This window comes from Stappia sp. TSB10P1A (assembly GCF_900185725.1).
Classification (GTDB): domain Bacteria; phylum Pseudomonadota; class Alphaproteobacteria; order Rhizobiales; family Stappiaceae; genus Stappia.
The window spans coordinates 1-113,374 of the sequence record NZ_FYAU01000051.1; the positions used below are offsets into that span (position 1 = coordinate 1).

At 67.1% G+C, this 113,374-nt stretch carries 99 protein-coding genes and 1 tRNA gene (1 of these 100 cut by a window edge); 61 read left to right on the plus strand and 39 right to left on the minus strand.

The features are described from left to right. Positions 1-145: 145 nt before the first annotated feature. Genes TSB10P1A_RS22755 through TSB10P1A_RS22775 form a run of 5 tightly spaced genes read left to right on the plus strand, consistent with a single transcriptional unit; the run spans position 146 to position 4,641 of the window. Positions 146-874: an energy-coupling factor ABC transporter ATP-binding protein gene (locus TSB10P1A_RS22755; RefSeq protein WP_186390258.1), complete on the plus strand. Its 729-nt coding sequence runs from the start codon at positions 146-148 to the stop codon at positions 872-874. Next, positions 871-1,521 carry a CbiQ family ECF transporter T component gene (locus TSB10P1A_RS22760; protein WP_186390259.1) on the plus strand — a complete coding sequence of 217 codons (651 nt, stop codon included), beginning with the start codon at positions 871-873 and terminating at the stop codon, positions 1,519-1,521. The genes TSB10P1A_RS22755 and TSB10P1A_RS22760 overlap by 4 nt, the downstream gene beginning before the upstream one ends. Continuing rightward, positions 1,511-2,071: a biotin transporter BioY gene (locus TSB10P1A_RS22765; protein ID WP_186390260.1), complete on the plus strand. Its 561-nt coding sequence runs from the start codon at positions 1,511-1,513 to the stop codon at positions 2,069-2,071. Before TSB10P1A_RS22760 ends, TSB10P1A_RS22765 begins: the two co-directional genes overlap by 11 nt. Continuing rightward, positions 2,049-3,542, plus strand: coding sequence for an AMP-binding protein (locus tag TSB10P1A_RS22770; RefSeq protein ID WP_186390261.1), 1,494 nt, complete (start codon positions 2,049-2,051; stop codon positions 3,540-3,542). The genes TSB10P1A_RS22765 and TSB10P1A_RS22770 overlap by 23 nt, the downstream gene beginning before the upstream one ends. Next, positions 3,511-4,641: a thiolase family protein gene (locus tag TSB10P1A_RS22775; protein ID WP_186390262.1), complete on the plus strand. Its 1,131-nt coding sequence runs from the start codon at positions 3,511-3,513 to the stop codon at positions 4,639-4,641. The genes TSB10P1A_RS22770 and TSB10P1A_RS22775 overlap by 32 nt, the downstream gene beginning before the upstream one ends. Before the next feature lie 9 nt (positions 4,642-4,650). On the opposite strand, the gene TSB10P1A_RS22780 is transcribed toward TSB10P1A_RS22775, so the two are convergent. Genes TSB10P1A_RS22780 through TSB10P1A_RS22790 form a run of 3 tightly spaced genes read right to left on the minus strand, consistent with a single transcriptional unit; the run spans position 4,651 to position 8,992 of the window. Continuing rightward, entirely contained in the window at positions 4,651-6,318 is a 1,668-nt protein-coding gene (locus TSB10P1A_RS22780) for a CRTAC1 family protein (RefSeq protein WP_186390263.1), read from the minus strand. Next, positions 6,315-7,739, minus strand: a complete 1,425-nt coding sequence (locus TSB10P1A_RS22785) for a di-heme oxidoredictase family protein (protein WP_186390264.1) — start codon at positions 7,737-7,739, stop codon at positions 6,315-6,317. The genes TSB10P1A_RS22780 and TSB10P1A_RS22785 overlap by 4 nt, the downstream gene beginning before the upstream one ends. 5 nt (positions 7,740-7,744) lie before the next feature. Beyond that, positions 7,745-8,992: an ROK family transcriptional regulator gene (locus TSB10P1A_RS22790; RefSeq protein WP_186390265.1), complete on the minus strand. Its 1,248-nt coding sequence runs from the start codon at positions 8,990-8,992 to the stop codon at positions 7,745-7,747. Positions 8,993-9,298: 306 nt separating this feature from the next. On the opposite strand from TSB10P1A_RS22790, the gene xylF reads away from it, so the two are divergent. The 6 genes from xylF to TSB10P1A_RS22820 all read left to right on the plus strand — a co-directional run bounded on the left by xylF (position 9,299) and on the right by TSB10P1A_RS22820 (position 16,671). Next, entirely contained in the window at positions 9,299-10,333 is a 1,035-nt protein-coding gene (gene xylF / locus TSB10P1A_RS22795; RefSeq protein ID WP_186390266.1) for a D-xylose ABC transporter substrate-binding protein, read from the plus strand. 124 nt (positions 10,334-10,457) lie between these two features. Continuing rightward, positions 10,458-11,753 carry a sugar ABC transporter permease gene (locus TSB10P1A_RS22800; RefSeq protein ID WP_186390267.1) on the plus strand — a complete coding sequence of 432 codons (1,296 nt, stop codon included), beginning with the start codon at positions 10,458-10,460 and terminating at the stop codon, positions 11,751-11,753. A 3-nt stretch (positions 11,754-11,756) separates the two neighbouring features. Then, positions 11,757-12,545, plus strand: a complete 789-nt coding sequence (locus tag TSB10P1A_RS22805) for an ATP-binding cassette domain-containing protein (RefSeq protein ID WP_208984408.1) — start codon at positions 11,757-11,759, stop codon at positions 12,543-12,545. Between the two features lie 82 nt (positions 12,546-12,627). Beyond that, a complete protein-coding gene (gene otsB, locus TSB10P1A_RS22810) occupies positions 12,628-13,383 on the plus strand; it encodes a trehalose-phosphatase (protein ID WP_186390268.1) in 756 nt (251 codons plus the stop codon). Continuing rightward, entirely contained in the window at positions 13,380-15,176 is a 1,797-nt protein-coding gene (locus TSB10P1A_RS22815; protein WP_186390269.1) for a glycoside hydrolase family 15 protein, read from the plus strand. Before otsB ends, TSB10P1A_RS22815 begins: the two co-directional genes overlap by 4 nt. A 112-nt stretch (positions 15,177-15,288) precedes the next feature. Further along, positions 15,289-16,671: a trehalose-6-phosphate synthase gene (locus tag TSB10P1A_RS22820; RefSeq protein WP_186390270.1), complete on the plus strand. Its 1,383-nt coding sequence runs from the start codon at positions 15,289-15,291 to the stop codon at positions 16,669-16,671. Positions 16,672-16,749: 78 nt separating this feature from the next. Here TSB10P1A_RS22820 and hppD read toward each other — a convergent pair whose 3' ends face one another. Further along, positions 16,750-17,862 (minus strand): 4-hydroxyphenylpyruvate dioxygenase, encoded by a 1,113-nt coding sequence (gene hppD / locus TSB10P1A_RS22825; protein ID WP_186390271.1) that lies wholly within the window; start codon positions 17,860-17,862, stop codon positions 16,750-16,752. 136 nt (positions 17,863-17,998) lie between these two features. Between hppD and TSB10P1A_RS22830 the strand changes: the two genes are divergently transcribed. The 3 genes from TSB10P1A_RS22830 to TSB10P1A_RS22840 all read left to right on the plus strand — a co-directional run bounded on the left by TSB10P1A_RS22830 (position 17,999) and on the right by TSB10P1A_RS22840 (position 21,007). Then, positions 17,999-18,463, plus strand: coding sequence for an Lrp/AsnC family transcriptional regulator (locus TSB10P1A_RS22830; protein ID WP_186390272.1), 465 nt, complete (start codon positions 17,999-18,001; stop codon positions 18,461-18,463). Between the two features lie 114 nt (positions 18,464-18,577). After that, the gene (locus TSB10P1A_RS22835; protein WP_186390273.1) at positions 18,578-19,297 is read left to right on the plus strand and encodes a tellurite resistance TerB family protein; all 720 of its coding nucleotides are present in this window, start codon (positions 18,578-18,580) and stop codon (positions 19,295-19,297) included. 102 nt (positions 19,298-19,399) lie between these two features. After that, on the plus strand, positions 19,400-21,007 hold the full coding sequence (locus tag TSB10P1A_RS22840; protein ID WP_186390274.1) for a GMC family oxidoreductase: 1,608 nt from the start codon (positions 19,400-19,402) through the stop codon (positions 21,005-21,007). A gap of 171 nt (positions 21,008-21,178) precedes the next feature. Here the strand turns inward: TSB10P1A_RS22840 and TSB10P1A_RS22845 are convergent, their stop codons facing one another. The 10 genes from TSB10P1A_RS22845 to TSB10P1A_RS22890 all read right to left on the minus strand — a co-directional run bounded on the left by TSB10P1A_RS22845 (position 21,179) and on the right by TSB10P1A_RS22890 (position 34,727). Continuing rightward, entirely contained in the window at positions 21,179-21,460 is a 282-nt protein-coding gene (locus tag TSB10P1A_RS22845) for an SCP2 sterol-binding domain-containing protein (protein WP_186390275.1), read from the minus strand. Between the two features lie 118 nt (positions 21,461-21,578). After that, positions 21,579-23,378: an IlvD/Edd family dehydratase gene (locus TSB10P1A_RS22850; protein ID WP_186390276.1), complete on the minus strand. Its 1,800-nt coding sequence runs from the start codon at positions 23,376-23,378 to the stop codon at positions 21,579-21,581. A 73-nt stretch (positions 23,379-23,451) separates the two neighbouring features. After that, the gene (locus TSB10P1A_RS22855; protein WP_244293222.1) at positions 23,452-25,704 is read right to left on the minus strand and encodes a cation-translocating P-type ATPase; all 2,253 of its coding nucleotides are present in this window, start codon (positions 25,702-25,704) and stop codon (positions 23,452-23,454) included. A gap of 103 nt (positions 25,705-25,807) precedes the next feature. Beyond that, a complete protein-coding gene (locus TSB10P1A_RS22860) occupies positions 25,808-26,836 on the minus strand; it encodes an ABC transporter ATP-binding protein (RefSeq protein ID WP_186390277.1) in 1,029 nt (342 codons plus the stop codon). Next, a complete protein-coding gene (locus tag TSB10P1A_RS22865) occupies positions 26,833-27,819 on the minus strand; it encodes an ABC transporter ATP-binding protein (RefSeq protein WP_186390278.1) in 987 nt (328 codons plus the stop codon). Before TSB10P1A_RS22865 ends, TSB10P1A_RS22860 begins: the two co-directional genes overlap by 4 nt. A 27-nt stretch (positions 27,820-27,846) precedes the next feature. Next, the gene (locus TSB10P1A_RS22870; RefSeq protein WP_186390279.1) at positions 27,847-28,806 is read right to left on the minus strand and encodes an ABC transporter permease; all 960 of its coding nucleotides are present in this window, start codon (positions 28,804-28,806) and stop codon (positions 27,847-27,849) included. 9 nt (positions 28,807-28,815) lie between these two features. Continuing rightward, complete coding sequence (locus TSB10P1A_RS22875) at positions 28,816-29,793, minus strand: ABC transporter permease (RefSeq protein WP_186390280.1); 978 nt, start codon at positions 29,791-29,793, stop codon at positions 28,816-28,818. A gap of 164 nt (positions 29,794-29,957) precedes the next feature. Beyond that, positions 29,958-31,541, minus strand: coding sequence for an ABC transporter substrate-binding protein (locus TSB10P1A_RS22880; protein ID WP_186390281.1), 1,584 nt, complete (start codon positions 31,539-31,541; stop codon positions 29,958-29,960). A gap of 307 nt (positions 31,542-31,848) precedes the next feature. Beyond that, a complete protein-coding gene (gene argE, locus TSB10P1A_RS22885) occupies positions 31,849-33,009 on the minus strand; it encodes an acetylornithine deacetylase (RefSeq protein WP_186390282.1) in 1,161 nt (386 codons plus the stop codon). A 14-nt stretch (positions 33,010-33,023) separates the two neighbouring features. Beyond that, positions 33,024-34,727, minus strand: a complete 1,704-nt coding sequence (locus TSB10P1A_RS22890; RefSeq protein WP_208987195.1) for an adenylate/guanylate cyclase domain-containing protein — start codon at positions 34,725-34,727, stop codon at positions 33,024-33,026. Positions 34,728-34,870: 143 nt separating this feature from the next. On the opposite strand from TSB10P1A_RS22890, the gene TSB10P1A_RS22895 reads away from it, so the two are divergent. After that, on the plus strand, positions 34,871-35,218 hold the full coding sequence (locus TSB10P1A_RS22895) for an ArsC family reductase (protein ID WP_208985156.1): 348 nt from the start codon (positions 34,871-34,873) through the stop codon (positions 35,216-35,218). Positions 35,219-35,226: 8 nt separating this feature from the next. Here TSB10P1A_RS22895 and TSB10P1A_RS22900 read toward each other — a convergent pair whose 3' ends face one another. The 3 genes from TSB10P1A_RS22900 to TSB10P1A_RS22910 form a co-directional block, all read right to left on the minus strand. Beyond that, positions 35,227-36,042: a creatininase family protein gene (locus TSB10P1A_RS22900; protein ID WP_186390283.1), complete on the minus strand. Its 816-nt coding sequence runs from the start codon at positions 36,040-36,042 to the stop codon at positions 35,227-35,229. 110 nt (positions 36,043-36,152) lie between these two features. Continuing rightward, positions 36,153-37,496: an 8-oxoguanine deaminase gene (locus tag TSB10P1A_RS22905; protein ID WP_186390284.1), complete on the minus strand. Its 1,344-nt coding sequence runs from the start codon at positions 37,494-37,496 to the stop codon at positions 36,153-36,155. A 182-nt stretch (positions 37,497-37,678) separates the two neighbouring features. Beyond that, a complete protein-coding gene (locus TSB10P1A_RS22910; RefSeq protein WP_186390285.1) occupies positions 37,679-38,071 on the minus strand; it encodes a RidA family protein in 393 nt (130 codons plus the stop codon). A 533-nt stretch (positions 38,072-38,604) separates the two neighbouring features. On the opposite strand from TSB10P1A_RS22910, the gene TSB10P1A_RS22915 reads away from it, so the two are divergent. From TSB10P1A_RS22915 to TSB10P1A_RS22970, 12 genes are all read left to right on the plus strand, one after another. Then, entirely contained in the window at positions 38,605-39,630 is a 1,026-nt protein-coding gene (locus TSB10P1A_RS22915; RefSeq protein WP_186390286.1) for an ABC transporter substrate-binding protein, read from the plus strand. 62 nt (positions 39,631-39,692) lie between these two features. Further along, positions 39,693-40,514, plus strand: a complete 822-nt coding sequence (locus tag TSB10P1A_RS22920) for an ABC transporter ATP-binding protein (protein ID WP_186390287.1) — start codon at positions 39,693-39,695, stop codon at positions 40,512-40,514. A gap of 63 nt (positions 40,515-40,577) precedes the next feature. Beyond that, positions 40,578-41,453, plus strand: a complete 876-nt coding sequence (locus TSB10P1A_RS22925; RefSeq protein WP_244293223.1) for an ABC transporter permease — start codon at positions 40,578-40,580, stop codon at positions 41,451-41,453. Between the two features lie 4 nt (positions 41,454-41,457). Then, on the plus strand, positions 41,458-42,777 hold the full coding sequence (locus TSB10P1A_RS22930; protein ID WP_186390288.1) for a cytosine deaminase: 1,320 nt from the start codon (positions 41,458-41,460) through the stop codon (positions 42,775-42,777). Positions 42,778-42,780: 3 nt separating this feature from the next. Next, on the plus strand, positions 42,781-44,181 hold the full coding sequence (locus TSB10P1A_RS22935; RefSeq protein ID WP_186390289.1) for an FAD-binding oxidoreductase: 1,401 nt from the start codon (positions 42,781-42,783) through the stop codon (positions 44,179-44,181). A 10-nt stretch (positions 44,182-44,191) separates the two neighbouring features. Next, positions 44,192-44,773 carry an NAD(P)H-dependent oxidoreductase gene (locus TSB10P1A_RS22940; protein ID WP_186390290.1) on the plus strand — a complete coding sequence of 194 codons (582 nt, stop codon included), beginning with the start codon at positions 44,192-44,194 and terminating at the stop codon, positions 44,771-44,773. Further along, positions 44,773-45,360: an NAD(P)H-dependent oxidoreductase gene (locus TSB10P1A_RS22945; protein ID WP_186390291.1), complete on the plus strand. Its 588-nt coding sequence runs from the start codon at positions 44,773-44,775 to the stop codon at positions 45,358-45,360. The genes TSB10P1A_RS22940 and TSB10P1A_RS22945 overlap by 1 nt, the downstream gene beginning before the upstream one ends. Before the next feature lie 198 nt (positions 45,361-45,558). Beyond that, positions 45,559-46,029 carry a MarR family winged helix-turn-helix transcriptional regulator gene (locus TSB10P1A_RS22950; RefSeq protein ID WP_186390292.1) on the plus strand — a complete coding sequence of 157 codons (471 nt, stop codon included), beginning with the start codon at positions 45,559-45,561 and terminating at the stop codon, positions 46,027-46,029. A gap of 261 nt (positions 46,030-46,290) precedes the next feature. Further along, entirely contained in the window at positions 46,291-47,232 is a 942-nt protein-coding gene (locus TSB10P1A_RS22955; protein WP_186390293.1) for a DMT family transporter, read from the plus strand. An 83-nt stretch (positions 47,233-47,315) separates the two neighbouring features. After that, the gene (locus TSB10P1A_RS22960; protein ID WP_208987196.1) at positions 47,316-48,452 is read left to right on the plus strand and encodes a LacI family DNA-binding transcriptional regulator; all 1,137 of its coding nucleotides are present in this window, start codon (positions 47,316-47,318) and stop codon (positions 48,450-48,452) included. Positions 48,453-48,499: 47 nt separating this feature from the next. Beyond that, positions 48,500-49,468, plus strand: coding sequence for a 2-hydroxyacid dehydrogenase (locus TSB10P1A_RS22965; protein ID WP_186390294.1), 969 nt, complete (start codon positions 48,500-48,502; stop codon positions 49,466-49,468). Between the two features lie 146 nt (positions 49,469-49,614). Then, positions 49,615-50,055: an AprI/Inh family metalloprotease inhibitor gene (locus TSB10P1A_RS22970; RefSeq protein WP_186390295.1), complete on the plus strand. Its 441-nt coding sequence runs from the start codon at positions 49,615-49,617 to the stop codon at positions 50,053-50,055. 18 nt (positions 50,056-50,073) lie between these two features. Here TSB10P1A_RS22970 and TSB10P1A_RS22975 read toward each other — a convergent pair whose 3' ends face one another. Further along, positions 50,074-51,252 carry a pyridoxal phosphate-dependent aminotransferase gene (locus TSB10P1A_RS22975; protein ID WP_186390296.1) on the minus strand — a complete coding sequence of 393 codons (1,179 nt, stop codon included), beginning with the start codon at positions 51,250-51,252 and terminating at the stop codon, positions 50,074-50,076. Positions 51,253-51,400: 148 nt separating this feature from the next. Here TSB10P1A_RS22975 and TSB10P1A_RS22980 point away from each other — a divergent pair, with 148 nt between their 5' ends. The 5 genes from TSB10P1A_RS22980 to TSB10P1A_RS23000 all read left to right on the plus strand — a co-directional run bounded on the left by TSB10P1A_RS22980 (position 51,401) and on the right by TSB10P1A_RS23000 (position 55,525). Next, positions 51,401-51,859 (plus strand): methylated-DNA--[protein]-cysteine S-methyltransferase, encoded by a 459-nt coding sequence (locus TSB10P1A_RS22980; RefSeq protein ID WP_186390297.1) that lies wholly within the window; start codon positions 51,401-51,403, stop codon positions 51,857-51,859. Positions 51,860-52,003: 144 nt separating this feature from the next. Then, positions 52,004-53,083: a GTP-binding protein gene (locus tag TSB10P1A_RS22985; RefSeq protein ID WP_186390298.1), complete on the plus strand. Its 1,080-nt coding sequence runs from the start codon at positions 52,004-52,006 to the stop codon at positions 53,081-53,083. Between the two features lie 5 nt (positions 53,084-53,088). Further along, positions 53,089-54,063, plus strand: a complete 975-nt coding sequence (locus TSB10P1A_RS22990; protein WP_186390299.1) for a WD40 repeat domain-containing protein — start codon at positions 53,089-53,091, stop codon at positions 54,061-54,063. A 25-nt stretch (positions 54,064-54,088) separates the two neighbouring features. Further along, positions 54,089-54,586, plus strand: coding sequence for a DUF2937 family protein (locus TSB10P1A_RS22995; protein ID WP_208987197.1), 498 nt, complete (start codon positions 54,089-54,091; stop codon positions 54,584-54,586). Between the two features lie 30 nt (positions 54,587-54,616). Next, positions 54,617-55,525, plus strand: coding sequence for a LysR family transcriptional regulator (locus TSB10P1A_RS23000; protein ID WP_186390300.1), 909 nt, complete (start codon positions 54,617-54,619; stop codon positions 55,523-55,525). Between the two features lie 30 nt (positions 55,526-55,555). Here the strand turns inward: TSB10P1A_RS23000 and TSB10P1A_RS23005 are convergent, their stop codons facing one another. Next, a complete protein-coding gene (locus TSB10P1A_RS23005; RefSeq protein ID WP_244293224.1) occupies positions 55,556-56,632 on the minus strand; it encodes a Glu/Leu/Phe/Val dehydrogenase dimerization domain-containing protein in 1,077 nt (358 codons plus the stop codon). A 372-nt stretch (positions 56,633-57,004) separates the two neighbouring features. Here TSB10P1A_RS23005 and TSB10P1A_RS23010 point away from each other — a divergent pair, with 372 nt between their 5' ends. Both TSB10P1A_RS23010 and TSB10P1A_RS23015 read left to right on the plus strand, forming a co-directional pair. Further along, positions 57,005-57,640, plus strand: a complete 636-nt coding sequence (locus TSB10P1A_RS23010) for a DUF1007 family protein (RefSeq protein ID WP_186390301.1) — start codon at positions 57,005-57,007, stop codon at positions 57,638-57,640. A gap of 10 nt (positions 57,641-57,650) precedes the next feature. Continuing rightward, positions 57,651-58,835: a nickel/cobalt transporter gene (locus TSB10P1A_RS23015; RefSeq protein WP_244293225.1), complete on the plus strand. Its 1,185-nt coding sequence runs from the start codon at positions 57,651-57,653 to the stop codon at positions 58,833-58,835. Between the two features lie 25 nt (positions 58,836-58,860). Here the strand turns inward: TSB10P1A_RS23015 and TSB10P1A_RS23020 are convergent, their stop codons facing one another. The 5 genes from TSB10P1A_RS23020 to TSB10P1A_RS23040 form a co-directional block, all read right to left on the minus strand. Continuing rightward, a complete protein-coding gene (locus tag TSB10P1A_RS23020; RefSeq protein WP_186390302.1) occupies positions 58,861-59,787 on the minus strand; it encodes a DMT family transporter in 927 nt (308 codons plus the stop codon). Positions 59,788-59,948: 161 nt separating this feature from the next. Further along, positions 59,949-60,347, minus strand: coding sequence for a nitrile hydratase accessory protein (locus tag TSB10P1A_RS23025; protein ID WP_244293227.1), 399 nt, complete (start codon positions 60,345-60,347; stop codon positions 59,949-59,951). Then, positions 60,334-60,993 carry a nitrile hydratase subunit beta gene (gene nthB, locus TSB10P1A_RS23030; protein WP_186390303.1) on the minus strand — a complete coding sequence of 220 codons (660 nt, stop codon included), beginning with the start codon at positions 60,991-60,993 and terminating at the stop codon, positions 60,334-60,336. Before nthB ends, TSB10P1A_RS23025 begins: the two co-directional genes overlap by 14 nt. Beyond that, positions 60,990-61,670, minus strand: coding sequence for a nitrile hydratase subunit alpha (nthA, locus tag TSB10P1A_RS23035; protein WP_186390304.1), 681 nt, complete (start codon positions 61,668-61,670; stop codon positions 60,990-60,992). Before nthA ends, nthB begins: the two co-directional genes overlap by 4 nt. Before the next feature lie 44 nt (positions 61,671-61,714). Continuing rightward, positions 61,715-62,476, minus strand: coding sequence for a gamma-glutamyl-gamma-aminobutyrate hydrolase family protein (locus TSB10P1A_RS23040; RefSeq protein WP_186390305.1), 762 nt, complete (start codon positions 62,474-62,476; stop codon positions 61,715-61,717). A 395-nt stretch (positions 62,477-62,871) separates the two neighbouring features. Here TSB10P1A_RS23040 and TSB10P1A_RS23045 point away from each other — a divergent pair, with 395 nt between their 5' ends. After that, positions 62,872-63,966: a TRAP transporter substrate-binding protein gene (locus TSB10P1A_RS23045; protein WP_186390306.1), complete on the plus strand. Its 1,095-nt coding sequence runs from the start codon at positions 62,872-62,874 to the stop codon at positions 63,964-63,966. Between the two features lie 141 nt (positions 63,967-64,107). Here the strand turns inward: TSB10P1A_RS23045 and TSB10P1A_RS23050 are convergent, their stop codons facing one another. Then, positions 64,108-65,499, minus strand: a complete 1,392-nt coding sequence (locus TSB10P1A_RS23050) for a TRAP transporter large permease subunit (protein ID WP_186390307.1) — start codon at positions 65,497-65,499, stop codon at positions 64,108-64,110. Next, positions 65,499-66,083 carry a TRAP transporter small permease subunit gene (locus tag TSB10P1A_RS23055; RefSeq protein WP_244293228.1) on the minus strand — a complete coding sequence of 195 codons (585 nt, stop codon included), beginning with the start codon at positions 66,081-66,083 and terminating at the stop codon, positions 65,499-65,501. Before TSB10P1A_RS23055 ends, TSB10P1A_RS23050 begins: the two co-directional genes overlap by 1 nt. A gap of 384 nt (positions 66,084-66,467) precedes the next feature. Between TSB10P1A_RS23055 and TSB10P1A_RS23060 the strand changes: the two genes are divergently transcribed. After that, positions 66,468-69,929, plus strand: coding sequence for an indolepyruvate ferredoxin oxidoreductase family protein (locus tag TSB10P1A_RS23060; protein WP_186390308.1), 3,462 nt, complete (start codon positions 66,468-66,470; stop codon positions 69,927-69,929). A gap of 467 nt (positions 69,930-70,396) precedes the next feature. Here the strand turns inward: TSB10P1A_RS23060 and TSB10P1A_RS23065 are convergent, their stop codons facing one another. Both TSB10P1A_RS23065 and TSB10P1A_RS23070 read right to left on the minus strand, forming a co-directional pair. Next, positions 70,397-71,167, minus strand: a complete 771-nt coding sequence (locus TSB10P1A_RS23065; protein ID WP_186390309.1) for a response regulator transcription factor — start codon at positions 71,165-71,167, stop codon at positions 70,397-70,399. After that, on the minus strand, positions 71,164-73,104 hold the full coding sequence (locus tag TSB10P1A_RS23070; RefSeq protein WP_186390310.1) for a PAS-domain containing protein: 1,941 nt from the start codon (positions 73,102-73,104) through the stop codon (positions 71,164-71,166). The genes TSB10P1A_RS23065 and TSB10P1A_RS23070 overlap by 4 nt, the downstream gene beginning before the upstream one ends. Before the next feature lie 265 nt (positions 73,105-73,369). On the opposite strand from TSB10P1A_RS23070, the gene TSB10P1A_RS23075 reads away from it, so the two are divergent. From TSB10P1A_RS23075 to TSB10P1A_RS23110, 8 genes are all read left to right on the plus strand, one after another. Then, a complete protein-coding gene (locus TSB10P1A_RS23075; RefSeq protein WP_186390311.1) occupies positions 73,370-75,358 on the plus strand; it encodes an AMP-binding protein in 1,989 nt (662 codons plus the stop codon). Continuing rightward, the gene (locus TSB10P1A_RS23080; RefSeq protein ID WP_208984418.1) at positions 75,355-76,182 is read left to right on the plus strand and encodes an ABC transporter ATP-binding protein; all 828 of its coding nucleotides are present in this window, start codon (positions 75,355-75,357) and stop codon (positions 76,180-76,182) included. The genes TSB10P1A_RS23075 and TSB10P1A_RS23080 overlap by 4 nt, the downstream gene beginning before the upstream one ends. Before the next feature lie 10 nt (positions 76,183-76,192). Continuing rightward, entirely contained in the window at positions 76,193-77,089 is an 897-nt protein-coding gene (locus TSB10P1A_RS23085; protein ID WP_186390312.1) for a branched-chain amino acid ABC transporter permease, read from the plus strand. Positions 77,090-77,122: 33 nt separating this feature from the next. After that, positions 77,123-78,199 (plus strand): branched-chain amino acid ABC transporter permease, encoded by a 1,077-nt coding sequence (locus tag TSB10P1A_RS23090; RefSeq protein ID WP_186390313.1) that lies wholly within the window; start codon positions 77,123-77,125, stop codon positions 78,197-78,199. Between the two features lie 73 nt (positions 78,200-78,272). Further along, positions 78,273-79,592 (plus strand): ABC transporter substrate-binding protein, encoded by a 1,320-nt coding sequence (locus tag TSB10P1A_RS23095; RefSeq protein WP_186390314.1) that lies wholly within the window; start codon positions 78,273-78,275, stop codon positions 79,590-79,592. Positions 79,593-79,632: 40 nt separating this feature from the next. Continuing rightward, entirely contained in the window at positions 79,633-80,451 is an 819-nt protein-coding gene (locus TSB10P1A_RS23100; protein WP_186390315.1) for an ABC transporter ATP-binding protein, read from the plus strand. A gap of 44 nt (positions 80,452-80,495) precedes the next feature. Beyond that, positions 80,496-81,737, plus strand: coding sequence for a phenylacetate--CoA ligase family protein (locus TSB10P1A_RS23105; RefSeq protein WP_186390316.1), 1,242 nt, complete (start codon positions 80,496-80,498; stop codon positions 81,735-81,737). 117 nt (positions 81,738-81,854) lie between these two features. Next, positions 81,855-82,334 carry a response regulator gene (locus TSB10P1A_RS23110; protein WP_186390317.1) on the plus strand — a complete coding sequence of 160 codons (480 nt, stop codon included), beginning with the start codon at positions 81,855-81,857 and terminating at the stop codon, positions 82,332-82,334. A 33-nt stretch (positions 82,335-82,367) separates the two neighbouring features. On the opposite strand, the gene TSB10P1A_RS23115 is transcribed toward TSB10P1A_RS23110, so the two are convergent. Next, on the minus strand, positions 82,368-82,853 hold the full coding sequence (locus TSB10P1A_RS23115) for a response regulator (RefSeq protein WP_186390318.1): 486 nt from the start codon (positions 82,851-82,853) through the stop codon (positions 82,368-82,370). A gap of 403 nt (positions 82,854-83,256) precedes the next feature. Between TSB10P1A_RS23115 and hemH the strand changes: the two genes are divergently transcribed. The 3 genes from hemH (at position 83,257) to TSB10P1A_RS23130 (ending at position 85,911) form a co-directional block, all read left to right on the plus strand. Further along, the gene (gene hemH, locus TSB10P1A_RS23120) at positions 83,257-84,288 is read left to right on the plus strand and encodes a ferrochelatase (RefSeq protein WP_208985160.1); all 1,032 of its coding nucleotides are present in this window, start codon (positions 83,257-83,259) and stop codon (positions 84,286-84,288) included. A gap of 157 nt (positions 84,289-84,445) precedes the next feature. After that, the gene (locus TSB10P1A_RS23125; RefSeq protein ID WP_186390320.1) at positions 84,446-85,456 is read left to right on the plus strand and encodes an SPFH domain-containing protein; all 1,011 of its coding nucleotides are present in this window, start codon (positions 84,446-84,448) and stop codon (positions 85,454-85,456) included. A gap of 2 nt (positions 85,457-85,458) precedes the next feature. Beyond that, complete coding sequence (locus TSB10P1A_RS23130; RefSeq protein WP_208985159.1) at positions 85,459-85,911, plus strand: NfeD family protein; 453 nt, start codon at positions 85,459-85,461, stop codon at positions 85,909-85,911. Positions 85,912-86,050: 139 nt separating this feature from the next. On the opposite strand, the gene TSB10P1A_RS23135 is transcribed toward TSB10P1A_RS23130, so the two are convergent. The 3 genes from TSB10P1A_RS23135 to TSB10P1A_RS23145 form a co-directional block, all read right to left on the minus strand. Further along, on the minus strand, positions 86,051-86,902 hold the full coding sequence (locus tag TSB10P1A_RS23135) for a flagellar motor protein MotB (protein WP_186390322.1): 852 nt from the start codon (positions 86,900-86,902) through the stop codon (positions 86,051-86,053). Between the two features lie 27 nt (positions 86,903-86,929). Then, positions 86,930-87,697, minus strand: a complete 768-nt coding sequence (locus TSB10P1A_RS23140) for a motility protein A (RefSeq protein WP_186390323.1) — start codon at positions 87,695-87,697, stop codon at positions 86,930-86,932. 155 nt (positions 87,698-87,852) lie between these two features. Next, positions 87,853-88,860, minus strand: coding sequence for an SIS domain-containing protein (locus TSB10P1A_RS23145; RefSeq protein ID WP_186390324.1), 1,008 nt, complete (start codon positions 88,858-88,860; stop codon positions 87,853-87,855). Positions 88,861-89,082: 222 nt separating this feature from the next. On the opposite strand from TSB10P1A_RS23145, the gene TSB10P1A_RS23150 reads away from it, so the two are divergent. From TSB10P1A_RS23150 to TSB10P1A_RS23160, 3 genes are all read left to right on the plus strand, one after another. Further along, a complete protein-coding gene (locus TSB10P1A_RS23150) occupies positions 89,083-90,573 on the plus strand; it encodes an outer membrane beta-barrel protein (protein ID WP_186390325.1) in 1,491 nt (496 codons plus the stop codon). A gap of 128 nt (positions 90,574-90,701) precedes the next feature. Next, positions 90,702-91,937, plus strand: a complete 1,236-nt coding sequence (locus tag TSB10P1A_RS23155; protein WP_186390326.1) for a lytic murein transglycosylase — start codon at positions 90,702-90,704, stop codon at positions 91,935-91,937. Between the two features lie 4 nt (positions 91,938-91,941). Continuing rightward, positions 91,942-92,631: a helix-turn-helix transcriptional regulator gene (locus TSB10P1A_RS23160; RefSeq protein ID WP_186390327.1), complete on the plus strand. Its 690-nt coding sequence runs from the start codon at positions 91,942-91,944 to the stop codon at positions 92,629-92,631. Here TSB10P1A_RS23160 and TSB10P1A_RS23165 read toward each other — a convergent pair. Then, the gene (locus tag TSB10P1A_RS23165; protein ID WP_186390328.1) at positions 92,583-92,978 is read right to left on the minus strand and encodes a VOC family protein; all 396 of its coding nucleotides are present in this window, start codon (positions 92,976-92,978) and stop codon (positions 92,583-92,585) included. The genes TSB10P1A_RS23160 and TSB10P1A_RS23165 overlap by 49 nt on opposite strands. A 162-nt stretch (positions 92,979-93,140) precedes the next feature. On the opposite strand from TSB10P1A_RS23165, the gene TSB10P1A_RS23170 reads away from it, so the two are divergent. Together TSB10P1A_RS23170 and TSB10P1A_RS23175 are read left to right on the plus strand one after the other, a co-directional pair. Next, positions 93,141-94,349, plus strand: a complete 1,209-nt coding sequence (locus TSB10P1A_RS23170) for a DUF459 domain-containing protein (protein WP_186390329.1) — start codon at positions 93,141-93,143, stop codon at positions 94,347-94,349. A 150-nt stretch (positions 94,350-94,499) separates the two neighbouring features. Next, positions 94,500-95,816: a methyl-accepting chemotaxis protein gene (locus tag TSB10P1A_RS23175; RefSeq protein ID WP_208987198.1), complete on the plus strand. Its 1,317-nt coding sequence runs from the start codon at positions 94,500-94,502 to the stop codon at positions 95,814-95,816. Positions 95,817-96,057: 241 nt separating this feature from the next. On the opposite strand, the gene TSB10P1A_RS23180 is transcribed toward TSB10P1A_RS23175, so the two are convergent. After that, positions 96,058-97,488 carry a glutamate synthase subunit beta gene (locus tag TSB10P1A_RS23180; RefSeq protein WP_186390330.1) on the minus strand — a complete coding sequence of 477 codons (1,431 nt, stop codon included), beginning with the start codon at positions 97,486-97,488 and terminating at the stop codon, positions 96,058-96,060. Positions 97,489-97,503: 15 nt separating this feature from the next. Then, the gene (gene gltB / locus TSB10P1A_RS23185) at positions 97,504-102,222 is read right to left on the minus strand and encodes a glutamate synthase large subunit (protein WP_186390368.1); all 4,719 of its coding nucleotides are present in this window, start codon (positions 102,220-102,222) and stop codon (positions 97,504-97,506) included. Positions 102,223-102,908: 686 nt separating this feature from the next. On the opposite strand from gltB, the gene TSB10P1A_RS23190 reads away from it, so the two are divergent. Both TSB10P1A_RS23190 and TSB10P1A_RS23195 read left to right on the plus strand, forming a co-directional pair. After that, complete coding sequence (locus tag TSB10P1A_RS23190) at positions 102,909-103,943, plus strand: low specificity L-threonine aldolase (RefSeq protein WP_186390331.1); 1,035 nt, start codon at positions 102,909-102,911, stop codon at positions 103,941-103,943. A 141-nt stretch (positions 103,944-104,084) separates the two neighbouring features. After that, positions 104,085-104,543, plus strand: a complete 459-nt coding sequence (locus TSB10P1A_RS23195; RefSeq protein WP_186390332.1) for a hypothetical protein — start codon at positions 104,085-104,087, stop codon at positions 104,541-104,543. Positions 104,544-104,674: 131 nt separating this feature from the next. Here TSB10P1A_RS23195 and TSB10P1A_RS23200 read toward each other — a convergent pair whose 3' ends face one another. Continuing rightward, entirely contained in the window at positions 104,675-105,136 is a 462-nt protein-coding gene (locus tag TSB10P1A_RS23200; RefSeq protein WP_186390333.1) for an Hsp20 family protein, read from the minus strand. 291 nt (positions 105,137-105,427) lie between these two features. Here TSB10P1A_RS23200 and TSB10P1A_RS23205 point away from each other — a divergent pair, with 291 nt between their 5' ends. Both TSB10P1A_RS23205 and TSB10P1A_RS23210 read left to right on the plus strand, forming a co-directional pair. After that, positions 105,428-105,805 carry a hypothetical protein gene (locus TSB10P1A_RS23205; RefSeq protein ID WP_186390334.1) on the plus strand — a complete coding sequence of 126 codons (378 nt, stop codon included), beginning with the start codon at positions 105,428-105,430 and terminating at the stop codon, positions 105,803-105,805. 175 nt (positions 105,806-105,980) lie between these two features. Further along, complete coding sequence (locus TSB10P1A_RS23210; protein ID WP_186390369.1) at positions 105,981-106,940, plus strand: alpha/beta fold hydrolase; 960 nt, start codon at positions 105,981-105,983, stop codon at positions 106,938-106,940. Between the two features lie 19 nt (positions 106,941-106,959). On the opposite strand, the gene hisN is transcribed toward TSB10P1A_RS23210, so the two are convergent. Next, a complete protein-coding gene (gene hisN, locus TSB10P1A_RS23215; protein ID WP_186390335.1) occupies positions 106,960-107,790 on the minus strand; it encodes a histidinol-phosphatase in 831 nt (276 codons plus the stop codon). 550 nt (positions 107,791-108,340) lie between these two features. Continuing rightward, positions 108,341-109,231 (minus strand): N-formylglutamate amidohydrolase, encoded by an 891-nt coding sequence (locus tag TSB10P1A_RS23220; protein ID WP_186390336.1) that lies wholly within the window; start codon positions 109,229-109,231, stop codon positions 108,341-108,343. 305 nt (positions 109,232-109,536) lie between these two features. Here TSB10P1A_RS23220 and cpdR point away from each other — a divergent pair, with 305 nt between their 5' ends. The 5 genes from cpdR to TSB10P1A_RS23245 all read left to right on the plus strand — a co-directional run bounded on the left by cpdR (position 109,537) and on the right by TSB10P1A_RS23245 (position 112,548). After that, positions 109,537-109,896 (plus strand): cell cycle two-component system response regulator CpdR, encoded by a 360-nt coding sequence (cpdR, locus tag TSB10P1A_RS23225; protein WP_067218617.1) that lies wholly within the window; start codon positions 109,537-109,539, stop codon positions 109,894-109,896. 251 nt (positions 109,897-110,147) lie between these two features. Next, positions 110,148-110,222: transfer RNA gene (locus tag TSB10P1A_RS23230), tRNA-Val, on the plus strand. Between the two features lie 270 nt (positions 110,223-110,492). Continuing rightward, on the plus strand, positions 110,493-110,618 hold the full coding sequence (gene ykgO, locus TSB10P1A_RS23235; protein ID WP_029059454.1) for a type B 50S ribosomal protein L36: 126 nt from the start codon (positions 110,493-110,495) through the stop codon (positions 110,616-110,618). A 128-nt stretch (positions 110,619-110,746) separates the two neighbouring features. After that, a complete protein-coding gene (locus TSB10P1A_RS23240; RefSeq protein ID WP_186390337.1) occupies positions 110,747-111,412 on the plus strand; it encodes a tetratricopeptide repeat protein in 666 nt (221 codons plus the stop codon). A 65-nt stretch (positions 111,413-111,477) separates the two neighbouring features. After that, a complete protein-coding gene (locus TSB10P1A_RS23245; RefSeq protein ID WP_186390338.1) occupies positions 111,478-112,548 on the plus strand; it encodes an alpha/beta fold hydrolase in 1,071 nt (356 codons plus the stop codon). Between the two features lie 15 nt (positions 112,549-112,563). On the opposite strand, the gene pyk is transcribed toward TSB10P1A_RS23245, so the two are convergent. After that, on the minus strand, positions 112,564-113,374 hold the 3' portion of the coding sequence (gene pyk / locus TSB10P1A_RS23250; RefSeq protein WP_186390339.1) for a pyruvate kinase. 626 nt of this gene lie beyond the right edge of the window; the window shows 811 of its 1,437 coding nt (coding positions 627-1,437); its start codon lies beyond the right edge, outside the window; its stop codon occupies positions 112,564-112,566.

Genomic DNA, 113,374 nt, shown 5'->3' on the forward strand with positions numbered 1-113,374 from the left:
GAAGTGAAACGCCCCAGCGCCAATGGTACTGCGTCTCAAGACGTGGGAGAGTCGGTCGCCGCCAGGCCCGCAAAGCGCAAAAAATCCCTACAAAACATAACAATATCATCGCGGGGTGGAGCAGCCCCGTTTCCACGGACCGCTGATGTCCGCTGATACGTCTCCGTTTGCCCTATTCGACAGCGTCACGCTCAAGCGTGGCGCTTTTTGCGTTTTCCAGGGCCTCTCGCTGGTGCTTTCGGAGCGCCGCATCGCGCTTGTCGGGCTCAATGGCTCGGGGAAGAGTTCGCTGTTGCGCATGCTCAACGGCCTGCTGCTGCCGAATGACGGTGCGGTCACGGTGTTCGGCCTCGACAGCCGCAAGGACCAGCGCAAGCTGCCGCGCCATGTCGGCATGGTGTTCCAGAATCCCGACCACCAGATGATCTTTCCCACCGTGCTGGAGGAACTGTCCTTCGCCCCGCGGCAACTGGGCGCGAGCCGCGCGGATGCGGACGCGCTGGCGCGGGACCTGCTGGCCAGGAACGGCTGCGCCGACTGGGCGGAACGGCCGGTGGCCCTGCTGTCCGAAGGGCAGAAGCAACTGGTCTGCCTGCTGGCGGTGAGCATCGCCTCTCCGCAATTGCTGCTGTGCGACGAGCCCTTCGCCGGCCTCGACCTGTCGCTGCGGCTGCATTTTTCCAGGCACATTGCCGCAAGTCCCTCGCATGTGGTCATGGTCAGTCACGATCTGGAGGCCATTGCCGATTTCGAGCGGGCGATCTGGCTGGAAAAGGGGGCGGTGATGGCGGACGGAGCCCCCCAAGACGTGCTGCCTCGATATCGCGCATTCGCCGCCTCGCGCGCCGCGCAGCTTACCGCGGCCGCCCTGTGATCTCGGCCTATCTGCCCGGAACCACGATCCTGCACCGGATCGGCGCCGGCTGGAAGCTGATCGGCCTGCTGGCGACCTCCATGCTGCTGCTGCCCGTGGGCTCGCCGGTCGTCCTTGCCGGCGCGCTGGTGCTGGTGCTGGCGGTCCTCGCCTCGCTCGGGGCGGGGGCGGCGACCGTCCTCCGTTCCTTGAAGCCGCTGGCCGCCGTCGTTGTTTTCATCCTTCTCCTGCATGCGCTCTTCGGAACTCTGGACGCCGGGATCGTGGTTGCCCTGCGGCTGGCATCCTTGCTGCTGCTGGCGACGCTGATCACCCTGACCACCCGGCTTGACGACATGCTGGACGCCTTGACGCCGGTGCTGCGCCCGGCGGCGTTTTTCGGCCTTTCGGAGCGGCGGCTGGCGCTGGCGATCGCGCTGTCCATCCGGTTCACGCCGATGCTGATCGACGTGATGCACCAGCTCAACGAGGCCTATCGGGCACGATCCGGCCGTAACGGCCATGTCAGACTTGTTGCGCCGCTTTGCCTGCATGCTCTAAATGCCGCCGACCACATTGCCGAGGCGCTGGCTGCCCGCGGCGGTGCCGACGGCTGCCCACCGGAGGGCGGCGCGCCGAAGAAGGACCGATCCGAGAATGACCGCTGACCGTTCGCTCGTGCATATCGCCATTCATGTCGCGGTGATCTCCGCTCTCGGCTATTACCTGCCGGCCTTTACCACCCCCCTCACCGGCAGCGTCCCGATCACCGTCCAGAGCATGGGAATCATGCTGGCGGGGGTGATGCTTGGCCCGGTTCGGGGGGCGCTGGCCGTGCTGCTGTTCCTGCTGATCGTCGCGCTCGGCATGCCGTTGCTGTCGGGCGGGCGCGGCGGCATCGGCGTGTTCCTGTTGCCATCGGTCGGGTTTCTTGTCGGTTTTCCCGTGGCGGCCTTCGTCTGCGGCCTGATGATGCAGGCCCTGAAGCATCGCCCGGTGTTTCCCGCCGCGCTGCTCGCCTCGTTCGTGGGCGGGATTGTGGTCCTCTACCCGTTCGGCATTCTCGGGATTTCGGTCGTCGCCCAGAAGCCGCTGTTCGAATCCGCGGTCGGCGCGCTTATCTATCTGCCGGGCGACATGCTGAAGTGTCTCGCCACGGCCTTTGTCGCCACCACGATCGACCGGGGACGACCGGATGCGATTTTCCCTCGGCAATAGCCCGGACGCCGCAGGGCGGTCCCATGTCGGGGCGACCCTGGACGCGCTGGCCGGCAAAGACCCCGACCGGGTGGCGGTGAGCGACGGCCGGGAGACGCTGACGCGATCGGAGCTTCTCCGCCGGGTGCAGGCCATGCAGGCCGGTCTTGCGTCGGCCAGGGCGCCGCAGCGCGTGCTGGTCGCGACCGCGGACGCGGTTCCCGCCCTTTGCCGTCTTCTGGCGGCGGCGCGCAGCGGCCGGGCCGCCGTTGTGGTCGACCCGGCACATCTGCAGCGCTACGGCGACGCCATCCGCGACACCTTGGCCCCCCTGATGCTGGAGTGGCCGGTCGCCCTGGAAAAAGATCGCCAGGGTAACGCCGGGGCCGGCGTGCCGGGCGAGCCATCGCCCCGGCCAGAGGCTCCGTTCTATATCGGCCTGACCTCCGGCTCGACAGGGCGCCCCAAGGCGTTCCAGCGGTCGCACCGGTCCTGGATCGAGAGCTTTCGGCTGGCGGGTGCGGCCTTCGCACTGGACGCGGACGAGCGGGTGTTCGTGCCGGGCGGGCTTGGGCATTCCCTGCATCTGTTCGGTGCGGCTCATGCCCTGCATCAGGGCTGGCGGGTGGACATTGCGCGCGGGTTTCAGCCCGCCGCCGTGATGCGGCGGATGCAGGCCGCCGGCAGCACGGTGCTGGTCGCGACGCCGACACAGTTGCGCCTGCTGGCGAGGGCGGGCGAGCGGGACGGTCTGCGCCTTGCCTGCCTGCGACGGATCCTGATCAGCGGCGCCAAGTGGCACGAACGCGACCGCGATCGCGTCGCCGCGGTCTTTCCGCAGGCCGAGTGCCACGAGTTCTACGGGACGTCCGAGACCAGTTTCATCAGTCATCGCGGCCCGGCGGATGCGTGCAGCGAGGGGGTTGGCCGTCCCTTTCCCGGTGTCGAGGTCGAGGTGCGCGGCGCCGGCGGGGACAGGCTTGCCGAGGGCATGGAGGGTGAGATCTGGGTGCGCAGCCCGCTGCTCTTCGATGGCTATGTCATGGGGGATGAACCCATGACGCGCAGCGCCGATGGCTGGCTGACCGTGGGCGACCGGGGGCATCTCGACAGCGCCGGACGGCTGCATCTTGCCGGGCGCGGCGGTCGCATGATCGTGACGTCCGGGCTCAACGTGTTTGCCGAGGAGATCGAGGCCGTGCTGATGGAGCATGCGGGCGTGCTGCAGGCCGCAGTGTTCGGCGTGGCGGACGGGTTGCGCGGCGCGCGGATCGTCGCGGCGCTGCAGGCCGGAGCGGAGGTCGATCCCGGCGCGCTCCGCCGTCATTGTCTTTTGCGGCTGGAGCGGGCCAAGGTTCCGCTCAGGTTCCATATCCTGGACGACTGGCCGCTGACGCCGGGCGGGAAATCCGATCTTCCGGCGATCGAGGCCGTGGTGTCGAAACGGGAGGAGGCCGCCGATGCCGGCGTTTCTCGTCGCCGCGAGACGTAGCGCCGTCGCCCCGATGGGCGGGGCGTTCGCCGCGCTGGAGGTCGACGCGCTCGCGGCGCCGGTGCTGCGCGCCTGCCTGTCGGACGCAGGGGAGCCGCAGGTGGATGAGGTGCTGGCCGGCAATGCGCTCTATGGCGGCGGCAATCCCGCCCGCCGCGCCGCGCTGCTGGCCGGCCTGCCGGAGACCGTCCCGGCGCTGACGCTCGATCGTCAATGCTGTTCGGGGCTCGATGCGATCCTCCTCGCCGCGCGCCTGGTGGAGGCGGGGGCCGCGAATAGCGTGCTGGCCGGCGGGTTCGAGAGTTATTCCCGCGCGCCTTTGCGCCTGCGGCGGCCGATTGCGGCAGGCGAAACGCCCGTTGCCTATGACCGGCCGCCCTTCACGCCCTGGCCCGACCGCGATCCCGACATGCCGGACGCGGCGGCGCGCCTTGCCGCCTTGCGGGCGATCGACGAGGACGCGCAAGCCGTTTTTTCCGTCGAGAGCCATGCCAGGGCGCAGGCCGCAGCCGACACGGGACGGTTCGCCGCCGAACTGGTGGAGATCGGCGGGCACTTGCGCGACAGCTACACCCGTCGCCTGACCCGCGAGACCTGCCGGCGGTCGCGCGTCCTTGCCGGAGAGCCGGGGTACCGGGTGCTCTCGGCGACGGCCGCCAGTTCGGCGGATGCCGCCGCCTTCGCGCTGGTCGTCTCGCACACCTGGCTTGAGAGCAGACCGTCGCTGCCGGCCTGCCGGATCCTTGCAGGCGCCGCCCTAGGGGGAGACCCCTGCCTGCCCGGCCTTGCGCCGGTCGCAGCGGCGCGAAAGCTGCTGTCCGCCAAGGCTGTCGATGCCGGGGGCCTTGCCGTCAGCGAGGTGATGGAGGCCTATGCGGTGCAGGCGATTGCCTGCATGACGGATCTCGGTCTCGATCCCGAACGGGTCAATCGCGGGGGAGGGGCGCTTGCCCGCGGCCATCCGATCGGCGCATCGGGAGCGATCCTTGCCGTGCGGCTGTTTCACGAGTTGCAGCGCGAGCCGCCGGGCAGTCTCGGGCTCGCCGCCATTGCGAGCGCCGGTGGCCTCGGCACGGCGCTCCTGTTGCAACGAATATAGGCGGCGCTGTCAGCGCGGCGGATACCAGTAGCGGGCGTTCTCGTCGCCGCGCTGGATCAGCACGAACTGGTTGGCGAACACCCGGTAGCCATGGCTCCAGTTGCCGTCGGGCCAGCGCACCCGTATGACGGCGCGCTCGGCAACGCCCAGGCCGACATGCACGAATCCGGCTTGTCCGGATGCATGGCCGCCGCCGATGCCTATCTCGCGGGTCAGACTGCGGGCGCCGACGCGAATGCTCAGCTTGGCGCCGACGGCGTTGCGATTGGCGCCGTCCTGCGACAGGGCGACGGCAATCCAGTTGCCCAGCGGTTTCGGACGCCGGCCTTCGTCCTCGCGTCCAAGGTTGCGGAACAGGCTGACGGGAGCTTCCCGATTGACGACGACGAGGTCGAGCAGGCCGTCCATGTTGAAATCGGCAAGGCCGGCGCCGCGTCCGCGGCGGTCGAGTGCGATCCCCGCGCGGTCGCCCTGCTCGACGAAGCGGCCGTTCCATTGCTGGATCAGCAGGTTGTCCGGGTCGAAGGCGGCGAAATCGGGCATCGCCTCGACATTGCCCTTGGCGATGAACAGGTCCTGGAGCGTGTCGTTGTTGACGTCCTGGAACTCCGCGTGCCAGCCGGTCGAGGGGCGCATGTCCTCGCCCGTATAGGGGCGGTGCGCCGTCACCCCACGTTCGAAGGCAATGTCCCGGTAGACGGGCAGCAGGTCGTCGCCCTCCTGGTCGATGGTCTGCAGCTTGGTGTCGCCCATGCTGGTGAGGGCATATTCGGGCAGGCCGTCGCCATCGAGGTCGGTGCTGGCGATCCCCATGCCCCAGATCTTCAGGTGGCGCCATCCATCGCTGCGGCGATAGGGGCGGGGCGGCCGGCCGGGAGGCAGCGCCCAGAGCTGTTCCTCGCCGCCGCGATAGTAGTGACGGTCGTTGGAAATGCGCAGCGCCGGTTCCCCGGAGCGATTCCAGTCGGTGAACAGCATCGACAGGCTGCAATAGCCGGGCGTGAGGACAAAGCTCTCGGAATAGTCCGGTGCCTCACCAGCGCGGGGACGGTGCAGGACGTTGTCGTCGCAGGTTCCCCAGGGCGAGCCGGGGGCGCTGCGGTCGACATAGTTGCCGAAGGCGAGGGTTGGGAAAGCCAGGTCCTTCTCGAACACCGCGGCAAAGCCGGTCGTCCAACCGCGGCCGCCATTGAACGAGAAGCGGCGATTGGCAGGCTCGAAGCGACAGTCGCCGATGCCGCGCAGCACCTGGTTCTCGCCGACCCTCAGCAGAACCAGATCCATTATCCCGTCATTGTCGATATCGAGCGGATAGGCTCCGGTGACATTTTCGAGCAGCCTTTCGGGAATGCCGGTCTCGACCGGCTCGAAGGCGAGCGGACCTCCCGTCGCGGACCTGTTCCGGTAGAGGACCGAAGGTGTGTCGCCGCCGGCAAGAAACAGGTCGGGGCGGCGGTCGCCGTCGCAGTCGAGGATCGCCGCGCCGCCGCCGACGAAATACTCCCAAGGGCCGGTATAGCTGTGGTCGATGCCGGCGGGTTTCGCCTCCTCGACAAAGACCGGCACGGGAGCGGGGGCCTCGTCGGCGAAGCCGGTCTGCGGTGCCTGGAGCCCGCCCAGCAGGGCGAGTGCAAGGGCCGCCCAAGCGGGGCGTAGCGCGGTGCCACGGCGCCTCATCGCGGAATCTCCAGGGTGCGCAGGAAGGCGATGATCGCCTGACGGTCGTCGTCGGCAAGGGCTTCATAGGCTTCGCGGGCCGGCCGGGCCGCGCCCGCATGCGCGCGGATCACCTCGTCCAGCGATGTCAGGTCGGCGCGATGACCATAGGGCGCCGTCGAGCCGACGCCCCACAGCTCGGCCGTCAGGAAGACATCCCGGTCGACGAAGCGCTGGCCCAGCAACTCGTTGCCCAGGGTCGGATCGCGGGCATCGGCGATCCGGTGGCGCTTCAGGTCGCCATAGAGCGGAACGAGGATGTTGCCCTCCGCATCCCGTGGCAGGGCCTTGACGAAGTCGAGCGCGGCAAGGTCAATCTCCAGCGGCGCCTCGACATCAGCCTCGCGCAGGGTTCCGGCCGTCTCGATCGGTCCCGGATCGCGGAACACCGCGGAGGCCAGCGGCAAGGCCGGGATATGGCAGGAAGTGCAGCCGATGTCGGCGAAGAGGTCCTCGCCGCGCTCGGAGGCCTGGCGCCAGGCATCCGGAAGATCGTCCTTGCGCGAGGGAGCGGGCAGGGTCGCCTGCCAGACGACCAGTGCGGTCACGTCGGCGGCGGAGATTTCGTCCTCGACCCCGTCCTCGTCGAAGTCGCGTGTGCCGGTCCATGTGGCGCCGAACCGCTCGACGGCCTGGATGCCGTGGTGATGGTTGAGCGCATTGACGGTGAACTGCCGCAGCGAGCCGAAGACGCCTTTCTGGGAGAACGGGCGCAGCACAAGGTCCGCGTCGATGCCGTCGATGGCGGAGACATCGAGGCCGCCGTCGGGATCGGCGGCGATCCGGCCGAAGGAGACGCCCTTGGCGACGAGGTCGGCGATCGCCGGCGCGCCAGTTCGCCGTGCCGTTGCAAGAGCCTCGTCGCGCTGGCGTTGCAGATCGGCGGTCATCTCGCGCGCCAGCAGTTCGATCAGGCCGGCGCCCTGCAGGGCGGGCGAGCCGCGCTCGTTGGAGAACTGCGGGTCGATCGTGTCGAAGTCGGCGCTTTCGAAACCCTCCGACACGAAGACATTGGCGGTGAAGGAGGCGCCGCCGCCGATCACGGGCTCGTGATGGCACGAGGCGCAGGCGCCGGCGTCGAGACCGGCAAGGCGCTGGAACCGCTGGGGCGGCGGGCGGCGGCGCTTGGTGGGAATGATGGCCTGGGTCGCCATCGGCCGGCCGGCGCCTTCCTCGACCAGAAACTGGCCGATGAACAGGCGCTCGCCGCGAGCGCGAAGGGCCTCGATGCGCTCCTGCATCGGCAGTCCCGCGACAGCTTCAAGATCGAGCGGGGTGCCGAGCACCCTCTCGCTCCAGGGCGGCAGATCGGACGCGCCCGCCGCCAGCGGAAAGGCGAGGGCTGCAAGAAGCGGGGCGGCAATACGTTTCCAGCACGGCATCCAGCCTATCCTCCCAGCATCTCCCTCTGATTGCCGTACCCCGTCTCGGAGAAGACCTCCGTATCGAGGGCGTGCAGCGCGCGGGCAACGGTGCCGCGAAGGATGAGATCTTCCTCCCAGGCAATGGCTTCGATCTCGACGCTGCCGCGCAGGTCGCTGACAAGCCCCTCCTCCAGGGCTGTGAGCGCCGCCGCTTCCATCAGCGGATAGGCGTCGGCTGCAGCTCCCGTGACGACGATGCGGCGAGGGTCGAGCGTGGCGATCACCCGTGCGAAGGCATAGCCGAGCGCTGTTCCGCCGGCATGAAAGGCCTCAAGCGTGCCGGGGTCGCCGGCGCGGGCGGCGGCGATCAACTCGCGGATCGTCTCCCGGCCGACCGGCAGGCAGGCTGGCGGCGTCTGCAGGTCGAGGCCTCTGGCATGGCGCAGCAGGGCGTAGTCGCCGAGATAGGCTTCCAGGCAGCCACGCCGGCCGCATCGACACAGCGCGCCTCCCGGAATGTGATTGGCATGGCCGATCTCCGCGGCCGCCCCGGTCTCGCCGACGAAGAGGCGGTCGTTGATGAACAGGCCCATGCCGACGCCGTAATCGACGAAGAGGACGGCGAACGTGCCGCCATAGCGCTGCGGGTCGCTGCGGTGCAGGGCCTCGGCGATCATGTTGGTGTCGTTGGACAGCAGGCAGGGTACGCCGAACGCCCGGGCGAGGGGGCCGACGATCTGGACATGGCGCACGGCGAAGGCCGGCGACCAGGCCACCGTGCCGGCGCTGTCGTCGACGACGCCTTGAGAGGCGAGGGCGATGAACGAGGGCGCCACCCCGCCGGTGCGGGCGATGAAGGCCCGCAGGCTGTCGATCAGGATTTCGCTGAAGCCATCGGCGGTCACGGAGGTGCTGTCGAAACCGGCGACATCGCGCCCGACGAGCCGGCCGGCGTAATCGGCGAGGGCCATCTCGATGGTGTTCACCGACAGCTTGACCGCCAGCACCCGCGCCGCCGGACCATGCAGCGCCAGAAGGCTGCGGGGACGGCCCCTTGCGCCCTTCTCGCGCTCGCGCTGGCAGTCGTCCTCGACGCCGGCGACGAGGCCTTCGGAGATCAGGTCGGAGGTGATCGAGGTGACTGTGGCCGGGCTGAGCCGGGTAATGCGTCCAAGATCTATGCGCGCCTGAGGTCCGTTGCGCCGAAGCGCCTGCAAGACAACCGAGCGGTTCTGGCGCCGTATCTGATCGCGGTCGGCCTTCTGCGTCATGCCCATACCAGACTGTTCGTTTCCACCCTGATGGGACATGTGTCCGGAACGCGCCTCGGCAGAAACCGCAATTCACGCCGGCCGGGTGTTTTTGTCATGATCCCGGAGCCTCATCGAGAAACCATGTTGACAGGGGCGGTCGTTTGGAGCAACTTTTTTTCGGACGTCGAAAAAAATAAAATTTCGTCGGCGAACCGGAACGCGACCCCATCGGCCGGGAGGCACAACGCCGGGGTGTTCGTGTCAGCTACAAGATCCTTCGTTCCGCATTTGGGAGGAGCGGGGATAAATCGGAGGAAACACATCATGAGCAGATTCTATCCGCTTCTCGCCGGAGCGCTCCTCATTTCGGTTGCGCTGCCGATGCAGGCGCAGGCGCAGGACATCACCGTCGGCGTGAGCTGGTCGAACTTCCAGGAAGAGCGCTGGAAGACCGATGAAGGGGCGATCAAGGCGGCGCTCGAGGCTGCCGGCGCGACCTATGTTTCCGCCGACGCCCAGTCCTCGTCCGCCAAGCAGCTCTCGGATGTCGAGGCGCTGATCGCGCAGGGCGTCGACGCGCTGATCATTCTCGCGCAGGATTCCCAGGCGATCGGCCCGGCCATCCAGGCGGCGGCCAACGAGGGCATTCCGGTGGTCGGCTATGACCGGCTGATCGAGGACGACCGCGCCTTCTATCTGACCTTCGACAATGTCGAGGTCGGCCGGATGCAGGCCCGCGAGGTCCTGAAGCAGGCGCCGGAAGGCAATTACGTGATGATCAAGGGCTCGCCGACCGATCCCAACGCGGACTTCCTGCGTGGCGGTCAGCAGGAGGTCCTGCAGGAGGCGATCGACGGCGGCAAGATCAAGATCGTCGGCGAAGCCTATACGGACGCCTGGCTGCCGGCCAATGCCCAGCGGAACATGGAGCAGATCCTCACCGCCAACAACAACAATGTGGATGCGGTCGTCGCCTCGAACGACGGAACCGCCGGCGGCGTCGTCGCGGCTCTCACCGCGCAGGGCATGGAAGGCATCCCCGTTTCCGGCCAGGATGGCGACCATGCGGCTCTCAACCGGGTGGCCAAGGGCACCCAGACCGTTTCGGTGTGGAAGGACGCGCGCGAACTCGGCAAGGCGGCCGGCGAGATCGCCGTGGCGCTCGCCAAGGGCGGCACGATGGACAGCATCGAGGGCGCCGGCAAGTGGACCTCGCCCAGCGGCACGGAACTGACCGCCCGCTTCCTGGCTCCGATCCCCGTCACCCGTGACAATCTGTCGGTGGTGGTCGATGCGGGCTGGATCACCAAGGATGCCCTTTGCCAGGGCGTCAGCGGCGGTCCGGCGCCCTGCAACTGAGCCTGAACCCAGAGCAGAGCAAGGCCCTGTCCCGATTCCGGTCGGGGCAGGGCGGGCCGAGGATGGCTGACATCCGGCCCCGAGGCGATGCGTGAGGCGCGCGCCTCCAAGCGGGAGCTTTTCTATGTCTGATACCGCAGTGTCCGGGCAGAAGGCGCCGGCGAACAGGTCATTTTTTTCCGCGCTGCAGATCGACACGCGCCTGCTCGGAATGATCGGCGCGTTCGTCGCCCTGTGCCTGGTGTTCAATGTGTTCACCGGCGGCAATTTCCTGACGCCGCGCAACATCTTCAACCTGACGATCCAGACGGTCTCCGTCGCCATCATGGCGACCGGCATGGTGTTCGTCATCGTCACCCGCCATATCGACCTGTCCGTCGGGTCGCTGCTGGCGACCGTGGCGGCGGTCATGGCCATCGTTCAGACCCAGATCCTGCCGGGGGTCTTCGGCTTGCAGCTCGGGCATCCGGCGATCTGGATCCTGGCGATCCTCGCCGGTGTGGTGGTCGGCACGGTGATCGGCGCCTTCCAGGGCGTTCTGATCGGCTATCTCGGCATTCCCGCCTTCATCGTCACGCTCGGCGGGTTGCTGGTCTGGCGCAATGCGGCCTGGTTCATCACCGACGGCCAGACGATCGGGCCGCTCGATGCGCGGTTCACGATGATCGGCGGCATCGGCGGCACGCTGGGGGTCACATGGTCGTGGATCTTCGCCGTGCTGGCGGTGGTCGCGGCGCTGGCGCTGCAGGTCTCCGCGCGGCGGCGCAAGCAGAAGCACGGCTTCCCGGTCAAGCCGATCTGGGCGGAGGCGGCGCTCGGCGCCATCGTCGCGGGCGCCATCGTCGGGTTCATTGCGATCCTCAACGCCTATCAGGTGCCCGCGCGGGTGCTGCAGCGCGATTTCGCCGCGCGCGGCCTGGAGGTGCCGGAGGGCTATACCGCAGGCTACGGGCTGCCTTATTCGGTGCTGCTGCTGATCGTCGTCGCCGTCTGCATGACGGTGGTGGCCCGGCGGACGCGGCTCGGGCGCTACATCTTCGCGGCGGGCGGCAACCCGGACGCGGCCGAGCTGTCGGGCATCAACACGCGCCTGCTGACGGTCAAGATCTTCGCGATCATGGGCGGGCTTTGCGCCCTGTCGGCGGCAGTGGCATCCGCCCGCCTCGGCTTTTCCACCAATGATATCGGCACGCTGGACGAATTGCGCGTGATCGCGGCTGCCGTGATCGGCGGCACGGCGCTGTCCGGCGGCATCGGCACCATCTATGGCGCCATTCTCGGTGCGCTGATCATGCAATCGCTGCAGTCCGGCATGGCGATGGTCGGCGTCGACGCACCGCTGCAGAACATCGTCGTCGGCGTTGTGCTGGTCGTGGCGGTGCTCGTCGATATCCTCTATCGCAAGCGGACGGGAGACTGAGCCATGGCAACGCCCCTCGTACAGATGAAGGACATCTGCATTTCCTTCGGCGGCGTGCATGCGGTCGATCATGTCGATGTCGACCTTTACCCGGGCGAAGTGGTCGGGTTGCTCGGCCACAACGGCGCCGGCAAGTCGACCCTGATCAAGGTCCTGTCGGGGGCCTACCGCGCCGACAGCGGCGAGATCCTGATCGACGGCAAACCGGCGACGATCAACAGTCCGCGGGACGCGCGCAACCTCAATATCGAGACGATCTATCAGACGCTGGCGCTGGCCGACAATCTGGACGCCGCCTCGAACCTGTTCCTCGGGCGCGAAATCGTGACCCCTCTCGGTTTCGTCGACGACGATGCGATGGAGGCCGAGACCCGCAAGATCCTCAGCCGGCTCAATCCGAACTTCCGCAAGTTCAAGGCGCCGGTGAAGGCCCTGTCCGGCGGGCAGCGGCAATCGGTGGCGATTGCCCGGGCGGTCTATTTCAACGCCCGGATCCTGATCATGGACGAGCCGACGGCGGCGCTTGGCGTCCATGAGACGCAGATGGTTTCCGACCTCATCAAGGAGCTCAAGAAGCAGGGGCTCGGCATCTTCCTCATCAGCCACGACATTCATGATGTGTTCGATCTGGCCGACAGGCTCGTGGTGATGAAGAACGGCAAGCTGGTCGGGAGCGCCCGCACGCAGGACGTCACCAAGGACGAGGTGCTGGGAATGATCATCCTCGGAAAATGTCCGGACGGCGCCGTTCCCGGCCCCGGCGCGTTCATGGATGCCTCCACCGCCGCGTGATGCGGTGCGGCAAGGCGGTTGGACGGCAGGCTTTTTCCGGTCGGGACTTCTCATCGGGAGCGAGTTCCCTTAGGCTTTGCGCATGAACGCGCCGCCGCCCGTTTCCGATGACATGGCCCTGTTTCTGGATTTCGACGGAACGCTTGTCGAGATTGCCAGGACACCCGGCGCGGTCGAGGCGAGCGGAGCGATGATCGCGTGTCTGGAAGGGATCGTCGCCCATCTCGGCGGCGCCCTGGCGATTGTCAGCGGCCGACCCATCCATGAGATCGACCACCATCTCGCGCCGTTGCGGCTTCCCTGCGCCGGTCTGCACGGACTTGAGACCCGGCTGCATCCGGACGACGAGATCGAACGCGCGCCGATCGGCCCGGAGATCGAGGCGCTGAAGGCAGCGCTTGCCGGCAGCGGGTTGCTCGGGCGCGGCGTTTCCATCGAGGACAAGGGCGCGGCCATCGCCGTTCACTACCGGATCGCCCCGGACTGCGAAGATGCGGTCGTGGAGGTGATGCAAGCGGCCGTCGCCGAGCTTCCCGACCTGCATCTCGTCCGCGGCAAGATGGTGGTGGAGGCCAAGCCCGCCTATCGCGACAAGGGCTGGGCGGTCGGAGCCTTCATGGATCTTGCTCCCTTTCGCGGGCGGACCCCGGTCTTCGTCGGCGATGACGTGACCGACGAGGACGGGATCCGCGCGGCCGAAGCCGTGGGCGGCTTCGGGGTGAAGGTGGGAACCGCCGAGAGCCTCGCCCGGTTTCGTGTCAGCGACGTGGCCGGTGTGCGCGACTGGCTGGCCCTCGGCCTTCCGGCAAAGGCACTGGCAAGGACACGATCTTCATGACGTTCGATCGCAAGGCTTCCCTCAATCTCGCGCTGGTCGGCAATTGCTCGATCACGGCACTGATCGACAGGATGGCGCGGGTGGTCTGGCTGTGCCTGCCACGGTTCGATGGTGATCCTGTCTTCCATGGGCTGCTCGGCACCTGCAGCGACGAAAGGGACGGCCTGTTCGCCATCGAACTGGAAAATGCCAGCCGCAGCGAGCAGTCCTATCTGGAAAACACCGCCATCGTGGTGACGCGGATCTTCGACGACGCCGGCAATGCCATCGAGATCACCGACTGCGCGCCGCGCTTCCAGACCAAGGGGCGGATGTTCCGTCCGACGGCGCTCGTCCGGCGGGTACGGCCGATCTCCGGCCATCCGAGAATTCGCGTCCGGTGCCGACCGCGCTTCGACTACGGCGCACGCGCGCCGGAGGTGACCTACGGCTCCAATCACATGCGCTTCGTCGACAACGGCCAGACCGTGCGCCTGACGACGAACGCCTCGATCACCTATGTGCGCGACGAGACGCCGTTTCTGCTGGACGGCCCTGTCTCCTTCTATTTCGGGCCCGACGAGAGCCTGACGCATCACCCCGAAACCCTGTGCCGGGAGTTCGAGGAAGAGACCGCATTGCATTGGCGGATGTGGACCCGCCGCCTCGGCCTGCCCCTCGACTATCAGGAGGCGGTGATCCGCGCCGCGATCACGCTGAAACTGTGCACCTATGAGGAAACCGGCGCGATCATCGCGGCGGTAACGACCTCGATTCCCGAAGCCGCCAACAGCGGGCGAACCTGGGATTACCGCTATTGCTGGCTGCGCGACGCGTTTTTCGTGGTGCGGGCTCTGAACTCGCTCTCCGAGATGGAGACGATGGAGAACTATCTCCGTTACATCAACAACATCGCCTCGATGACCGGTGGCGGTCACGTGCAGCCGCTCTACGGGATCGCGCTGGAGGAGCGGCTGATCGAGCGGACGGTCGATCTGCCTGGGTATCGGGGAATGGGGCCGGTCAGGGTCGGCAATCAGGCCTATGAGCATTTCCAGCACGACGTCTATGGCAACATCGTGCTTGGCGCCTCGCAGGCGTTTTTCGACAAGCGTCTCCTGCGGCAGCCCGGCGTCGACGATTTCGAACGGCTGGAGGTGATCGGCGAGCGTGCCTTTGCCATGCACGACCAGCCCGATGCCGGTCTGTGGGAGCTGCGCACGCGCGCCCGGGTCCATACCTCGTCCTCGCTGATGTGCTGGGCGGCGTGCGACCGGCTGGCCAAGATCGCCCGTCAGTTCGACCGGCAGGAACGGGCGCTGTTCTGGCAGGACCGCGCCGATACCATCCGCTCGGCGATCCTGTCGCGGGGATGGAATGCCGACACCAACGCTTTCGTCGAAAGCTTCGAGGGACGCGATCTGGACGCCAGCCTGCTGCTGATTGCCGAGGTCGGTTTCCTGCCGCCGCAGGATCCGCGTTTCATCGCGACAGTGGAACGCATCGGCGCGACCCTTCGCCGTGGCAAGCATCTCTTCCGCTATCACGCGGCCGACGATTTCGGCGCGCCGGAGAACGCCTTCAATATCTGCACCTTCTGGTACATCGACGCCCTGGCGCGGATCGGCCGCAAGGAGGAGGCCTGCGAGATCTACGAGACGATGCTGGCCTGCCGCAACCATGTCGGCCTGCTCTCGGAGGACACCGACCCGGCAACCGGTGAAATGTGGGGCAACTTTCCGCAAACCTATTCGATGGTCGGGATCATCAATTGCGCCACCCGGCTGTCCGCGGGGTGGGAGAGCCTCGTCTGACACGTGCGCCCGGGGCCCCCGCCAACGGGTTCCACGATCGATGACGGTGCTGTCCGGGCGCTTTCGCCGCTCGGCGCCGAGGCACTCGCCGCGCAACACCACGGAGAACCCAATGTCCAGACTCGTCGTCGTTTCCAACCGTGTCGGTCCGCTCAAGGATACCGGCCGGGCTGGCGGTCTGGCGGTGGCGCTGGTCGATGCCCTGAGCGAGACGGGGGGACTGTGGTTCGGCTGGAGCGGCGAGATCTCCGAGGAGGGAACCTTCGGCACCCTCAAAGAGGGCGGCGGCACGCGCAAGGTGGCGATGGCGACGGTCGACATGGCCCAGGCCGATTACGACGAGTTCTATGCCGGCTATGCCAATCGCACGCTCTGGCCGGTGCTGCATTATCGCCTCGACCTTGCGGTTTTCGACCGACGTTTCGAGGACGGCTATCGGCGGGTCAACGAGCGCTTCGCGACGCGTCTGCGTCCGCTGCTTCAGGCCGACGACATCATCTGGGTGCATGACTACCATTTCCTGCCCTTCGCGGCGGAGCTGCGGGCGATGGATATCGGCAATCCGATCGGGTTCTTCCTGCACATTCCCTTCCCGGCCCCGGAAATTCTGGCTGGCCTGCCCAACGCAGAAAGGCTGGTGCGGCGAATGCTGGCCTATGACGTGATCGGCTTCCAGACGCGAAGGGATGCTGCCAATTTCCGCCGCTTCGCGGTGGAAGAGCTTGGAGCCGTCGAACGTGACGGGGGCGCGCTGGAGGTCGGCGGCGGCACGGTGATCGCCCGCGCCTTTCCCATCGGCATCGATGCGGCCGGCTTTGCCCGGCAGGCGACGACGCCGGAAGCGCGGCGCAACACCGCGCGCATGGAGAAGCTGCTGGCGGGGCGCCAGCAGATCATCGGTGTCGACCGGATCGATTATTCCAAGGGCCTGCCGGAGCGGTTTCGCGCCTTCGGTCGCTTGCTTGAGGACTATCCAGAGAACCGGGGCAGGGTGAGCCTGATGCAGGTGGCGCCGCCGTCCCGCGCCGAACTGGACGCCTATGCGGAAATCCGCCGCGAGCTCGAGGAGTTGACGGGGAACATCAACGGGCGTTTCGCCGATGTCGACTGGACGCCGATCCGCTACATGACCCGGTCCTTCACCCGGCGGGCGCTCGCCGGGATCTATCGCGCGAGCCGCGTCGCGCTGGTGACGCCGCTGCGGGACGGCATGAACCTGGTGGCCAAGGAGTATGTCGCGGCGCAGCGGGCGGAGGATCCGGGCGTGGTGGTGCTGTCGCGCTTCGCGGGGGCGGCGGAGGACATGCCGGAGGCGCTGATCGTCAATCCGCATTCGGCGGAAGGGGTGGCATCGAGCCTGCAGACGGCGCTCAACATGCCGCTGGAGGAGCGCCGCTCGCGCTGGCAGGCGCTCTATGAGCGCATCTGCCAACACGATGCGGCGGCCTGGGCCGGCTCGTTCCTGGAGACCTTGCGCCGCCGTGCGACCATCTGACGGCGCAAGGCTTGACCGAAGCGGGAAAGGGGAGCGGGCCTGCCGCTCTCCCAGAACCCCTCGCGGATCAGGCCATCGTCACTCGGCCGCGTCGACCTTGATCACGCCGCGGCGGATCTGATCCTCCTCGATCGACTCGAACAGGGCACGGAAGTTGCCCTCGCCGAAGCCCTCGTCGCCCTTGCGCTGGATAAACTCGAAGAAGATCGGCCCGATGACGGTCTTGGAGAAGATCTGCAGCAGGATCTTGGTCATGCCGCCGTTCACCACGCCTTCACCGTCGATCAGGATGCCGTGCTTTTTCATCCGTTCGATCGGCTCGTCATGACCGTGCACACGGTCGCGCGACATCTCGTAATAGGTGTCGGGCGGGCCGGGCATGAATTTGAGGCCGTTGTCCGACAAGCGGTCGGTGGCGTCGTAGATATTGTCCGTGCCGACCGCGATGTGCTGGATGCCTTCGCCCTTGTACTTGCGCAGGTACTCGGCGATCTGGCTGGTCTCGTCCTTCGATTCGTTGAGCGGGATGCGGATCTTGCCGCAGGGCGAGGTGATCGCGCGGCTGACAAGGCCGGTGATGCGGCCGTCGATGTCGAAGAAGTGGATCTGCTTGAAGCCGAACAGGTCGCGGTAGAAGTCCCACCACTTGTCCATGTTGCCGCGATAGACATTGTGGGTCAGGTGGTCGAGATAGTAGAAGCCGACGCCTGCCGGGCGCGGATCGCGCTCGCCCAGCCACTCGAACTCGTCGTCATAGGCCGAGCCCTTGGCGCCATAGGTCTCGATGAAATAGAGCAGCGAGCCGCCGATGCCGACGATGGCCGGGACATTGAGCGCCTTGTCGTCGCCGAGATAGGGCATCGCGCCCTTGCTCACCGCATGCTCGAACGCATGACGGGCGTCGACCACACGCCAGGCCATCGAGGGGGCGCAGGGGCCGTGCTCCTCGACGAAGCGCATCGCGTGCGAGCTGGGCTCCGCATTCAGCACATAGGTGATGTCGCCCTGACGGTAGAGGGTGATCGCCTTGCTCTTGTGCCGGGCCACGGGCATGTAGCCCATGCGGCGGAACAGGGCGTCGAGCTTGTCCGGCTCGGGATGGGAAAATTCGACGAACTCGAAGCCGTCCGTGCCGGCCGGGTTGTTTTCGTCGATCCGGGCGGGCGGAGCGTCGTGCGGAAACGGTCCCATGTTGTCCTCCTCTGGAACACGGTCTTGCAAGCTTCGCACAGTATGCGGCCGGATTGATGCAAGGTGCGTGCATTTTGGGTGGCATATGATCTATCTATGCATGAAACATGCATGATAGCGATGGAGGTTGCACAGGTTGACGGATCTGGACTCTTTCGACATTCGCCTGCTCGCAAGCCTGCAGGACGATGCATCGGTCACCAACCAGCAACTGGGCGAGCGGATCGGCCTGTCGGCCTCGCAGGTCTCCCGGCGGCGGCAAAGGCTGGAAGAGGCGGGCGTCATCCGCCGCTACCGGGCCGATGTCGACGCGGCCGCGGTCGGCTTCAGCGTCGTTGCCTTCGTCGGCGTCGCACTCAATGCGCACAGCCGGCAGAACGCCCGCCGCTTTCGCGACCTGGTACGAGCTCTGCCGGAGGTCCAGGAGGCGCATGTGCTGACGGGCGACATGGACTACATGTTGAAGGTCGTGGTGGCGGATCTGGCCGCCCTCTCGCGTTTCATCAATGACGAGCTGCTGCCGCATGACGCGGTGCGCAATGTCCGCTCGTCCATCGCCATGGAGACTTTGAAGGACGACAATCGTCTGCCTTTCGCGTGACGGGCGAACTCCGCCGCTTGCGGCCGGCTCGGCGCCTTCCCATCTGCAGACAGGGCACGGCGATCCGCACGAAACTGCCCGAAGAGACCCGCTGACCGAGGAGTGAAGGCGACCATGTTCGATGCGCGCAAACTGCTGGAGGAGTTTCTGGGGCCGACGGCCGGAACTTCGGGAGGCGGGCAAGGCGGCGGCGGGCCGGACGACCTTCTTCGGCGCGGCCAGGAGTATCTGCGGTCCAACTCGGGCAGCCTTGCCCGCGGGGCACTGGCCGGCGGCCTCGCGGGGCTTCTGCTCGGTACCAAGGGCGGTCGCAAGCTCGGCAAGACGGCGCTGACCTATGGCGGCATGGCGCTGGTGGCGGGCCTCGCCTACAAGGCCTATCGCGACTATCGGGGAGAGGGCGCGACGCCGGCGCCGGTGCTGCCGCCGCCGGACGAGTCTCCGTTCTCGCCGACCAATCAGCCCGGCGGGGAGCAGGACTTCGCCCTGGTTCTGCTGACGGCGATGATCGCGGCGGCGAAAGCGGACGGGCATATCGATGCGGAGGAGCAGCGCAGGATCTTCGACAAGCTGGATACGCTGGCCCTCGACAGCGAGGCCAAGGCTTTCGTGATGGACGAGTTGCGGGCGCCGCTCGACATCGAGCGGGTGGTCAGGGGTGCGAGGAGCCCGGAGGCCGCGCTGGAGATCTATGCCGCTTCGCGGCTTGCCATCGATCCGGATCATCCGGCGGAGCGTGCCTATCTGCAGATGCTTGCCGCTCGCCTCGGACTGGAGCCTGGCCTTGCCGAAGAGGTCGACAGGGCCGTTGCGGAGGTGAACGGCGCGTCCTGACACGGCCGGCGTCTTCTTCTCTCCCGGGTGGGTGTTCCCGCCTTGCCTTCGCTTGCGGCAGCGGGCATCGTTCCGCTCCACGGGGCTAGGCAGGGAGGAACCATGCGCGACCTGGGGGAATGGGACTACGTGGTCGTCGGCGCGGGGTCGGCCGGATGTGTGCTGGCAAACCGCCTTTCGGCCGATCCGCAGGTCAAGGTCCTGCTGCTGGAAGCTGGCGGCAAGGACGATTACGTCTGGATCCACATTCCCGTCGGCTATCTCTACTGCATGGGCAATCCCCGGACCGACTGGGGCTTCAAGACCGCGCCGGAGCCCGGCCTCAACGGCCGTTCGCTCGCCTATCCGCGCGGCCGCGTGCTCGGCGGCTGCTCGGCAATCAACGGCATGATCTACATGCGCGGCCAGGCGCGCGACTATGACGGCTGGCGCCAGATGGGGCTGGAGGGCTGGGGCTGGGACGATGTCCTGCCGCTGTTCCGGCGTGCCGAGGACCATTATCAACTGTCCGACGACATGCATGGCCGGGGCGGCGAATGCCGGGTCGAGGAGCAGCGCCTGTCCTGGGCGATTCTCGATGCGGTGCGCGATGCCTGCGAGGAAGTCGGCATTCCGAAGATCGACGACTTCAACCGGGGAGACAATTTCGGCTCCTCCTACTTTCAGGTGACGCAGCGCGGCGGCATCCGCTGGACGGCGGCAAAGGGATTTCTCAAGCCCGTGGCCGACCGGCAGAACCTGCGGATCGTCACGGGCGCGCAGGTGACCCGGCTGGTGACCTCCGACGGGCGGGTGAGCGGTGTCGAGCTCACTGTCGACGGCACTCCGGCGCATGCCCGCGTTGCGGGCGAGCTGGTGCTGTCGGCCGGGGCCATCGGGTCACCGCAGATCCTCGAACTCTCCGGCATCGGCGATCCGGACGTGCTTGCCCGCCAGGGCATCAATGTGATCGCCGAAAGCCGTCAGGTGGGCAACAACCTGCAAGATCATCTGCAGATCCGCACGATCTTCAAGGTCAGCGGGGCGGTCACGCTGAACCAGCTCGCCTCCAGCCTGTTCGGCAAGGCGAGGATCGCGATGCAATACGCGCTGTCGCGTTCCGGGCCGATGTCGATGGCCCCGTCGCAGCTCGGCGTGTTTGCCCGTTCCGATCCGTCTTTCGAGACTGCGAACATCGAGTATCACGTGCAGCCGCTGTCGCTGGACAGGTTCGGTGAGCCGCTGCACCCCTTCCCGGCGATCACCTTGAGCGTGTGCAATCTGCGCCCCGAAAGCCGGGGCAGCGTGCATGTTGCAAGCCGGGATCCGCTGGCACATCCCGAGATCCGCCCGAACTACCTGTCCACGGCCGGCGATCGCAAGGTTGCTGCCGACAGCATCCGGCTGACGCGGCGTATCATGGCGACGGATGCCATGGCCCGGTTCTCGCCTGTCGAGCATCTGCCGGGTCCGCTGGTGCGCAGCGACGAGGACCTGGCGCGGGCGGCGGGCGATATCGGCACGACGATCTTCCATCCGGTCGGCACCTGCCGGATGGGCGCGGATGAGGCGTCGGTCGTCGATGGGCGGTTGCGGTTGCGGGCCGTTGCCGGCGTTCGCGTTGCCGATGCCTCCGTCATGCCGGCGATCACCTCGGGCAACACGGCGGTGCCGACGATGATGATCGCCGAGAAGGCGGCGGAGATGATCCGCGCGGACCGGCGCGCCTGAGCCTCGACGTTCTGGCCTGTTGCCCCGCGTCCGTGGAGGGGGCGGTGTCGATGGTTCGCTTGCGCTGCAGGAGCAGAGCCAAGCCTCAAACGCAAAGACCCCGACGATGCCCTATCGCCAGGGTCTTTTGCGCGGGGGCGAGATCTGCTCTCGCCCCCGTGTGCGGCTGCTTCAGACGATGCTGCCGAGCTTCATGGCGACGCCCATGTCGCCGGCAACCTTGATCTTGCCGGTCATGAAGGCGGTGGTCGGATTGAGGTTGCCGGCAAGCAGCTCGGCGAGATTGGCCTGCGAGATCGAGATCGTGCAATCGGCGTCCTTGTCCTCGTTGGAGACGCTCGCCCCCTCCACATAAATCACCCCGGCATCGCCGCAGTTGAACTTCACGCTGTCGGAAATGCCGCCGCCGGCCACCTTGCCGCGAATGGTCTGCGTCAGTTCGTCCATCGTCATGCTGTATCCTCCTGTCGACGGTTCGTCCGGTGCCTGCACACAAGCATGACGCTTACGTAATCGTCAAGATGTAACGAGAGACTGGAACCTCTCCGCTGCCGCCGAGCGGTCCGATCGTTCAGTGGTTGTCGCGCGGCAGCCCCTTGGTGGCGGCGATGTCACGATAATTGACGGCCGGCTTCAGGACCATGCCCCTGTCGAACTGGTCGACGATGCCGCGCTGGATCTCCTGCCAGGGGGTCTGGTGCTCGGGAAAGGCAAAGCCGCCAGATGCGGCAAGCTCCGCCCGTCGCCGCTCCAGTTCCGTCTCGTCGATGAGGATATCGGCGGTGCATTTGCGCAGGTCGATGCGCACGCGGTCGCCGGTTTTCAGCAACGCGAGGCCGCCGCCGGCCGCCGCTTCCGGCGAGGCATTGAGGATCGAGGCCGAACCGGAGGTGCCCGATTGCCGCCCGTCGCCGATGCAGGGCATCGCGTGGATGCCGCGCTTGATGAGGGCTGCGGGCGGCTGCATGTTCACCACCTCGGCGCCGCCCGGATAGCCGATCGGGCCGGTGCCGCGGATGAACAGCAGGCAATGCTCGTCGATCTGAAGGTCCGGATCGTCGATGCGGCGGTGATAGTCCTCGGGTCCCTCGAAGACGATGGCGCGGCCCTCAAAGGCGTCGGGGTCGTCGGGATTGGAGAGATAGCGGTCGCGGAACTCCTTCGAGATCACGCTGGTCTTCATGATCGCGCTGTCGAAGAGGTTGCCCTTCAGGTTCAGGAAGCCCGCCTTGTCGATCAGCGGATCGCTTACCGGCCGGATGACCCGCGTATCGAGGTTCTCCGCCTCACGGCAGTTGTCGCCGAGGCTCTTGCCGTTGACGGTCAGCGTCTGCGGGTGTGGCAGGCGGTTCGCCTTCATCAACTCGCCGATGACCGCCGGCACGCCGCCGGCATGGTGATAATCCTCGCCGAGATACTCGCCGGCCGGCTGCATGTTGACGATCAGCGGAACGTCGTGGCCGAGCCGCTGCCAGTCGTCATTGTCGAGCGGCACGCCGAGATGCCGGGCAATGGCGTTCAGGTGGATCGGCGCGTTGGTCGAGCCGCCGATGGCCGAGTTGACGACGATGGCGTTCTCGAAGGCTTCGCGGGTCATGATGTCGGCGGGCTTCAGGTCCTCCCAGACCATGTCGACGATCCTGAGGCCCGTCTGGTAGGCGAGTTGTGCGCGCTCGCGATAGGTGGCGGGAATGGCCGCCCCGCCGGGAAGCTGCATGCCGAGGGCCTCGGCCAGCGAGTTCATCGTCGTCGCCGTGCCCATCGTGTTGCAGTAGCCGACGGAGGGGGCCGAGGAGGCGACGAGGTCCATGAAGCCGGCATAGTCGATCTCGCCGGCCGCCAGCATCTCTCGCGCTTTCCAGACGATGGTGCCGGAGCCGGTCCGCTCGCCCCGGTGCCAGCCATTGAGCATCGGCCCGACCGACAGCGCGATGGCCGGAATGTTGACGGTCGCCGCGGCCATCAGGCAGGCGGGCGTGGTCTTGTCGCAGCCGATGGTCAGTACCACGCCGTCGATCGGATAGCCGTAAAGCAGTTCCACCAGGCCGAGATAGGCGAGGTTGCGGTCGAGCGAGGCGGTCGGCCGCTTGCCGGTCTCCTGGATCGGGTGAACTGGAAACTCGAAACAGATGCCGCCGGCCTCGCGGATGCCCTCGCGCACCCGCTTGGCCAGTTCGATGTGGTGGCGGTTGCAGGGCGACAGGTCGGATCCCGTCTGGGCAATTCCGATGATCGGCTTGCCGGACTGCAATTCCTCCCGCGTCAGCCCGTAGTTCAGGTAGCGCTCGATATAGAGCGCCGTCATGCCCGGATCGTCCGGATTGTCGAACCAGGCGCGGGAACGAAGGGTCTTGGGATCTCTGGTTCTCATGCCGGTCTCCGGTGGCGTGTGGCTACCTATTTGTAATACAATAATCGCCGGATCAATGCCGAGCCCGATGTTTTCAGCCGTCTTTCGCCCGCCAGCGGCGCAACAGCGCGGCATTGGTCACCACCGAGACCGAGGACAGGGCCATCGCCGCACCGGCCAGCGCCGGCGTGAGCAGGCCGAACGCTGCCAGCGGAATGCCGACGACATTGTAGATGAAGGCCCAGAACAGGTTCTGGCGGATCTTGCGAACCGTGGCACGCGAGATGTCGATGGCGTCGGCGACGAGATCCGGGCGGGCGCGCATCAAGGTGACGCCGGCGGTTTCCATCGCCACTTCCGTGCCGCTGCCCATGGCGATGCCGACGCTGGCTGCGGCAAGGGCGGGGGCGTCGTTGACACCGTCGCCGACCATGGCGACGGTGCGGCCCTTGCCCGTCAGTTCGGCGACCGTCTCGGCCTTGCCTTCGGGAGCCACGCCGGCAATGACCCGGGCGATACCGGCTTCCGCCGCGACCGCTTTTGCAACGGCTTCCGTGTCGCCGGTGAGCATCACCGTTTCGATCTTCATGTCGGCGAGCCGGCGCAGCGCGGTCGGCGTCTCGGCACGCAGGGTGTCGGCCATGGCGATCACGCCGACCGCCCGGCCGGCAACGGCAATGCCGGCGCAGGTCTTTCCCTGGGCCTCGAACTCCCGGAAGATCTGCTGCACGAGGAAGGTGTCGACCGCGTGGGTCTCGAGCAGCCGGCGATTGCCGATGAGGACCTGTTCGCCGGCAATGTCTGCGACGATTCCCTGGCCCGCGATGGCGCGGAACTGTCCGGGACGCGCAAGCTGGAGGCCGCGCTCGCGGGCGGCCGCGACGATGGCCCCGGCCAAAGGATGCTCGCTCGGCAACTGGGCGCTGGCGGCGATCAGCAGCAGTCGATCCGGATTGCCGTCGAAGGGGCGAATGTCGGTGACGGCCGGAGTGCCGCGGGTCAGGGTTCCGGTCTTGTCGAAGACGACGGTGTCGACGGAGTGCGCGGTCTCCAGCGCCTCGATGTCGCGGATCAGGATGCCGGCGCGGGCCGCCGCTCCGGTGCCGGCGACCAGCGCCGTCGGCGTGGCAAGGCCGAGCGCGCAGGGGCATGCGATCACAAGAACCGCCACGGTGGCGCCGATGGTTGCGTCAAGCCCCGCGCCCGAGAACCACCAGGCGGCGAAGGTTGCGAGCGCCACGACGACGACGATCGGCACGAACACCGCCGACACCTGGTCCACCAGCTTCTGGACGGGGGCCTTGGAGCTCTGCGCGTTCTCGACGAGGCGAATGATCGCCGCGAGTTTGCTGTCGCCGGCGACGGCGGTCACTTCCACGGTGAGCGCGCCGGACCCGTTGATCGTGCCGCCGATCACCTGGTCGCCGGGCGTCTTCGCCACCGGCAGGCTTTCACCGGTCAGCAACGCCTCGTCCACCTCGCTTGCTCCCTCGCGGACCGTCCCGTCGACAGGCACGCGTTCCCCCGGGCGCACGAGGATGGTGTCGCCGGGAAACAGGCTCTCGACGGCAACGGTTTCGATGTCCTGGCCGGAAACAAGATGGGCGACCTGGGGCTTCAGCTCGCTCAAAGCACGGATGGCGGCGGTGGTCGTGCGCTTGGCGCGCATCTCCAGCAGCTTGCCGAACAGGATCAGGGTCAGGATGACCGCCGAGGCCTCGAAATAGAGATGGCCGGGTTCCTGCGGCCAGGCCAGCACGGTCAGGATCAGGCTGTAGCCATAGGCGGCTGTGGTGCCCAGAACCACCAGGACGTCCATATTCGCACCGCCGCCGGCAAGGGCTTTCCACGCCCCGACATAGAAGCGGCGGCCGACAAGGACCTGCACAAAACCGGCCAGGATCGCCTGAGCCCAGGCCGGTGGCATCAGCATCATGCCGAAGGGGGCTGCCGCCATCGAGGCGACCATGGGGGCGGACATCAGCGCGGAGAAGACCAGAAGCAGCAGGGTGCGCCGTTCGTCGCGGCGGGTGCGGGCGTCGGTCTCGTCCTGCCGGCGCTTCTCGTCCTGCCAGCCGGTCGAGCGCTCGCTGGCTGAATAGCCCGTCGCCTCGATGGCGGAGACGATGTCGCCGGTGGACACGCTGCCATCCGTCTCGATCACCGCGGTTTCGAGCGGCAGGTTGACCGAGGCGCGCAGGATGCCGGGCTTGCGCCGCAGCACCTTCTCGACGCGCGCGGAGCAGGCGGCGCAGGTCATGCCGCCGATGTCGAGATGGACAAGGGCACGGGCGTCGGTCGCCGGCGCGGCGGCCATCGGGGCGATGTCGGGGGCGGCCTGGGTCATCCGCGTGTCTCCGTTGCGGGCGCCCGGCCGCTGGGAGGGCGGCGGCGCCGATGATCTCGACACCGGGTATAGGCCTTCCGGTCGCTGGAAGGTCAAGGGGGCGTCAGGTGCGCCCTTCCTCGACCGCATGGCATGCCACGCCGGTACTGCCGATCTCCCGCAACAGCGGCAGATCCCGCTTGCAGCGGTCATTGGCCAAAGGGCAGCGGGGATGGAAGGCGCAGCCGCTCGGCGGATTGATCGGGTTGGGAATCTCGCCTTCCACCGGGCGCCGGGGCGTGCCCGTCATCTCCAGGTCCGGGATCGCGGCCAGCAGCATCCGGGTGTAGGGGTGGCGCGGATTGCGGAAGAGCTCCCGGCTCTCCGCCACCTCGACCAGGCGGCCGAGATACATGACGCCGATGCGCCTGGCCATGTGGCGAACGACGGCGAGATCGTGACTGATGAACAGGTAGGTCAGTCCGAACTCGTCCTGCAGGTCGCGCATCAGGTTGAGGATCTGCGCCTGCACGGAGACGTCCAGCGCCGAGGTCGGCTCGTCGCAGACGAGGAACTCCGGCTTCGAGGCGAGCGCGCGGGCGATACAGATGCGCTGGCGTTGCCCGCCGGAAAACTCGTGCGGATACTTGGCGCCGTCGCGCGGATGCAGGCGCACCAGCTCGAGAAGTTCGCCGACGCGGGCCGCAATCGCGTCCTCGGAGCTTTCCAGGCGGAAGGCGCGGATCGGCTCGGCGATGATCCGGTCGACGCGCCAGCGCGGGTTGAGGCTGGCATAGGGGTCCTGGAAGATCATCTGGATGCGCCGCCGCAACTCGCGCATCTCCTGCCCCGCCTGGTGGCGGGACCGCATGTCGACGCCGTCGATGCGGATCTCGCCAGCGCTCGCCTCCAGAAGGCCCACCACCATCTTCGCGACCGTCGACTTGCCCGATCCGGATTCGCCGACGAGCGCGAATGTCTCGCCCTTGGAGATGGAGAAGGAGATATCCTGCGCGGCTTTCAGAAAGGCCCTGGGCGAGCGCTCCAGCACCCGGTTCAGCCAGGGCTTGGAGACATCGAAGGTGCGCGACAGGGAGCGGACCTCGACGACGGGACCCGTGTCCGCCACGGCGGGCTGCGCGGCTGTGCTCATCGGCTTGCCTCTTCGCTCTCGAGCAGTTTCCAGCAGGCGGCCTGGCTTTCGCCGGCCGGAATGAGGTCAGGCCGCTCCACCCGGCAGCGGTCCATGGTCAGCGCGCAGCGCGGGTTGAAGGCGCAGCCGGTGGGAATGGAATCGAGCCGCGGCATCGAACCTGGGATCTGCGTCAGCCGGTCGTGATCGCCGGTGAGCGAGGGAATCGCGCCCATCAGGCCGATCGTGTACGGGTGGCTCGGCGACTTGATGACGTCCCTGACCGGCCCGATCTCGGCAATGCGGCCGGAATACATCACCGCCACCCGGTCGGCGGTCTCGGCGATGACGCCCATGTCGTGGGTGATCAGCATCACCGCCGTGCCGTGATCGCGGCAGACGCGCTGCAACAGGCGGATGATCTGCGACTGCACCGACACGTCGAGAGCGGTGGTCGGCTCGTCCGCGATCACCAGTTCCGGCTCGGCGCACAGGGCAAGGGCGATCACGACGCGCTGGCGCATGCCGCCGGAGAACTGGTGCGGATAGGCGGACAGGCGCTGTCCGGCCGCCGGGATTCCGACTTCCTCCAGCAGCGCCACTGCCCGGTCCCGCGCCTGCCGCTCGGAGACCGGCAGATGCGTCATGATCGTCTCGATGATCTGGTCGCCGATGGTGAAGAGCGGATTGAGGCTGGTCAGCGGGTCCTGGAACACCATGCCGATGCGCTTGCCGCGCAGCTTTCGCATCGCCGCCGGCGGCAGATTGTCGATACGCTCGCCCTTCAGGCGGATCTCGCCGCCGGCGATGCGGCCAGGCGGCTCGAGCAGGCCGATCACCGCGGTTCCGGTGAGCGACTTGCCCGCGCCGGATTCGCCGACGACGCCCAGCACCTCGCCTTCGCGCAGGTCGAAGGAGATGCCGTCGATCGCCGTCAGCACGCCGCGGCGGGACGGGAATTCGACCCTGAGGTCTTTCACGGAAAGGAGGGGTTGTCCGGTCATGATCCGCCGTCTTCGTCCGTGTTGATGTCAGCGCAGCTTCGGGTTCAAGGCATCGCGCAACCAGTCGCCGAGCAGGTTCACCGCCAGCACCAGGATGGCGAGCGCGCAGCCGGGGAACATGGCGATCCACCATTCGCCCGAGAACAGGAAATCGTTGCCGATGCGCACCAGCGTCCCCAGCGAGGGCTGGGTGGGCGGAATGCCGACGCCGAGGAAAGACAGCGTCGCCTCGGTAATGACCGCAAGACCCAGGTTGATCGTCGCGATCACCAGCACCGGCCCGATGACGTTGGGCAGCACGTGGCGGATCATGATCAGGAAGGGCGGGATGCCGATCAGCCTTGCGGCCTGGACGTATTCCTTGTTGCGCTCCACCAGCGTCGAGCCGCGCACGGTGCGGGCGAACTGCACCCAGAAGGACAGCGCGATCGAAAAGACCAGGATCCAGAAGGCATAGCGTTCCCGGTCGAGATTGCCGACGAGGGCGCGGGCGACGCCGTCGACCAGCAGGGCGATCAGGATGGCGGGGAAGGTGAGCTGGACTTCGGCGATGCGCATAATGATGGCATCGACCTTGCCGCCGACATAGCCGGCGATCAGGCCGAGCAACACGCCGACGACGGCGGCGAAGAATACCGACAGGAAACCGACGGCGAGCGAGATGCGGGCACCGTAAAGGATGCCGGAAAAGACGTCGCGGCCCTGGTCGTCGGTGCCGAGCAGATAGCTCGGATCATGATACTCCATGCCGATCGGCGGCAGCCGCGCATCGAGAATCGAGATGGTGGCAAGGTCGAAGGGATTGTGCGGAGCAAGCCAGGGAGCGAAGGCGGCACCGATGATGAAAAGAAGCGTGATGAACGCCGACAGCACGGTCACCTTCGACCGCCAGAAGGAGTGGAAGATGTCGCTGTCGAGGACGCGGGCGATCCGGCCGGGAGCGGCCGGCTCTTGCCTGTCCGGCGTCTTGTCGGTGACGGTGGTCATCGTCGCCTCCTAATGGGCTGCACGCTCGACCCGCAGGCGCGGGTCGACGCGGAAATAGAGCAGATCGACGATCAGGTTGATGGTCACGAACAGGAAGGCGATCAGCATGAGGTAGGCCGCCATGATCGGGATATCGACATTCTGCACCGCCTGCAGGAACAGCAGGCCCATGCCCGGCCACTGGAACACCGTCTCGGTGATGATGGCGAAGGCGATGATCGAGCCGAGCTGCAGGCCGGTGATGGTAATCACCGGAACCAGCGTGTTCTTCAGCGCATGGCGGAAATTGATGCTGCGCTCCCGCAGGCCGCGTGCCCGGGCGAACTTGATGTAGTCCGTGCGGATCACCTCGAGCATTTCGGAACGGACGAGCCGCATGATCAGCGTCATCTGGAACAGGCCAAGGGTGATGGCCGGCAGGATCAGCGCCTTGATGCCGCTCCAGGTCAGAAGGCCGGTCGACCACCAGCCCAGTTGCACGACCCCGCCGCGCCCGAAACTCGGCAGCCATTGCAGGGTGACCGCGAAGACGAAGATCAGCAGGATGCCGATGAAGAAGGTCGGCAGCGAGATGCCGATCAGCGAGATCGACAGGAACAGCTTGGACAGCCAACTGTCGCGATGCAGGCCGGTATAGACGCCCATCGGGATGCCGACGAGCAGGGCAAGGACCGCTGAGACGAAGGACAGCTCCAGGGTCGCCGGCAGGCGGCGCCCGATCAGTTCGGCCACCGGCTGGCGAAACTGGTAGGAGGTGCCGAAATCGAACCGGGCGGCCTTGGTGATGAAGCGGCCGAACTGGACGAGGACCGGGTCGTTGAGGCCGAGACGCTCCCGCAGCGCCTCGCGCTGCTCGGGTGTCGTCTCGACGCCGACCATCTGGTTGACAGGGTCGCCGACGAAGCGGAACAGGGTGAACGAGATCAGGGCCACGACAAGCATGACCAAGACGGCCTGCAGGAGGCGGCGGATGGTGAAGGCGAGCATGGGGCCTCTGCGTCAGGTGCCTCGGCCTTTGGCCGTCGGTTCCGGTTTGGCTACGGCGATGGACCCGGTCAGCCGGGCCGATCCCGTGCGCCATCGGTCGGGTTTACCGAAAAAGCTGCAGCCCGGAACAAGGGTCCGGGCTGCAGGACTGGCGGAGGCCGATGCTACTTCTTCACGACCCAGCGGTAGTGGAACTGATCGTCCGCGCGCTGTACGACGTCCACATTCTCGGCAACACCCCAGGCCAGGGCCTGCTGGTGCAGCGGGATGTGGGACACATCCTCGTGGACGATCGTATAGGCCTGGGCGATCAGCTCGTCGCGCGTGGTCGGGTCGTTCTCGACCAGGATCTGGGCCGACAACTCGTCCACCTTCGGATTGCAGTATCCGCCAAGGTTGAAGGGACCACCCTTGCCCTTGTCGTCGCGGCAACCGGTGATGTTGGTCAGCACGTTCCAACTGTCGAAGGAGCCGGGCGTCCAGCCGAGCAGGTAGAACGAGGTATCATAGCCGCCGGAGGCGAGCACCTTGGCGAAATACTGTGCCTTCGGCTGGGCGTTCAGCTCGACCTTGATGCCGACGCGGGCGAGGAAGGAGGCAACCGCCTGGCAGATCGCCTCATCGTTGACGTAGCGGTCGTTCGGGCAGTCCATGCCGACGGAGAAGCCGTCCGCATAGCCGGCCTCGGCAAGCAGGGCCTTGGAGGCTTCCGGGTCATAGGGATGGCGCGTGAACTCGCTCGCGCGCGAGTACTGGAACGGCGAGATGAGCAGGGCCGACGGGGTCGACAGGCCGCGCATGACCTTGTCGCGGATCGCGTCCATGTCGATGGCCTGGTAGAAGGCCTTGCGCACCCGCACGTCCTGGAACGGGTTCTTGCCCTTCACGCTGGAATAGAGCAGCTCGTCGCGCTTCTGGTCGAAGCCGAGGAAGATCGTGCGCAGTTCCGGCCCGGTCAGCGCCTTGGTCTGCGGGCTGTCCTCGACGCGCTTGATGTCCTGCACCGGGATCGGGAACACCATGTCGAGCTCGCCGGACAGGAGAGCCGCAACGCGGGTCGCGTCGGATCCGATCGGCGTGAACTCGACCTTCTCGATGTTGCCGGCGACCTTGTCCCACCAGTCTTCGTTCTTCTCGAAGGTGGTTCTCACGCCCGGCTCGTGGCTGACCAGCTTGTAGGAACCGGTGCCGTTGGCGTGCAGCGAGGCGTGATTCGGGGTCGTGTCGGAGGCCGAGGTGACCTTGGTCGCGTTGTTCTCCTCGGTCCACTCCTTGTCCATGATGTACCAGGTGTCCCATTCGTAGTGGAGAATGGGATTCGGCCCGGTCAGCACGAAGTCGACGGTGTGGTCGTCGACCTTCTCGACCTTCACGTCGGCGCCGATGCGGGTGGTGAGGTCGGAGCCTTCCGAGCGCACGCGCTCGGCGGAGAAGACCACGTCGTCGGCCGTGAAGTCATTGCCGTTGTGGAACTTGACGCCCTTGCGCAGATAGAAGCGCCAGCGGGTCGGTTCGAGAACCTCCCAGCGCTCGGCGAGAGCCGGTTCGATGGTGAGGTCGGGCGCCCGCCGGGTCAGTCCCTCGTAGACATTGCCGAGCGTGCCGAGCGTGAATGTCTCGTTCAGCGAGTAGGGATCGAGCTGGTTCAAGGTGCCCTGGAAGGCATAGCGGAGTGTCTCCGCCGACGCGGCCGTCCCCATCAGCGATGCGATGAGTGCTGCCGTCGCGAGTGTCGTTTTGATGCGCATGGTCCCCTCATGACTTTGTCGTTTTGTCGGATGCCCCGTTTATCGGATGCCCTGTCTGTGGACCGGTGCATCCGGTCCTATCCGACAGACCGCGTTGATGCGGTTCACAAGCCTGCATCTAAGCAATGTCGAAAGCGACAGTCCAGCACGCGCTGGGCGCGAAAGAGAGGAATTGCGGAAGTCGCGACGGAAGCACCATCCCGAGCCCGCGCCATTCCTTGTGCAAGGCTTGCCGTGCACGCCTTGCACAAGCATCGGGCGCCTGTGGATGACCTGAACGTTCGCAGGCAGCCCTGTCCAGGTTGACCTAACGGCACATGTCGGCGATGAGCCGCGACACGAATCCGTCCGCTGCGACGATCTCCGCCGTCTCGATGTATTCGTCGGGCTGATGGGCCTGGTCGATCGAACCGGGACCGCAGACGACCGCGGAAATGCCGCGTTCCTGAAACTGTCCGGCCTCGGTGCCATAGACCACCATGTGCCGGCCGTTGTCGCCGGTAAGCCGGCGGGCAAGCGCTTCGGCCGGCCCGTCCTGCTCCTCGCTGAGGGCGGGAGCGTAGGCGAGCTTCTCGACGGTCACCCCCGTGTCGGCGTGGACGGCGCGCATGCCCGGCTCGACCTCGGTGCGGATGAAGGTCTCCAGCCGTTCGAGCCAGGCTTCCAGCGTGTCTCCGGGGACAGTGCGGATGTCGCAGAAGAAGGAGCAGGAGCGCGAGACGATATTGGCTGCCGTGCCGCCCTCGATCACGCCGCAATGCAGGGTCGTGAAAGGCGGGTCCATGGCAAGGGCCGGATCGGCGGCCCGCTGATTCTCGCGGGTGCGGTCATCGAGCCAGGAGATGATGCGGGCGGCATTGGCGATGGCCGAGACGCCGCGGTCCCACTGGCTGGAGTGAACCGAGTGGCCGCGCACGGTCACACGGATGACCGCTGTTCCCTTATGCGCGGTGATGACGCGCATGTTGCTGGGTTCGCCGACCACGACCATCGACGGCTTGGGGCCGGAGCGCAGCATCGAATCGATCATCGGAGGTGCGCCGATGCAGCCCACTTCCTCGTCGTAGGACAGGGCGATGTGGATGGGACGGGTCAACGGTGCGGCGACCATCTGCGGCACGGCTGCCAGTGCCACGGCGGCGAAGCCCTTCATGTCGCAGGTGCCGCGGCCATAGAGTCGGCCATCGGCCTCGCGCAGGACGAACGGGTCGCTGCTCCAGGCCTGTCCTTCGACAGGTACGACGTCGGTGTGGGCGGACAGCGCCACGCCCCCGTCCTTGTGCGGGCCGATCACGGCGTGCAGCGCGGCCTTGGTGCCGGTGGCGTCGGGCACGCGCCGCGCGGCGATGCCGTGCTCCGCCAGATAGGTTTCGACGAAATCGATGAGATCGAGATTGCTGTTGGAGGAGACCGTCGGAAAGGCAACGAGACGGGCAAGCATTTCCTGGGAAGAATACTGTCGCGACATGGGGGAGACCTGATTCAGGCGGGAGGGGAGCTGTGTCCGGTCAGAGTATCGACCAGGCAGGCCGGCGGGTCGAGAGCGAAAACGTCGAGCGGTTCGCGCCGCCCCCTGACCGCGATCTCGGTTTTCCCGGCAATGTTGCAGGTGTAGCCGGCGGCCTCCAGCACGGCGCTCGAGACGACGAGGCTGTGTCCCAGTTCTTTCGTCGCCGTCTCCAGCCGGCTTGCGATGTTGACGACGTCGCCAAGCGCGGTGATCCGGGCGCTGGCACCGTTGCCGCTTACCGCGCCGATGCGCCCCAGGATCACCGCGCCGGCGTGCAGGCCCATCCCGACCCTGAGCGGCGCGTTCAGTTGCGGTCCCAGTTCGACGTTGAGGCGCTCCATGGTTTCGGCGATGGCGTTTGTCGCTGCGAGCGCGTTGCGACAGCCGGCCTGCAGCCCGTCCTTCATGCCGAAGATCGCCATGACACCGTCGCCGATGAACTTGTCGACATAGCCGCCGCAGGCTTCGACCGCCTTGGCGGTCTCGCCGAGATAACGGTTAAGGAGGAAGACAACGTCGTAGGAAAGCCGGTGCTCGGCAAGGCCGGTGAAGTTCCGCAGGTCGACGAACAGGATCGCCGCCGGCTGTTCGACGCCCCAGTGATAGGCATCGCCGTCCGATCCGGCGACGCGTGCTGCGCCGCTTGCCGGTACCAGGGGCTGGACCTTGAGGGGCGCTTGCGGCCGAACCTGGCACGCAAGGCGAATGTCCTCGCCTGCGCTGATGCGGGCGAGCACCTTCGCTTCGGTCGCGGACGGGGCGGGTAACGTGTCGAGGCCGTCGAGAATGCGGGTCCGGCAGGTCGAGCAGCGGGCGCGGCCACCGCAGACATCGGCATGGGGGATGCCGTTCATCTTGCTGATTTCCAGCAGGGTCGGACCGGGGGCGACCCTCACCAGCCGGTCGCCCGGATAGGTGATCTCGATGGTCTTGCGCGGGCGGCGCAGCAGCGCGCGAACCGCAATGGCGACGAGGGCCATCGCGACCAGTGCATAGAAGCCGTTGCGCAGCGCGGCGATCAGCGGATCCGACCAGACGGCCATCTCCGGCGTCAGAGGAAAGGGCGGGTTTTCTGTCAGGCGAAGACGTCGGGCCGCGTCGATCCAGCCCCAGGAGGCGAGAACGGGGACGAGCAGGGCGACGGCGAAAAGGGCGGGCTTGAATGGACCGTAGCCCGGCTTCGGGCGCAGCCAGAAATGCAGACCGATCATGCCGTGCAGCCAGACCAGCAGCATCAGCAGGGTCTGGTTGAAGACGAGGCCGGGCCACAGGACGCTGAGCACGTTGCGGTAGCTGTCCTCATAGCCGAATCGGTGGGCCAGACCGGCGGTGCCGATGGCATGGGGAATGAGCAGGAAGGGGATCGCCAGTCCCAGCAGCAATTGTGCCCATTGCCATGGCGGCAGGCGCAGGCTCCGCCGGCGGGCGGTCTTCCACAGGGCGAGGGCGACATGCACAAGAAGGGCGGAGAGCAGCAGGATTTCGCCGGGCGGGCTGCGCCACAGGGCTATGAAAACCAGTCGCCCGGTCTCCATCGCCTCGATCGACCAGATGCCGAGCATGTGATTGAGGAAGTGGCTGAACGCGAAGGCGAGCAGAACGAGGCCGCTGGCCAGCCGCAGCCCCTGCCGGATTCCTTGCCCGTCCGCGGATGCGGGCGTCTTTCTCTGTGCCATACAAGCCGCCGTCCGCTCGTCCCGCATCTTGCGGGAAGGTCACGTCTTCAGGAGCCCGGCCTTGACGCTGCAAGTGCCGGTCGCCCATCCTGCGGCGACCCTTGGCGATCTCTCGCCAACCCCTCCTGTCAGGAACCCTGACCATGGCCGCCATGCTCTACGGTATAGCCAATTGCGACACGGTGAAGAAGGCTCGCCGGTTTCTCGACGAGAACGGCCTTGCCTACACCTTTCACGACTACAAGAAGGCCGGTATCGACGAAGGCCTGTTGCGGTCGTTCTTCCAGGCCTTCGGACGGGAAGCGGTGGTCAACACGCGCGGAACCACCTGGCGCAAGCTGCCCGACGAGACGAAAGCTCGAGCCGCCGGCGACGCCGGAGCGCTCGCCGTGCTGCTGGACCATCCGTCCGCGATCAAGCGGCCGATCTATCACGATGGCGACCGCTGGCTGATCGGCTTCGATCCCGCGTCCTGGTCGACGCTGCGCTGAAGTTCGCCTCAGGCTTCGCCATCCGGCGTCCACAGTCGGCCGAGATCGAAGGCGTGCATGTCTTTCAGCAATTCGACGAAACCGCGCGCGGCATGGTCGAGCGAGGCCTCGCCCTTGGCGGCCGTGGCGGCTGAAGCGTTTCCGACCGTTCCGGCCGGGTTGAGGTCCTGCGCCTTCCAGCCGAACTGGGCCGGCCCATGGCCGCGCAGGTGCTTGAACTCGCGCAGGAAGTCGAGCTGGGTCGAGCGGAAGTCTTCTGCCTTGCGCATATGCACCAGATCCGGGCGCAGATAGAGCATCAGCGATGTCTCGATATCGCCGCCATGGATGCCATAGGTGAACTCCTCGTCCGGGAAGACACCGTGCGGCTGGCCGAAGCGCGACCAGCCGGTCGCGGTGACCAGCATGTCGTGCTTCACCCGGAGTTCGCGCGCGACGATGTCGATCAGCGGCACGTTGCCGCCATGCGAGGTGACGAGGACCAACTTGCGCACGCCGGCGCGGAACACGCTTTCGCCGATCTCGACCCAGGCACGGGTCGCCGTCTCCCAGGACAGCGTCAGCGTGCCCGGCGAGGAGATGTGCTCGTTGGACTTGCCGATGGCCTGAACGGGGAGGAACGTCGCCGGCACGTCGCGCGGCAGCAGTTCCAGCACGCGCGAGATCTGGCCTTCGGCAATGCAGGTGTCGGTGAAGACCGGCAGGTGCGGGCCGTGCTGCTCGATCGCCGCCACGGGCAGCACCGCGATCCACGACGAAGTGTCGGCATTGGCGAAGTCGAAGGCGGTCATCTCGTGCCAGAAGCGGCGGGGCAGGTCGGTCATGTCGTGCAGCTCTCGTTGGCGTGGCGGTCCTTGCCGCATGGAAGGGCCGAAGGCGGGGAGACCGGTCGCATCGCCCGGCCTCCTGTCATGTGGGCCCTGCGGGCCGGTCGTCAAAGCGCTTCGAGGAAGCGTTTCGCCGCGGCGCCGTGCTCGGCGCGCAGGCGTTCGATATCGATATGGACGGGACGGCCGTCGACCACCTTCCAGTCGCCGGCGACCATCACCCGGTTCGCCGTATGGGCGCCGCACAGGATCAGCGCGGCGAGCGGATCGCCGGCGCCGGAAAAACGCAACTCGTCCAGCCGGTAGAAGGCAAGATCGGCCTGCTTGCCGACGGCAATGGCGCCGAGATCCTTGCGCCCGAGGCAGCGGGCCGAGCCTTCCGTCGCCCAGCGATAGGTGTCGAAATGGGTCACCGACGCCGCGTCATAGGTCAGCCGGTTGATCATCAAGGCGTGGCGCAGGCTTTCCATCAGGTTGGAATTGTCGTTGGAGGCCGAACCGTCGACGCCGAGGCCGACCGGGCAGCCGGCGGCTTCCAACTCCTTCGTCCGGCACTGGCCCGAAGCCAGCGTCATGTTGGAGGTCGGGCAGTGGCACACGCCGACGCAGGCATGGCCGAGGCGCCGCACCTCGTCGTCGTTGAAATGGATGCCATGCGCCAGCCAGACGCGCTCGTTGAGCCAGCCGCATTCCTCCAGATAGTCGACGGGCCGGCACTGGAAGTGGTGCAGGCAGTAATCGTCCTCGTCGATGGTCTCGCCGAGATGCGTGTGCAGGCGGCAGTCGAAGCGCTCGGCCAGCGTCACGCTCTCGCGCATCAGCCGCTTGGTGACGGTGAAGGGCGCGCAAGGGGCAAGCGCCACCTGGATCATCGCGCCCTCGGACGTGTCGTGATAGCGCGACAGGACCCGTTCGCAGTCGGCAAGGATGGTGTCCTCGTCCTGCACGACCGTGTCGGGCGGCAGGCCGCCGTCCTTCTGGCTGAGGTTCATCGAGCCGCGCGTCACCGTCATGCGGATGCCGAGACGGGTGGCCTCCTCAACCTGGATGTCCATGGCGTTCTCGAGGCCGGCCGGGAAGAGATAGTGATGGTCCGAGGCGGCGGTACAGCCCGACATCAGCAGCTCGGTCAGGGCAAGGCGGGTGCCGAGCCGGAAGGTCTCCGGCGTGACGTTCCTGGCCCAGATCGGGTAGAGCGCCTGGAGCCAGGGGAACAGTTCCTTGTTGATGGCGCTGGGATGGGCGCGCGTCAGCGTCTGGAAGAAGTGGTGATGGGTGTTGATCAGGCCGGGAATGACCACCTCGGACGAGGCGTCATGGGTCTCGTCCACCGGGCTTGACGGCTCCCTGCCGGCCGGTACGAGTTCGGTGATCCGGCCGTTTTCCACCACGATGCCGCGGGCGGCGTTGTCGGCAAGGATGGCGAGCGGGTCCTTGATCCACATGCGCATGAATGTGCGTCCTGTTGTCGGGTCGACCTGCAGGCTTGGATAGCGGCCCGAAGCCGCCCGAGTTCCGCACAGGGAAAAGGGTTGCGTGATTGGCGCCGGCCGAGAGTACCGTCCGGCGCAATTGCAAGCCTAGCAGAGGCGTCGAAGAGCCGGCAACGGGCTCCTGCTGCCGGCCTCGCGAATCACCGCTCGGGTGCGGCGGCGATCACTTCCACCTCGACAACGAATTCGGGTCTGGCGAATCCCGAGACGATCATCAGCGTCGAGGCGGGCGGGGGCGAACCGGTGAACTCGTCGCGTGCCTTCATGTAGCCGGCAAGGTGCTCGCGGCCCGTCACATAGGCGTTGATCCGCACCATGTCGGAAAATCCCATGCCGGCAGCCGCCAGGATGCGGCCGATATTCTCGAAGCACAGGCGGGTCTGACCTTCCACATCGGCCGGCACGGCGCCTTGCGAATCGATGCCGAGCTGACCGGAGCAGACGACCAGCCGGCGGCCCGCCGGGACTTCCACCGCGTGACTGTAGCGGGCAAAGGGCGGGGCCATGTCGGGCGGCGTGATTGCTCTGGTCATCGGACCTCCTGGAGTTAGGCGGGGGCATCGGCCCTGTGCGAAGGCACCGGGCGGCTGCGCGCGTGGCTGGACAGGCATCCTAGCCGCGGCGCATTCCCAACGGAAATGCACCTTCGGATGTCATGCCGGGAAGCCCTGCCCATGATGAAATTTCCGGCGAAGGGGTCGGCCGCAATGCCGCTTTTTTGTGCGCGCAAGCTGGGTTAGTGTCTGCTGTCGATGCCATGACGCGCCGCTTGCGGCGTTTGCCCTGGTTGATTTTGCGACTGTCCTTTCGGCGAAGGCTCCAAAAACGGTTCCGGCCCCTAAAGGATTGTCAAAATCGGCTGGTATCTCAGGGGGCGTGGCACGTCGATTGCTGTGCTTTGAGGAGATGGCTGCAATTTGAGCGTGGCTGATCCTCGATGGCCGATCATACTCGGTCAGCTCAGGCGGATCCCGCTCGCGGGGCGGGGATCGCCGCAAAAAGAACGGGACGGTGGCCCGACGCAGGCCGACGCGAACTTGGACCATTTCTGGAGGCGAACAGCATCATGCGGACAGTATCGAAGAGCGCCCTGCTTGGAGGGGCGGCACTTGCGCTTGTTTCGGTTTCGGCAGGCGGGTCGCTTGCCCAGGAGGCGGTGACGTTCGGCACCAACTGGCTGGCCCAGGCCGAGCATGGTGGCTACTACCAAGCCGTTGCCGACGGCACCTACAAGGCCTGCGGCCTCGACGTCACCATCGTGACCGGCGGACCGCAGGTGAACAACCGGGCGCTCATGCTCGCCGGCAAGATCGACTTCCTGATGGGCGGCAACATGCTGCAGGCGTTCTTCGCCTTGCGCGAGGGCATTCCGATCGTCGTGGTGGCCGCGGACTTCCAGAAGGAGCCGCAGATCATCCTGACGCATCCCGGCAAGTACGAGAGCTTCGAGGCAATGGCCGGTACGGCGCCGCTGCTGATCGGCGACAACGGCTTTGCCTCTTACTATCAGTGGATGATCTCCGAATACGGCTTCACCGTCGAGCAGCGGCGTCCCTACACGTTCAACCCGGCGCCGTTCCTTGCCGACCCGGCGGCCGGCCAGCAGGGCTATGTCACCTCCGAACCCTTCGCCGTCGAGCGCGAGGGCGGTTTCGCTCCCGACATCTATCTGATCGCCGACTACGGCTTCAGCACCTATGCCACCACCGTCGAGACCATGGCCGACACGGTCGCCAACCGTCCGGAGGTGGTGAAGTGCTTCGTCGAAGGGTCGGCGATCGGCTGGTACAACTATCTGTACGGCGACAATTCGGCGGCCAACGAGGCGATCAAGGCCGACAACCCGGAAATGTCCGACGAGCAGATTGCCTTCTCCATCGACAAGATGAAGGAGTTCGGCATCGTCGATTCCGGCGATACCGAGACGTTGGGCATCGGCGCTATGACCGACGAGCGGATGACCGATTTCTACGACAAGATGGTCAAGGCGGGTGTGATCGAGGACGGCCTCGACATCAAGAAGACCTACACGCTCGACTTCGTGAACAAGGGTGTCGGCCTCGACATCAAGAAGAAGCTGACGGGGAACTGACCAGCCTTGTCCACTCACGGAATGATCCGGCCGGCGCGGCCGGCAGTGTCGGGGGGCGCGCTATGAGCGCCTCCTCTTCAGCACCCGCGGGGAGGGAGACCTCCCCGCGGACACCGATCGTCTCGCTGCAGCGGGTGTCGAAGACCTTCGCCAATGCCACGGTGGCGTTGAAGGACATGACGCTGGACATCAACAGCGGCGAGTTCGTCAGCCTGCTGGGCCCCTCCGGCTGCGGCAAGTCGACGGCCCTGCGCATTATCGCGGGACTTTCCAGCCCGACGGCGGGGCGGCTGCTGTGGCCGGACGAACGGCCGGGCGCGCGCGACCACGCCATCAGCTTCGTGTTCCAGGAGCCGACCCTGATGCCCTGGGCGACGGTGTTCGACAACGTTCACCTGCCGCTCAAGCTGAAGGGCAGTTCGGCCGAGACCTCCCGCACCGCCGTCATGGAGGCGCTGGAGATGGTCGGGCTGGAGAGGTTCGCCAGGAGCTACCCGCGCGAACTGTCCGGGGGCATGAAGATGCGGGTCTCCATCGCGCGGGCGCTGGTGACCAAGCCGCGCCTGCTGCTGATGGACGAGCCTTTCGCGGCGCTCGACGAGATCACCCGCTTCCGCCTCAACAACGACCTGCTGCGCCTGTGGGAGGAGTTCGGCTGGACGGTGATCTTCGTGACCCATTCGGTGTTCGAGAGCGTCTATCTCTCCAACCGGATCGTGGTCATGGCGGCGCGGCCCGGGCGGGTCGTGGCCGACCTTGCCGTGGATGCGCCCTATCCGCGGGACGAGACCTTCCGCACCTCGCATGTCTATTCGGACCATTGCCGGAATGCGTCCGAGGCGCTGCAGGCGGCGATGGCAAGCGAAGACGACGATCACCATTGATCGGTGGGTCCGGAGTGCCCGGGCCTTCCGAGTTTCCTGCCGTACAGCCAGAGGACCGACCGCATGACGGCCAACCTGGACACGACTGCAAGCCGGAACGGAGCCGCGATGCCGACGGCCGACCCGGCGGAACTCGCCAAGGCCCGCCGCGAGCGGATCGACCGCACCGCGCGCTGGCTGTTGCCGGTCGTGGTCATGGTTGCCACCATTGCCCTGTGGCAGTGGTATGTCGTTGCCTACAAGGTGCCGCACTACATCCTGCCGGGCCCCGACCGGGTGGTGCAGGCGCTGGTCGCGGACTGGTCGACCCTTTGGCCGGCCCTCCTGATCACCATCGCGATCACGCTCGGGGCGCTGGTCATCGCCACCATCGGCGGCGTCGGGCTCGCGGTGCTCTTCGCCCAGTCGAAATGGGTTGAGATGTCCTTCTTTCCCTATGCGGTGATCCTGCAGGTGACGCCCGTGATCGTCATCGCGCCGCTGATCTTCATCTATGTCCCCTCGAAGATCGCCGGATTGCTGATCTGCGCCTGGATCGTTGCGTTCTTCCCGATCCTGTCGAACACGACGCTCGGCCTGAACTCCGCCGACCACAACCTGCGCAACCTGTTCCAGCTCTACGGTGCCACCCGCTGGCAGACGCTGCGCTATCTGCGCCTGCCCTCGGCGCTGCCCTATTTCCTCGGTGGCCTCAAGATCGCCGGCGGCCTGTCGCTGATCGGTGCCATCGTCGCGGAGTTCGTCGCAGGTACCGGGGGCCTCGGCTCCGGCCTTGCGTTCAAGATCCTCGAGGCGAGCTACCGGCTGAACATTCCGCGCATGTTCGCCGCGATCCTGCTGATCTCGGTCACCGGCATCATCATCTTCGCCAGCCTGAGCGTGCTGTCGCATCTCCTGCTGCGCCACTGGCACGAGAGCGCGATCAAGCGGGACACCTGATGCAATGACCCATGCCATGCCAGATGTTCCAGCAACCGGCAGGGTCCTGCTGGCCAATGCGACCCTGCCGAGCGCCGTCACCGGCGGCACGCTCAACCATCTCGGCGACGGCCTCGGCCGGGCCGACATCCAGATCGAGCATGGCGAGGTCACGGCCATCGCGCCGCCGGGCCTGTTGACAAGCCGCGAGGGGCTGGCGGTCGTCGATCTCGACGGCGGCCTGGTGCTGCCCGGTTTCGTCGACATGCACACCCATCTCGACAAGGGGCATATCTGGCCGCGCCGGCCCAATCCGGACGGGACCTTCGCCGGCGCACTCGAAGCGGTGAAGGCGGACCGGCCGGCATGCTGGACGGCGGCGGATCTGCGCCGGCGCATGGAGTTCGCCCTGCGCTGCGCTCATGCCCATGGCACGGTGATGATCCGCACGCATCTCGACAGCATTCCGCCGCAGGAGGAGATCAGTTGGCCGCTCTTCGCCGAAATCCGGCAGGAGTGGGTGGATCGGATCGAACTGCAGGCCTCGGCCCTCTACGGCGTCGAGAGCCTGCTGATGCCCGGATTTCTCGATCAGATCGCCGATACGGTGTTGAAGACCGGCGGCACGCTCGGCGCGGTCACCTATATGGTCGAAGGGCTGGAAGGGCATATCGATGCGCTGTTCCGCGCCGCCGCCGAGCGCGGGCTCGACCTTGATTTCCATGTGGACGAGACGGCGGACCCGGAGGCGCGCTCGCTTGCGATGATCGCCGAGGGCGCGCTGCGCAACCGCTTCGGGGGACGGATCGTCTGCGGTCACTGCTGCTCGCTGGCGCGCCAGCCGGAGGACGAGGTCGACCGCACGCTCGATCTGGTGGCCGAGGCCGGGATCGGCGTCGTGTCGCTGCCGCTCTGCAACATGTATCTGATGGACCGTCAGGCCGGACGCACCCCGCGTTGGCGCGGCGTGACGCTGCTGCATGAAATGAAGGCGCGGGGCATTCCCGTCGCCGTCGCCTCCGACAACACGCGCGATCCGTTCTATGCCTATGGCGATCTCGACATGATCGAGGTGTTCACGCAGGCGATCCGCACCCTGCATCTCGATCACCCGTCGGGAGACTGGATCCGCACGGTGACGACGACGCCCGCAAGCCTGCTCGGCGACCCGACGCGCGGGCGGATCGACGCGGGCCTGCCTGCCGATCTGGTCCTGTTCCGGGCGAGGACCTGGAACGAACTCTGCGCCCGTCCGTCCGGTCCGCGCCAGGTCCTGCGGGCGGGCATTGCCCTTGACCGGACGCTGCCCGACTATCGAGACCTCGACGATCTGATGGAGCCTTGACGCATGTATGACATCGCCGCGCTGAAGGCCGCCCTTGACGGGATGGCGATCGAGGACAATCCGCAGATCGTGCGGCAGAAGAGCCGTGATTTCTTCTGGTACTCGCCGGTGCTGAAGCGCCAACTGGAGGACGTCACCGCCGATATCGTCGTCAGCGCCCGCAGCGAAGCGGACGTGATCCGCGTCCTGAAGGCCTGCTATGAACTCGACATTCCGGTGACGACGCGCGGCGCCGGAACCGGCAATTACGGTCAGGCGATGCCGCTCTCCGGCGGCGTGGTGCTGAGCCTTGCCGAGATGAACGCCGTTCTGGAGACCGGCCGTGGCTTCGTGCGCGCCGAAGCGGGCGCGATCATGTCGGCCATTGATGACGCCGTGCGCCCGACGGGGCAGGAGTTGCGGATCCATCCCTCCACCTACCGGACGGCAACGATCGGCGGCTTCATTGCCGGCGGCTCGGGCGGCATCGGCTCGATCAACTGGGGCGGACTCCGGGATTTCGGCAACATCCTCTCGCTGAAGGTCGTGACGATGGAGGCGGAGCCGCGGGTGCTGACGCTCTCCGGCGCCGACCTGCACAAGGTCAGCCATGCCTATGGCACCAACGGCATCATCACCGAGGTGAGCGTGCCGCTGACCGCCGCCTATGACTGGGTCGACGTGCTGGTCGGCTTCGACGATTTCGCGGGCGCGGCGCGCTATGCCAATGCGCTGGCCAATCAGGACGGCATCCTGACCAAGGAAATCGCTCCCATCGCGGCGCCGCTGCCGCATGACTATTTCCTGCGGCACCGCAAGTTCCTGCGCTCCGACCAGTCGGTTTGTGCCGTGATGGTGGCGCCCTTCGCGATGGATGCCTTCGATGCCTTCACCCGGCGCCAGGCGGGCGCGGGGATCCTCTACCGCTCGGATCTGGCGAGCGAGGAGGAGAGCAAGGGGCTGCCGCCGGTCTACGAACTGACCTGGAACCACACGACCCTGCGCGGCCTCAGGGTGGATCCGACGATCACCTATCTGCAGGTGCTCTACCCCTTCCCCGATCATGTGCAAAAGGCGGTGAAGCTTTCGCAGATGCTCGGCGACGAGGTGCCGGCGCATCTGGAATTCGTGCGCTTCGACGGCAAGATCACCTGCTTCGGCCTGCCGGTGGTGCGCTATACGACCGAGGAGCGGCTCAACGAGATCATCCGCATCCACGAGGATCTCGGCTGTCCGATCTTCAATCCGCACCGCTACACGCTGGAAGAGGGCGGGATGAAGCAGACCGACGCGGTACAGCTTGCCTTCAAGGGGGAAGCGGATCCGAAGGGGCTGCTCAATCCGGGCAAGATGATCGCCTGGGAGAACCCGGATTTCGACTTCTCGGCCGAGCAGACCTTCCTGTTCCCCGGCCTGGCGCGATAGGCCGGATCGCATGCGCGTGCTGCTGATCCATGCGCATCCGGTGGAGGAGAGCTTCTCCGCCGCGCTGAAGGACGAGGCCTTGCGGGTGCTCGTGGCCGCCGGCCATTCGGTCGAGGTCTGCGATCTCTATGCAAACGGCTTCGACCCGATCCTTAGCCGCGAGGAGCGGCTTTCCTATCACGATCTCGATCGCAACCGGGAACCGGTCGCGGACTATGTCGCTCAGGTGCTGCGGGCGGAGGCGATCATTCTCGTCTATCCGGTCTGGAATTTCGGCTTTCCGGCGATCTTGAAAGGGTATTTCGACCGGGTGTTCCTGCCGGGGGTCTCGTTCCGGATGCGGGAGGGCAAGGTGGTGCCCAACCTCCAGCATGTGCGCAGGCTTGTCGCGATCACCACCTATGGCGGCAGCCGGCTGCGGGCTTTCCTGGTCGGCGATCCGCCGCGCAAGCTGGTCTGCCGGGTGCTGCGTGCCCTGATCGCGCCGACCGGGCGGCTCTCCTATCTTGCGCTCTACGATATGAACAGGATCGACGCGGCCGGCCGCTCGGCTTTCGTCGCACGCGTGACGGCGCAACTCGAGAGGCTTTGATGCGCGTTCTTGTGATCTTCAGCCACCCCGCATCGGACAGTTTCTCGGCGGCATTGTGCAAGACGGCCATGGAAACGCTCAACGCTGCCGGCCACGAGACGCGCCTTACCGACCTTTATGAGCAGGGCTTCGATCCCGTGATGCACGCGGGCGAATGGCGACGCTATGCCGATCCGGCCGTGAACCGGGATCCGGTTGCCGATCATGTCGACGACCTGCTGTGGGCGGAGGCGCTGCTGTTCATCTATCCGACCTGGTGGTACGGCCTGCCGGCGATGCTGAAGGGCTATCTCGACCGGGTCTGGATCCCGCATGTGACGTTCGATATTCCCACCGAAACCAGCGGGACGCGGCCGCGCATGCAGCACATCCGCAAGATCGCCGTGGTGACGACCTGCGGCGCCTCCTGGCTAATCTCGAAGATTGTGGGCGAGCCGGGCCGCAAGACGGTGTTGCGCGGCATTCGGCTTCTGTGCCACCCGCTGTGCCGGGTCCGGTATCTCGCCCATTACAAGATGGATACGTCCACTGCGGAGAGCCGCGCGCGCTATCTGGCAAAAGTGAAACGCTCGCTTGCGAGCTGGTAAGCCGTCTTGGGAGCCGGCGCGCCGCTCCGGGCGATGGCACAGGTTGCTCGCCTTCGGACAATTCCTCTTTGATTCCCCACCGTTCAGGTCGCATTATGCAGGCGTGTGCCGTGCACCCGCTGCCCCGCATGCCGGGCAGGAACACGAGTTTCGTTCGCTGTCATCAAGCTTTCATTTGCCGGCATTAGAAGGCGAAACATGGCGTTCAATTACAAAAAGAGCGTGACGTTTCGCCTGGCGCAAACCGCCAAGGCCCATCGTTCGCGCGCAGGCATCCACCTCTCCCGGATCGGTCTTCATCCGGGCCAGGAAGCTGTGCTCAAGATCCTGTCCGAAAACGACGGACAGACCATGAGCCAGCTCGCGGCCGTGCTTTCGGTGCAGCCGCCGACGGTCACCAAGATGGTGACCCGGCTCTCGGCTCAGGGTTTCCTGCGCCGGGCGGCCTCGGAAACCGACGGGCGTCTTGCCCGCGTCTTCCTCACGGACGAGGGCAGGGCGCTGGTCGAGACGGTCGACCGGTCGTGGAAGCGGCTGGAACGGGAGGCGCTTGCCGGCCTCGACGAGAAAGACCGCAAGAAGCTGCGCAAGCTGCTTCGGCAGGTGGAAAAGAACCTCGGCTCGCGCATGGTCGAAGAGGTCGACCTGGAACTCGACGAAGTCGATTGACGTGCCTGCCGGATGGGTGTGGTTGCTCCTGTCGTCTCCGCCGGAGAGGACTTGCTGTCGTTCGGGCATCCGCCTCGCCGATCTGCGCCTGCCGGTCGGCCGGGTTGCTCTCAGCGCATAGCCGGTGTGCAATTCCGCGACATGACAAGTCGCAAGATTCCCTGATCTAGTCTAATTAATAGGACAAATGCACGATTCCGGTCGTGATCGATGGAGTGCGCCGACCGACGGCCCCTGTCGACAGGCGAGTGAGGGCACATCTTGGATTCCTTGCAGCGGGCGGCCAGCGGCTGGGCCCGGCTCATCCCCGAGCGTTTCGTCGGCATCGCGCTGATCTGTTTCGCCTTTCTGTGTTTCTCCTGCCTCGACACGACGGCCAAGTATCTCGGCCAGTTTCTGCCGACGGAGCAGGTCGTGTGGATGCGTTTCATGACGCATATCCTCTATGGCGTCCTGCTGTTCCGCCTTTGGCGGATGCCGCAGGTGCTGCATACGCGCCGCTGGGGACTGCAGATCCTGCGAGCCCTGTGCCTGCTTGGATCGACCGCCTTCAACTTCTTCGCGATCCGCTACATGCAATTGGCCGAGACGGTGTCGATCATGTTCGCAGCGCCGTTCGTGGTGACGGCGCTGGCCGGGCCGCTGCTCAACGAATGGGCCGGCCTGCGCCGCTGGATCGCGATCATCGTCGGCTTCATCGGCGTCCTGGTGGTCACCCGTCCGGGCTTCGGCGAGATGCACTGGGCAGCGCTGCTGTCGGTCTGCTCGATGCTCTGCTACGCGATCTACGTGCTGACGACGCGCATGCTGACCCAGACCGATTCGCCCGTCGGCATGCTGATGATCTCGGCCATTGTCGCGGCCGCGGCGATCTCGCCCTTCGGCATTTCCGCGTGGCAGACCCCGTCGAGCGTCTGGCACTGGGTGTTGCTGCTGTCGACCGGCGCCCTTGGCGGCATCGGCCATTTTGCCCTGATCCGAGCGCATATGCTGGCGCCCGCCCCGGTGCTGGCGCCTTTCATGTACACGCAGATCCTCTGGATGGTCGCGCTCGGCTATCTCGTCTTCGCCGACGTTCCGACCGTCTACACGGTGACCGGCGCATCCATCGTCACCGCCTCCGGCCTCTACATCCTCTATCGCGAGCGCAAGATCTCCCGTGCCGAGGTCGCCGCCGAGGCGGCCTCGCAGGGGCGGGGGTAGGACATCTTGTGCGGCGACCGGCGATGGGTAATCCTTCAATCGATTAAGGTCGCCGTTCGGCGGCCCGAACCGAGGGGCGGAGCGTGAGCGACAGATCTTCGGGACGCCGGGGCCGCCCGAGCGCAACGGTGGCAGTGGTGCCGGCCGGTGAGGACAGCGGCAGCGCGATTCTGCCCGCCCCCGCGCGTACACTGGTGCGGCGAATCACACTGGGCGACATGGCGGCGGAGCTGAAGGTGTCGACGGCGACGGTCTCGCTGGCCCTGCGCAATTCGCCGCTGGTTGCCTCCGAGACGCGTGAGCGCATCAAGGCGCATGCCCGCAGCGTCGGCTATATCTACAACCGCTCGGCCGCTGCCCTGCGCACGGCGCGCTCCAACATGGTCGGGATTGCGGTTCACGACATCCTCAATCCCTATTTCGCCGAAGTCTTCCGGGCGCTGGAGGATGAACTCGGGCGCGAGCAGCAGGTCGTGCTGATCTGCAATCATCGCGACGACGTGCGCCGCCAGCGCGGCTTTGTCGACAGCCTGCTGCAACACCGTATCGACGGGCTGGTGCTGTGCGCGTCCGTCGACACCACCGCCGCCGAGATCAACCAGTTGGTGGAGACCGGCATTCCGGTGACGCTGATCTGCCGCGACGTCGAGGGCGCGCGTGCGCCGGTGGTGCGCGGCGACGACGTTGCCGGCGGGCGGATGCTGACCGAGCATCTGATCGCGCAAGGCCACGAGCGGATCGCGATGGTCGGTGGCAGGCGGCGCAGTTCGGCCGGGCGCGACCGCAATCTCGGCTGGCGACAGGCGCTGGAGGAAGCCGGACTCGATCCGGCGGCGCAGGTCGACATTCCCGAACTGATGACCCAGGCGGACGGCCGCGAGGCAGTGCCGGCGCTGCTTGCCGCCCGTCCGCAGCCGACCGCCGTGTTCGGTTTCAACGATCTGATCGCCTTCGGCCTTACGGCGGCGCTGAAGCGAAGCGGCGTCGAGCCGGGCACGGGCATGGCGATCGGCGGGTATGACGATACCGATGGCGCCGCCGGCGGCTCGCCGTCGCTGACATCGGTATGCAACAACCCGGCCCGGATCGGCCGCGAGGCCGCCGGCCTGATCCTGCGCCAGATCGGCGGGGAGACGGTCGGCGACGAGCGCCGCCTGATCGAACCGAGCCTCACCGTCCGCGAGAGCACGCCGCCACCGCGCGGGGGCCGGTCCGGCTGACCATATCCACCATCCGTCACATGCAATCTGACAGGGAGAGAGACACAATGGCGCTGGCCGAAATCCTCATGCTCGGGCGGATGCTGCCGCTCGTGGAGACGAGCCTCGACAGGCACTTCACCGTCCACCGGGTGGCGGCGGGCGATGTCGCGGACCTGCCCGAGGATCTCTGCGCCCGGGTGCAGGCGGTGGCGGGCGGGGCACATGTGCCCGTCAATGCCGCGCTGATCGACCGCCTGCCGGCGCTGGAGATCGTCGCCAATTTCGGTGTCGGCTACGATTCCGTCGATGCTCGCCATTGCGCGACGAAGGGCATCTGCGTCACCAATACCCCCGACGTGCTGAGCGAGGAGGTTGCCGATACGGCGATGGCGCTGCTGCTGATGGCGGCGCGCGAACTGCCGGCGGCCGAGCGCTATCTGCGCGCTGGCCAATGGGTCGCCAAGGGTCCCTATCCGCTGACCCGCGCCACGCTGCGCGGGCGCAAGCTCGGCATCCTCGGCCTTGGCCGCATCGGCAAGGCGATTGCCGTGCGGGCCGAGGCGTTCGGGCTCGAGATCCACTATCACGGGCGCTCGCGCCAGCCGGACGTTGCCTATCACTATCACGAGACGCTGCTGGGCATGGCCGAAGCCTGCGACACGTTGATGGTCGTGGCGCCCGGCGGCGCCGCAACGCGGGGCATCGTCAACGCCGAGGTGCTGAAGGCGCTGGGCTCCGAGGGCATCGTCGTGAACATCGGCCGCGGCACGGTCATCGACGAGCCGGCGCTGGTCGCGGCCCTGCAGGATGGCACCATCCTGTCTGCCGGCCTCGACGTGTTCGAGGACGAGCCGCGGGTGCCGCAGGCGCTCATCGACATGGAGCATGTCGTCCTGCTGCCGCATGTCGGATCTGCCTCGCAGCACACCCGCAACGCCATGGGGCAACTCGTCGTCGACAACCTTCTGTCCTGGTTCCGGGACGGCAAGCCGGTTACGCCCGTCGCCGAGACGCCTTTCGCCAGAAAGGTTTAATCAAGCTTAACGAAGCGTTAATCGGTTCAGTCGATCCTGTTCGTGTCGTGGTCGGGTGTGGTGGTCCGGATGGTACCGGTTTCCCCTCCGCGCCCCGGCTCTCCCGGATGCGCCACTTGCGCAAGGTCAGGAACAGGATCGGGATCATGGCGCTTTACATGCAACGGATCGGCGTTCTCGTCGCCGTCACGCTGTTCTCGCTGGTGTTCTTCGGCACCGGCCTGACGGGCGCGCAGCCGGTCGAGGCGCGCGTCGCCGGACAATGGCAGCTCATCGACGAGGTGTCGGGTGCGGTGTGCCGGCTTCATCTCAAGGCGGAGGAGGCAGGTGGCGCGTTTCCGCGCGATGCCTTCCGGGCCGACATGACCTCCTGCACGAGCCCGGTAGGGGGCGAGCTGCCGCAGCTTGGCTGGCGTGTGCCGCCGGAGGGCGGCATCGAGTTCGTCCTTGCCAATGGCAGCGTGCTCGCCGCCTTCGATGTGGGGGAGAGCGAGGGGCTCGCCTCGGTGGCGCCGGCCGGCGCCTTCCTGCTGCTGGTGCCCGAGCGGGCAGTGGCGCTGTCGGCGCTCATTCCGACAGCGCATTGATCCGGCTCGCCTGGAGCTTTACCTGGCTCCGTTCGACAGGAACTCGTCCATGCGCTTCAGCGCGCGGGCGATGTTTTCGGCCGAATTGGCGTAGGACAGGCGGATATAACCCTCGCCAAGAATGCCGAAATCCGGTCCGCCGATCGTGGCAACACCGGTCTCCTCCAGCAGGGCGCTGGCCAGCGGCTTCGCCTTCCAGCCGGTCGCGGATATGTTGGGGAAGGCATAGAAGGCGCCCATCGGCGTGCGTGCGCTGACGCCGGGAAGGGCGTTCAGCCCGTCCACCACCAGCTTCCGGCGCTTGTCGAACTCGCGCATCATCTCGGCGACCGCGTCCTGCGGGCCTTCCAGCGCGGCAAGGCCGGCATACTGGGCCGGTGCGTTGACGCAGGACCAGCAGTTGACCGCCAGCTTGCGCGCCTTGTCGATCAGCGCCTGCGGCCACACCGCGTAGCCCATCCGCCAGCCGGTCATGGCATAGGTCTTCGACCAGCCGTCGAGCAGGATCAGCCGGTCGCGGATCGCCTCGAATTCCAGCAGCGAGGTGTGGACCGCCCCGTCATAGGTCATCTGGCCGTAGATCTCGTCCGACAGGATGGCAATGTCGGGCCGGTCCGCGAGCCCGGCCACCAGCTTCTCGATCTCGGCGCGCGGCGTCACGCCGCCGGTCGGGTTGGCGGGCGAGTTGAGGATGATCAGCCGGGTCTTCGGCGTCAGCAGGCCGAGCGTTTCCTCGGCCGAGAAGGCGAAATCGTTCTCTTCGCGGATCGGCACCGGCACCGGCGTCGCGCCGGTGAACTCGATCATCGAACGATAGATCGGGAAGCCGGGATCGGGGTAGAGGATCTCGGCGCCCGGCTCGCCGAACATCAGGATCGCCATGAACATGGTGACCTTGCCGCCCGGCACGACGACGATCCTGTCGGGGTCGACCGCGACACCGGTGCGCTTCTCGACATCGGCGGCGACGGCTTCGCGCAGGGGCAGGATGCCGGTCGCCGGCGTATAGCCGTGATGGCCGTCGCGCAGCGCCTTCACCGCGGCTTCGACAATATGGTCCGGCGTGCGGAAATCGGGTTGGCCGATGCCCAGATTGATGATGTCCTTGCCCGTGCGGGCGAGTTCGGTGGCGCGCGCCAGCACGGCGAAGGCGTTTTCCTCGCCGATCCTGTTGAAGCCTTCGATGGTTTTCAGCATGGGTCCTCCCGGTGCCGCGCGGCAATATCGCCACGTGGCATGGTCATGATAGGGTTGTCGAGGCCCTTGATATCGTGGGCTCTGCCCTCGTGGAAGGGGATTGGCGGCGGGCAGGGTCGACCGTCTCATGGGATTTTCGGAGTTATAAGTGAGCAACGTCGCGCATCTGAACACACCCGTCGGCCTGCTCGAAATCGAGGCGGAGCGCGACGCCATTGTGCGCGTCGGCTGGGGGCGCCGGCGCGATCCCTCACCGACGCGGCTGCTGGAGGAGGCGCTGGATCAGCTTCGCCGGTATTTCGAGGGCAGCCTGACGCGGTTCGACCTGCCGCTGGCGCCCGCCGGCAATGATTTCCAGCAGGCGGTGTTTCGCGAGCTGCTGGCCATTCCCTATGGCGAAACGCGCAGCTATGGCGATCTGGCGGCCCGGCTGTCCACCTATGGACAGCCGGTCGGCCAGGCCTGCGGCGCCAACCCGATCCCGGTGATCATTCCCTGCCACCGGGTGCTGTCGGCCAGCGGGCTCGGCGGCTATTCGGGTGAGGGCGGCAGCGAGACCAAGATCGCTCTTCTCAAACTCGAGGGCGGGTTTCCCTTCCTGCTGTAGCCGTCTGCGGAGCGGTGTTGCGCGCCGCGCTTTGCCAAGGCGCGGAAAATTCGCTACTGCGATGGGTAACGCACCCCATATTCACGGGAACGCGCGGCAGGCGATCCTCGCCGGGCCGCGCCCAAGTCAGACATAGGCAAGCCCATGACCCTATCCCAGGACAGCAAGATCCCCGTTACCGTGCTGACGGGCTATCTCGGCGCCGGCAAGACGACGCTGCTCAACCGTATTCTCAGCGAGAACCACGGCACCCGCTATGCGGTGATCGTCAACGAGTTCGGCGAGATCGGCATCGACAACGAGTTGCTCGTCGAATCCGACGAGGAAATCTTCGAGATGAACAACGGCTGCATCTGCTGCACCGTGCGCGGCGACCTGATCCGCACCGTCGAGAACCTGATGAAGCGCAAGGGCAGCTTCGACGCCATCGTGGTCGAGACCACCGGCGTTGCCGATCCGGCCCCGGTCGCGCAGACCTTCTTCATGGACGAGGATGTACGCGCCAAGGCCAAGCTCGACGCGGTCGTCACCGTCGTCGACTGCCGCCACGTGCTGCAGCGGCTGGCCGACACGGAGGAGGCCGAGGACCAGATCGCCTTTGCCGACGTCATCCTGCTCAACAAGACCGACCTGGTGACCGCCGACGAGTTGAAGGCGGTGGAGAGCCGCATCCAGTCGATCAACCCGTATGCCAAGCTGATCCGCAGCGAGCGCTGCGCGGTGCCCCTGGACGAGGTGCTGAACCGGGGCGCCTTCGACCTGGAGCGGATCCTGTCGCTCGATCCGCATTTCCTGGAGGAGGCGGAGCACACGCATGAATGCGGGCCGGACTGCGACCACGACCATCACCATCACGACGGCCATGACCATGACCATGACCACGATCACGGCCATGGTCATCACCACCATCATCACGACCATGACGCGCCGCATTCGGTGAAGAGCGTGTCGATGACGGCGGGAGAACTCGATCCGCAGGTCTTCTTCCGCTGGATCGGCGACATGACGCAGGTCAACGGGCCGAACATCCTGCGCCTCAAGGGCATCATCGCCTTCCGGGATGACCCGCAGCGTTATGTGGTGCAGGGCGTCCACATGATCCTGGAAGGCGACCATCAGCGCGACTGGAAGGACGGGGAGCCGCGCCTCAGCCGGCTGGTGGTAATCGGTCGAGAGCTCGATTTCGATGCGCTCGAGATCGCCTTCAAGGCCTGCGAGGCCTGAGCGACATGGTCTCGGTCGCTCCGCTTGACCTGAGCGGTTTCGTCGTGGCGGCTGCCTTCCTCAAGGGGCAGCCGGCCTTTGCCTCCGGCGATGGTGCCGTCCTTCTTCTCACCGATGCGGGCGAGCGTCGCATTCGCCTCCATGACGGCGGCTTGCTCGTCGCCTGCCGGACGCTGGAGGGCGATGCGCTGCTCTCCGGCGGTGACGACGGCACGGTGCGCCGGCTCGGCGCCGATGGCACTGTCGAGACGCTCGCCGAGATGCCGCGCAAATGGATCGACCTGCTTGCCGCCGGGCCGCAGGGCAGCCTCGCCTTCGGCTCGGGACGCAGTGCCATGGTTCGGCAGGCCGACGGCAGCGTGAAGGACTTTTCGCAAGCCCGCGCAGTCGGCGGGCTCGCCTTCGCGCCCAAGGGACTGCGGCTCGCCATCGCCCGATATGACGGGGCAACGCTGCAATTCGTCAACACCGCCGCCGCACCTCAGCAGCTTGAGTGGAAGGGCGCGCACAAGGACGTCACATTCTCGCCGGACGGAAAGTATCTGGTGACGACCATGCAGGAGAACGCGCTGCATGGCTGGCGCCTCTCCGACGGGCAGGACATGCGGATGACCGGATATCCCGGAAAGGTCCGTTCGATGAGCTGGTCGGCCAAGGGACGGTATCTTGCGACCTCCGGCGCCAATGCCGCGATCCTGTGGCCCTTCTTCGGCAAGAGCGGGCCGATGGGCCAGCAGCCGCTGCAACTTGGGGCTCGTGGCGACCAGATGGTGACGCGGGTCGCCTGCCATCCGGATGAGGATGTGGTGGCGATCGGCTATCAGGACGGGCTGGTGCTCTTTGCCCGGTTCTCCGACGGCGAGGAGTTGCTGGCCCGGCGACCGGGGGCGGGGGCGGTGAGCGCGCTGGCCTGGGACGACGGCGGCACGCGGCTTGCCTTCGGCACGGAGGCGGGAGAAGCGGGATTGATCTCGCTTTAGGCGCAACGCAAGGGAGGGTCGGGAGATGATCGCTCGCACCATGGCGCTGGCCGCCGCGCTTCTTGGCGGCGTCACCACGTCCCAGCTTCCCGAGTTTGCCCAGCAATACCGCCAGCGTCTTGGCGGGGCCATCGATGCCCTGACCCAGGTGGTCGAGGAGTTTCGCGCCGACGCCGCGGCTCATGGCCTGACGGTGGGCGCGGCCATCGACAGGCTGGAGGGCTCCGCCGACCGGCTCGTCGCTGCCCAGGGCGAGCGGGCGCAGCGGGCACTTGACCGTCTCGATGGACTGAGGCGGCAGCAGGACGCCTTTCGCGAGGCGGGGCCGTTCGGCCGGCTCATCGTGATGGCCCGCGATCTCGATCCGCAGATTGCCAGCCGCGCCTTCGAGGATTTCGAGCCGGCGGTGCCGGCGACGATAGAGGGCGCGGTGGCCGCCGGTGGCGGTTTCCTGTCGGTGCTGTTCGGCGCCGGCCTCATCGGCCGGGCGGCGCGGCGGTTTCGCCGCCGGCGGAATGCCTGACGCAAGCGCGCGGGCAGAAGAGGGGACAGCATGGACACGCTCAGCCGGATGCGCTGCTTCCTGAAGGTGGTGGATGCGGGCGGTTTTTCCGCTGCCGCGCGCGAACTCGGCCGCTCCAAGGCGCTGGTCTCGAAATATGTCGGCGAGCTGGAGGACGAACTTGGCGCAAGGCTGCTCAACCGTACCACCCGCCAGATCTCGATGACCGAGGTCGGCCACGCCTTCTACAAGGAGGCGAGCGATATCCTCACCCGCATCGACGACCTCAAGGCCTCTATCCAGAACACCCATCAGGAAGCCCGAGGCACCTTGCGGATCTCGGCCCCGCGCTCGATGGGCGACGATTTCCTCAATCCGGCGATCATGGCCTTTCTCGCCGCCGAGCCGCAGATTTCAGTCGACCTGCGGCTTGAAGACCGCTTCGTCGATCTTGTCGAGGAAGGGTTCGATGCGGCGATCCGGGTGGCGGAACTGACCGATTCCAGCCTGATCGCTCGCAAGCTTGCGCCGTTTCGCGGCGTGGTCTGCGCCTCGCCGGAGGCGATTGCCCGGTTCGGCCGACCGCAGCACCCGCAGGACCTGGCGAACCTGCCCTGCATCATCGACAACAATTACCGGTTCCGGAACAACTGGCAGTTCCAGGTGGAGGGGGGGCGCATCAGCGTGCCGGTGAAGGGACGGGTGGAGGTCAACAGCGCAGAGGCAGCGCGCGCCGCGGCCGTCGCCGGTCTCGGCTTTCTGCGCATTCCCTATATCTTCGTGCACCGCGAGCTAGCGGACAGGCGCCTCGAACCGCTGCTGGAGGGGTTCCATCCAGAGGGGCAGGCGATCTATGTCGTCTACCCGCATCGGCGGCACCTGTCGGGCAAGGTGCGCGCCTTCGTCGATTTCATCGGCGAGTGGTTCGCCGAGCGGCGGCGGCAGGGCGAGGTCTGCTGAACCCGCGCCTGCCTGGTCCCGTGCCGCTGTTCAGGCGGCGGCCAACCGCTCCTCGGCCAGCGTGTCGGCCACCTTCTGCGTCGGCAGCGACAGGCGTTCGGCCCGCTCGAAGATACGCGTCAGCGTCCCGTCGATCGCCTCGACCTTCCGGCGAACCAGCGCATCGTCGCCGCCGGGCGTTGCCAGCGCGATGGAGATCACGCCGCCGGCATTGATGGCATAGTCCGGCGCATAGAGGATGCCGCGCTGGCGCAGGGCTTCGTCATGGCGTTCTTCGGCGAGCTGGTTGTTGGCGGCTCCCGCGACGATCCCGGCCCGGATCTGCGGGATCGTGTCGTCGTTGAGCCCGGCGCCAAGAGCACAGGGGGCGAAGACGTCGACCTCGGCTGCATGGGCGCGATCGGCATCAATTGCCTCGGCGCCGAAGCGGGCAACGGCGTCTTCCAGGGTCGGCGTGTGGATGTCGGCGAGCACGAGACGCGCACCGGCACGGTGCAACTGTCCGGCGAGATCCATGCCGACATTGCCGAGGCCCTGGACGCAGACCCTGCGCCCCTCCAGGCTGTCGGAGCCGAAGCGGTGGCGCAGGGCCGCGCGGATGCCGCAGAAGACGCCGAGTGCGGTGTAGGGCGAGGGGTCGCCGAGTCCGGTCGCGCGGGTGCCGCGCACATGTTGGGTGCGGGTGGCGACGATTTCCATGTCGGGGGCGCTGATGCCGACATCCTCGGCGGTGACGTAGGTTCCGCCCAATCGGTCGACCTGGGCACCGAACGCGGCGAGCAGGTCCGGCGTCTTGGCGCTGCGCGCATCGCCGATGATCACGGCCTTGCCGCCGCCGAGGTCGAGCCCGGCGAGCGCGTTCTTGTAGGTCATGCCGCGCGACAGGCGCAGCGCGTCGGTCAGCGCCTCGGCGCTGTTGGCATAGGCCCACATGCGGCAGCCGCCGAGCGCCGGGCCGAGGCGGGTGTCGTGGACGGCGATGATGGTGAACAGGCCGCTCGCGCGGTCATGGCCGAACACGACCTGCTCGTGGCCGCGAAATTCCGGATGATCGAACATGCCGTCCTCCATCGACTGAAGCTTCCGGCTGATCACGGGGGCGTTCATGACATGTCTCCTCGTGCCTCTCGGGGCACTGCGCATGGATGTCGACCGGGGCACATTGCCTCACCATGGGAGGCGGGGCCGCAGGACATCGTTCCTCTCTCCATGAGGAAAATATAGGCATCCTCTGCGGAAATTCGGTTTTTTCTGTTCGCGTCCAGACTTAAAAAAACACGTTTTCATCCTTATCACCCGTAGTGTTGGGAAATTTCGTCTCGCCTGCCTCCCAGGGGGCGATGTCTCCGCGCGCCGCGCATGCCGGAAGATCCGATGGGGCTGGTTGGGGACGCTGCCTTGCTGTCGCCGCGAAGTTTGCCAATATCGGCGTCACGGATTCGAAGATGAGGAGTGCCTCGGCGCATGTGGAAGGCCGGAATGTTTGCCGCGGCCCTGACGGTCGGCCTTGCTGGCGCGGCCGGTGCTCACCCGCATGTCTTCGTCGAGTCGCGCGCTGAAGTGGTCTTCGATGAGGCCGGACGCCTGTCGGCAGTCCGCCATATCTGGCAGTTCGACGAAGCTTTCACCGCGTTCGCGGTGCAGGGGCTCGATGAGAACGGCGATGGCGAATTGTCCCGAGAGGAACTGCAGCCGCTTGCCGAGGTCAATGTGGAGTCGCTCGCCGAATACGACTTCTTCACGTTCCTGCACCACAACGGCACCGACATCGCCTTCGAGCCGCCGCACGAGTATTGGCTCGATTTCTATGGCGGCCGGCTGACGCTGTTCTTCACCCTGCCCTTGCGCGAGCCCCGAGTGGTGGACGCTTCGATGGTTGAGCTCGATGTCTTCGATCCGGCCTATTTCGTTGCCTTCGAGATGACGCCGGAGACGCCCTTCGTGCTGGTCGGGGCACCGCAGACCTGCACGCTCGATTTCTCGCCGCCGCCGGATCTCGATCCTCAGACGGCGACCATGCTCGCCGCAATCCCGCAGAGCGAGCGGCAGTTGCCACCCGATCTGATGCAGATCACCGAGACCCTCTCCAACTCGGCGAGGATCGGCTGCAAATGAGGCATTTCCCGTGAAACTGTCGATGATCCGCAGCGCCCTGCCGGCCTCCTCGCCCGTGCCGCTCGCCCTTGTGCCGCTCGCCCTTGCGCTGGTCTGCCTTGCGCTGGCAGCCGGACCGGCGGTCGCCGCGCCCTCGCCCTTCGGTGTTGGCCTCGTTGAACCGTCCTACGCGCCGGGAGGCATTCTCTCGGGTGTTTTCGGCTGGATCGCCCAGCAGCAAAAGGCCTTCTATACCTCGCTGACGGCGGCGATCAAGGCGATGAAGGAGGACGGCAGCGCCGCTTGGTGGCTGATGGGGCTTTCCTTCCTCTATGGCGTCTTCCATGCCGCAGGACCGGGACACGGCAAGGCGGTGATCTCGTCCTATGTCCTTGCCAATGGCGAGACCCTGCGGCGCGGCATTCTGCTCTCCTTCGCGTCGGCTTTCGCCCAGGCGGTGACGGCGGTGGCGGTGATCGGCATTGCGTCCGTGTTGCTGCGGATGACGGCGATCGCCATCACCGAGACGACCCGCTGGTTCGAGGTGGGATCCTATGCGGTGGTCGCGCTGCTCGGTGTCTATCTCGTCTGGCGCAAGATCCTGCGGCCGCTGCTGACGCCGCGGCGACCGGCGGCGCTGGGCGCGCAGGCGGTGGTCGCCTGCGCCCATGATCACGGTCACGATCATGGGCATTCGCACACCCACAGTCACAGTCATGATCACAGCCACAGCCACAGCCACAGCCACGGGCATCATCATGCCCATGCCCATGCTCATGCTGACGGGCACGGCCATGCGCATGCCCATCCTCACACGCATTCGCATGAGATGGGGGAGGTGTGCGGCAGTTGCGGCCATGTGCATGCGCCGCCGCCGTCGATGCTGACAGGGGAGTTCTCCCTGACGCGGGCCTGGTCGGTGATCGTGGCCATCGGTCTGCGGCCGTGCACCGGCGCCCTGGTGGTGCTGGTCTTCGCGATCTCGCAGGGTCTTGCCCTTGCGGGCGTCGCGGCGACCTTCGCCATGGCGGTGGGCACGGGCCTGACGGTGTCGCTGCTGGCGGTGATGGCGGTGGTCGCCAAGGAAGTGGCCCTGCGCAGCGTCGGAGGTCGCGCCGCCGCCCGCCTGCATGCCGGGATCGAGGGGTTCGCCGCCCTCGTCGTGCTCCTGCTCGGAACCTCGCTGTTGATTGCGGCTGTCGGCTGGGGCGGCTGACGCCCGCCTTCGTTCCGTGGAACGTTCAGGCCTTGCCGCCGGCACCGGCCGTCGCTGCGCGCCGCCGCGCCGTCACCTGCTCCCGGTGGATGACATAGAGACCGGAGCCGGTCGTGAGCAGGATGCCGAGCGAGGCCAGCGTGTTGGGCAGGTCGGCGAAGATGAGCCAGCCGATCAGCGTCGCGAAGGGGATCTCCAGATACTGCATGGGGGCCAGCGTCGCCGCCGGAGCAAGCCGCAGCGACCAGGTCATCAGCAGGTGAGCGACGGTTCCCAGAACGCCGACGGCCGCAAGGAGCCACATGTCCCGACTTTCCAGCGCAACGAAGTCCAGTCCGGGCAGGCCGGCGCTCGAAAACACCAGCCAGGCGCTTCCCAGGATGAAGGTGGCGATGAGGCCGCTGACTGCTTGCAGGCTGATCGGGTCGGTGGCCTTGGCGATGCTGCGTGTCACCATCATGAACAGGGCGAAAGCAACGGCGACGCCGAGCGGCAGCAGGGCCGGGGCGCCGACGGCGGCGTAGTTGGGCTGGATCACCAGAAGGGCACCAGCAAAGCCGACGATGCACGCCATCAGCCGATAGGGGCCGACCTGCTCGCCGAGGACGAACCGGCCAAGCAGGAGCATCAGGAACGGCATCACGAAGGCGATCGCGATGGCGTCGGCCAGCGGCAGGAACCGCAGCGAAGCAAACATCGCGGCGATGCCGAGAATGTGCAGGATGGTGCGCAGGACGGTCAGTTGCAGCAGGCGCAAAGGCATGCGCAGGCTGCCGCGCGCGAGCCAGACCACCGGGATCAGCAAGGCGGCCTGCAGCGCGAAGCGGACCAGAAGCAACTGCCCGAGCGGCACCGTCTCGCCGAGAACCTTGGCGACGGCGTCCCCGAGCGGGGCGAGAATGCAGAAACCGGTCATGAGCAGCATGCCGCTCAGAGGCCTGTCGTGGGTCATGGTCGCACAGTAAGCCACGGCGCAGCCCAAGGGAAGCGCAGGGGTTGTATCCGGTTGTATATAATCGGCAAATTTGCCGATGCCAAGCGCGGGCAGTCCTGACCTAGCCCGACGGATTTGGCAAGCGGAGATCGCAAGAGGGCGGACGCGGGTGTGAAATGTCAGGCCGGGGGAACCGGCTCCCCGTCCCGTCCGAGCTCGATCGGCTCGCCGTGCGGCGTTGCGGCGGCGGCGCGCAGCCATGCCTCTTGCCGGGCGTCGATCCGCTCGTGCGAAGTCAGCGCCTTGCGCGTGATCATCGTCTCGAGCGCCACCAGCCAATGCTCGTAATAGCTGTCGCCGCAGTCCGGATCGCCGCGCGACTGGGCCTCGCGGATCGCTTGCGACAGGGTCTGCGCCCATTCGCTCCAGGTGAACACGCCGCGCCCGTTGAGTTCCACGGCCAGCGCGAAGGCGCGCGCCTCCCAGGGCTCGCGGAACACCGGCTCGCCGTCTTTCTGAGGCAGGTTGTCCAGCGGCGGCAGCGGCGTTTGTCCGCCCGACGTTTCAGAGGGCTTCAAGATAGGGCTCCCACAGGTCGATGCGGACCTTGAGGGACGGATCTGTGCCTTCTCCCCAAAGTTCGGGTCCGTCAAAGACGATGCCGTAAAGCCAGGCGGGCTGTTCGCCCTTGCCGGCTGCATTGGTGTCGGGGAAGACGTGGATGCCATGCACGGCCTCGATCACGCCGGCGCGCCCACGGCAGTAGCGCGGGATGCGGGTATGGCCGGTGGGGTGCATGTTGCGGGCACGCACGCGGTCGCCGACGGCAAACCCTGCCGGCCGATCCCCCTCGCGCGCGCTCGGGCCGCCCCGGGCGAGAACCGGTGCCACATCGGCGGCGGCGAGCACACGCTTCACCGGGCGGCTCTGGCGCAGGCTGTGGCCGGCGGCGATCTCGTCGGGTCCGACAAGGTCGCGTTCCGCGAGCAGCCTTTCCAGCCCGGACAGCCAGATCTGGTAGTAGCTCGAGGCGAGGTAACGGGCCGGGTCCATGCTCTCGCGGGCATGGCGGGACATGTCGATGTTCCATTCGCCGGTCGCGCCCATCGCCAGCGTCAGCGCGAAGGCGCGCGGTTCCCAGTCCGCATGGAAGAGGGGCTTGACCGGCTCGGGCACCACCGCGCCGAACCCCATCATGCCGCCCAGGTCCTGTGCGCCGTTCATCCTGCCTGTGCCTCCAGCTCTGCGGGCGTGAGCGCAAGCCCGGTGCCGATCATGCTGTCGCGGGTGACGAGGCGCGCCAGTTCCTCTTCGCTCCAGCCGACGGTGCCTTCGGGCCGGCGCGGCAGCACCAGGTAGCGGATTTCGGCGGTGGAGTCCCAGACGCGGATCTGCGTGTCGCCCGGCAGTTCGACACCGAAGTCCGCCAGCACGCCGCGCGGGTCGCGCACCGCCTTGGCACGGTAGGGAGCGGACTTGTACCAGACCGGCGGCAGGCCGAGCACCGGCCACGGATAGCAGGAGCACAGGGTACAGACGACCATGTTGTGTTCACTGGCCGTGTTCTCCACCGCCACCATGTGTTCGCCCTGCCGGCCGATATAGCCCAGCGAATGGATGGCGCCCGTGGCATCGCGCATCAGCCAGGCGTGAAACTCGGGATCGCTCCACGCCTTCGCCACCACACGGGCGCCGTTATGCGGACCGACCTGCGTCTCGTAGGTCTCGATCAGCACATCGAGGGCGGCCGGGTCGACATAGCCCTTCTCGATCAGGATCGATTCCAGGGCTCGCACGCGGGCATCGATCTGCGAAAGGTGCGAGCCGTGATCATGGCCGTGCCCATGCCCGTGGTCATGCTCGCCGTGATGGTGGCCATGATGGCCGTTGCCGCCCGTCATCCTGCTGGACCTTTCCGTGTATCCTGTCCCGCCCTTCGGCGGTGTTATTCGGCCGCCTGCCGGGCGCCCTGGGTCTCCCGCAGCGCCGCGCCGAAGGCGGCGAACAGGCGCGAGGAGGCGGCGTCGCTGCCGACCCAGTATTCCGGGTGCCACTGGGTGGCGATGGCGAAGGAGGACGCCGCGTCGATCGAGACGGCCTCGATGGTGCCGTCGTCGGCGGTCGCTTCGATGGTGAGGCCGGGCGCAAGCCGGCCGATCGCTTGGCGGTGCAGCGAATTGACGTCGATGCGGGCGTCGCCAAGGATCGCCGCAAGCTTGCCCTGCGGCACGATCTCGACATGATGGGCAAGGGCGAAGCGGGCGTCCTGGGTCTCCCCTTCCGGGGCGCGGTGGTCGCGCCGCCCGGTCATCTCCTGCACCTCGCTGACCAAGGTGCCGCCGAGCGCCACGTTGAGCTCCTGCAATCCGCGGCAGATGGCGAAGACCGGCAGGCCTCGGGCGATGGCACGGCGGATCAGCGGCAGCGTCGTGGTGTCGCGGCGCCTGTCGAAGGGACCGTCCTGTTCGCGGGCTTCGGCGCCGTAGAAGACAGGGTGGACGTTGGAGCGCGAGCCGGTCAGCAGCACTCCGTCGACCCGGTCCAGCACCGCGTCGAGGTCGATCGCCGGGCCCATGGACGGCAGCAGCAGCGGCATCGCGCCGGCGCCCTGCACCAGCGCTTCCAGATAGGTGGACGGGGCGGCGTGCCAGGCATAGCCTTCGACTTCCTTGACGTCGCAACTGACAAGAACAACGGGGGCAGACATTTGGGGGCTCCTGAAAGGGCTCCTGGGGGGATCCGGTCGCGGTCGGGTCGCACAGGGACGGGAAGACGAGACCGCGGCCCGAACGGTCGCGCCCGCATCGACTGCGGGCTCGACTGGGAGATTAGCGGAAGGCGCTGGCTTGTCCACCATCCGGCGAGATCTCCCGTCCGCGGCGGGGCGCGATTGGTCCGCACCCGCGGGCGCCGCGAAAATTCGCACCCGCATGCCGGCCGGCCTTGTGTCCCAAGGGCATATGCGGTTTATATCGCTCTCAAAGTGCCTTTAGGAGAAGGGCACTTGGCAACGTCGGGCGGCATTGGCTGCCGACACCGGTTCGAGAATCGATCGTTCAGCGGGCAGTCGAGATCTCGATCAAATCCCAAGGGAGGGACTGCATGGATCGCCGTTCATTCATCACGAAGGCCGGCCTCGCCGGCGTTGGCGTGGGTGCCGCCACGCTCGCCGCTCCGGCCATTGCGCAGGGCAACCAGACCTGGCGCATGGTCACCACCTGGCCGAAGAACTTTCCCGGCCTCGGCGTCGGCGCGCAGCGCCTTGCCGACCGCATCACCGCCGCGTCCGGCGGCCGGCTGACCGTGCAGGTCTACTCGGCCGGCGAACTGGTCCCACCGCTGCAGTCGCTCGACGCGGTGATCGACGGGTCGGCCGAGATGTCGCATGGCGCCGCCTATTACTGGCAGAACAAGAGCCAGGCGCTGTCCTTCTTCACCGGCGTTCCCTATGGCATGACCTCGCGCGAACTCGCCGCCTGGGTGCGCTATATGGGCGGCCAGGAAATCTGGGACGAGATCTACGACCAGTTCGGCGTGCAGGGCTTCCTGTCCGGCGACACCGGCACCCAGGCGGGCGGCTGGTTCCGCAACGAACTGACGAGCCTTGAGTCCGTCAAGGGCCTGCGCTTCCGGACCCCGGGTCTCGGCGGCCGCGTGTGGGAGAAGCTCGGCGCCACCGTCACCAACATGGCGGCGGGCGAGATCTTCCAGGCGCTGCAGTCGGGCACGCTGGACGCGGCCGAGTTCGTCGGCCCCTACAACGACCTGGCGCTCGGTTTCTACCAGATCTGCAAGAACTATTACTTCCCGAGCTTCATCGAGCCGGGTCTTGCAACGGAACTGGTCGTCTCCAAGGCGAAGTACCAGGCCCTGCCGAGCGACCTGCAGGCCATCGTCCGCGACGTCTGCCAGGCCGAATACGACCAGGTCGCCTCGGACTTCTATGCCAACGATCCGCGCGCGCTGAAGACGCTGGTCGAGCAGCATGGGGTGCAGGTGCGCGAGTTCCCGGCCGACATCATGGAAGCCGGCGCCAACGCGGCGATCGAGATCCTCGAAGGCCTGCGCAACTCCGACGATGCTCTCGTCAAGAAGACGACCGAGAGCTTCATCGAGTCGCTCAACATCATGCGCACCCGCACCGAAGGCACCGACGGCGCCTTCATCCAGGCGCGCAAGACCTACTTCAAGATCTGACGGCTGCCGACCGTCTCCGGACGGTCCCCGAAAATGCAAACCCCGGCCTTTCGGCCGGGGTTTTTTGTTGCAAGGTTCCTGGTCCCGCCTCACTCGGCATGGGGGCGCGACGCCGGTATCGCCCCCGGCGCGGCGGCAGGATCACCGATAGATCGCCCGCGGCAGCCAAGTGGCGATCTCCGGGAAGGCGAACAGGATGGCGATGGCCAGAACCTGCAGGCCGACGAAGGGCAGCACGCCCCTGTAGATCATCGTCGTCGACACGGAGTGCGGGGCGACACCGCGCAGGTAGAACAGCGCGAAGCCGAAGGGCGGCGTCAGGAACGAGGTCTGCAGGTTGACGCCGACAATGATGCCGAGCCAGACCGGGTCGACATCGAGGGCAAGCAGGATCGGCGCGGTGATCGGGATCACGATGAAGATGATCTCGAACGTGTCGAGGATGAAGCCCAGCAGGAACATGATGAACATCACCACCGCCACGGCCATCAGCGTGCCGCCGGGCAGGTTCGCCAGGAATTCGTGTACCAGATTGTCGCCGCCCATCAGGCGGAAGACGATCGAGAACACTGCCGCGCCGAACAGGATGATGAACACCATGCAGGTGATCGTCGCCGTGGCGATGGCGGTCTCCCGCAGGATCGAGAAGGACAGGCGCCAGCGCAGGGCGGCGAGCACCAGCGCGCCGACCGCGCCCACGGAGGCCGCTTCGGTCGGTGTGGCGATGCCGCCGAGGATCGAACCGAGCACGGCCATGATCAGCAGCAGCGGCGGCAGCAGCGCGGTCAGCACCTCGCGGAAGAGATGCGCCTTCTCTTCCGGCGGGACGGGCGTTGCCGGGCAGGATTCCGGATCGGTGATCGCCTTGAACACGGTCCAGGCGAGATAGAGGCCGACCAGCATCAGGCCGGGCAGGAGAGCGCCGGCGAAGAGATCGCCGACCGAGACCGGTGCCGGTGCGAAATTGCCCTTCGACATCTGGACCTGGGCGTTGATGCCCGACAGCATGTCGCCCATGAAGATCAGCACCGTCGACGGCGGGATGATCTGGCCGAGCGTGCCGGAAGCGCAGATGACGCCGCTGGCAAGCCGCGGGTCGTATTTCGCGCGCAGCATCGCCGGCAGCGAGATCAGGCCCATGGTGACAACGGTGGCGCCGACGACGCCGGTCGAGGCGGCCAGCAGCGCGCCGACGACGATGACCGACATGCCGAGGCCGCCGCGCAGGTTGCCGAACAGCTTGCCCATGGTCAGCAGCAGTTGCTCGGCGATCTTCGAGCGCTCCAGCATCACGCCCATGAAGATGAACAGCGGCACGGCGACCAGCACCTCGTTGGTCATGTAGCCGATATAGCGGTTGGCGAGGCTGCCGAGATTGGACGGGTCGAAGACGCCGAGCCACATGCCGACAAGACCGAACATCAGCGATACGCCGGCAAGCGTGAAGGCGACCGGAAAGCCGAGCAGCAGGAAGCCGATGATGCCGAAGAACATGAGCCCGGACAGGAGCTCGCCGATAAGTACCGGAGTCATCAGGCTTCAGCCTCCCCCTTGGACGCGGCAACGGACTCGTAGCGCAGATGCGGCGGCAGCAGGTCTTCTCGGCCCGCCAGCACCAGCACGGCACGGGCCGCCATTGCCAGGCCCTGCAGGGCAAGCAGCGCGGCAAAGCCGATGATGAAGGATTTCAGGATGAACAGTCCCGGCATGCCGCCGAAATTGGCCGAGGCCTCGCTGAGGCGCCAGGAACGCGCGACGAAGGTCCAGCTATAGTTGGTTACCACATAGGTGAAAGGCAGCAGGAACAGGAACACGCCGAGCAGATCGACCATCGCCTTGCGGCGCACGGTGGCCGGCCGGTAGAAGATGTCGACGCGAACGTGGTCGTTGCGCAGCAGGGCGAAGCCGGCGACGGCGGTGAACATGGCGCCGTTCAGCCAGACATAGAGATCCTGCATCCAGACAAAGCTGGTGGAGAAGACGTAGCGTTGCACCACCACTGTGAAGCAGACGACGACGATGGCCAGCGACAGCCAGGAAAACACGTTTCCGACCAGCGCGTTGAGCCCGCTGATGACGCGGACGATGAGGGCGAGCGCGCGCACCGGCTCACTCACCGTCGCGCGTTTGGCGGCGCGCGTTCTCGAGTTTCATCACGGACCCTCTCCGGTGGTTTCCCCTGCGGGATGCTGGCGTGTTCGCCATTCCAGCCCGCTTCCCCATATGACGATGGGCGTTTGCTTAGCAGTTTTGCAGCCGATGCAAAAGCAATGCTGCACCTGTCGTGGGCAAAATCGTCGGAGGGGAGGGAGACGGCGAGACCGCGCTCCCCGGACGTCGCGGCATGTGCGGTCTTGCCCGGCTTCCGGCCCGCCTACAGGGCGGGCCAATCGCAAGATCACCTTGCGGAAGCGGCGGAATTCAATTGACGGCGCCGGGGGTTGGGAAAGAACCTTGGCGGAGCGGGCGCGCGTGAGGGCATCCGCAGGGAGGGAGTTTACATGGCACGCAACACGGTCTCGCTCGATGACAAGTATGACCTTGCGAAAGAGCGCATCTTCATCTCCGGCACCCAGGCCCTGATCCGCCTGGTGCTGATGCAGAAGGAGCGGGACCGCCGCGCCGGGCTCAACACCGCCGGCTATGTCACCGGCTATCGCGGCTCGCCGCTCGGGGCGCTCGACCAGCAATTCCAGAAGGCCGCGCGCTTGCTCGCGCCGCAGGACGTGGTGTTCTCGCCGGGGATCAACGAGGACCTTGCCGCCACCGCGCTGTGGGGCACCCAGCAGGCGGAAATGCGCGGCGAGGGCCGTTATGACGGCGTCTTCGGCATCTGGTACGGCAAGGGGCCGGGCGTCGACCGGTCGGGCGATGCCTTCCGCCACGCCAATCTCGCCGGCACCTCGCGTCATGGCGGCGTGCTGGCGCTGATGGGCGACGACCACACCTGCGAGAGCTCGACCACGGCACATCAGTCGGAATTCGCACTGGTCGATGCGATGATGCCGATCCTCAATCCGGCCGGGGCGCAGGAGATCCTGGATTTCGGCCTCTATGGCTGGGCGCTGTCGCGCTATGCCGGCATCTGGGCCGGCCTCAAGCTGGTCAAGGACAATGTCGAATCGACCGCGACCATCGACGGGCGGCTCGACCGGGTCCTGCCGGTCCTTCCTGATTTCCCCTTCCCGCCGGACGGCGTGCATATCCGTCCGTCCGATCATCCGTTGGTGCAGGAGGCGCGCCTGCACGAGGTCAAGCTGCCGGCGGCGAAAGCCTTCATCGCCGCCAATCCGCTGGATAAGGTGGTGCTGTCGGGCGGCCGTCAGCCGGTGGTCGGCATCGTCTCCACCGGCAAGAGCTACCTCGACGTAGTCGAGGCGCTCGACTTGCTCGGCATCGACGAGATGGCGGCGGCCGATCTCGGCGTCGCCTTCCTGAAGATCGGTTGCCCCTGGCCCTTGTCGCCGGGTCGGCTACGCGATTTTGCAAAGGGTCTCGAGCTGTTGATCGTGGTGGAGGAAAAGCGCGGGCTGATCGAACCGCAGGTCAAGGAGATCCTCTACGGCATGACCGACGCCCCGACGGTGATCGGCAAGGCCGACGAGGACGGTGCCGTGCTGTTCCGCGCGCCCGGCGCGCTGGAGCCGATCCAGATCGCCCGCGAGATCGGTCGCCGGGTGGCTCGGCGGCGCGCCTCCGACGCGCTCTCGGCGCGTCTTGCGGATGTCGAGGAACGCGCCCTGAGGCTGGCGGCGACGCGGGACGTGGCCGTGCGCAGCCCGTATTTCTGCGCCGGCTGCCCGCACAATTCCTCGACACGGGTTCCCGAAGGCAGCCGCGCCTATGCCGGCATCGGCTGCCATTACATGGTCCAGTGGATGGACCGGAACACGGAAGGCTACACCCAGATGGGCGGCGAGGGCGCCAACTGGGTCGGCGAGGCGCATTTCTCGCGCACCGGCCATGTCTTCCAGAATCTCGGCGACGGCACCTACAACCATTCCGGTGCCCTGGCGATCCGCGCGGCCAAGGCGGCCGGCGTCAACATCACCTACAAGATCCTCTACAACGACGCGGTGGCGATGACCGGCGGCCAGGCTCATGACGGCGGTCTGCGCGTCGACGAGATCGCCCGGCAGGTTGCGGCGGAAGGGGCGCGGCGTGTCGTCATCGTGACGGACGAGCCGGGCAAGTATCCGCCGGCGACTGCCTGGCCGTCCGGCACCGCCATCCATCACCGCGACGAGTTGATCGAGGTGGAGCGCGAACTGGCCCGCGAGCCCGGCCTCACCGTCCTCATCTACGACCAGACCTGTGCGGCCGAAAAGCGGCGCCGGCGCAAGCGCGGCCTCTTTCCCGATCCCGACGAGCGGGTGGTGGTCAACGAACTGGTCTGCGAGGGCTGCGGCGATTGCGGCGTCCAGTCCAACTGCGTCGCCATCCAGCCGGTGGAGACCGAGTGGGGCCGCAAGCGGATGATCGACCAGTCATCCTGCAACAAGGACTTCTCCTGCGTGAAAGGGTTCTGCCCCTCCTTCGTCAGCGTGCGCGGCGGCGTGCTGAAGGGCCGCGCGGTGATGCCGCCGCCGCCGCCGCAGGTGGCCGAGCCGCAGATCGCGCCGCTTACCGGCACCCATTCGGTGATGATCACCGGCGTTGGGGGCACCGGCGTCGTCACCATCGGCGCGGTGATCGGCATGGCCGCGCATCTCGACGGGCTTGGCTGCGGCATCATCGACATGGCTGGCCTCGCCCAAAAGGGCGGCGCGGTGATCAGCCATCTCAAGCTGGCGCCGCGGCCCGAGGAGATCTCGGCGATCCGCGTCGGGCCTGGCACGGCGGATCTCGTGCTCGGCTGCGACATCGTCGTCGCCGGATCGGCGAAGATCCTCTCGGCGATGACGCCGGGCCGCAGCTTCGCGGTGGTCAACACCCACGAGACGCTGCCGGGCGACTTTGCCCGCAATCCCGATTTCAGCCTTCCCGGCCGGCGGCTGGTCGCGGCGCTCAGCGAGGCGGCGGGGCGTGACCGCGCCCGTTTCATCGATGCGACCGCGCTCGCCACCGAACTCTTCGGCGATGCCATCGCCGCCAACATGTTCCTGCTCGGCTTCGGCTGGCAGCTCGGCGCCCTGCCGCTGACCCGCGAGGCGCTTGAGGAGGCGATCCGGCTCAACAAGGTGTCGGTGGAGATGAACCTTGCCGCCTTCGCCTGGGGCCGGGTCGCGGCGGTGGATCCGGACGCGGTGGTGCGGGCGGCGAAGACCCGTCCCGACCGGCTCGAGCACCGACGCCTGTCGGACAGCGTCGAGGAGATGATCGAGCGGCGCGCCGCCTTCCTCGCCGACTATCAGGATGCGGCCTATGCGGCGCGATACCGTGACCGCGTCGCACGGCTGTCGCAGGCTGCGAGCCGCCTCGGCGCGCCCGGCGAGGAAATCCGCGAGACGGCGGTGCGCGAGCTCTTCCGGCTGATGGCGATCAAGGACGAGTACGAGGTTGCCCGCCTGTTTATCGGGGAGAGTTTCGCGCGGCAACTGTCGGAGACCTTCGAGAGTTTCCAGAAGCTGGAGTTCCATCTGGCGCCGCCGCTGCTGTCGCGCACCGACAAGCGCACGGGCCGTCCGGCCAAGCGCCGCTTCGGGCCCTGGATGATGCCGACCTTCCGCCTGCTTGCCCGGATGAAGGGCCTGCGCGGCACCGCCCTGGATCTGTTCGGCCGCACCCAGGAGAGGCGGCGTGAGCGCCGCTTGCGCGACGACTATGAGCGGATCGTCGACGAGGTGGCGGGTTCGCTGGAGGCCGGCAATGCGACGGCGGCGCTGGCGCTGCTCGCCTTCCCGCGCTCGATCCGCGGCTTCGGTCCGGTGCGGGAAGCCTCGATGCGCGAGGCCGAGGCGCGACTGCCCGAGTTGCTTGCGGCGTTTCGCGAGGGACGCGGCGCCCGGCTTGCGGCGGAGTAGGGGGCGCCTTCACGCCGGGTCTCCGGCACCGCGCCAAAAAACAGGTCACGGCCGCCGAGAGGCGGCCGTGTTCGTTTCCGGTTGTGCTCTGCCGCGCGGGGCTTCGGCTCCGCCTTCCTGCCTTTCGGGCGAAATAAGCTGATATCGCGAGCCTTTCGGAGCCCTCGTGTTTCGCTGGTCGTTTGGATCTGATTTCCTTCTAATACTTTAATAAAACTTATGATTGCAGAAGGTTGCAGGTAATTTATTTGAATATTTGTTGTGTTGAATATAGATTTTGTTTGTCAATTAAGGAGTTTTGAAAATGAAGATGATATATTTTCTGGTGTGTGTCCTGACGGCTGTTGCGTTCGCGACGGTCAGCGCCAGCGCCCATGGCGGTGGATGCCGCAAGGACAGCCCGCGCGGGAAGTGTTGCCACGCTGGATCTCAGCCCTATCACTGTCACTGAGTAAAATGACCCGGTCCTATCCGGAGACCCACTCCACCTGCGCGGTCAGCATGTAGCCGGAGCCGTAGACGGTGCGGATCAGGGTCGGTGTGTCGGGGCGGGTCAGCTTCTTGCGGATGCGCGAGATGCGCACGTCGATCGCCCGGTCGAGCGTGTCGTCGCGCCCGCCATGTTCCAGCAGGTAGTCCCGGCTGAGCACGCGGCGGGGGGCCTTCAGCAGCGCCGTCAGGATCGCTGCCTCGCCAGTCGACAGGAACGTCTCCTCGCCATCCGGATCGACGAGGCGATGGCTTTGCGGCTCGAACCGCCAATTCTCGAAACGAGCGAATTCCCGCGGCGCTCGCTCGCCGCTCTCGCTGCTGCCCGTTGCCGCCGCCGGTGCGGCCCGGCGCAGCAAGGAGCGCACCCGGGCGACGATCTCGCGCGGATCGAACGGCTTCACCACATAGTCGTCGGCGCCGAATTCCAGTCCCATGATCCGGTCGGAGGCATGGGCGCGGGCGGAGAGCACGAGGATCGGCACGGGCCCGCGCGCGCGGATCCGGTTGATCATCTCCATTCCGTCCATGTCCGGCAGGCCGAGGTCGAGGATGATCGCCGCCGGCATGCACTGGCCGATGCCGATCAGGGCCGCGTCGGCGGTCGCGAAGACCTCCGTGCGGAACCGGTAGGCGGAGAGCGTTTGCGCCAGCAGGGCTCGGATCTCCGCCTCGTCCTCGATGATGAAGACGAGCGGGTCCGCACCGATGGCCGCGTCTGTGCCCTGGATCGGGTCGGGATGGTTCATGAAGCAAGCATCTCGTTGATGGTCCGGGCAAGCAGGCGGCTGGAAAACGGTTTCGGCAGCACCGGGCAGTCCGGAGCCTGGACATCCTGCGTCGGACCCTGACGGTAACCGGTCATCAGCGCGACCGGAAGACCTGGCCGCTGTTTTCTCAACTCGGCAACCAGCGCGATCCCGTTGGTCTGGCCCGGCATGACGATGTCGCTCAGCACCGCGCGGATGTCTTCCACGTCGCGAACGAGGTCGAGCGCGTCGTCCGTGCTGCCCGTCACCAGCACCGAGTAGCCGAGCGCGCAGAGCTGGTCGCGGACGACGTCGGCAACATCGGCGTCATCCTCCACCAGGAGTACCAGTTCGCCATTGCCATTGGCGGCCGGTTCGCCCTCCGTGCTGTCGTGGGGGCCGGGTTGGGCGTCGATCATCGGGAAGGCGAGGCGGATGGTGGTGCCGACGCCGGGGGTGCTGTCGATCAGGATGCCGCCGCCGCTGCGCCGCACGCAGCCATAGACCGTGGGCAGGCCGAGGCCGCTTCCCGTGCCGAAGGGCTTGGTGGAGAAGAACGGGTCGAAGGCTTGGCGGCGCACTTCCTCGCTCATGCCTTCGCCATCGTCGCGCACTTCCAGCAGCGCGTGCAGTCCCGGCAAGACGCCGAAGCGGTCGGCCTCGGCCCCGGTGAGATCGGAGCAGGTCAGCGAGATGGCGATGGTGCCGCCAGCGGGCATGGCGTCGCGGGCATTGAGCACCAGGTTGACCAGCGCGTTCTCGAACTCCGCCGGATCGACACGGACGACTGCGTCGCAGGCGGCGAGATCGAGGACGAGGTCGACCGACTTCGGCAGCGAGCCGGCGAGCAGGCCCTCGATATTCGCCGTCAGCGGGGCGAGCCGCAGGGGCCGCACGTCCAGGGCATCACCCCTGGCGAAGGCGAGCAGGCGCCGTGTCAGGTCGGCGCCGCGCTGGGCCGCCTGATGGATCGGGTCGAGATGCATGGCAAGATCGGGCATGGCCGGAATGTCGACCTTGCGCCTCAGCGCCAGCACATTGCCGATGATGATCGTCAGCAGGTTGTTGAAGTCATGGGCGAGCCCGCCGGTGAGCTGACCGACCGCCTCCATGCGCTGGGCCTGGGCGAGCGCGGCCTCGCTGCGCTTCTGCTCGGTTGCGTCCAGCGACAGCACGAAGCAGCCGAGCACCCGCCCGTCCAGCGTGCGGTCGGGGATCAGCGTCGAGCGCATGTGGGCGACCATGCCGTTCTGCCGGGTGCGGGAATATTCGTAGGAGACCGCCTGTCCCTGGAACGCCTTCTCGATATGTGGCTCCAGCCGGCCGTAAAGGTCGGGGCCGAGCACGTCGCCGACATGGCGGCCGGCGATGGATTCCACTGTCTGGTCGAACCACTTGGCATAGCGGCGGTTGGCGAAGCGGTAGATCGGGCCGGGGCTGATATAGGCGACGAGCGCGGGAATGTTCTCCGTGACGAGGCGCAGCCAGTCCTCGCTCTGGCGCAGTTGATGGGTTCGCTCGGCGACGGTGCGCTCCAGCGAGGCCTGGTGCTGCCGCTCGCGGGTGATGTCGGTATAGGTGGTGACGAAGCCGCCTTCCGGGAGCGGCGCGCCGGTGACCATCACCACCTGCCCGTCGGGGCGCACCCGCTCGAAGGAATGCGGCTCGAACAGCCTGGCCCGCTCGACCCGGCGGGCGACGATCTCGGCGACGTCGCCGGGACCGTATTCACCGCGCGCCGCGTTCACCTCCAGAAAGGCGGACAGATGCGTGCCGCGGCGGGCGAGGTGCCAGGGAAACTCCAGCATGGAGAACAACTGCCGGTTCCACGCGACCAGCCGCAGGTCCGCGTCGAAGACGGAGAACCCCTGGTTGATGTGGTCGAGCGCCGCCTGCAGCAGGTCGAGCCGCTCGCGATAGAGGTCGCGGCGTGTCATGGGGCGAGTTTATCCCGCCTTTCGCACCTGTCGATATCGTCTCTCGTCGACAGTGGTGTCCCACCGCGATGAAACAATTCGTTGCAATTGGCACATACTGGCGCAACGCTGCGGCCCTAGCGTTGTCTTCAAGCGAAATTCCGCGTCAACCTGCAGCAGATCTCCAACAAGAGAGAAGGGGTTGCCGCCGCAGGGACGCATCGCGTCCCGGCAACGCTGCAACGAACGACCCCGAATAACGGGGCGTCCAAAGGGGAAGAAACGCATGGCAGGGTCGCCCGTCGTCGAGCGCCTCGACGAGGACACCTTTCCGAAGATTCTCCTGCGCAATGCCCGTGTCTTCGCCGACCGGCCGTCGATGCGCGAGAAGGATCTCGGAATCTGGCAGACTTGGACATGGTCGCAGGTGCTGGAGGAAATCCGCGCCGTCTCGATCGGTCTCCAGGATATCGGCTTCGGGCCCGGCGACAAGATCGCCATCATCGGCGCCAACCGGCCAAGGCTCTACTGGTCTATGGTGGCTGCGCAGTCGCTTGGCGGCATTCCGGTGCCGCTCTACGCGGACTCCGTCGCCGAGGAGATGGCCTATGTTCTGGAGCACGCGGAGGTGCGCTTCGCCTGCGTCGAGGACCAGGAACAGGTCGACAAGCTCCTGTCGATGTCGGAGCAACTGCCCAAGCTGGAGCATGTCGTCTATGACGATCCGCGCGGCCTGCGCGACTATGACCACACCCGGCTTCATTCCTTCGAACAGTTGCAGGTGAACGGCCGCGCCGCGCTTGCCGCCGATCCGGCGCGCGAAAAGGCCTGGCTCGACGGCATCGCCGCGACCAAGGGGGCCGACCTTGCGGTGATGCTCTACACCTCCGGCACCACCGGCCGGCCGAAGGGCGTGATGCTGTCTTTCGACAATCTCGTCATCTCGGCACGCAACGGCAATGCCTTCGACAGGCTGAACGAGACCGAGGAGACCATCGCCTATCTGCCGATGGCCTGGATCGGCGATCACGTCTTCTCCCTCGCCCAGGCCTATCTCGCCGGCTATTGCGTCAACTGTCCGGAGAACCTGGAAACCGTCCTGTCGGACCGGCGCGAGATCGCCCCGACCTATTTCTTCGCTCCGCCGCGCGTCTTCGAGGGTCTGCTGACCCACATCATGGTCCGCATGGAAGATGCCGGGCGGATCAAGAAGAGGATGTTCGACAGCTTCATGGCGCTGGCGCGCCGGGTCGGCGAGCCGATCCTCAACGGCGAGAAGGTGTCGCTGGCCGACCGGCTGCTTTACGGGCTCGGCGAGCTGCTGGTCTACGGGCCCTTGAAGAACCAGATGGGCTTCACCCGGCTGCGCGTCGGCTACACCGCCGGCGAGGCGATCGGCCCGGAGATCTTCCGCTTCTACCGCTCGCTCGGTCTCAACCTGAAGCAGCTCTACGGCCAGACCGAAGCCAGCGTCTACATCACCATGCAGCCGGACGGCGAGATCTATGGCGACACGGTCGGCACGCCGGCGCCGGACGTGGAGATCAGGATCGCCGAGAGCGGTGAGGTGCTCTATCGCTCGCCGGGCGTCTTCGTCGGCTATTACAAGAACGAGGAGGCGACCCGCACCACCAAGACCGAGGACGGCTGGGTGCTGACGGGCGACGCGGGCTTCATCGCCGACAACGGCCACCTGAAGATCATCGACCGCGCCAAGGATGTGGGCAAGCTCACCGATGGCTCGCTGTTCGCGCCGAAATACATCGAGAACAAGCTGAAGTTCTATCCCAACGTGAAGGAAGTCGTGGCCTTCGGCGACGGGCGTGAGTTTTGCGGCGTCTTCGTCAACATCGACCTGACCTCCGTCGGGTCCTGGGCTGAGCGCAACAACGTCAACTACGCCTCCTATCAGGAGCTGGCGGCGCATCCGCAGGTCTACGAGATGATCCGCAAGCATGTCGACGAGGTCAACCGCGACCTTGCCGGCGAGCCGATGATGGCCGGGGCGCAGATCAAGCGCTTCCTGGTGCTGCACAAGGAGCTCGACGCCGACGACGGCGAGCTGACGCGCACCCAGAAGGTCCGCCGCTCCTTCATCGCCGACCGCTACGCCCCGCTCATCGAGGCGCTCTACGACGGCTCCACCAGCAAGCATGTGCGCACCGAGGTCACCTTCGAAGACGGCCGCAAGGGCGCGATCGAGGCGACCGTCGAGATCCGCGACATGCAGACCTATCCGGCCGCGGGCAGCGGCATGAAGGAGGCGGCGGAATGAACGCCTTTGTCGATCCCGCCGGCATGTCCGGGCATTCAGGCCTTGCCAGGGGCGAAGTCCTTCTGCGCGTCGACAACGTCTCGTTGTCCTTCGGCGGCGTGAAGGCGATCACCAACATCTCCTTCGACATCCTCAAGGGCGAGGTGCGGGCGATCATCGGTCCGAACGGCGCCGGCAAGACGTCGATGCTCAACGTCATCAACGGCTTCTACCATCCCCAGGAGGGGACGATCACCTGGCGCGGCCAGGTCCGGCGCAAGATGAGGCCCTACGAGGCGGCAAGCCACGGCATCGCCCGCACGTTCCAGAACGTGGCGCTGTTCAAGGGCATGACCACGCTCGACAACATCATGACCGGCCGCGGTCTGAAGATGAGGAAGAACTTCTTCTGGCAGTGCCTGCATTGGGGGCCGGCCTTGAAGGAGGAAAACGAACATCGCCGTAAGGTCGAGGAGATCATCGACTTCCTCGAGATCCAGGCGATCCGCAAGACGCCGGTCGGCCGGCTTCCCTACGGACTGCAGAAGCGGGTGGAACTCGCGCGTGCGCTGGCGATGGAGCCGGAGCTCCTGCTGCTCGACGAGCCGATGGCGGGCATGAACCTGGAGGAGAAGGAGGACATGAGCCGCTTCATCCTCGACGTGAACCAGCAGTTCGGCACGACGATCGCGCTGATCGAGCACGACATGGGCGTGGTGATGGACCTGTCCGACCGCGTCGTGGTGCTCGATTACGGCCGCAAGATCGCCGACGGGCCTCCCGAGGAGGTGCAGTCGAACCAGAATGTGATCGACGCCTATCTCGGCGTTCCGCACGGCAATTGAGGGTCCGGGGATGGCGATTTTCATCGAGACAGTCCTGTCCGGCCTGATGGCCGGCGTGATGTACGCGCTGGTCGCGCTCGGCTTCGTGCTGATCTTCAAGGCGTCCGGCATCTTCAACTTCGCCCAGGGCGTCATGTGCCTGTTCGCGGCGCTGACCTTCGCCGGGATCATGGAGAAGACCTCCGTGCCCTGGCCCATCGCCTTCGTCCTCACCGTGGCGGTGATGGTGGGCGTTGCCTGGGCGGTGGAACGCTTCGTCCTGCGCCACCTGGTGAACCAGGAACCGATCATCCTGTTCATGGCGACGATCGGCCTCGCCTATGTGCTGGAAGGGGTCGGCGATATTATCTGGGGCTCGGACGTCAAGGTGATCAACATCGGCCTGCCGTCCGGCGCGGTCGACGTTCTGCTCGACAATTTCGACATCTATCTCGACAAGCTGGAGGTCTTCGCGGCCTTGATCGCCGCCGTGCTGGTCGGCTTCCTGGCGGTGTTTTTCCAGAAGACGCGGATCGGCCGGGCGCTGCGCGCCGTTGCCGACGATCACCAGGCGGCGCTGTCTGTCGGCATCTCGCTGCAGACGATCTGGGTGATCGTCTGGTCGGTGGCCGGCTTCGTCGCGCTGGTCGCCGGCATCATGTGGGGTGCCAAGTCCGGCGTGCAGTTCTCCCTGTCGCTGATCGCGTTGAAAGCCCTGCCGGTGCTCATTCTCGGCGGTTTCACCTCGATCCCCGGCGCCATCGTCGGCGGCCTGATCATCGGCGTCGGCGAGAAGCTCGCCGAGATCTATGTCGGGCCGATGGTCGGCGGCGCGATCGAGAACTGGTTCGCCTACATGCTGGCGCTGGCTTTCCTGCTGTTCCGGCCGCAGGGGCTGTTCGGCGAAAAGATCATCGAGCGCGTCTGACGCAGGGCTCCCCGACAGAAGGGTTCAATCGCAATGCTCTATCGTGAAGCCGGTCAGTTCAAGTCGAGCTACGCCGCCGACCAGGCCATCTTTCCGATCGCCCAGGATCGCTGGGCGGTCTGGGCCTTCCTCGCCGTCGCCTTCCTCGTCGTGCCGTTCTTCGTCAACGACTACTGGACCAACGCCATCCTGCTGCCGCTGCTGATCTACGGCATGGCGGCGCTGGGGCTGAACATCCTGGTCGGCTATTGCGGCCAGATCTCGCTCGGCACCGGCGGCTTCATGGCGGTCGGCGCCTATGCCTCCTACAAGCTGATGACCTCCTTCCCGGAGCTCAACATGATCGTGGTGGTGCTGCTGTCGGGCGGCATCACGGCGGCGGTGGGCGTGATGTTCGGCCTGCCGTCGCTGCGCATCAAGGGCTTCTATCTGGCGGTGGCGACGCTCGCCGCCCAGTTCTTCCTGGTCTGGCTCTTCAACAAGGTCGGCTGGTTCTACAACTATTCGGCCACCGGACAGATCAACGCGCCCGATCGCTTCCTCTTCGGCTTCCAGTTGACAGGCGCCTCGGCGCAGCCCTGGGTCAAGTACCTGTTCTGCCTGACCTTGCTGACCGTCTTCGCCCTGATCGCGAAGAACCTCGTGCGCGGGCGCATCGGTCGCAACTGGATGGCGATCCGCGACATGGACATCGCCGCCGAACTGATCGGCGTCAGGCCGCTGATGACCAAGCTTTCGGCCTTCGCCGTCTCGTCCTTCTATATCGGAATGGCCGGGTCGCTGCTGTTCGCGGTCTATCTCGGCGCCGTCGAGGTGGGCGAATCCTTCGGCATCAACGTCTCCTTCCTGGTGCTGTTCATGGTGATCATCGGCGGCCTCGGCTCGATCGTCGGATCGTTCATGGGCGCGGCCTTCCTGGTGCTGATGCCGATCCTCCTGAAAAACTTCATGGTCGACGGTCTCGGGCTGATGCCGGTGACGGCCAAGCATGTGGAAATCCTGTTGATGGGCCTGCTCATCATCTTCTTCCTGATCGTCGAGCCGCATGGCCTTGCCCGGCTCTGGCAGATCACCAAGGAGAAGTTGCGGATGTGGCCCTTCCCCTACTGAGGCAGCGCACAGACAAGACAATTCGCGCTGTCCAGATGACTGCCCAATGTCCTGTTCCAAGGGAGGAAACGACATGAAACTGAAGCACCTGACGGCAGGCCTCGCCGCGCTCGCGATCGCCTCGCCGATCGCGGCCACGACGGCGTCGGCCTACGAACTGACAATTCCGTCGCTCGTCTACCGCACCGGCCCCTACGCGCCGGGCGGCATTCCCTTCGCCAACGGCTATGCGGATTACTTCAAGCTCATCCAGGAGCGGGATGGCGGCATCAACGGTGCCACCATCAACTTCATCGAGTGCGAGACCGCCTATAACACCCAGCAGGGCGTCGAGTGCTACGAGAACACCAAGGGTCAGGGCCAGAGCAAGGCGCTGATCTACCAGCCGCTGTCGACGGGCATCACCTATCAGATCATCCCGAAGGCGGCGGTCGACGAGATCCCGATCTTCACCATGGGCTATGGCCGCACCTCCGCCGCCAACGGCACGGTGTTCCCGTGGATCTTCAACTTCCCCGGCACGTACTGGGATGCGGCCTCGGGCATGGTCAACTATGCCGCGGCCATCGAAGGCGGGGCAGACAAGCTCGCGGGCAAGACCATCGCCCTCGTCTACCACAACTCGGCTTATGGCAAGGAGCCGATCCGGACCCTCGAGGAACTGTCGAAGAAGTACGGCTTCAAGTTGGAGCAACTGCCGGTCGATCACCCGGGCCAGGAGCAGAAGGCCACCTGGCTGCAGATCCGCCGCATGAACCCGGACTGGGTGCTGATGTGGGGCTGGGGCGTGATGAACCAGGTCGCCGTCAAGGAAGCCGCCTCGATCCGTTATCCGATGGACCGCTTCATCGGCAACTGGTGGGCCGGATCCGAGCAGGACGTGCTGCCGGCCGGCGCGGGCGCCAATGGCTATCTCTCGGCGACGTTCCACGCGCCGGGCGCTTCGTTCCCGCTGCATCAGGAGATCCTCGAGACCCTCTATGACAAGAACATGGGCGCCGGCGAGCGCGGGCGTGTCGGCGAGGTGCTCTACAATCGCGGCCTGATCGCCGCGGTGTGGACGGTCGAGGCGATCCGCAAGGCGATGGAGATCAAGGGATCGAACGAGATCATCGGCGCGGATGTGCGCGAAGGTCTGGAAGCCCTGGACGTCACCGAGGAGCGTCTTGCCGAACTCGGCCTGCCGAACTTCACCTATCCGGTGAAGATCACCTGCGCCGTGCACTCCGATCCGGGCACCGTGCTGATCCAGCAGTGGGATGCGAGTGGCGGCGTCTGGAAGGTGGTCGCCTCGGGCATCGAGCCCGACCGCGACGTCATCGCACCGCTGATCGAAGAGGACTCCGCAGCCTACGCGGCGGAGAACAACATCACCCCGCGCGACTGCAACTGACCTTACGGTCCAGCGCAAGTCCACAGGAGTGGAGACAGGAATGAGCGAGACGTCCGCTTCGACGATCCTCTCGGTGAACAATATCGAGGTGATCTACAACCACGTCATCCTGGTGTTGAAAGGCGTTTCGCTCACCGTTCCCGAGGGGGGCATCGTCGCTCTCCTCGGGGCCAACGGCGCGGGCAAGACGACCACGCTCAAGGCGGTGTCGAACCTGCTGCATGCGGAGCGGGGCGATGTCACCAAGGGCAATATCGTCTTCCGCGGCGAGGAAGTGCAGTCGCTGTCGCCGAACGATCTGGTGCGGCGCGGCTGTATCCAGGTGATGGAGGGCCGTCACTGCTTCGGCCACCTCACCATCGAGGAGAACCTTCTGACCGGGGCCTTCACCCGGCGGGACGGGGCGGCCGCGATCAAGGCCAGCCTCGAGAAGGTCTACACCTATTTCCCGCGCCTGCGCGAGCGGCGCACCAGCCAGGCCGGCTATACGTCCGGCGGCGAGCAGCAGATGTGCGCCATCGGCCGGGCCTTGATGAGCCGGCCCAACATGATCCTTCTCGACGAGCCGTCGATGGGCCTTGCTCCGCAACTGGTCGAGGAGATCTTCGAGATCGTCAAGGAACTCAACGAGAAGGAGGGCGTGTCCTTCCTGCTCGCCGAGCAGAACACCAATATCGCGCTGCGCTATGCCACTTACGGCTACATCCTGGAGTCGGGCCGGATCGTGCTCGACGGGGCTGCCAAGGCGCTGCGCGAGAACGAGGACGTCAAGGAATTCTACCTTGGCGTCGGCGGCGAGGGGCGCAAGTCGTTCCGCAACGTGAAGCACTACAAGCGTCGCAAGCGCTGGCTCGCCTGAGGCCGAGCCCCTCCCGCCAAGCCAAGAGTCACGAGGAGCGCGTCATGAGCGCAGAGCATTTCGACAGCCTGGAGATCCGGGAACCGGGCGAGCGGGACGCCGACCTCTTCGCGCGGCTGCCCGGCCTCGTCGCCCATGCGATGGCGCAGGCGCCCGGCTGGGCGCGGCATCTGGAGGGGTGCACGCCGACGGCGCTCGTCGACCGGGCGGCGCTTGCCCGCCTGCCGGTGCTGCGCAAGGTGGATCTGATGGCGGCGCAGGCGGCAAATCCGCCGTTCGGGGGCTTCGCCACCGCTCCGGTCTCGGCCATGGGACGGATCTTCATGTCGCCGGGCCCGATCTGGGAGCCGCAGGGCGGCGACACCGATCCCTGGCTGGTGGCGCGCGCCTTCTTCGCCGCCGGCTTCCGCGCCGGCGATATCGTCCACAACGCCCTGTCCTATCACCTGACGCCGGGCGGCTTCCTGCTCGATCACGGCGCGCGGGCGCTCGGCTGTGCCGTGTTTCCCGCCGGCGTCGGCAACACCGAAATGCAGGTCGAGGCGATCGCCACCCTGCGGCCGACCGGCTATGCCGGCACGCCGGACTACCTGAAAGTGCTGCTCGACAAGGCGGCGGAGCTCGGCCGCGACGCCTCGTCGATCCGCCGCGGTCTCGTGTCCGGCGGCGCCCTGTTCCCGAGCCTTCGGGCGGAGTACCGCGCCCGCGGCATCGAGGTGCTGCAGGCCTATGCCACCGCCGATGTCGGCGTCATCGCCTATGAAACCGCGGCCGACCAGGGGATGGTCGTCAACGAGGACGTGATCGTCGAGATCGTCCGGCCGGGCTCCGACATGCCGGTGCCCGAGGGCGAGGTCGGCGAGGTGGTGGTCACCAATTTCAACCGTGCCTATCCATTGATCCGCTTCGGAACCGGCGACCTGTCGGCCGTGCTGCCCGGCCGCTCTCCCTGCGGGCGCACCAACATGCGCCTCAAGGGCTGGATGGGCCGCGCCGACCAGCGCACCAAGGTCAAGGGCATGTTCGTCGATCCGAAGCAGATCGCGGAACTTCTCGGCCGCCACCCGGAGATCGTCCGCGCCCGCCTCATCGTCGAGCGCCAGGCGGAACAGGACGTCATGCGTCTCGCCTATGAGGCGGAGGCCCATGGCGAGGGGCTCGACCAGGCGATTTCGGCGAGCTTGAGGGAGGTGACGAAGCTGTCCGGCCGGGTCGAGCGGGTGCTTCCCGGTGCCTTGCCGAACGACGGAAAGGTGATTGCCGACGAGCGCAGCTACGAGGCGTGACGCCCCGGGCCGAGGATAGCGTCGGCGGCGACCGGCCTCCTCGGCTCTTGCGCAGGTACAACGCTCTGGCCTATGCAAGGAGACCCGGTTGCGCGGGACCCGATGACGGCGGCCGGCATGGCCCAGATGCGGACGAGCGATATCATGCAGGATGAAGCGGCGAAGGCTTCCGACAGCGCGCTTGTGTTGCTGGTCGAGGACGATCCCGACGACGTCACCATCATTCGCCAGTCGCTGAAGGCGTCGAGCGTGCCGGTGCGTCTCGAGGTCGCCTCGGACGGCGCCGAGGCGCTCGACCATCTCAACCGGGCGGTGGCGGCAGGCGCCCCGGCGCCCGACCTGATCCTGCTCGACCTCAACCTGCCGGTGATGACCGGAACGGAGTTCCTCGGCAAGCTGCGCCAGCACGCGCGGCTCAGCGCCGTGCCGGTCTGCGTCTTCACCACCGCCGACGATCCGGTGACCATCCGCCGCGCCTATGCGGCCGGCGCCAATGCGGTCGTCACCAAGGCGGACAGCCTGGCCGGCATGAGCGAGGTGCTGCACACCATCGTCGAGTTCTGGTTCCGCGTCGCCGAGCGCTATCGCGGCGAGTGAATCGCGCGCTGCCGGCCCGTTCCGGATCAGCGTCTACAGATAGACGATCTCGTAGGGATCGTCGGTCGGGCCGGTCACGGCCTCCGCGTCCGCCGGAGTGGAGACGGCAAGGGGCGGGGCAGGCATTGCCCGGTCGAGCGGCTTGGAGAGTGCCGCGTCGATATGCGACCTCAGCACCTGCATCGAGAACGGCTTGACGATCACCGACTGGGCGCCGAGGGTCGCCGCCTTCTGCAGCACGGTGAGATCGACATGGGCGCTGATGATGATCGCCGGCGTTGCCGCGCAGACGGGATTGTCGTGGGCGCGCAGCCTGGTCAGGAACTCCGCGCCGTCCTGGAGCGGCATGCGCCAGTCGACCAGCATCACGTCGAAGCGGTGCAGCTTCAGCAGCTTCTCGGCTTCGATTCCGTTCCCCGCCTCAGTCACGGCCTGGTAGCCGAGCTCCTTCAGCATGCCGCGCAGCAGGCGGCGGGTGAAGGCGCTGTCCTCGATCAGAAGAATCTTCTCGTTCTTCACGGCGGTCTGTCCCGGTGGCGGCTTGCGGCGTGGCCGCCGCATGCGGCGGCGCCAGGGTGCAAGCCTCAGTAATATCGACAGGTTTACCTATCTGTTTGAAAGGACCGTTAACGCTGAGCCGCAGGCGTGCGCGCGAGCGGCCTGCGTCAGCCTGTCGCGGGCTCCCGCCGTGAACCCCTTGGACCGATCCTGCGTAGAGATTACCGGTGGTTCAGTGCCGACATTTGATCCAGCGCCTGGCCGCAAGGAGACTGCAAGTGGCACATTCGTTCCACCAGCAACTGGACCATCCGGCGTTTGCGCCTTATGTGCGGCGCAGCCGGACCGGAACATGATCGGGAGCCAGAAAGACAGCATGAGCGTGATCGACAGCGACAGCGAGCGGGAAGCGAGGCGTCGCGAGATGGGGCGGGTGCGGCTGCCGGAGGGACATCCGGGCGTCAAGGCGGGAAAGATCGGCGTGCTCATCGTCAATCTCGGCACGCCGGACGGCACCGACTTCCGCTCCATGCGCCGCTACCTGAAGGAGTTTCTGACGGACAAGCGGGTCATCGAATGGCCCAGGGCGATCTGGTACCCGATTCTGTTCGGCATCGTGCTCAACACCCGGCCGAAGAAGTCCGGCAAGGCCTATGACGAGATCTGGAACCGGGAGCTCGACGAATCGCCGCTGCGCACGATCACCCGCTCCCAGTCCGACAAGCTCGCTGCCGCCCTGGCCGGCGTCGACGATCGCATCGTCGTCGACTGGGCGATGCGCTACGGCCAGCCCTCGATCCCGGACCGGCTGGCGAGGTTGCGCGAACAGGGCTGCGACCGGCTGCTGGTGTTCCCGCTCTACCCGCAATATTCGGCCTCGACCACGGCGACGGTGAACGACGTGGTGTTCCGCGAACTCTTGAAGCTGCGCTGGCAGCCGGCGCTGCGCACCGTGCCGCCCTATCACGACGATCCGGTCTATATCGACGCGCTGGCGCGCTCGATCGAAACGACCCTTGCCGGCCTCGACTTCGAGCCGGAGACGGTGCTCACCTCCTATCACGGCATCCCGCAGTCCTATTTCCGCAAGGGCGACCCCTATCACTGCCATTGCCAGAAGACGACGCGGCTGCTGCGCGAGCGGCTCGGCTGGCCGCAGGACAAGCTCAAGGTCACCTTCCAGTCGCGCTTCGGGCCGGAAGAGTGGCTGCAGCCCTATACGGACAAGACCGTCGAGGCGATGGCGAAGGCCGGCACCCGCAACATCGCGGTGATCAATCCGGGCTTCGTCGCCGACTGTCTGGAGACGCTGGAGGAGATCGCCGGCGAGGCTGGAGAGATCTTCCACGAGAACGGCGGCGAGAATTTCGCCCACATTCCCTGTCTCAACGATAGTGAGGACGGCATGGACGTGATCCAGACACTGGTGCGACGCGAGCTGTCGGGCTGGATCTGAGTCGCCTGCGTCGATCTTCTTCACCACCGCGCGATGCTTGCGCTTGCAGATCGTCGCCCGCCGGGTACATGTAGCGGCGGGCTGGCCGGTCGGGCGCGACCGGCCTTCGATCCGCTCCGCCGCGTCGAGGACGCGGCCCTGGTGAAGGATGACACAGATGCTCGAAGGCGTTTTCGGATTCGATATCCTGGTCCTTGTCCTGCTGGTGCTCCTGGTTCTCGTCGTCCTGGCGGGCGTCAAGACGGTGCCGCAGGGCTACAACTACACGGTCGAGCGCTTCGGCCGCTATCGCAAGACGCTGATGCCGGGCCTCAACTTCATCGTGCCCTTCATCGATCGGGTCGGCCATCAGATCAACGTGATGGAGCAGGTCCTCGACGTTCCCTCGCAGGAGGTGATCACCAAGGACAATGCGACGGTGACCGCCGACGGCGTCACCTTCTACCAGGTGCTCGAGGCGGCGCGCGCTGCCTATGAGGTGTCGGGCCTGGAGAACGCCATTCTCAACCTGACCATGACCAACATCCGCTCGGTCATGGGGTCGATGGATCTCGACGAACTGCTGTCCAACCGCGACGAGATCAACGAGCGCCTGCTGCGGGTGGTCGATGCGGCCGCCTCGCCCTGGGGCATCAAGATGACCCGCATCGAGATCAAGGACATCAACCCGCCGCGCGATCTGGTCGAGGCGATGGGCCGGCAGATGAAGGCCGAACGCGAGAAGCGCGCGGCGATCCTGGAGGCGGAGGGCAAGCGGGCCTCCGAGATCCTGCAGGCGGAAGGCCAGAAGCAGTCGCAGATCCTGGAGGCGGAAGGCCGGCGCGAGGCCGCGTTCCGCGATGCGGAGGCGCGCGAGCGCGCCGCCGAGGCCGAGGCCAACGCGACCCGCATGGTCAGCGAGGCGATCGCCGCCGGCGACATGCAGGCGATCAACTACTTCGTCGCCAACAAATATGTCGAGGCGCTCGGCCAGTTCGCCCGCTCGCCCAACCAGAAGCTCCTGATCCTGCCGACCGAGACCACCGCCGTGCTCGGCTCGCTCTCGGGCATCGCCGAAATCGCCAAGGAAGCCTTCAGCAGCGGGGGAGCGGCGTCGCGGTCGCGCGCCAGCGTTCCCTCGACCACGGCGCCCTCCGCGCCGCGCGATGGCGACGGTCCACGCTCATGAGCCTGGTCGAACGCATCGTCATGGAGGTCGGGCCGTGGCTGTGGTGGATCGTCGGCCTGTTGCTGCTCGGCCTGGAGGTGCTCGCTCCCGGCACGTTCTTCCTGTGGTTCGGCCTCGCGGCCATCGTCGTCGGCACGCTGGCGATCATGATCGACATGCCCTGGCAGCTCGAGATCGTGCTGTTCGGTCTGCTGTCCGTCGCCAGCGTGCTGGTCGGACGGACCTATATGCGCCGCCAGGGCAGCGAGGGCGACGAGGCCGGGCTGAACCGGCGCGGCGCGCGGCTGGTCGGCCGCGAATTCGTGCTGACCGCCCCGATTTCCGGCGGCCAGGGTTCGGTGCGGGTGGACGACAGCGTCTGGCGGGTCAGCGGGCTGGACTGCCCGGCCGGCACCAGGGTCCGGGTGGTCGGCATCGACGGCAGCGCGCTGGTGGTGGTGCCGGTCGAGGCTTGACGCGACCGCCAGCGACCGGCTTCGCCGCCGTTTCACGTTCATTGCCGTTCAAGGCGGCTCGACACGCGCGAAAGGGCCGGAAATTCCGGCCCTTTTGTCGTTTCTGCCTTGCCGCCCCGGCTGTTCCGGTGCCCGCCCCTTACGGATTGTGGCCGAGCGGGATCGGCGGCTCCTCGCGCATCAACAGGATGCCGATGCGGCGGTTGGCGGCGAGATAGGGATCGTTGGGAAACAGCGGTTCGCTGTCGGCCTTGCCGACGACGCCATAGAAGCGGTCGGCCGGCACGCCGAATTCGGCGAGGATCTGGCGCGCGGCATTGGCCCGGTCGGCCGACAGTTCCCAGTTGGTATAGCCGGGATTGAGCGGGATGCCGCCGGAGGTGGTGTGACCGGTGATCTGCACCCGGTTCGGCATGCGGGCGATCACGGGCGCCATCCGGGCGATCAGCCGGCGGGTCAGGTCATAGGGGTATTTCGAGCCTTCCGGGAACATCGAGCGCCCGTCCTGGTCGACCAGGCTGATGTTCAGGCCTTCGTCGGTCTCCTCCAGAATGATGTTGGACGAGACTTCGGTGATGTCCGGCATTTCCTGCCAGGCCTGGCGCAGCGAGGCGGCGGCGGTGGCGAACTGGCGCGGCTTCTCGATCTCGGCCTTGCGCACGTCGTGGGTGTTGGCCTCCGGCCCCTGCTTGCGCCGCTGCTCGTGGCGCTCCTGCGCGAAGTCGGAATCGAGCTCTTCGGGAACCCGGCTGATATCCTTCATGTAATCGCGGACGGGAATGCCCTCGACCTCGATGATGCCGGTGCGCCGGGCCGTCTCCTTGACGCCGAAGGCCTCGCGCATCGAGCCGGCGACCACCTGCAGCTTCTGCTTGTCCTGGATCGAGAAGGAGATGATCAGCACGAAGAAGCAGACGAGCAGGGACATCAGGTCGGCGAAGGTGACCAGCCACTCCGGGGCGCCGCCGCCTGCTTTTTTCTTTCTGGACATGGGGCGCCGCTCTCCGTCGCGTCTTGATCAGGCGGCTTCCGCGAACTCGGCGCGAGCCTTTTCCGGCAGATAGGCGATCAGCATGTCGCGGATCAGCGCCGGGCTCTTGTTCTCGCGGATCTGCAGGATGCCGTCGATGACGAGGGTCTGGTTGACCTCCTCGGTCTCGAACTTGGAATCGAGCTTGTCGACCAGCGGCAGGCAGACGATGTTGGCGATCAAGGCGCCGTAGAGGGTCGTCAGCAGCGCGATGGCCATCGACGGGCCGATGGTCGAGGGATCGTCCATGGTCGCGAGCATCTGCACCAGGCCGACCAGGGTGCCGATCATGCCGAAGGCGGGGGCGGAATCGCCCAGCGCCTTGAACACCTTGCGTCCCTCCTGCAGGCGGTCGAGATACAGGTCGCGGTCGCGCTCCATGGCGTTGCGGATGAACGGGCCTTCGTAGCCGTCGGCGATGTATTGCACGCCCTTGGCCAGGGTCGGGTCGCTCACCTCGACATTTTCCAGGCCCAGCGGGCCGGACTTGCGGACGACGTCGGCGAGGGTGCTGATCTCCTCGATCAGGTCGCGCGGGTTGGACTTCTTGTGGGTGAAGGCGACCTTGCTGCCGACGACGAAGGCGCCGCCGATCCCGGCGAGCGGAAAGCGCACCAGCGTCGCGGCGGACGCACCGCCGATCACGATCAGGATCGAGGGCATGTCGATGAATTGCGTGATGTTGCCGCCGACGAAAATGGCGGCGATCACGACCGCAAATGCCGCGATGATACCGATGATCGAACCGAGATCCATGCCCTGCAACTCTCCGAAAGCCGTCAGGCCCGGTGGCGGACCCGAGACGATCATAGGCAGGCGAGGCTAATCAATCCCTAAACCGGGCGCAGGTTGTCGTCTCCAGCTTGGAAAAAATCCCGAGGGATCCACGCGCGATGCAGGGGGACGCTACGTCAGGCAACCCCGTGTCGCAGCAGATCGTGCAGGTGAATGATGCCGACCGGCCGGCCGTCCTCGACGACGAAGACGGCGGTGATCGAGGCGCGGTTGATGAATTCCACCGCCGAGGCGAGCAGCATGTCGCCCGGAATCGACTTCGGCGCCCGGGTCATGACGTCGCCGGCGGTCTTGTCGAGGAAGTCGTGGCTGAGATGGCGGCGCAGGTCGCCGTCGGTGATGATGCCGGTCAGCAGGCCGGCCGCATCGACGATGCCGAGCACGCCGAATCCCTTGCGGGTGATCAGCACGATGGCATCGCGCATGCTGGTCGCCGGGGTGGCGAGCGGCAGCTTGTCGCCGGCATGCATGATGTCGCGGGCATGCAGCAGGCTGGCGCCGAGACGGCCGCCGGGATGGTAGACCTTGAAATCCTGGGCGGTGAAGCCGCGCGCCTCCAGCAGGGCGATGGCGAGCGCGTCGCCGGTCGCCATCTGCAGGATGGTGGAGGTGGTCGGGGCAAGACCGTGCGGGCAGGCTTCCTCCACCTTCGGCAGGGCGAGGACGATGTCGGCGGCCGCGCCGAGGGCGCTTTCGGCGCGCGAGGTGATGGCGACCAGCGGCACCTTGAAGCGGCGGGTATAGGCGATGGTGGCGGCGAGTTCCTGGGTTTCGCCCGACCAGGACAGGGCCAGCACCACGTCGTTGTCGGTGATCATGCCGAGGTCGCCATGACTGGCTTCGGCGGCATGGACGAAGGAGGCGGGGGTGCCGGTGGAGGCGAGGGTCGCGGCGATCTTGGCGCCGACATGGCCGCTCTTGCCAAGGCCGGTGACGATCACCCGGCCGCGGGCGGCGGCGATCGTCGCCACCGCCTCGGAAAAGGGCTGCGACAGGCCGTTGCCGAGCGCCGCCTTGAGGATCTCGAGCCCTTGCGCCTCCGTCGCGATCGTCCGCAGCGCGGAGGCGCAGGCGTCCTGACCGCCGCCGGCCGGCAGGGTGGTGAGGGTCAAGGGTGCGGTCATGGGTGTGGGTCCGGCGATCTCGATGTTGGGTTGCGCCCGTCTTACCTCCGGGGAAGGGGCGAGCGCAAGGGCGGCGGGCGAGGCGAGAGGCGCGAGCCTAACGCTCCGTTAACCCTAACAGACCATTATCATGGCAAAAGTTGGCCGCAGCCCGGCGGTTCCGGCGCTTGCGGCCTGTCGTAGCCGGCCCGGTGCCCCCGGCCTGCCGTATCTGGACGAAGCATGACACGTTGCGCCCTTTCCGTCGTCGCCGTTCTGGCCCTGCTCGCCGCGCAGGTGCCGATGGCCGCGCGCGTCGGCGCGCAGGAAAGCGGCGGTTTCGGCGGCGGGTTCGGGTCGGCGGCGGATGTCGACGCGGAGGACGACACCGATCCGCTCGCCCGCCAGGACGGGGTGGCGCCGCTGGGGCGGACCGGCACCCGCGGGTCGATCTCGGAGATCGGGCCGGGCGCGGGCGAGAGCGCGCAGGGCCTTGCGACCGGCGGGCGCGCCGCACCGGCGCAGCCCTTCGCCGAGCGGCTGCGGGCGGTGCAGCGGCGCGGGCCGCTCGGTGGCGGCGGCCGCGTGACGAACACCGCCTATGCCGGCGACACCACCCGCGACGAGCCGCGCGGCATGCGCGTCGGCTCGTTCCTGCTCTATCCCGAGCTCTTTACCGGGCTCGGCTGGTCGGACAACCGGGCGAACAGCGCCAAGGGCGATGGCGGCGCGGTCTATCGCATCGCCCCGAGCCTCAGGGTGCAGTCCGACTGGTCGCGCCACAGTTTCGGCCTCAATTTCCGCGGCAGCTATACCGGCTATCCCGACAGCAGCCTGAAGGCGGACCCGAACGTGACGGCGGACGCCCTGTTGCGGCTGGAGGCGGGGGAGCGCAGCGACATCGGCATTTCCGGGCGCTACGGCCTGTCGATGCAGGATCGCGGTACGGCCGAGGCGGCGGGCGGCGACCGGGAAGTGCACGATCTGGGCGCCGGACTGTCGCTGCGCCGCGATCTCGGCCTCGTCGGCGCGGAGCTGCGCGGCCAGGTGGATTCGACCCATTACACCGGCACCGGCGGGGGGCCGTCCAATCGCGACCGCGACAACGCGCTGGTCACCGCGACCCTGCGCGTCGACGGCAACACCGGCGCGGCGGTGACGCCCTTCGCCGAAGGGAGCCTGTTCGCCCGCCGCTACATGGACCGCTGCACCGACCCGATGCTGTGCGAGGATCGCGACTCCACCGGCTACGGCCTGCGCACCGGCCTTGCCTTCGACAATGGCGGCAAGATCTCCGGCGACATCGCCGTCGGCTGGCGCAGCGAGACGCTGAAGGACAAGCGCCTTGCCCGGCTGGAGGGGCTGACGGTGGACGGATCGCTGGTCTGGTCGCCGACCCGCCTGACCACGGTGACGGCGCTCGCCAGCACCAATTTCTCGCCGTCCTCGCTGGCCGGCACGCCGGGCTCGGTCACCTATACCGGCGACCTCCGGCTGGCGCATGGCTTCAGCGAGGCGCTGAGCGGCGAGGTCGGCGTCGGCTATACCTGGCGCGACTATACCGGCCTCGTGCTGACCGAGCAGGAGGCGCGGGCGACGACCGCGCTGACATGGGCCCTGACGTCCAACGTCGCGTTGCAGGGCCGCTACACGTTCCGCCGGTTCATTTCGAGCAACTCGGGATCGAGCTACAATTCGAATGCGATCGAGGCGGGGTTGAGATTCCGGCACTGAACCATACTTGCCGACGGGGATGGCGCCGCCGCCCGTCGGTTCGGTCCGGAAATCCGGGGCGTCGGGGGGCGAGGGAACGGGTCTGCGGGACGAGCGGGCCGTTCCACCGGGAGACGACAGGAGTGTTGATGTTCTTGCTTCAAAGTCATGCAAGGGGCGCCGTCCGCACCGCTCGGCGGCTGGCCGGTGCCCTCGGGCTTGCCCTGGTGCTGTGCCTGCCCTCCGGCACGGCCAAGGCCGATCCCGGCTTCACCGCCTTTGTGGACTCGTTCTGGCCGACCGCCCGCGAGGCCGGCGTGTCGCAGGCCACCTATCGCCGCGCCTTCCAGGGGGTTGTCCCCGACCCGGATACGATCAGGCTGATGAATCGTCAGTCGGAATTCGTCAAGCCGATCTGGGAATACCTCGATACGGCCGTCTCCGACACGCGGGTGGAGAAGGGACGCGAGATGCTGGCGACCTATGCCCGCGAACTCGCCGTCATCGAGAACCGCTACGGCGTCGAGCGCCACGCGGTGGTGGCGATCTGGGGCATGGAGACGAATTACGGCTCCTTCATGGGCCAGCACTATGTGGTGCGGGCGCTGGCGACGCTCGCCTATGCCGCGCCGCGCCGGCGCGAGTTCTGGCAGCGCGAGCTGGTGACGGCGCTGCAGATCCTGGAGGCCGGCCATGTCGCGCCCGACCGCATGGAAGGGTCGTGGGCGGGCGCCATGGGGCACACCCAGTTCATGCCCTCGAGCTGGAAGCAATATGCCGCCGACTATGACGGCGACGGCCGCCGCGACATCTGGACCAACATCCCCGATGCGCTGGCCTCCACCGCCAACTACCTGAAACGGCACGGCTGGCAGAGCGGCAAGACCTGGGGCTACGAGGTCGAGCTGCCGCGCGGCTTCGACTACACGCTCGCCGACACCGACCGCTCGATCGCCGACTGGGCGCGGCTCGGCGTGCGCCGTCCGGGCGGCCGCGACTTCCCGCGCCCGTCCGACAATGCCGAGCTGGTGCTGCCGGCCGGCGCGTCGGGCCCGGCCTTCCTGATGCTGAAGAATTTCTTCGTCATCAAGCGCTACAACAACGCCATCGCCTATGCGCTGGCCGTCGGCCATCTGGCCGACCGGATCCGCGGCGGCGGGCCGTTCGTTCATGCGTGGCGGCGCGACGCGCTGCCGCTGTCGCGGCCGCAGGCGGAGGAATTGCAGACGCTGCTCAACCGGCGCGGCTTTTCCGTCGGCACCGCCGACGGCCAGGTCGGCCCGGCGACCCGGCGGGGCATCCGTGCCTATCAGACATCGGCCGGCCTGATCCCCGACGGCTATGCCTCGGTGGCTCTGCTGGAGCATATCCGCAACGGGCGGTAAGCGGATGGCGGACGCGGCCGATTTCCTTGCCTGGCGGCATGTGGCGGCGGGCACCGAGCGCGCCCCCGTCCTGCCCGACGGCTGCCGCGACGTGCTGGTGCTGCATGTGCCGGGAGCCGCGCCGCGGGTGCTGCTGACCGGCCTCGACCTTGGCCCGCGCATCGCCGTGCTGGCCGCCGGAACGCGGATCGACGGCTACCGGCTGCGGCCGGGGGCGGCCGTCGGGCCGGCGGAGCTTGAGGCCATCGCCCGCGATGCTGTCCTCGGGCCGGGCGACGGGGCGGCGGACATCCTCGGCAATGCCCTGGCCGGGCGGGCGGCAAGGCCGGACGATGTGGATGCGGCGATCCGGCTGCTGGCCGGACCGGACGCGACCCTTGCCTCGGTCGCCGGCAGCCTCGGCCTGTCGCCGCGTTCGCTGCAGCGGCGGTTTCGCGAGCGGGGCCTGCCGCCGCCCGATCTCTGGCGACTGCTCGGCCGGGTCCGGCGGGCGGCCGGCCGGCTCGACGGCGAGATGCCGCTGGCCGGCATTGCCGGGGACTGCGGCTTTGCCGACCAGGCGCATATGACGCGGGAGTTCCGCCGCTGGTTCGGCGCAAGTCCCGAGCGGCTGCGCCGGGACCGCGCCCTGCTGGAGCTTGCCCGTCAGCCGGCGCTGGGCAACTGGACCGGCGAGCAGATTTCCACCAGATAGCCGTTGGGATCGCCGACATAGGCGGTGGTCTGTCCCCAGTCCTCCTCGCGCACATCCTGCAGCAGCGTGGCGCTGGCGGCGAGGGCGCGGTCCAGCGCCGCGCGCACGTCGTCCGTCTCGAAGGCAAGCTCGAAGACGGGCGCCTTCGGCTCGGCCCGGCCCGGCGTCTTGCCGAGGCGGTGCATCAGGGCCTTGGAGGAAAAAGCGAGGCGGGTCTCGCCGGTCGCAAGCTCGCCATAGTCGCCGCTGTCATGCAGGAAACCGCGCGAAAGGGCGAAGGCGCGCTCGTAGAAATCGAGCGTTGCCGGAACGTCTTCGACATAGAGAATGGTGTATCTGAGGATCATCGCCGTCTCCAAGGACAGGGGGTGGGAAAGGGTTCGGGGCGCAGTCTCGCAGAGGCGGCGGCGGCCGTCTTGAAGGATCGCGACAGGCGAGACGGAGCAACAAGGAATGGCGCGCGCGGGGCATCTATTCCCTTCCCCCCGGAACGGGCTTAAAATCGCGCCATGAAGATCCGCTCGCTCCGTCCCGTCAGGCCGTCTCCCGCATCGCGTGGACCGTGGGCGCGCGGGCGTGCGCGCCTTGCCACGCTGGTGGCGCTGGTCACCGCCCTGTGCCTGTTGCTGCCCGAGCCGGGAGCGGACCTTGCGGCGCCCTTCGGCCCGGCGGCGGCGCTGGCGCAGTCGCGGCCGATCGTGCAGCCGGGAGATACGCGCGACACCGGCTTCCATCCGCTGTCGCCCTTGCTGCGCCTGTTCGGCGTCGACAACAGCCGTCGGCGGACGCGCATCGAGGAACTGCCGCCGCGCCAGCAGATGCGGCCCCAGCCGACGCGCGAGCCGGCCCGGCCGGTCGTGGTCGAAGTGCCGAAAGAGGCGGACGCGCGCTCGATCCTGGTGGTCGGCGGCGCGCTGGCGGGCGAGCTTGCGGAAGGGCTGGAGGCGACCTACGCGGAGGTGCCGTCGGTGCGTGTCGACAGGCTGTCGCTCGCCGATGCGGGGCTGGCCGGCGCCGGCCCCGGCGTGCTCGTCGACCGGATCCGCGGCGCCGTCCAGGGGCGCAACAGGATGGCGGCGATCGTCATCCTGATCGGCTCGCTCGACGTGCGCGACATCGCCACGGACAGCGGCGGCGCGACGTTCCGCAGCGATGCCTGGAACGCCATTTACGGCCAGCGGGTCGGCCAGCTCATCGCCGCCGCGCGGGCGCAGCGCCTGCCGGTGCTGTGGGTCGGCCTGCCGCCGCCCAAGGGCGTGGCCCGGCGCGCCGATTTCGGCCATCTCAACACCGTCGCCAAGCAGCAGGTGGAGGCGGCCAACGCCATCTATGTCGATGTCTGGGACGTGTTCCTCGACGAGAACGGCGGCTATACGTCCTATGGGCCGGATGTCGCCGGCACGCGGCGGAAGCTTCGCTCCGACGAGGGCATCGGCTTCACCTGGCACGGGCGGCGCAAGATCGCCTTCTTCGTCGAGCGCCAGATCGCGCGGATCCTCGGCTCATCCGGGAGCTTCGCCTTCGACGGCGTCGACGACGACCCCGATTTCATCGTCCTGACCGGGCGCCAGGGCGCGCCGGAGACCATACTGGCCGGCGGCGCGGAGGCGGCGAACGAGCCGGTCGCCGACACGCCGCAATATCAGTTGATCGTCCAGGGCACGCCGATCCCGCCGCAGAACGGCCGGGTCGACGACTTCCGCGCCGCCACGCCCTGAGAGCGGCCGGCCGGATCGGTCGAATCGACCGAGACATTACCCAAATGTTCATGTTTCTGAGGCAGCTTGTCGGCGACGCAATCTAGCCCGGGTCCCGACATGGCCATTTCCCGTTCCTCTCCCTGGTCCCTCACGGTGATGGGCAGATTCATGCTCATGGTCGCGTCGGCAGCCCTGATCATGATGGGGGGAACGGGCTATGCCTTCTATGTCTTCCGTCATTCGCTGCTGTCGGCGCTGGGCGATCCGGCGCAGGCGCAGGAGTTTCTCGGTCCCACCGCGACGGCGAAGCTCGACGGCCTGATCCTCCACAACATGATCGAGATCGCGCTGGTCTGCACGCCGGTCGGCATCGCCTTCCTGGCGCTGGCCTTCTGGCTGGCGATGGGCGTGCGGCGGCCGCTGAAGGCGCTGCAGGAGGGGCTGGTCGCCCTGTCGGGCGGCGACTTCGGCATCACCGTCGCCGGCGCGGAGCGGCGCGACGAGATCGGCGCCATCGCCCGTTCGGTGGCGGATTTCCGCGTGCGGCTGTCGGAAAAGGCACAGCAGGACGCGCGCGCGGCGCTGGAACAGCAGGAGCAGATGGCGCATCAGCGCGGCGAGACGCTGCGGCAGGTCGCCTCCGAATTCGAGCAGACCGTCGGCGTCGTCGTGCTGCGGCTGGGCGATGCGGCCGGGCGCGTCGCGCATCTGACCAAGGATCTCGACGGGGCGGTCGACATGGCGACGAGCGCCGTCGACGAGGCCTCCGGCTCCTCGATCCAGGCCTCCAGCTCGGTCTCGACGGCGGCGGAAGCGGCCGACGAGATGACCCAGTCGATCCTGTCGATCGGCCGGGAGATGGAGCAGGCGGCGCAGATGGCGCGGGCGGCGGTGGAGGAATCCCGCTCCACCGACACGATCGTCGGGCGGCTGGCCGAGAGCGGGAGGGCGATCGGCGAGGTGGTCGACCTGATCAAGCAGATCGCCGACCAGACCAACCTTCTGGCGCTCAACGCCACCATCGAGGCGGCGCGGGCCGGGGAGATGGGCCGGGGCTTTGCCGTCGTTGCCAATGAAGTCAAGACCTTGGCCGGCCAGACCTCGCGCGCGACCGAGGATATCTCGCAGCAGGTCGAGGCGGTGCAGCAGGTCTCCGAACAGGCGGTCGGGGCGATCCGCTCGATCGCCGGCACGGTGGAGCGCATCCACGCGATTTCCGACACGATCCTGCAGTCGGTGCAGAAGCAGATGGCGGCGACCGGCGAGATCAGCCAGAGCGTCGAGTTCGCGACGCAAAGCACCGAGAACGTCGCCTCCAGCATGGACGCGCTCGGCCGCGCCAGCGGCTCGACACGGGCGGCGGCGGACGAGATCCGCGGGGCGAGTTCCGAGCTCGCCGAGCTCTCCGAGGCGCTGCGCCAGCAGGTCGGCGGCTTCCTGTCGAGCATCCGCGACAGCTATGAGGGCAGCTCGCGCGCCGCCTGACGACGGCGGGGATAGCGAGCGGGCGGCGCGCCCGATGACGGCGGGGACAGGCGATGCGCCGGCACGCCCGCGCGGCGGGGACAAGTAGGGTTCTGAGGCCTTGAGAAATTGAGAAAGGCGCCGCAAGCGGCGCCTTTCCCTTTGATATTGCTTATCTTTTTTTGAGACGATTTTGCAAAATCTTGCGAGATTTTGCGAAAACCCGTCTCAAACGGCCTCACGCGTCGCAAAATCGGCCCGGTCAGCGCGGCAGGTTGGAACTGCCGGTCAGGTGCAGGTCGATGGCCCGCGCCGCCTGGCGGCCCTCGCGGATCGCCCAGACCACCAGCGACTGGCCGCGGCGGACGTCGCCGGCGGCGAAGATGCCGTCGATCGAGGTCTTGTAGTCCTGGGTGTTGGCCTTGACGTTGGCGCGGGCGTCGCGCTCGATGCTGTCTCCGAGCTCGGCGAGATAGGTGCCCTCCAGCGGACCGGCAAAGCCGATGGCGACCAGCACCAGTTCGGCGCGCAGGATGAACTCGCTGCCCGGGATCGGCCGGCGCTTCTCGTCGACGCGGGCGCATTTGACGCCGGTGACGTGGCCGTCCTCGCCGACGACGGCGAGGGTGGCGGCGGCGAATTCGCGCTCGGCGCCCTCGGCCTGGCTGGAGGAGGTGCGCATCTTGGTCGGCCAGTACGGCCACACCGTCAGCTTGTCCTCCTTCTCCGGCGGACGCTGGCGGATGTCGAGCTGGGTCACCGACAGGGCGCCCTGGCGGAACGAGGTGCCGACGCAGTCGGAGGCGGTGTCGCCGCCGCCGATGACGACGACATGCTTGCCGCCGGCCCAGTAGGGCGGTTCGGCCGTGACGTCCTCGCCGCCGACGCGGCGGTTCTGCTGGACCAGGAAGGGCATCGCGTACATGCAGCCCTGAAGGTCCATGCCCGGCAGCTCGGGATCGCGCGGGCGCTCGGCACCTGCGGTCAGCAGCACCGCGTCATGGCGCTGCTTGAGCTCGTCCACCGTCAGGTTGACGCCGACATTGGCGCCGTAATGGAAGACGACGCCCTCGCCCTCCATCTGCTCGACCCGGCGGTCGATATAGTGCTTCTCCATCTTGAAGTCGGGAATGCCGTAGCGCATCAGGCCGCCGGCGCGCGGCTCGCGCTCGTAGACATGCACCGTGTGGCCGGCGCGGGCGAGCTGCTGGGCGGCGGCAAGGCCGGCGGGGCCGGAGCCGACGATGGCGACCGTCTTGCCGGTGCGGAACGGCGCCGGCTCGGGGCGGATCCACCCTTCGGCCCAGGCCTTGTCGGCAATCGCCTGTTCCACGGTCTTGATGGCGACCGGCGCGTCCTCGAGGTTCAGCGTGCAGGCTTCCTCGCAAGGGGCGGGGCAGATGCGGCCGGTGAACTCGGGGAAGTTGTTGGTCGAGTGCAGGTTGCGCGCCGCCTCTTCCCAGTCGCCGTTATAGACGAGGTCATTCCAGTCCGGGATCTGGTTGTTGACCGGACAGCCGACGGGGCCATGGCAATAGGGCACGCCGCAATCCATGCAGCGGGCGGCCTGCCGCTCGACGTCCTTGTCGGCAAGCGGCAGGGTGAACTCGCGGAAGTGGCGGATGCGGTCGGAGGCCGGCTGGTACTTCTGTTCCTGCCGGTCGATCTCCAGGAAGCCGGTGACTTTTCCCATGATCTGTCGTCTCCCTTACTCGGCCGCCACCAGGCCGAGCCGCTTTTCTTCCATTTCCCTGAGGGCGCGGCGGTACTCGACCGGCATCACCTTCACGAATTTCGGGCGGAACTCGTCCCACCTCTCCAGGATCTCCTGCGCCCAGGCCGAGCCGGTATGGGCGATGTGGTTGGAGATGATCTGGCGCAGCCGCTCGTCGTCGTGCCGGGTCATGTCGGCCGACAGGTCGACGCGGCCCTTGTGCTCGATGTCGCCGCCATGGTGGTGGAGCTTCTCCAGGAGGTCGTCCTCCTCCGGGACCGGCTCGATGTCGACCATGGCGAGGTTGCAGCGGTTGCGGAACGAGCCGTCCTCGTCCAGCACATAGGCGACGCCGCCCGACATGCCAGCGGCGAAGTTGCGCCCGGTCCAGCCGAGCACGACGACGACACCGCCGGTCATGTATTCGCAGCCGTGGTCGCCGACGCCCTCGACGACGGCGATGGCGCCGGAGTTGCGGACCGCGAAACGCTCGCCGGCGATGCCGCGGATGTAGCATTCGCCCTCGGTCGCGCCGTAGAGCACGGTGTTGCCGGCGATGATCGAGTAGTCCGGATCGGCGGCGCTCTTCGGGTTCGGCCGGATGACGAGCTTGCCGCCGGCAAGGCCCTTGCCGACATAGTCGTTGGCATCGCCCTCCAGCGTCAGGCTGACGCCGCGCGCCAGGAAGGCGCCGAAGGCCTGGCCGGCGGTGCCGGTCAGCCGCACGTCGATGGTGCCGCCCTTCAGGCCCTTGTGGCCGTAGCGCCGCGCCACCTCGCCCGACAGCATCGCACCGGCGGAGCGGTCGACATTGCCGATGGTCTCGGTGATCACGACCGGCTCCTTGCGCTCCAGCGCCGGCGCGGCGGCGGCGATCAGGCGGCGGTCGAGCACGTCGTCGATCGGATGCTTCTGGCGCTGGGTCCAGCGCTTCTCCTCGGCCGGGGCCTCCGGCATGTGGAAGATGCGCGAGAAGTCGAGGCCGCGGGCCTTCCAGTGGTCGATCGCCGTCTCCTGGTCGAGCAGGTCGGTGCGGCCGATCAGCTCCTCGAAGCGGGCGATGCCCATCGCGGCCATGATCTCGCGCACTTCCTCGGCGACGAAGAAGAAGTAGTTGACCACATGCTCCGGCGCGCCCTTGAAGCGCTTGCGCAGCACCGGATCCTGGGTGGCGATGCCGACCGGGCAGGTGTTGAGGTGGCACTTGCGCATCATGATGCAGCCGGCGGCGATCAGCGGCGCGGTCGAGAAGCCGAACTCGTCGGCACCGAGCAGCGCGCCGACGATGACGTCGCGGCCGGTCTTCAACCCGCCGTCGACCTGCAGGGCGATGCGCGAGCGCAGCCCGTTCAGAACCAGGGTCTGCTGGGTCTCGGCAAGGCCGATCTCCCAGGGGCTGCCGGCATGCTTGATCGAGGTCAGCGGCGAAGCGCCGGTGCCGCCGTCATAGCCGGAGACGGTGATGTGGTCGGCGCGCGCCTTGGCAACGCCGGCGGCGACCGTGCCGACACCGACTTCCGACACCAGCTTGACCGAGATGTCGGCGACCGGGTTGACGTTCTTCAGGTCGTAGATGAGCTGCGCCAGATCCTCGATCGAATAGATGTCGTGATGCGGCGGCGGCGAGATCAGGCCGACGCCCTGCGTCGAGTGGCGGACCTTGGCGATCACCGCGTCGACCTTGTGGCCGGGCAACTGGCCGCCCTCGCCGGGCTTGGCGCCCTGGGCCACCTTGATCTGGATGACGTCGGAGTTGACCAGATAGTCGGTGGTCACGCCGAAGCGGCCCGAGGCGACCTGCTTGATCGCCGAGCGCATCGGGTTCTGCGAGCCGTCCGGCAGCGGCCGGTAGCGCTCCGGCTCCTCGCCGCCCTCGCCGGTGTTCGACTTGCCGCCGATCCGGTTCATGGCGACGGCGAGCGTCGAGTGGGCCTCGCGCGAGATCGAGCCGAAGGACATGGCGCCGGTCGAGAAGCGCTTGACGATCTCGGCCGCCGGCTCGACCTCGTCGAGGGCGATCGGCGCGCGGCCGACATCCTCGGCGGTCTTGACGCGGAACAGCCCGCGGATGGTGAAGCGGCCGTTGTGCTCGTTGGTCTCGCGGGCGAACTCGCGATACTGGTCGGGCAGGTTGGAGCGCACCGCGTGCTGCAGGAAGGCGACGCCTTCCGGCGTCCACAGGTGGTTCTCGCCGCGCACGCGGTAGGCATATTCGCCGCCGACATCGAGCGAGCGGCGCAGCACCGGCACGTCGGCGAAGGCGACGGCGTGGCGGCGGGTGGTCTCCTCGGCGACCTCGGCAAGGCCGATGCCCTCGATCATCGTCGCGGTGCCGAAGAAATACTCGTTGACGAAATCGGTCGACAGGCCGACCGCGTCGAAGATCTGGGCGCCGCAATAGGACTGGTAGGTCGAGATGCCCATCTTGGACATGACCTTGAGGATGCCCTTGTCGATCGACTTGATGTAGCGGTAGACGACCTCGTCGGCGTCGACCTCTTCGGGAAAGTCGAGCTCGGCATGGAGCTGCAGCAGCGTCTCGAAGGCGAGATAGGGGTTGATCGCCTCCGCGCCGTAACCGGCCAGCACGCAGAAATGATGCACCTCGCGCGCCTCGCCGGTCTCCACCACCAGGCCGACCGAGGTGCGCAGGCCCTTGCGGATCAGGTGATGGTGCACGGCGGCCGTCGCCAGCAGCGCCGGGATGGCGATGCGGCCGCGGCTGACCAGCCGGTCGGACAGGATGACGATGTTGTAGCCGTTGGTGACCGCCTTCTCGGCATGGGCGCACAGGTTGTCGAGCGCCTCGCGCATGCCCGCCGCGCCCTTGGCCGCGCCATAGGTGATGTCCAGCGTCTTGGCCGAGAACTGGTTGTCGGCGGTGTCGCCGATGGTGCGGATCTTCTCCAGATCGTCATTGGTGAGGATCGGCTGGCGCACCTCAAGACGCTTGGAGGTGGCGAGGCCCTTGAGGTCGAACAGGTTCGGCCGCGGCCCGATGAAGGAGACGAGGCTCATCACCAGCTCCTCGCGGATCGGGTCGATCGGCGGGTTGGTGACCTGGGCGAAGTTCTGCTTGAAATAGGTGTAGAGCAGCTTCGGCTTGTCCGACAGGGCGGAGATCGGCGTGTCGGTGCCCATCGAGCCGATGGCTTCCTGGCCGACGGTCGCCATCGGCTGCATCAAGAGCTTGATGTCCTCCTGGGTGTAGCCGAAGGCCTGCTGACGGTCGAGCAGCGTCTCGGCGGCGACCGGCGCGCGGCCGCGCACCGCCGGCATCTCCTCCAGCACGATCTGGGTGCGGTGCAGCCAGTCCTTGTAGGGGTTGGCGGTGGAGAGCTGGCGCTTGATCTCCTCGTCGGAAATGATCCGGCCTTCCCGGAGATCGATCAAGAGCATCTTGCCCGGCTGCAGCCGCCACTTGCGGATGATCTTCTCCTCCGGCACCGGCAGCACGCCGACCTCGGAGGACATGATGACGAAGTCGTCGTCGGTGACGACGTAGCGGGCCGGGCGCAGGCCGTTGCGGTCGAGGGTCGCGCCGATCTGGCGGCCGTCGGTGAAGGCGACGGCGGCCGGCCCGTCCCACGGCTCCATCAGGGCGGCGTGATACTCGTAGAAGGCCCGCAGGTTCTCGTCCATGAGCGGGTTGCCGGCCCAGGCCTCGGGGATCAGCATCATCGCCGCATGGGCGAGCGAATAGCCGCCGCGCACCAGGAACTCGAGCGCGTTGTCGAAGCAGGCGGTGTCGGACTGGCCCTCGTAGGAGATCGGCCACAGTTTGGTGATGTCGTCGCCGAACAGCGGCGAGGAGACGCTGGCCTGGCGCGCGGCCATCCAGTTGACGTTGCCGCGCAACGTGTTGATCTCGCCGTTATGGGCGACCATCCGGTAGGGATGGGCGAGCTCCCAGGACGGGAAGGTGTTGGTCGAGAAGCGCTGGTGGACGAGCGCCAGCGCCGAGGTGAAGCGCGGGTCCTTCAGGTCGGCGTAATAGGCGCCGAGCTGATAGGCGAGGAACATGCCCTTGTAGACCAGCGTCCGGCTCGACAGCGAGACGATGTAGAAGCCGCGGCCGACCGCGTCGGTCTCGGCGCGGATGGTGTTGGAGATCACCTTGCGCAGCACGAAGAGGCGGCGCTCGAAATCGTCCTCTGTCTCGCAGTCGCGGCAGGCGATGAAGACCTGGCGCGAGCGGGGCTCGGTCGCGGCGATGTCCGGTGCCTTGGACAGCGAGGAATTGTCGACCGGCACGTCGCGCCAGCCAAGGCAGGCCTGGCCTTCGGCGTTGATGACGCGCTCGACGATCTCCTCGCAGCGGCGGCGCAGCGCCGCGTCCTGCGGCAGGAACAGGAAGCCGACGCCGTAGCGGCCCTTTTCGGGAAGGTCGATGCCGAGGCCCTTCGCCTCAGCCACGAAGAAGTCGTGCGGGATCTGCACCAGCATGCCGGCGCCGTCGCCCATCAACGGGTCGGCGCCGACCGCGCCGCGATGGGTGAGGTTTTCCAGCACCTGCAACCCGTCGGCAATGATGCGGTGGGAGGCGACGCCCTTGAGATGGGCGACGAAGCCGACGCCGCAGGCGTCATGCTCGCGGGCGGGATTGTAGAGGCCGACGCGCGCGGCCTCCGCGCGTCGCTCGTTCAGCGTTTTGCGGGCAGTCGTCGCTTTGGCCGGTGCGGTTTCGGTCACGAAGTCCAGCGCCTCGATCATCGCTTCGGTCTTGCTCATGTCTGCCCTCTTTCATCCTGCGCCGGGACCGTCCTTCTCCGTTCGGGTCGCGCTCGCTCGTGATCGAGGAGCCCGGCTCGTCCGTCGAACGGGCGTTCGCCCTGACGCTGACCAGTGAAGCGGACCTGCCCTTCGGTCCGCCTTTTCCGGCGGTTCGTGTCCCTCGCGGGACGTGCCGTCGGCATCTTCCTGCCGGTGCCGCGCAACAGCACTGCACCGGTGACGCGGCGCCTGACCTGCATCGCCCCGGCACCGCGGCCGGGCGGGATCGCAGGGCATGCCGCGCCCTGTTGTAGCATATGCCGGCCCTTGCGTTCAGCCACCGGATGCGCCTGGCGCTCCAAGGCCGATCGCTGCGGGCGCGGGATGCGCTCCAGCGGAAGCCGGCCAGCCCCGGCCGCTTCCGCTCCGTCCAAAAGGGACAGTAATCCTGTCCTATCTGGCGGAGGCGCACAATGCCAGATTTCAAGGGGGGGAGCAAGCGGCTTGCAAGCCCGCGCAAAACTATTTCTTGCGCCGGGCATGGGGCGTTTTGTCATTATCGCAACGCCGGCGCGGCGCGAAGGAAAGAATCTGTCGGCGGACGAGGCAGATGGGTCCCGCGCCTGCCTTCAGGGAAGCCTACGGACGGGCTTGCAAGGCTGCGTGTCCCGGTCTTAGATCGCGCCATGATCTTCGCCAGCGACAATTGGGCGGGGGCCTCGCAGCCGGTCATGGATGCGATGCTTCGCCACAACACGGGCGCCGCGCCAGCCTATGGCACGGACCCGCTCACCCTCAAGGTCCGCGACCGGTTTCGCGAGATCTTCGAGACGGACGACCTCACGGTCTGGTTCACCGCCACCGGCACGGCGGCCAATGCGCTGACCCTGGCGGCCTGCGCAAGGCCGGGCGGGCTGGTGCTGACCAGCGACATCGCCCATGTGCTGTGCGACGAGTGGGGAGCGACGGAGTTCTTCTCGCACGGCATGAAGATGGTGCCGGTGGAAACGCGGAACGGGCGGATTTCGGCGGACAGCCTCTCGCGCGAACTGGCCAAGCACCCGGACGGCAGCCGCTTCGGCACGCCGGTGGCGGTGAGCCTGACCCAGGCGAGCGAATGCGGCACGGTCTATGGCCTCGAGGATCTGGCGGCGCTGACGCGGGCTGCGAAGGAACGTGGTCTCGTCTGCCACATGGACGGGGCGCGCTTCGCCAATGCGCTGGTGCATCTCGCGTGCAGCCCGGCGGAGATGACCTGGAAGGCGGGGATCGATGTCCTGTCCTTCGGCGGCACCAAGAACGGCTGCTGGTGCGCCGAGGCGATCGTGGTGTTCAACCAGGACGCCTTGCGCGATCTTGCCGCGCACCGTTCGCGCGCCGGGCATCTGTTCTCCAAGTCGCGCTTCGTCGCCGCCCAGCTCGACGGCTATCTGGAGAACGGCCACTGGCTGGACAGCGCCCGCCACGCCAATGCGATGGCGAGCCGGCTTGCCGAGGGGCTTGCGGCGTCCGGCCATGCGCTCGCCCATCCGGTGGAGGCGAACGAGGTGTTCCCGGTTCTCAGCCTTGCCACCATCGCGCGGCTGCGCGAAGCGGGCGCGGCGTTCTACGAATGGCCGGAGATCGAAGCGGGCGAGGGCGCGTCCGGCGTGCGGCTGGTGACGTCGTTTGCGACCAAGACGGAAGAGGTCGCGCGCTTCCTGGAGATCGCCGCGGGATAGGCGGCTACCCGTAGAAGAATTTTCTCCGCGCGCGGCTGTCCTGCCGGAAATTTGGAAACGGTTTTCGTATTCTGAGTTGGCGCAAAGCCGAACGGGGCTAGCTTCGCGCCGGTTCAAGCGAAACGACCGGAGCGATTGCCGATGAAGATCCATCCCACCGAGGACATGCATGTCCTGTCGATGGCCCGCAGGCTGACCATTCCCGAGGTGGCATCGGCCGCCGCCGAGCTGTCGACGGCGATCGATGCGGAGCGCGCGCGTGCCGGTCTTGCGGCGGCGGGGCCATGGACCTTCCTCGCGCAGAACCTGCCGCGCGACGGCAAGACCGCGTTCGACTGGCGCATCTGCCTGCCGGTGGCGGGTGCCGCCGCCTATGACGGCCCGCTGGAGGTTCTGCATCTGGAGCCGATCATGGTGGCCTCCGCCCTGCATCTGGGGCCGGTCCGGACGCTGTTCACGCAGGGCTACGCGCCCTTGCTGCGGGCCATCGGCGAGACGCGGCACCATCTGTCGGGCCAGAGCCGGGAGGTCTATCACGACTGGCGCGGCGGCAAGGCCGGCTACAACCGCATCGAGATCCAGTTCGAATTGTCGCGCTGACGGGCTGCCAGACCGCAAGGCGCCCGGCCTTGGGAAAGGCCGGGCGCTGGGGGCAGGCGTCTCTCTCGCCGAGGGGGGATAGCGAGGGTCCGCCTGCCGGGTGTCAGTGCCGGATCGTCAGCAGGGGAGCGTCAGTGGGTGCTGCCCTCGATCTGCTTCTCGATCTGTTTCTGGCCGGCCTTGCCGATCTCGATCTTGCGGGGCTTCATCGCCTCGGGGATCTCGCGGGCCAGGTCGATATGCAGCAGGCCGTTCTCGAGGCTGGCGCCCCTGACCTCGACATGGTCGGCGAGCTGGAAGCGGCGCTCGAAGGCGCGCGCGGCGATGCCGCGATAGAGCACCTCGCCGGCCTCGGCCTCCTGGGCGCGCTCGCCCTTGATGGTGAGCGTGTGCTCCTTCGCCTCGATCGTCAGGTCACCTTCGCCGAAGCCGGCCACCGCCATGGTGATGCGGTAGGCGTTCTCGCCGGTGCGCTCGATATTGTAGGGCGGATAGCTCGGCGTCTCCTGGCCGCTGGTGCTGTCGAGCATGGAGAGCAGGCGGTCGAAGCCGACGGTGGAACGATAGAGCGGGCTGAAATCGAAGTGACGCATCGGTGTGTCCTCTCGTTGAGCAACAGATGATGGTTCCGGTTCCGCTGTGTCCCGCCGTCATGGCCGGGAGGGGAACCGCGCGCGGGCCCGTTCGTGGCGCCCGCGCCTTACGAGATGGGGAGGGCGAAAACGGCTTTCAAGAGGGACGGCCGGGTGCCCGCGCTCGGCCGGGCGGGCCGGATTTTCGACCTGAACGGCAGGTGAACGGCGCCTTCCGGGAGGGTTCACGCGGGGCCGTGCATCTTCATGATCGTCAACAGGCGCCGAGGCGCCGAACCAGGAGACAGATCCATGAGGAAGTCGCTTCTCGCCGCCGCCGCCGTCCTTGGCCTCGCCCTTGCGGCGCCCAGTGCCCAGGCTTTCGAGATCCGCACCGGCGGCCCGTCGGCCGGCCTCAGCATCGAACTGCAGGTCGCCGGCTATCGCGGCCACGACCGGCGCGGCTACCGGTATGAGCGGCTCGCCCCGCGCCAGATCGTCCACCGGCTGCACCGCCAGGGCTACCGGGACATCAGCAACCTGCGCTCGCAGGGCCATGTCTATGTCGCCCATGCCCGCGGCCATCGCGGCATGTCGCAGCGCCTGGTGGTCGATGCCTATTCGGGCGAGGTCGTCGGCCGCTCGCCGATCGGCCGCGGCCACGGCTGGGGCGGCTACGGCCGGATGTGACCTTTCGGCGGGCCGCGATGCCCGTCCGCCGACCGCAAACGGGGCCGCCGGAGTTGAGCCGGCGGCCGCGCTCCTGTATGGGTCAAGATACCGGGATCGTTGGACTTGTCCCGACGCGGCGGGGCCCCTCCCGTCGCCAACAAGGCCGACAGGCTGGAGCACGGCGCGGGTGGCAATGCAGCTCTACGATCATCCGGACAATCCGGTGCCGGCCGGAGCGGTCTGCCAGCAGGTGACGACGCCCGACGGCATCCGCCTGCGCACGGCGCGCTGGATGCCCGACCGCAGCCCGCTGAAGGGCACGGTGACCTTGCTGCAGGGCCGGGCCGAATTCATCGAGAAATATTTCGAGACCGTCGCGGACCTGCGCGCCCGCGGCTTTGCCGTCGTCACCTTCGACTGGCGCGGCCAGGGCGGGTCTGAGCGCCTGCTCGCCAATCCCTACCGGGGCCATGTGGACGATTTCGCCGATTTCGTCACCGATCTCGACACGGTGATGGACAAGGTGTCGCTCGCCTCGATGCCCGGTCCGCACCATGTGCTGGCGCATTCGACCGGCGGCGCGGTGCTGCTGCTGGCGGCCGGGCGGCTGCGCACCCGCATCGAGCGGGCGGTGCTGTCGGCGCCGCTGATCGGCCTCGGCAAGGTCGGCCTGCCGCAGGGCCTGATCTGCCCGCTGTCGGCGGTGCTGTCGGCGATCGGCTTCGGCACCGCCTTCGTGCCCGGCGGCAAGGCGCGGCTCGACATCCCCTTCGAGGGCAATCCGCTGACCTCCGACGAATTCCGATTCCGCCGCAACGCGGCGGTGCTCTCCGCCCATCCGGAGCTGGAGGTCGGCGGGCCGACCATCGACTGGCTGGCGGCGGCCTGCCGGGCGATGAAACGCTTCTTCGAGCCGGATTTCGGCCCCTCGCTGCAACTGCCGGTGCTGCTGGTCGCCTCGACCGGCGACCAGGTCGTCTCGCCGCGGGCCAGCGAGCGCTTCGCCCGCCAGACCCGCTCCTGCCGCTATGTCGAGATCGCCGGGGCCCGCCACGAATTGCTGATGGAAGACGACTTCCACCGCGACCAGTTCCTGGCCGCCTTCGACGCCTTCGTCAGCGACGGCGAGCCGGCCGGCGCCTGGAGCCTTTGAGCCCAGGCGAGCCGCTGCCTCACACGGCGGCGGAGGCGAGGATCTCCAGCACCTTGTCGTGCAGGGCCGGATCGCCGGAGGCGACGATCTGGCCGCCGGCGGCCGGCGAGCCGCCGCTCCAGTTGGTCACGACCCCGCCGGCGCCCTCGACGATCGGCGCGAGCGCGACGATGTCATAGGGCTGCAGGCCGGTCTCGATGACGAGGTCGACCTGGCCGCTGGCGATCATGCAATAGCCGTAGCAGTCGGTGCCGTAGCGGGCGGTGCGCACGGTGCCCTCGATCCGCCGGTAGACCGCCTGCTCGGCGCCCTGGAACAGGCCCGGATGGGTGGTGCACATGATCGCCTGCGAAAGGTCCGCGCAGGGGCGGGTGGCAAGCGGCCGGCGGCCGTCGCGGTTGACCAGCCAGGCGGCCTCGCCGTCGCCGAGGAACCGCTCCGCCACATAAGGCTGGTCCATGACGCCGAAGACCGGCCGGCCGGCGCGCGTCACGCCGATCAGGGTGCCCCAGGTGGGCAGGCCGCAGATGAAGGCGCGGGTGCCGTCGATCGGATCGAGCACCCAGACATGCTCGGCATCGAGACGGACGCTGCCATGCTCCTCGCCAAGGATGCCGTGATCGGGAAAGCGCGCCTCGATCAGGGCGCGCAAGGCCTCCTCGCCGGCCCGGTCGGCAACCGTCACCGGATCGAAGCCCTCGGCGATCTTGTTTTCCACCGACAGGATTTCCCGGAAATGCGGCAGGATCGCCGCCGCCGACGCGCGGCACAGGTCATCGGCGAAAGCGGCAAGGTCTTCGGACAGAAGGTTTTCGGGGAGAGGGCCAGGCTGGGGACCTGAATGGGGCATCGGGTCGGTTCCTTGCGGGGGCGACTAGCGGGTCGAGGTGCACGGATGGGGCGCGGCGCCACGACGGCGCCGCCCTGCCCGCAATAGCCTGTGAACGGGCGGCGGGCAATGTCCGGAAAGCGACGCTGCCGCCGGATGGCCGCGCCGAGTCGCTGCCTTAAAATGAGGCAGGTCGCCGTATGGCAGCATTTTATGCAGAACCGGACCGGCAAGAACACGCCGCGGCAGGGGGTGCGACGAATTATTCAAGGGGATTTATCAATAGCTATCTATTTGAAATATTTATATAAATTTCATGAGCTCCGGATTTTTTCGGAGAAAATTCGACCGGGTGGCTTGACTTTTGTGCGTCGCGATGGAAACTTGTTGCAGTGCGATATGGCTTGCCATGTCGCGCCGCCCTCCTTGGGCGTTTCCTCCCTAGACTCGGGCCGCCTCGCAAGAGAGCGGCCCTTTTTTCTGCGCGGCTTTCCGGCTGCCGCAGGCGCGGTCGTCCCTAGGTCGACGTGAACGGGTCGGGGAAGGCGAGGGGAAAGGGTCGGGGGGAGGCTTACTCGGCCGCCAGCGCGTCCGGCGCGAGATCGGCATCGCTGCCTGCCACCAGCTCCTCGCAGAAGCGGCGCAGGTCGCGGGCAAGCTCGGCGAAGCCGGAGCTGCGGTCGGTGCGCGCCTCGTCCATGTAGAGGCTGCGGTTGATCTCCACCTGCAGGGCGTGCAGGCCCTTGGCCGGACGGCCGTAATGCTCGGTGATGAAGCCGCCGGCATAGGGCTTGTTGCGCGCCACCGTGTAGCCCATGCCGCGCAGGATGTCGCTCGCCTGGTCGATGACCGAGCGGGCGCAACTGGTGCCGTAGCGGTCGCCCAGGATGAAGTCGGGTCGCGGGCCATTGTCGCTGGTGCGGATGGTCGAGGGCATGGAGTGGCAGTCGATCAGCACCGCATGGCCGAAGGCGACATGGGTGCGCGCCAGCAGGCGGCGCAGGGTCTGGTGATAGGGCTTGTAGATGGTCTCGATGCGGTCGAGCGCCTCGCGCACGGGGAGGCGCTCGCGATAGATCTCCTGCGCCTCGCCGACGACGCGGGCGATGGTGCCGAGCCCGCCGGCGACGCGGATCGAGCGGCTGTTGGCATAGGGCGGCAGCCGGTCCTCATACATCTTCGGATCGAGCTCGTAGGGCTCGCGGTTGACGTCGAGATAGGCGCGCGGGAAGCGGGCGCACAGGAGCGGCGCCCCCAGATCGACGACGCCGGCGAAGAGCTCGTCGACGAAGGCATCCTCCGAGCGGCGGATCGCCAAGGCGTCGAGCCGCGAGGACTGCAGGAAGGGAAGGGGGTAATGCCGCCCGGAATGGGGGGAGTTGAAGACGAAGGGGGCGGACTGCTCGGCAGGCTGCAGAACGTCGAAAGGCGGCGTCTCCTGAAACCCGCTGATGACCTGCATGGGCATGCTCTCCGCCGGACGATCTTCGTCAAACTTCCCTATTTGCCCCCGAATCGGCGTTAATGTCCACACGGGCGGTGGGTAACCGATGCGCCCGACCGGCGGGACGCCGCTTTCACTGGATGTTTACCGTCGTTCGGCCTTATAACGATCCGAAAGATGTGCCAAAACGGGATCTTCGGGCGAACCTCCCGCGTCTGCCCGTCCGAGGATGCGCAAGACCGGATGCGCCAGACCGGATGCGCGCAAGTTGGGCGCGCGCAAGATCGGCAGATTCGCCAGGCGAAGCGGAACGGAAGCGACGAATGACACGGATCCTACTTGCGGAAGACGACAATGACATGCGCCGCTTCCTCGCCAAGGCGCTGCAGAAGGCGGGATACGACGTCGTCTCTTTCGACAATGGCAAGAGCGCCTATGAGCGCCTGCGCGAGGAGCCCTTCTCGCTGCTCCTGACCGACATCGTCATGCCGGAGATGGACGGGATCGAACTGGCCCGCCGGGCGACCCAGCTCGACCCGGACCTGAAGGTGATGTTCATCACCGGCTTCGCCGCCGTGGCCTTGAACCCGGACTCGCAGGCGCCCAAGGATGCCAAGGTCCTGTCCAAGCCGTTCCACCTGAAGGACCTGGTGCTGGAAGTGGAGCGCATGCTGGCCGCCTGAGCGGCCTGCTGCCGGCTCTCAACAGGTTTTCCACCGCGCATGGAGCGGGCGCGCGGGCGGGCAATTAAGTTTGCGAGAAGGGCTTGCACCGAAAATCGAAGCCCGCTATATCGCATCCCACCGCGCCGTCCCGTCGGCGTCGGGTTTCCGGCTTCCTGCCGGACCACGGCAATTTGCCGGATTTCGACGCCTTGTCGCCATCGGCGGCTTGCTGGGTCGACATCGGCGGCTTGCCGGAACCGAAAAGTTTCGGGCGTGTAGCTCAGCGGGAGAGCACTACGTTGACATCGTAGGGGTCACAGGTTCAATCCCTGTCACGCCCACCATCTTCGCCGGACCGCCGAGATTGCGAGGCGGTCGGCACAGCCCGGCAACCGTCCGCCATGGCAGCGCTGCATCACGCCGCCTGCCGTCGCGGATCGGGCATCGCCCCCGGCGCGCGGTTCTTGTCGAACCAGCGCGACGACGGCGGATCCGCCGGGTGGGACGCGGGGCCTCACGGCCTCTTCGTCCGCAAGCAGACAGCCGGGCCCGCGTGGCACGGTGCAACATGAGGATGCCGCCGCCAACGTGGCACCGTTGACGGAGACGAGACGATGAAGATCAAGAATTCGCTCAAGGCGCTGATGGGCCGTCATCGCGACAACCGCATGGTTCGCCGCAAGGGCCGCGTCTACATCATCAACAAGAAGGCGCCGCGCTTCAAGGCCCGCCAGGGCTGAGTCGCGACGGCCGGCCGCTGATCGCCCCGCGTCCCTGCGGACGCCTCGGGCGACGGCGTAGTGGCCTGACCGCTTTCACTTTTTGCTGATGCCATTGACGATCGCATCCAGGGCGACATACTCCCTGAATGCGATCGTTTCTGCTTGCCTGCTTCCTTGTGTGCTTCGGAGCCTCCGCGCTTGCGCAGGAGCTGTCTCCGGACGTGCTGCCGCCCGAGGTGCTGCCGCCCTCGCTCGACGATCTCGACGCGCCGACGACGGAGATCGAGCCGCCTTCCGGCCCGGCTCCGGCGGTGACGGAGACCGAGACGCCGAGAAACGAGCTCGACGGGCTGTTCACCGAACTTGCCAAGGTTACCAGCGACGAGCAGGCGCGCCCGCTGGTCGGCCGCATCCAGCGGATCTGGTCGCGCTCGGGCAGCGCCACGGTCGACCTGTTGATGATGCGTGCGGGCGCCGCCATGCAGGCCAAGGACTATGCGCTGGCGCTCGACCTGCTCGACGTGACGGTGCGGCTCGCCCCCGATTTCCCCGAAGCCTGGAACCGCCGCGCCACGGTGAACTATCTGCGCGAGGATTTCGGCGGCGCGATGGTCGATATCGAGCGGGTGCTGGCGCTGGAGCCGCGCCACTGGGGCGCGATGTCCGGCCTTGGCATCATCCTGCGGCGGATCGGGCGGAGGGACGAGGCGCTGGAGACCTTCCGCCAGGTGCTGAGGATCCATCCGGTCAGCGAAAACGCGCGTAAAGCGGTCGAGGACATGGAGAAGGCGGCGGCCGGTTCGCCGATCTGACGCGGCCGCGCGGACCCGCCCTTTCCCCTGTCGCCCGTTCTTCGCAAAGCCGGATCCGCCCGCCCATGCCCACCCTTGCCCTTGTCCTGCTGTCGGCGCTGGCGCTGCTGCTCTCCGGCCTTGCCCTCTTGGCGGAGCTGCGCGGGCGCGAGGCGGAGGCGCGCTATCCGCCGATCGGGGCCTTTGCCGAGATAGACGGCGTGCGGCTGCACTATGTCGACCTGCGCCCCGACGGCTGGCGGGCGGGCGACCCGGCGCTGGTCTTCGTGCATGGGGCGAGCGCCAACTTGCGCGATCCGCATATGGCGCTGGCCGGGCCGCTGAGCGAATGGCCGGCGGAGAAGGGGAGGCCCGCGCGGCTCGTCTTCGTCGACCGGCCCGGCCACGGGCATTCGCAGCGCGGCGGCGGTGACATGCACCGCCCTTCGGCCCAGGCGGCGCTGATCGCCGGGCTGGCCGACAGTCTCGGCATCGGGCGGGCGGTGGCGGTCGGCCATTCCTGGGGCGGGGCGGTGGCGGCGCAGCTTGGACTTGCCCGCCCGGACCTCGTCGCCGGGCTGGTGTTCCTGGCCCCGGCCACCCATCCCTGGCCGGGCGGCGTCAACTGGTATTACGACGCGGCCGCGCTACCGGTCGCCGGCACGGTGTTTTCCGCAACGCTCGCCCCGTTCGGCGCGGCGCTGGTCGCGCCGACCGCCATGGGCGGCGTCTTCCGCCCGGGCGAGGTGCCGCAGACCTATGCCGAGCGGCTGGGCCTGCCGCTGCTGTTCCGCCCGCAGAGCTTCCGGGCGAATGCGCGGGACGTCGCCTTCCTGAAGAGCGAGGTGGAGGCGGCGGTGCCGCGCTACCGCGAGATCGCCCAGCCGGCGGCGGTGATCACCGGCGAGACGGACGGCGTCGTCTATCCGCATATCCATTCGCACGGGCTGGTGCGGGACCTGCCCAATGCCTGGCTGGTGACGCTGGAGGGCGCCGGCCACATGCCGCACCACACGCGCACCGACGCGGTGCTGGCGGAGATCGCCAAGGTGGTGGCACTGGCCTTCCCGCAGGCGGGATGGGACGGGGAGGGCAGCCGAAACGAAAACGGGACGGCCAGGGCCGTCCCGTCGAAAGCTGCTGCTGCGAGCGAGTGAGCCCCTGAACGTGGCTCAGAGCCCGCCGCGACCGTCGCTGCCGACAAAGGCGATGCGCAGCATGTTGGTCGAGCCGGGGGTGCCGAAGGGCACGCCGGCGGTGGTGATGATGCGCTGGCCGGGCTTGGCCAGTTCCTGCTGGAAGGAGATCTGGCAGGCGCGGTCGACCATGTCGTTCTCGTCGCGGGCATCGTCCGAGACCACGCAGTGCAGGCCCCAGGCCAGCGACAGGCGGCGGGCGGTCGACAGCACCGGCGAGATGACGATGACCGGCACGGAGGGGCGCTCGCGCGCGGCGCGCAGGCCGGTGGCGCCGGAGGTGGTGTAGCAGACCACGGCGGCGAGGTTCAGCGTTTCGGCGATCTGCCGCGCGGCGGCGGCGATGGCATCGGCGCCGGTCGGCTCCGGCTCCTGGCGCTGGGCGTGGATGATGCCGCGATAGTTGGGGTCGCGCTCGACCTGGCGGGCGATGCGGTCCATGGTGGCGACCGCCTCGACCGGGAACTGGCCGGCAGCGGATTCGGCGGAGAGCATCACCGCGTCGGCACCCTCGAACACGGCGGTGGCGACGTCGGAGACCTCGGCGCGGGTCGGCACCGGGGCGGTGATCATCGATTCCAGCATCTGGGTGGCGACGACCACCGGCTTGCCGGCGCGGCGGCAGGCGCGGACGATCTGCTTCTGCAGGCCCGGCACCTGTTCCAGCGGCATCTCGACGCCGAGATCGCCGCGGGCGACCATCAGCGCGTCGGAGAGGTCGATGATCTCCGACAGCCGGTCGATGGCCTGCGGCTTTTCGATCTTGGCGAGGATGCCGGCACGCCCA

Excerpts from the sequence above, each read along its gene's own strand:
- TSB10P1A_RS22755 (WP_186390258.1), top strand. The coding sequence starts at position 146 with ATGTCCGCTGATACGTCTCCGTTTGCCCTATTCGACAGCGTCACGCTC.
- TSB10P1A_RS22765 (WP_186390260.1), top strand. The coding sequence starts at position 1,511 with ATGACCGCTGACCGTTCGCTCGTGCATATCGCCATTCATGTCGCGGTG.
- TSB10P1A_RS22770 (WP_186390261.1), top strand. The coding sequence starts at position 2,049 with ATGCGATTTTCCCTCGGCAATAGCCCGGACGCCGCAGGGCGGTCCCAT.
- TSB10P1A_RS22775 (WP_186390262.1), top strand. The coding sequence starts at position 3,511 with ATGCCGGCGTTTCTCGTCGCCGCGAGACGTAGCGCCGTCGCCCCGATG.
- TSB10P1A_RS22780 (WP_186390263.1), bottom strand. The coding sequence starts at position 6,318 with ATGAGGCGCCGTGGCACCGCGCTACGCCCCGCTTGGGCGGCCCTTGCA.
- TSB10P1A_RS22785 (WP_186390264.1), bottom strand. The coding sequence starts at position 7,739 with ATGCCGTGCTGGAAACGTATTGCCGCCCCGCTTCTTGCAGCCCTCGCC.
- TSB10P1A_RS22790 (WP_186390265.1), bottom strand. The coding sequence starts at position 8,992 with ATGACGCAGAAGGCCGACCGCGATCAGATACGGCGCCAGAACCGCTCG.
- xylF (WP_186390266.1), top strand. The coding sequence starts at position 9,299 with ATGAGCAGATTCTATCCGCTTCTCGCCGGAGCGCTCCTCATTTCGGTT.
- TSB10P1A_RS22800 (WP_186390267.1), top strand. The coding sequence starts at position 10,458 with ATGTCTGATACCGCAGTGTCCGGGCAGAAGGCGCCGGCGAACAGGTCA.
- TSB10P1A_RS22805 (WP_208984408.1), top strand. The coding sequence starts at position 11,757 with ATGGCAACGCCCCTCGTACAGATGAAGGACATCTGCATTTCCTTCGGC.
- otsB (WP_186390268.1), top strand. The coding sequence starts at position 12,628 with ATGAACGCGCCGCCGCCCGTTTCCGATGACATGGCCCTGTTTCTGGAT.
- TSB10P1A_RS22815 (WP_186390269.1), top strand. The coding sequence starts at position 13,380 with ATGACGTTCGATCGCAAGGCTTCCCTCAATCTCGCGCTGGTCGGCAAT.
- TSB10P1A_RS22820 (WP_186390270.1), top strand. The coding sequence starts at position 15,289 with ATGTCCAGACTCGTCGTCGTTTCCAACCGTGTCGGTCCGCTCAAGGAT.
- hppD (WP_186390271.1), bottom strand. The coding sequence starts at position 17,862 with ATGGGACCGTTTCCGCACGACGCTCCGCCCGCCCGGATCGACGAAAAC.
- TSB10P1A_RS22835 (WP_186390273.1), top strand. The coding sequence starts at position 18,578 with ATGTTCGATGCGCGCAAACTGCTGGAGGAGTTTCTGGGGCCGACGGCC.
- TSB10P1A_RS22840 (WP_186390274.1), top strand. The coding sequence starts at position 19,400 with ATGCGCGACCTGGGGGAATGGGACTACGTGGTCGTCGGCGCGGGGTCG.
- TSB10P1A_RS22845 (WP_186390275.1), bottom strand. The coding sequence starts at position 21,460 with ATGACGATGGACGAACTGACGCAGACCATTCGCGGCAAGGTGGCCGGC.
- TSB10P1A_RS22850 (WP_186390276.1), bottom strand. The coding sequence starts at position 23,378 with ATGAGAACCAGAGATCCCAAGACCCTTCGTTCCCGCGCCTGGTTCGAC.
- TSB10P1A_RS22855 (WP_244293222.1), bottom strand. The coding sequence starts at position 25,704 with ATGACCCAGGCCGCCCCCGACATCGCCCCGATGGCCGCCGCGCCGGCG.
- TSB10P1A_RS22860 (WP_186390277.1), bottom strand. The coding sequence starts at position 26,836 with ATGAGCACAGCCGCGCAGCCCGCCGTGGCGGACACGGGTCCCGTCGTC.
- TSB10P1A_RS22865 (WP_186390278.1), bottom strand. The coding sequence starts at position 27,819 with ATGACCGGACAACCCCTCCTTTCCGTGAAAGACCTCAGGGTCGAATTC.
- TSB10P1A_RS22870 (WP_186390279.1), bottom strand. The coding sequence starts at position 28,806 with ATGACCACCGTCACCGACAAGACGCCGGACAGGCAAGAGCCGGCCGCT.
- TSB10P1A_RS22875 (WP_186390280.1), bottom strand. The coding sequence starts at position 29,793 with ATGCTCGCCTTCACCATCCGCCGCCTCCTGCAGGCCGTCTTGGTCATG.
- TSB10P1A_RS22880 (WP_186390281.1), bottom strand. The coding sequence starts at position 31,541 with ATGCGCATCAAAACGACACTCGCGACGGCAGCACTCATCGCATCGCTG.
- argE (WP_186390282.1), bottom strand. The coding sequence starts at position 33,009 with ATGTCGCGACAGTATTCTTCCCAGGAAATGCTTGCCCGTCTCGTTGCC.
- TSB10P1A_RS22890 (WP_208987195.1), bottom strand. The coding sequence starts at position 34,727 with ATGGCACAGAGAAAGACGCCCGCATCCGCGGACGGGCAAGGAATCCGG.
- TSB10P1A_RS22895 (WP_208985156.1), top strand. The coding sequence starts at position 34,871 with ATGGCCGCCATGCTCTACGGTATAGCCAATTGCGACACGGTGAAGAAG.
- TSB10P1A_RS22900 (WP_186390283.1), bottom strand. The coding sequence starts at position 36,042 with ATGACCGACCTGCCCCGCCGCTTCTGGCACGAGATGACCGCCTTCGAC.
- TSB10P1A_RS22905 (WP_186390284.1), bottom strand. The coding sequence starts at position 37,496 with ATGCGCATGTGGATCAAGGACCCGCTCGCCATCCTTGCCGACAACGCC.
- TSB10P1A_RS22910 (WP_186390285.1), bottom strand. The coding sequence starts at position 38,071 with ATGACCAGAGCAATCACGCCGCCCGACATGGCCCCGCCCTTTGCCCGC.
- TSB10P1A_RS22915 (WP_186390286.1), top strand. The coding sequence starts at position 38,605 with ATGCGGACAGTATCGAAGAGCGCCCTGCTTGGAGGGGCGGCACTTGCG.
- TSB10P1A_RS22920 (WP_186390287.1), top strand. The coding sequence starts at position 39,693 with ATGAGCGCCTCCTCTTCAGCACCCGCGGGGAGGGAGACCTCCCCGCGG.
- TSB10P1A_RS22925 (WP_244293223.1), top strand. The coding sequence starts at position 40,578 with ATGACGGCCAACCTGGACACGACTGCAAGCCGGAACGGAGCCGCGATG.
- TSB10P1A_RS22930 (WP_186390288.1), top strand. The coding sequence starts at position 41,458 with ATGACCCATGCCATGCCAGATGTTCCAGCAACCGGCAGGGTCCTGCTG.
- TSB10P1A_RS22935 (WP_186390289.1), top strand. The coding sequence starts at position 42,781 with ATGTATGACATCGCCGCGCTGAAGGCCGCCCTTGACGGGATGGCGATC.
- TSB10P1A_RS22940 (WP_186390290.1), top strand. The coding sequence starts at position 44,192 with ATGCGCGTGCTGCTGATCCATGCGCATCCGGTGGAGGAGAGCTTCTCC.
- TSB10P1A_RS22945 (WP_186390291.1), top strand. The coding sequence starts at position 44,773 with ATGCGCGTTCTTGTGATCTTCAGCCACCCCGCATCGGACAGTTTCTCG.
- TSB10P1A_RS22950 (WP_186390292.1), top strand. The coding sequence starts at position 45,559 with ATGGCGTTCAATTACAAAAAGAGCGTGACGTTTCGCCTGGCGCAAACC.
- TSB10P1A_RS22965 (WP_186390294.1), top strand. The coding sequence starts at position 48,500 with ATGGCGCTGGCCGAAATCCTCATGCTCGGGCGGATGCTGCCGCTCGTG.
- TSB10P1A_RS22970 (WP_186390295.1), top strand. The coding sequence starts at position 49,615 with ATGGCGCTTTACATGCAACGGATCGGCGTTCTCGTCGCCGTCACGCTG.
- TSB10P1A_RS22975 (WP_186390296.1), bottom strand. The coding sequence starts at position 51,252 with ATGCTGAAAACCATCGAAGGCTTCAACAGGATCGGCGAGGAAAACGCC.
- TSB10P1A_RS22985 (WP_186390298.1), top strand. The coding sequence starts at position 52,004 with ATGACCCTATCCCAGGACAGCAAGATCCCCGTTACCGTGCTGACGGGC.
- TSB10P1A_RS22990 (WP_186390299.1), top strand. The coding sequence starts at position 53,089 with ATGGTCTCGGTCGCTCCGCTTGACCTGAGCGGTTTCGTCGTGGCGGCT.
- TSB10P1A_RS22995 (WP_208987197.1), top strand. The coding sequence starts at position 54,089 with ATGATCGCTCGCACCATGGCGCTGGCCGCCGCGCTTCTTGGCGGCGTC.
- TSB10P1A_RS23000 (WP_186390300.1), top strand. The coding sequence starts at position 54,617 with ATGGACACGCTCAGCCGGATGCGCTGCTTCCTGAAGGTGGTGGATGCG.
- TSB10P1A_RS23005 (WP_244293224.1), bottom strand. The coding sequence starts at position 56,632 with ATGAACGCCCCCGTGATCAGCCGGAAGCTTCAGTCGATGGAGGACGGC.
- TSB10P1A_RS23010 (WP_186390301.1), top strand. The coding sequence starts at position 57,005 with ATGTTTGCCGCGGCCCTGACGGTCGGCCTTGCTGGCGCGGCCGGTGCT.
- TSB10P1A_RS23020 (WP_186390302.1), bottom strand. The coding sequence starts at position 59,787 with ATGACCCACGACAGGCCTCTGAGCGGCATGCTGCTCATGACCGGTTTC.
- nthB (WP_186390303.1), bottom strand. The coding sequence starts at position 60,993 with ATGAACGGCGCACAGGACCTGGGCGGCATGATGGGGTTCGGCGCGGTG.
- nthA (WP_186390304.1), bottom strand. The coding sequence starts at position 61,670 with ATGACGGGCGGCAACGGCCATCATGGCCACCATCACGGCGAGCATGAC.
- TSB10P1A_RS23040 (WP_186390305.1), bottom strand. The coding sequence starts at position 62,476 with ATGTCTGCCCCCGTTGTTCTTGTCAGTTGCGACGTCAAGGAAGTCGAA.
- TSB10P1A_RS23045 (WP_186390306.1), top strand. The coding sequence starts at position 62,872 with ATGGATCGCCGTTCATTCATCACGAAGGCCGGCCTCGCCGGCGTTGGC.
- TSB10P1A_RS23050 (WP_186390307.1), bottom strand. The coding sequence starts at position 65,499 with ATGACTCCGGTACTTATCGGCGAGCTCCTGTCCGGGCTCATGTTCTTC.
- TSB10P1A_RS23060 (WP_186390308.1), top strand. The coding sequence starts at position 66,468 with ATGGCACGCAACACGGTCTCGCTCGATGACAAGTATGACCTTGCGAAA.
- TSB10P1A_RS23065 (WP_186390309.1), bottom strand. The coding sequence starts at position 71,167 with ATGAACCATCCCGACCCGATCCAGGGCACAGACGCGGCCATCGGTGCG.
- TSB10P1A_RS23070 (WP_186390310.1), bottom strand. The coding sequence starts at position 73,104 with ATGACACGCCGCGACCTCTATCGCGAGCGGCTCGACCTGCTGCAGGCG.
- TSB10P1A_RS23075 (WP_186390311.1), top strand. The coding sequence starts at position 73,370 with ATGGCAGGGTCGCCCGTCGTCGAGCGCCTCGACGAGGACACCTTTCCG.
- TSB10P1A_RS23080 (WP_208984418.1), top strand. The coding sequence starts at position 75,355 with ATGAACGCCTTTGTCGATCCCGCCGGCATGTCCGGGCATTCAGGCCTT.
- TSB10P1A_RS23085 (WP_186390312.1), top strand. The coding sequence starts at position 76,193 with ATGGCGATTTTCATCGAGACAGTCCTGTCCGGCCTGATGGCCGGCGTG.
- TSB10P1A_RS23090 (WP_186390313.1), top strand. The coding sequence starts at position 77,123 with ATGCTCTATCGTGAAGCCGGTCAGTTCAAGTCGAGCTACGCCGCCGAC.
- TSB10P1A_RS23095 (WP_186390314.1), top strand. The coding sequence starts at position 78,273 with ATGAAACTGAAGCACCTGACGGCAGGCCTCGCCGCGCTCGCGATCGCC.
- TSB10P1A_RS23100 (WP_186390315.1), top strand. The coding sequence starts at position 79,633 with ATGAGCGAGACGTCCGCTTCGACGATCCTCTCGGTGAACAATATCGAG.
- TSB10P1A_RS23105 (WP_186390316.1), top strand. The coding sequence starts at position 80,496 with ATGAGCGCAGAGCATTTCGACAGCCTGGAGATCCGGGAACCGGGCGAG.
- TSB10P1A_RS23110 (WP_186390317.1), top strand. The coding sequence starts at position 81,855 with ATGGCCCAGATGCGGACGAGCGATATCATGCAGGATGAAGCGGCGAAG.
- hemH (WP_208985160.1), top strand. The coding sequence starts at position 83,257 with ATGGGGCGGGTGCGGCTGCCGGAGGGACATCCGGGCGTCAAGGCGGGA.
- TSB10P1A_RS23125 (WP_186390320.1), top strand. The coding sequence starts at position 84,446 with ATGCTCGAAGGCGTTTTCGGATTCGATATCCTGGTCCTTGTCCTGCTG.
- TSB10P1A_RS23135 (WP_186390322.1), bottom strand. The coding sequence starts at position 86,902 with ATGTCCAGAAAGAAAAAAGCAGGCGGCGGCGCCCCGGAGTGGCTGGTC.
- TSB10P1A_RS23140 (WP_186390323.1), bottom strand. The coding sequence starts at position 87,697 with ATGGATCTCGGTTCGATCATCGGTATCATCGCGGCATTTGCGGTCGTG.
- TSB10P1A_RS23145 (WP_186390324.1), bottom strand. The coding sequence starts at position 88,860 with ATGACCGCACCCTTGACCCTCACCACCCTGCCGGCCGGCGGCGGTCAG.
- TSB10P1A_RS23150 (WP_186390325.1), top strand. The coding sequence starts at position 89,083 with ATGACACGTTGCGCCCTTTCCGTCGTCGCCGTTCTGGCCCTGCTCGCC.
- TSB10P1A_RS23155 (WP_186390326.1), top strand. The coding sequence starts at position 90,702 with ATGTTCTTGCTTCAAAGTCATGCAAGGGGCGCCGTCCGCACCGCTCGG.
- TSB10P1A_RS23160 (WP_186390327.1), top strand. The coding sequence starts at position 91,942 with ATGGCGGACGCGGCCGATTTCCTTGCCTGGCGGCATGTGGCGGCGGGC.
- TSB10P1A_RS23165 (WP_186390328.1), bottom strand. The coding sequence starts at position 92,978 with ATGATCCTCAGATACACCATTCTCTATGTCGAAGACGTTCCGGCAACG.
- TSB10P1A_RS23170 (WP_186390329.1), top strand. The coding sequence starts at position 93,141 with ATGAAGATCCGCTCGCTCCGTCCCGTCAGGCCGTCTCCCGCATCGCGT.
- TSB10P1A_RS23175 (WP_208987198.1), top strand. The coding sequence starts at position 94,500 with ATGCTCATGGTCGCGTCGGCAGCCCTGATCATGATGGGGGGAACGGGC.
- TSB10P1A_RS23180 (WP_186390330.1), bottom strand. The coding sequence starts at position 97,488 with ATGGGAAAAGTCACCGGCTTCCTGGAGATCGACCGGCAGGAACAGAAG.
- gltB (WP_186390368.1), bottom strand. The coding sequence starts at position 102,222 with ATGATCGAGGCGCTGGACTTCGTGACCGAAACCGCACCGGCCAAAGCG.
- TSB10P1A_RS23190 (WP_186390331.1), top strand. The coding sequence starts at position 102,909 with ATGATCTTCGCCAGCGACAATTGGGCGGGGGCCTCGCAGCCGGTCATG.
- TSB10P1A_RS23195 (WP_186390332.1), top strand. The coding sequence starts at position 104,085 with ATGAAGATCCATCCCACCGAGGACATGCATGTCCTGTCGATGGCCCGC.
- TSB10P1A_RS23200 (WP_186390333.1), bottom strand. The coding sequence starts at position 105,136 with ATGCGTCACTTCGATTTCAGCCCGCTCTATCGTTCCACCGTCGGCTTC.
- TSB10P1A_RS23205 (WP_186390334.1), top strand. The coding sequence starts at position 105,428 with ATGAGGAAGTCGCTTCTCGCCGCCGCCGCCGTCCTTGGCCTCGCCCTT.
- TSB10P1A_RS23210 (WP_186390369.1), top strand. The coding sequence starts at position 105,981 with ATGCAGCTCTACGATCATCCGGACAATCCGGTGCCGGCCGGAGCGGTC.
- hisN (WP_186390335.1), bottom strand. The coding sequence starts at position 107,790 with ATGCCCCATTCAGGTCCCCAGCCTGGCCCTCTCCCCGAAAACCTTCTG.
- TSB10P1A_RS23220 (WP_186390336.1), bottom strand. The coding sequence starts at position 109,231 with ATGCAGGTCATCAGCGGGTTTCAGGAGACGCCGCCTTTCGACGTTCTG.
- cpdR (WP_067218617.1), top strand. The coding sequence starts at position 109,537 with ATGACACGGATCCTACTTGCGGAAGACGACAATGACATGCGCCGCTTC.
- ykgO (WP_029059454.1), top strand. The coding sequence starts at position 110,493 with ATGAAGATCAAGAATTCGCTCAAGGCGCTGATGGGCCGTCATCGCGAC.
- TSB10P1A_RS23240 (WP_186390337.1), top strand. The coding sequence starts at position 110,747 with ATGCGATCGTTTCTGCTTGCCTGCTTCCTTGTGTGCTTCGGAGCCTCC.
- TSB10P1A_RS23245 (WP_186390338.1), top strand. The coding sequence starts at position 111,478 with ATGCCCACCCTTGCCCTTGTCCTGCTGTCGGCGCTGGCGCTGCTGCTC.